The organism is Pseudomonas sp. IPO3774 (assembly GCF_013386835.1).
Classification (GTDB): domain Bacteria; phylum Pseudomonadota; class Gammaproteobacteria; order Pseudomonadales; family Pseudomonadaceae; genus Aquipseudomonas.
In genome coordinates, this window is sequence record NZ_JACAQY010000008.1 from 136645 (window position 1) to 250921 (window position 114277).

The following is a 114277-nucleotide window of genomic DNA, read 5'->3' on the forward strand; positions in this document are numbered from 1 at the left end:
CAAGCCAGGCGCTGTAGTGCATCAGGCGCAGGGCACGCAGGGGTTCGATCAGGGCCAGTTCGCGCGGGTCGAAGTCGTGGAATTCCTGGTAGCCGTCCATCAATTCCGACAGTTGCCCCAGGCATTCCTGACGATCACCGGCGAGCATCATCCACAGGTCCTGAACGGCGGGGCCCATGCGGCAGTCATCGAGGTCGACGATATGGAACATCTCGTCGCGGCACATCATGTTGCCGGGGTGGCAATCGCCGTGCATGCGGATGTTCTTGTGGGGCGTGGCCTTGTAGACCTCCTCCACACGCTTGAGCAGGTCGCGGGCCACGGACTCGTAGGCTGGCAGCAGGCTGCGAGGAATGAAGTTGCCTTCCAGCAGGGTGTTCAGGGAATCGTGACCGAAATTCTTCACGCCCAGGGCTTCGCGGTGTTCGAAGGGGCGGGTGGAACCGACCGCATGCAGGCGGCCGAGCAATTGGCCGAGGCGATACAACTGGTCGAGGTTGCCCGGCTCCGGTGCGCGTCCGCCACGGCGCGGGAACAGGGTGAAGCGGAAACCCGCGTGCTCGAACAGGCTTTCACCGTTGTGAATCATCGGCGCCACCACCGGCACTTCGCACTCGGCCAGTTCGAAGGTGAAGCTGTGTTCTTCGAGGATCGCTTCGTTGGTCCAGCGTTGCGGCCGATAGAACTTGGCGATCAAGGGCTCGGAGTCTTCGATGCCGACCTGGTAGACACGGTTTTCGTAGCTGTTGAGCGCGAGGATGCGGGCGTCGCTGAGGAAACCGATGCTTTCGACTGCGTCGAGCACCAGGTCAGGGGTCAGTGTTTCAAACGGGTGTGCCATGCGAACTCCTGCGCGCAGCAGGGCGCCGCGTCCGGCCGGGTATGGTAACGCACCGGGGTCGAGATAGGTGGTGACTGTTCTGACGCCTTCGCGAGCAAGTCGAATCGTCGCACCGCCGCTCCCACATTAAACCGAGTCCTGGCTTTGGAATGCGGTCAAGTGTGGGAGCGGGCTTGCTCGCGAAGAGGCCTTATCAGGCGCCGACGATCCCGCCATCATCCCGACGAATCGCCATCACCGAGGACCGTGGCTTGCCATTCGGCAGATGCTCCGGCCAGGTGGAGCCACCGGTTTCCCCCGGATGCTGAATCCCCACAAACAGGGTTTTCTGGTCCGGCGAGAAGCTGATCCCGGTCACTTCACAGGCCACCGGCCCCACCATGAACCGCCGAATTTCACCGGTCGACGGGTCGGCACACAGCATCTGGTTATTGCCCATCCCGGCAAAGTCGCCGCCGTTGCTGTAGTCGCCATCGGTGAGGATCCACAACCGCCCGGCCTTGTCGAAGCCCAGGCCGTCCGGGCTGTTGAACATGTTCTGCGGGTTGATGTTGGATGAGCCGCCCTTTGGCGTGCCGGCATGCACCGCCGGGTTGCCGGCCACCACAAACAGGTCCCAGCTGAAGTCCGGCGCGCCATGGTCATTGGCGTTGGCCTTCCAGCGCAGGATCTGCCCGTAGACGTTTTTCTCCCGCGGGTTCGGGCCGCCGACGGGCTGACCGTCTTCGCCGCGCTTGGCGTTGTTGGTCAGGGTGCAATACACCTGGCCGTCGGTGGGGCTGACCACGATCCATTCCGGGCGGTCCATGCGGGTGGCTTTCACCACGCTGGCGGCCAGGCGCGCGTGGATCAGCACTTCGGCCTGGCTGGCAAAACCGCTGTTGGCGTCGATGCCGTTCTTGCCGTAGGTCAGCTCGACCCATTGGCCCTGGCCCTTGGGATGGTCGGCATTGCCGTCGCCCGCGTCGAAGATCGCCACGTACAAGGTGCCGTGGTCCAGCAGGTCCTTGTTGGCCTTGGGATTCTTGTGATTGATCTTGTCGCGGCTGATGAACTTGTAGATGAACTCGCCGCGCTCGTCGTCGCCCATGTACACCACGGCGCGGCCGTCGCGGGTTTCCGCCAGCGCAGCATTTTCATGCTTGAAGCGGCCGAGGGCGGTGCGCTTGACCGGTGTGGATTGCGGGTCGAACGGGTCAATTTCCACCACCCAGCCATGGCGGTTGAGTTCGTTGGGATTCTTGGCCATATCGAAGCGCGGGTCGTGGGGGTGCCAGTTGATGTCTTTGCTGGCGGCCACCACGCCATAGCGTTTCTGCCCGGCGTCGAAGGTCTGTTGCGGGTTGCTGCTGCCGAAGCAGTCGGTGAAGTTCTCTTCGCAGGTGAGATACGTGCCCCACGGGGTCTTGCCGTTGGCGCAGTTCTGGAAGGTGCCAAGGACTTTTTTGCCGGTTTTGTCGGCGCTGGTTTTCAGCCAGGCATGGCCCGCCGCAGGGCCACCGAAGCGGATTGGCGAGTTGCCGTGGATGCGCCGGTTGTAGCGCGAGTCCTGGACGAACTGCCAGGTGTCGCCTTTGCGCCGTACTTCGATCACCGACACGCCTTCGCTGGCCAACGCCTTGCGCACGTCTTCGGCCGATTGCGGCGCGCCGCCGTGGGCGTAGAGGTAGCGGTAGTTGGTGTATTCGTTGTTGATCGCCATCAGCGCGCGGTTGTCGTCACCGGGGAAGGCGAACAGGCTCATGCCGTCGTTGTTGTCGCCGAACTGCTGTTCCTGGGCCTTGGCCGTGCCGTTGCCGCTGGGGTCGAAGGCCGGCGCGTTCTTGTGCAGCGGCTGGCCCCAGCTGATCAGTACCGAAGCGCTGTAGCCGGGCGGCAGGGTGATGGTGTCGCTGGTGGCCGAGGCGATGCTGGTGAAACCCAGCAATGGGCTGTTCGACGCGGCGTTGACCGCCAGGGCGCTGCGGGTCAGCAGGTTGCCGCCGAGGAACATCGCGGCACCGCACAGGGCGCCGGCGCCGATAAAACGCCGGCGGGTGAGGCCGACCATCTGTTCCAGGTCGGTGGCTTGGTTTTCTTCTAATAGGCTCATTTCAGGCTCCCTGCGGGTTTTTGCAGCCACCTTAGGGAGCAGTCGTGACGAAATTGTTGCAGTTTGAAGCGCTACACCGGAGTGCCCAGCAGCACGTTGCTGGGGGAGAACTGCACCTTCACCTGCAGGCCTTCGGCGGCATGGATCTGCGCAAGCGCGTCGGGCCGGGCCAGGGCGCAGAGAACCTGGCCGTTGGGCAAGGTGATCCGCACCTCGCTGGGGCCGTCTTCGGCATCGAGAATGGCCTCGATTTTTCCTTCCAGGCAATTGTGTCCAGGTGTTGCTGCCTGCGTGACGGCCAGTACTTCAAGCCAGCCGGCCTTGATCAGGGCGACGACTTCGGTGCCGATCTCCAGCTCCAGGCGCAAGGTGCTGTCGTGGGTGATCTGCGCATCCAGGCGCAGCCCAGCGGCCAGCTCCAGGCGAATCAGGTCATTGCGGCCGTGGCTGTCGATGGCGATCACCCGGCCGTGCAACTGGTTACGTGCGCTGGTGCGCAGCATCAGGCGGCCCAGCAGGTTGAAGTCGCTGGCGTCTTCGGCGGAATCCAGCACCTGGGCTTGCAACACCTGCAGGCGTTGGTAAAGGCGTAATACCCGCTCACCCTCGGCCGTCAACCTGGCGCCGCCACCGCCCTTGCCGCCGACGCTGCGTTCCACCAGGGGCTTTTGCGCCAGGTTGTTCAGTTCGTCGATGGCGTCCCAGGCCGCCTTGTAGCTCAGCCCCGCACTCTTTGCGGCGCGGGTGATGGAGCCTTGTTCGGCAATATGTTGCAGCAGTGCAATGCGCTGCGGGCGACGGACGATGTGTTGGCTCAAGAGGGTTGGCAGGGACATGGTTACACGCTTCGATGGAATGGGCTGACGTTGCGGGCAGGGCGCCCGCGAGTCAAGTCATGTGCCGGGCTTGGGCGTACGGGCCAGGCAATACACATCCACCTGTCGGGCGCCGGCATCCATCAACAGGCGGGCGAGACTGCTGGCGGTGGCGCCGGTGGTCAGTACGTCGTCGATCAGCGCCAAGTGCCGGCCTTTGACTTGCGCGCCGTCGGCCAGGGCGAAGGCCTGGTGCAGGTTGCGCTTGCGGGTCCTGGCGTCGAGGTCTTGCTGCGCCACGGTTTCACGCGGCCGTGACAGCAGGTGCTCATCCCAGGGGATGTTCAGGTCCTCACTCAGCCAGCGGGCGAGCATCGCCGCCTGGTTGAACCCCCGTTCCCGCAGGCGTTTGCGGGCCAGGGGCACGGGCAGCAGGCAGTCGGGGCGAGCCAGCGCGGCATCTTCATAGCGGTGTTGCAGGAATTGTCCCAACAGGTGCGCAAGCAGATGCCCCAGCGGCCAGCGGGCCTGATGCTTGAAACGGCTGATCAGGCTGTCGATGGGGAAGCTGTAGGTCCACGGCGCGACGACCTGCTTGAACGCCTGAGGTTGCTTCAAGCACTGGCCGCACACCAGGCCCGTCGCCGGCAACGGCAGTGCGCACACCTCGCAATGTTCCATCAGCCAGGGCAGCTCGGTTTCGCAGGCGCCGCAGACAGGATCGGCCGTTCCGCTGCTTTCATCGCAGATTAAACAGGCTTGGTTGCTTTTTAACCAGATGTAAACCTCGTGTTTGTTCTCAAGTTGACAGTGCATGAATCTTCCTTAAATATGCCGAGCATCCGTGTCGTACCTGTGGGTATTACTCCCACAGGGCTTGCCAAAGCATAATCAAGGAATCGCCCATGAGCGCCAGCATCACTGCCAACCTGCGTCACGATTGGTCTTTAGCCGAAGTCAAAGCGCTGTTCGTACAGCCCTTCAACGACCTGTTGTTCCAGGCGCAGACCGTGCACCGCGCGCATTTCGACGCCAACCGCGTCCAGGTTTCCACGCTGCTGTCGATCAAGACCGGCGCCTGCCCGGAAGATTGCAAATATTGTCCGCAGTCGGGCCACTACAACACGGGCCTGGAAAAAGAGAAGCTGATGGAAGTGCAGAAGGTCCTCGAAGAGGCCGCTCGCGCCAAGGCCATCGGTTCGACCCGTTTCTGCATGGGCGCCGCCTGGAAGCATCCGTCGGCCAAAGACATGCCCTACGTGCTGGAGATGGTCAAAGGCGTGAAAGCCATGGGCCTGGAAACCTGCATGACCCTCGGCCGTCTCGACCAGGACCAGACCGAAGCCCTGGCCCAGGCCGGCCTCGATTACTACAACCACAACCTCGACACGTCGCCGGAGTTCTACGGTTCGATCATCACCACCCGCACCTACGGCGAGCGCTTGCAAACCCTGGCGTACGTGCGTGATTCGGGGATGAAGATCTGCTCCGGCGGCATCCTCGGCATGGGCGAGTCCCTGGACGATCGCGCCAACCTGCTGATCCAACTGGCCAACCTGCCGGAGCATCCGGAATCGGTGCCGATCAACATGCTGGTGAAAGTTGCCGGCACGCCGCTGGAAAACGCCGACGACATCGACCCGTTCGACTTCATCCGCATGCTGGCGGTGGCGCGCATCCTGATGCCGCAGTCCCATGTGCGGCTGTCGGCCGGGCGTGAGGCGATGAACGAGCAGATGCAGGCCCTGGCATTCTTTGCTGGCGCCAACTCGATTTTCTACGGCGACAAGCTGCTGACCACTGCCAACCCGCAGGCGGACAAGGACATGCAACTGTTCTCGCGCCTGGGCATCTTGCCGGAAGCTCGTGAAGAGCACGCCGATGAAGTGCACCAGGCGGCGATCGAGCAGGCGCTGGTGGAGCAGAAGAGCAGCGAGCAGTTCTATAACGCGGCCGTTTGATAAGTCCACTTTGGAATGCCACCCAAATGTGGGAGCGGGCTTGCTCGCGAAGGCGGTGTGTCAGCCAATACATAAGCTGACTGATCCACTGCTTTCGCGAGCAAGCCCGCTCCCACATTTTTGACTGCGTTCAACCTGATCTACCGAGGTCTCATGTCTTTCGATCTCGCCGCGCGTCTTGCGGCTCGTCGTGCCGAACACCTGTATCGCCAACGTCCACTGCTGCAGAGCCCGCAAGGCCCTGACGTGGTGGTCGATGGCCAGCCGTTGCTGGCGTTCTGCAACAACGATTACCTGGGCCTGGCCAATCACCCGCAAGTGATTGAAGCCTGGCGCGCGGGCGCGGCTCGCTGGGGCGTGGGTGGCGGCGCTTCGCATCTGGTGATCGGCCACAGCACGCCGCACCATGAACTGGAAGAGGCCCTGGCCGACCTCACCGGGCGCCCGCGGGCGCTGCTGTTCACCACCGGTTACATGGCCAACCTTGGCGCCGTCACCGCGCTGGTGGGGCAGGGCGATACGGTGCTGGAAGACCGCCTTAACCACGCCTCGTTGCTGGACGCTGGTTTGCTCTCGGGTGCGCGCTTCAATCGTTACCTGCACAACGATGCTGAAAGCCTGGCCAAGCGCCTGGAGAAAGCCACCGGCAATACGCTGGTGGTGACCGACGGCGTGTTCAGCATGGACGGTGACCTGGCCGACTTGCCGGCGCTGGCCCGTGAAGCCCGAGCCAAGGGCGCGTGGCTGATGGTGGACGACGCCCATGGCTTCGGGCCTTTGGGAGCCAACGGTGGTGGGATCGTCGAGCATTTTGGCTTGAGCCAGGAAGATGTGCCGGTGCTGGTCGGCACCCTCGGCAAGGCTTTCGGTACCGCCGGCGCGTTTGTCGCGGGCAGAGAAGAGCTGATCGAAAGCCTGATCCAGTTCGCCCGCCCGTATATCTACACCACCAGCCAACCGCCGGCATTGGCCTGCGCCACGCTGAAAAGCCTGGAATTGCTGCGCACCGAGCATTGGCGCCGTGAGCATCTCAATGGGCTGATCCGCCAGTTCCGCCAGGGCGCCGAGCAGATTGGCCTGGAACTGATGGACAGTTTCACGCCGATCCAGCCGATCATGATTGGCGACAGTGCCCGCGCCGTGCGTTTGTCGCAGATGCTGCGCGAGCGCGGGCTGATGGTGACGGCGATCCGGCCACCGACCGTGCCTGCCGGTAGCGCTCGCCTGCGGGTGACCCTGACGGCGGCCCACAGCAACGCCCAGGTGCAGCTATTGTTAAGCGCATTGGAAGAGTGTTTCCGCTTGTTAGGCCAGGAGCCCGACCATGCGTGATCGACTGATATTGCTGCCTGGCTGGGGCCTCGGCGTTTCGCCGCTGGAACCGTTGGCGGCGGCGTTGCAGGGGCTGGATGAACACTTGCAGGTGCAGATCGAACCGTTGCCGGACGTGGAGTCGGACGACCTTCAAGAGTGGCTCGATGAGCTGGATTCGACCTTGCCCCAAGACGTCTGGCTGGGTGGTTGGTCCCTCGGCGGCATGCTTGCTGCCGAGTTGGCCGCCCGGCGCGGTGATCATTGTTGCGGTTTGCTCACCTTTGCCAGCAACGCAAGCTTCGTGGCCTGGTCCCGCTGGGACCATGGCATGCACGAAGAGGATTTTATTGCGTTTCTTAACGGTTGCCGCCTTGATCCGGTTGCGACGTTAAAACGCTTCAGTCTGCTTTGCGCCCGGGGCTCCAGCGATCCCCGATCACTTGCTCGGCTATTGCTGGCGGGTGCCCCTAAAACCTCCGCGCAGACCTTGCTCAGTGGTCTGGAGCTGTTGGGCCGATTGGACACCCGCCAGGCGCTGGTCGACTTTCAAGGGCCGCAGTTGCATCTGTTTGCCGGGCTGGACGGGCTGGTTCCGGCTGAAGTGGCCAGTGAGTTGTTCGCCTTGTTGCCTGACGTTGAAATCGGCCTGATTGAACAGGCCGGTCACGCTTTTCTACTGGAGGACCCCCACGGTGTGGCGGGGGCCATCCAGGCTTTTTTGCATGAGTGCGGTGATGACTGATTTGTCCCATGTGCTGCCCGGCGGCTTGCCAGACAAACGCCAGGTAGCGGCCTCCTTTTCCCGCGCAGCCGCCAGTTACGACAGCGTTGCCGAGTTGCAGCGTGCGGTGGGCAGCGAGCTGTTGCGGCGTTTGCCCGAAGGTCTTTCTCCACAACGCTGGCTGGACCTGGGCAGTGGCACGGGCTATTTCAGTCGTGTGCTGGGCCAGTCATTTGCGGGTAGCCAGGGTTTGGCCCTGGATATCGCCGAGGGCATGCTCAAACACGCCCGGCCGCTGGGCGGTGCACAACATTTCATCGCTGGCGATGCCGAGCGCTTGCCCTTGCAGGACGCCAGTTGCGGGCTGATCTACTCCAGTTTGGCGGTGCAGTGGTGCTCGGATTTCGCCGCAGTGCTCAGCGAAGCGCAGCGCGTATTGCAGCCCGGCGGCGTGCTGGCGTTTGCCAGCCTCTGCGTGGGTACGCTGGATGAGTTGCGCGAAAGCTGGCGCGCAGCGGATGGCATGGTTCATGTGAACCGCTTCCGGCCGTTCAGTGCTTATGAGCAACTGTGCGCAGCCAGTGGTTTGCGGGTGCGCAGCCTGGAGCAGCGCCCCCATGTGCTGCATTACCCCGACGTGCGCAGCCTGACCCACGAACTGAAAGCGTTGGGTGCGCACAATCTGAACCCGGGGCGCCCAGGAGGGTTGACGGGCCGGGCGCGGATTGTTGCACTGGTGCAAGCCTACGAGCAGTTCCGCCAGGCCCAGGGCCTGCCGGCAACTTATCAAGTGGTGTACGCCGTCCTGGAGAAACCTCTATGAATGCCGCTTACTTCATCACGGGGACCGACACCGACGTCGGCAAGACCACCGTCGCTGCCGGCCTGCTGCATGCCGCGCGGCAAGCCGGCAAAAGTACGGCGGCGGGCAAGCCGGTAGCCTCTGGGTGCCAGCTGACGCCCAAGGGCCTGCGCAATTCGGACGCCCTGGCGTTGCTGGCCGAGTGTTCGTTGCCGTTGAGTTATGCCGAGGTCAACCCGGTGGCCTTCGAGCCGGCCATCGCGCCGCATCTGGCGGCCCGTGAAGCCGGCGTGGCGCTGACGGTGCAGTCGTTGTTGAAACCCATGCAGCACGTTCTCGCCAAGCAGGCGGACTTCACCTTGATCGAAGGTGCGGGCGGCTGGCGTGTGCCATTGGCGGACCAGGACAATTTGTCGGACCTGGCCCAGGCGCTGAAGCTGCCGGTGATCCTGGTGGTGGGTGTACGGCTGGGGTGTATCAGCCACGCGTTGTTGACCGCAGAAGCCATCGCCCGGGACGGGTTGCCGCTGGCGGGCTGGGTGGCCAATATCATCGACCCCAAGACCTCTCGTCTGGAAGAAAACCTCGCGACCCTGGCTGAACGACTCCCCGCGCCATGCCTGGGAAGGGTGCCCAAGCTCAAGCATCCCAGCGCCGAAGCGGTCGCCGCGTACTTGCAACTGGACCTGCTTGACTAGTTTTGCCTATCGCGAAGGCATTATGCCATTAGTGTTTTTGACGGGCGTTTTGCCGGTAGGTCTGCTTCAATAACAGTTCACGATTCTCTTATAGGCAGGTTCACGCCATGGAAATCTCTGGTAGCAGTGCGTTTTACTCGGGACTGAGCGCGATTCAGACCGGGCAGAACCGTGTCGACCAGGCCGCCGGCAAGATTGCCAGCGCCGCCACTTCCCAGCCTTCGGACGCGCAAAATGATCGTTTGCGTTCGGTAGACGCCAATCAGGCCAGCAACTCGGCGAGCAACATGGTCGAGATGGCCCAAGGCAAGTTCCAGGTTGAACTGGGCGCCAAAGTCGCCAAGGCTTCCGACGAAATGCTCGGCACGTTGATCGATACTTACGCATAACCCCCCCCTCTTATCGTGCGAGCTGGCTTCTCTGTGGGAGCTGGCTTGCCTGCGATAGCGTCACCTCGATCCTCCTGATACACCGCGGCGCCCGCATCGCAGGCAAGCCAGCTCCCACATTGATCGTCACCGCTCAATAATCTTTTTCCCCCTGAATCGTCATGCGGCATTTCGCTGCAGGCCTTGCCGTGCCTGACGTTGACCTGCGTCATGACAAACGGCGTTTGCACGACGCTTGACAAGGATAGGTCGTAAACGTATGTTTCAAACAACTGTTTGACCGCTACAACAATCCACGCGGTTGTTCATCCCAGATACATCAGCAGAGGTTTATCGCTATGCCTGACTACAAGGCCCCCTTGCGTGATATTCGCTTCGTTCGTGACGAACTGCTTGGCTATGAAGCGCACTATCAGAGCCTGCCGGCTTGCCAGGACGCTACCCCGGACATGGTTGACGCCATTCTCGAAGAAGGCGCCAAGTTCTGTGAGCAGGTACTGGCACCGCTGAACCGCGTGGGTGATATCGAAGGTTGCACCTGGAGCGAGTCAGGCGTTAAGACCCCTACCGGTTTCAAAGAAGCCTACAAACAGTTCGTTGAAGGCGGCTGGCCAAGCCTGGCCCACGACGTGGCGCACGGTGGCCAGGGCCTGCCGGAATCCCTGGGTCTGGCGGTCAGCGAAATGGTCGGCGAAGCCAACTGGTCGTGGGGCATGTACCCGGGCCTGTCCCATGGCGCGATGAACACCATTTCCGAGCACGGCACTCCCGAGCAGCAAGAGGCTTACCTGACGAAACTGGTGTCGGGCGAGTGGACCGGCACCATGTGCCTGACCGAACCGCACTGCGGCACCGACCTGGGCATGCTGCGCACCAAGGCCGAGCCTCAGGCTGATGGTTCCTACAAGGTTTCCGGTACCAAGATCTTCATCTCGGCCGGCGAACACGACATGGCCGACAACATCGTCCACATCGTGCTGGCTCGCCTGCCGGACGCACCGGCTGGCACCAAAGGCATTTCGCTGTTCATCGTTCCCAAGTTCGTACCAAACGCCGACGGTTCGATTGGCGAACGCAACGCGGTGTCCTGTGGTTCCCTGGAACACAAGATGGGTATCCACGGCAACGCCACCTGCGTGATGAACTTCGACGCGGCCACCGGTTTCCTGATCGGCCCGGCGAACAAAGGCCTGAACTGCATGTTCACCTTTATGAACACCGCTCGCCTGGGCACCGCGCTGCAAGGCCTGTCCCACGCTGAAATCGGCTTCCAGGGCGGCCTCAAATACGCTCGCGACCGCCTGCAAATGCGCTCCCTGACTGGCCCGAAAGCGCCGGACAAGGCCGCTGACCCGATCATCGTGCACCCTGACGTGCGCCGCATGCTGCTGACCATGAAAGCCTTCGCCGAAGGCAACCGCGCGATGGTGTACTTCACCGCCAAGCAGGTTGACGTGGTCAAGTACGGCACTGACGACGAAGCCAAGAAACAGGCTGACGCACTGCTGGCGTTCATGACCCCGATTGCCAAGGCGTTCATGACCGAAGTCGGTTTTGAAGCCGCCAACCACGGCGTGCAAATCTACGGCGGCCACGGCTTCATCGCCGAGTGGGGCATGGAGCAGAACGTTCGCGACAGCCGCATTTCGATGCTGTACGAAGGCACCACCGGCATTCAGGCCCTAGACCTGCTGGGCCGTAAAGTGCTGATGACCCAGGGCGAAGCGCTGAAGGGCTTCACCAAGATCGTCCACAAGTTCTGCCAGGCCAACGAAGGCAACGAAGCCGTACAGGAATTCGTTGCACCGCTGGCGGCACTGAACAAAGAGTGGGGCGAGTTGACCATGAAGGTCGGCATGGCGGCCATGAAAGACCGCGAAGAAGTCGGTGCCGCTTCGGTGGATTACCTGATGTACTCCGGTTATGCCTGCCTGGCTTACTTCTGGGCCGACATGGCCCGCCTGGCCGCCGAGAAACTGGCTGCCGGCACCAGCGAAGAAGGCTTCTACACCGCCAAGCTGCAGACTGCGCGCTTCTACTTCCAGCGCATCCTGCCGCGTACCCGCACCCACGTTGCAACCATGCTGTCGGGCGCCAACAACCTGATGGACATGAAAGAAGAGAACTTCGACCTGGGCTACTAAGCCTCGGCCAGTTCGCTTCAAAAGCCGCCACTCCTTCGGGAGCGGCGGTTTTTTTTGCGCGATAAAAAACCACAGTACCGCACTCAGGGATTGCTCCGAGCGGCCGTTACAGTGATGGCAATGTGATACGCATCACATTGAATGTGCTTAACTGTGATCAGTGAAGGCACTGTGCCATCTTTTTTTTGTGGGTCGGAGCTTTACCCTTGTCGCGCGCGTCTGCTGTACGTTTCAGTCATTTTTTACCTTCACTGCTTTTACTGCTGGCGGGGCTCTCGGCTGCGTATGTGAAGGATCTCAATGTGTTCTTCACTTCACTGTTCAATGTGCTGCCGACCCTCGTGCTGCTGCTGGGCGGCTCGTACTGCGCGGTCTACCGGCGCCAGCGAGAGCTGTTCCTGATGATCACGGTGTACGTGGTCTATTTCCTGCTGGATACCCAGACCGATTACTACCGCGATAACGGTCGCGTGCGGGACGACGCGGCCGTGGTCTTCCATCTGTGTTGCCTGTTGTTACCGTTGCTGTTCGGCATCTACGCGGTCTGGCAAGAAAAAACCCACCTGTTTCGCGACTTCATCGCACGCTGCGCGGTGCTGTTTGCGGTAGGCAGCGTGGCACTTGCCCTTGAACAAAGTTTCCCCCATGCCTTGTTGAGCTGGTTGGCCGAAATTCGCTGGCCCGCCTTGCATGGACGCTGGATGAGCCTGATCCAGCTGTCCTATCCGATGTTCCTGATTGGTTTTGTGACCCTGGCCGCGCAGTACTGGTATCAACCAAGACCGCTGCACGCCGCGCAGTTGGTAGGGTTGCTGGGGTTGTTCTGGATGTTGCCGCAGACGTTCATCCTGCCGTTCACCCTGAACATCATGTGCAGCCAGGTGATGCTGATGATTGCTGCCGGGGTGGCCCACGAGGCTTATCAAATGGCCTTCCGTGACGAGCTGACCGGGTTGCCGGGCCGCCGCGCGCTCAATGAGCGCATGCAGCGCCTGGGGCGCAATTATGTGCTGGCCATGGGCGACGTCGATCACTTCAAGCGTTTCAACGATACCCATGGCCACGACGTGGGCGACCAGGTACTGCGCCTGGTCGCCAGCAAGCTGTCCAAGGTCAACGGCGGCGGCCGGGCCTACCGCTATGGCGGTGAGGAATTTGCCGTGGTATTCGCCGGCAAGACCCTGGATGAATGCCTGCCGCACCTGGAAGAGATCCGCGAAATCATCGCCAACTACGACATCAAGCTGCGTAACCCGGACCGTCCCCACGACGACCAGCAGGGGCGCCAGCGTCGTGTAGGCAATGGCGCTTCCAGCGTGTCGGTGACCGTCAGCATCGGCGTGGCCGAACGCCAGGCCGAGCAGCGCAGCCCTGAAGAAGTGCTCAAATCCGCCGACCAGGCGCTGTACAACGCCAAGGGTGCGGGGCGTAACTGCGTGGTCGCTGCGGGGCAGACCCGCCGCGGCGCGGTCCGCATGGACAGCGCTGCCGGTTGAGTGATGGTGGTGTATTCAGCGGCCCTACAGTGATTGTCCGGTGGGCCGTGCGGCAGTAGGTTGAAGGCATCTGCTGCCGGAGACATTGCCATGCCTGACTATAAAGCTCCCCTGCGCGACATGCGCTTTCTGATCGATCACGTCTTTGACTTCCACGGCCATTACGCCGCGCTGGGTGCAAGCGATGCCAGCCCGGACATGGTCGGCGCAATCCTCGAGGAAGGTGCGAAGTTCTGCGAAAACGTCCTGGCGCCGTTGAACCGCTCCGGCGATGAAGAAGGCTGCCATTTCGACAACGGTGTGGTGACCACGCCCAAGGGCTTCAAGGAAGCCTTCGCGCAGTACGTGGAAGGCGGCTGGCACGGTTTGGCGGCTGACCCGGCCTACGGCGGGCAGGGCTTGCCAATGTCCCTGGGCCTGGTGCTCGCGGAGATGATCTCCTCCAGCAATACGTCCTGGGGCATGTACCCCGGCCTGACCCACGGTGCGATGTCGGCGATCCGTGCCCACGGCACTGAAGAGCAGAAAAACACCTACCTGAGAAAACTCACCGCGGGCCAGTGGACCGGCACCATGTGCCTGACCGAAGCCCATTGCGGCACCGACCTGGGCCTGATCAAGACCCGCGCCGTCCCGCAGGCCGACGGCAGTTATGCAGTCACCGGCAGCAAGATTTTCATCTCGGCCGGCGAGCATGACATGAGTGACAACATCATCCACCTGGTGCTGGCCAAGCTGCCGGATGCGCCGGCCGGCACCAAGGGAATCTCGCTGTTTATCGTGCCCAAGTTCCATGCCGACTCGGGCGAGCGCAACACGATGAGTTGCGGCTCCATCGAGCACAAGATGGGCATCAAGGCGTCGGCCACCTGCGTGCTGAACTTCGATGGCGCCCGGGGTTTCCTGATTGGTGAGGCGAACAAGGGCCTCAACTGCATGTTCACCATGATGAACCATGCGCGCCTGGGCACCGGCATGCAGGGCCTTTGCCTGGGGGAAGCGAGCTTCCAGGGTGCGATCAAGTACGCCAACGACCGCTTGCAGATGCGCTCGCTGACCGGCGCCAAGGCACCCGAAAAAGCCGCTGATCCAATCATCGTCCACCCGGATGTGCGGCGCATGTTGCTGACCATGAAAGCCTTCAATGAAGGCAACCGCGCATTGACCTACTTCTCGGCACAGTTGCTCGATACAGCACACCTGAGTGGCGACGAGGGGCAACGCCAGGAAGCCGAAGACCTGTTGGCCTTCCTTACGCCGATCTGCAAGGCGTTCATGACCGAAACCGGGCTGGAGGTGACCAACCACGGCATGCAGGTGTTCGGTGGCCATGGCTTCATTCGTGAATGGGGCATGGAGCAACTGGTTCGCGATTGCCGGATTGCGCCGATCTATGAAGGGACCAACGGCATCCAGGCCCTGGATTTGCTCGGGCGCAAGGTGCTCGGCAGCCAGGGCAAGCTGCTGCGCGGCTTTACCAAAATCGTCCACAAGTTTTGCGCGGCCAACGCCGAACATCCGCAACTCAAGGCCCATGTGGCTCAGCTCAACCAGTTGAATCAGCAGTGGGGTGAGCTGACGGTCAAGGTAGGCATGGCAGCCATGAAAAACCCGGATGAAGTCGGCGCTGCAGCCCTGGATTACCTGATGTACAGCGGCTACATCATCCTTGCCTACTTATGGCTGCGCATGGCGCTGGTGGCGCAGGAGCAGTTGGACAGCGGTAGCGGTGATGCCGATTACGCCCGAGGCAAGCTGGCGACCTGCGAGTTCTACTTCAAGCGCCTGCTACCGCGCACGGCCGCGCACCGGGCGGCGGTGGAGGCGGGCAGTGAGTGCCTGATGAGTCTGCCGGCGGAGCTGTTTGCGCTTTAGTGACCGTAAAATACTTGTTGGTCACAAGCAGACCCTATGTGTCACAAAAGTTGTTCGGTTACACTCGGGGTCTGTAAAACCGACCCCACCCGAATAACGTTAAAGTTCTCACGAGGTTTGCCATGGCTGACTACAAAGCGCCGCTGCGCGATATGCGCTTCGTCCTCAACGAAGTTTTCGAGGTCGCCAAACTCTGGGCCCAACTGCCCGCGCTGGCAGAAACCGTCGACGCCGAGACCGTTGAGGCAATCCTCGAAGAAGCCGGCAAAGTCACCTCCAAGACCGTCGCCCCGCTCAGCCGCGGCGGCGACGAAGAAGGCTGCCGCTGGGAGAATGGCGCGGTCTTCACCCCGGCTGGCTTCAAGGACGCCTACAAAACCTACGCTGAAGGCGGTTGGGTAGGTGTTGGCGGCGACCCGGCGTACGGCGGCATGGGCATGCCCAAGGCAGTATCGGCCCAGGTAGAAGAGATGATCAACTCCTCGGGCCTGGCCTTCGGCCTCTACCCGATGCTGACCTCCGGCGCCTGCGTGTCGATCAACACCCACGCCAGTGAAGAGCTCAAGGCCACTTATCTGCCGAATATGTACTCCGGCGTGTGGGCCGGTTCCATGTGCCTGACCGAACCTCATGCCGGCACTGACCTTGGGATAATTCGGACCAAGGCCGAGCCTCAGGCAGACGGTTCCTACAAGGTCAGCGGCACCAAGATCTTCATCACCGGTGGCGAGCACGACCTCACCGAGAACATCATCCACCTGGTGCTGGCCAAGCTGCCGGACGCACCGGCGGGTCCCAAGGGTATTTCGCTGTTCCTGGTGCCCAAGTTCATGGTCAATGCCGACGGCAGCCTGGGGGCGCGCAATCCGGTGACCTGCGGCTCCATCGAACACAAGATGGGCATCCAGGCGTCTGCGACCTGCGTGATGAACTTCGACGAAGCCGTGGGCTACCTCGTGGGCGAGCCTAACCGTGGCCTGGCCGCGATGTTCACCATGATGAACTACGAGCGCCTGGGTGTGGGCATCCAGGGCTTGGCCTCCGGTGAGCGCTCTTATCAGAACGCTATCGAATATGCGCGCGACCGCCTGCAAAGCCGTTCGCCAACCGGTCCGAAAGCCAAGGACAAGGTCGCTGACCCAATCATCGTCCACCCGGACGTGCGGCGCATGCTGCTGACCATGAAAGCCTCGAACGAAGGTGGCCGTGCGTTCTCCACCTATGTGGCGATGCAGCTCGACACCGCCAAGTTCAGCGAAGACGCCACCGTCCGCAAACGCGCGGACGATCTGGTTGCTCTGCTGACCCCGGTTGCCAAGGCGTTCCTGACCGACCTGGGCCTGGAAACCACCGTGCACGGCCAGCAGATTTTCGGCGGCCACGGCTACATTCGCGAATGGGGCCAGGAGCAACTGGTGCGTGATGTGCGCATCACCCAGATCTACGAAGGCACCAACGGCATTCAGGCCCTGGACCTGGTGGGACGCAAGATCGTCGGCAGCGGTGGGGCGTTCTACAAGCTGTTCGCTGATGAGATCCGCCATTTCACCGCCACTGCCGGCGCCGAACTGGCCGAATTCACCAAGCCGCTGAACGCGGCCGTGGATGACCTGGACGAACTGACCGCCTGGCTGCTGGACCGCGCCAAATCCAACCCGAATGAAATCGGCGCGGCATCCGTGGAATACCTGCACGCGTTCGGCTACATGGCTTATGCCTACATGTGGGCCCTGATGGCCAAGGCGGCTCTGGGTAAAGAGGCTCAGGAAGACTTCTACGCGAGCAAGCTGGGCACCGCGCGTTTCTACTTTGCGCGCTTGCTGCCGCGGATCGCGTCCCTCAGCGCCTCGGTAAAAGCCGGTAGCGAATCGCTGTTCTTGCTGGATGAAGCACTGTTCTAAGGACTTGGAGGGCGTGTAAGCATTCTCTTACATGACGTGCTGCTATTCGTCCTCTATCGCCAAATTGGATCCACGGATAATCTACTTCACATGGACGTCGCGCAGGAAGCGCAAAGCAACAACACGGACACGTAGGATTCTGCCAGGAAGGCGGAGTGAAATGGATGTCAGGGAAACAGTCTGCAAAGCCCCGCTTCGGCGGGGTTTTCTTTTGCCTGCGAAAAAGTCAGGCGGGCGCGTTCATCACGTCTTCCAGCAGCGTGCGCAACAATTCCAGCGTCGCCTGCTGGCGCTGCACATCCCGGCACACCAACCCCACTTTCAACGGCACCCGTGGTTCGCTCAAGGGTTTCCACAGCAACGCCTTGCTGTTGTGTTCATCCTGGGAGCGTCCGGGAAGCACCGTCGCCAGCTTGGTGTGGGGCAGGCTGTCGAGAATCCCCGCCATCGTATTCAACTCGGCCTGCACTTGCGGGCGTCGGCCCAGGTTGGCCAATTGACCTTGCCATATCTGGCGCACCTGAAACTCTTCCCCCAGCAGCAACATGGGTAACTCGGCGGCTTGCTTCAGGGAGACTTTCTTGAATTCCCGCAGCGGGTGATCAGCCGGGATGACCACCTTCAGTTCATCTTCATACAGCAGCACGCCGTGCAGCCCCGGCTGGCGTGGCGGCAGGTAGCTGATGCCGATATCCAGCGAGCCGTTGAGCAGCCGGCGTTCGATTTCCATCCCGGTCAGCTCGTAGATCTGTACGACCAGGTGCGGCTGGGCCTTGCGCACTCGTTCGAGCATCTGCGGCACCAGGCTGGTGTGCACGGTTTGCAGCACGCCGATCGCCAAGGTGCGCAGTGCCTGGCCCTTGAAGTTGCGCAGTGCTTCCACCGCGTGCTGCATACCGTCGAGCAAGGGCAGGGCGTGGTTATACAAAGTGTGGGCGGCGAGGGTCGGCAGCAGGCGCTTGCTGCTGCGTTCGAACAGGCTCACATCAAGGTTTTGCTCGAGCTGGCGAATCTGCTGCGACAAAGCTGGCTGGGAGATCGACAGGCGCTCCGCTGCCCGCCCCACATGGCCTTCTTCGTACACCGCGACGAAATAACGCAGTTGCTTGAAATCCATAAGTAATGCTTATCGAAAATGCTGGAAAATCGAAATGGCCGAGTGCCCCCAAGGCGCCTAGTCTAGCGCCTATTCACAGGGCTTACAGGGCCGGAAAGCAAGATGAGTAGTGTTTATGTTGACGGTGTTTGCATAGGCAAGGCAAAAAACCTCCGCCATGGGTTTATCGGTAATACCGACCAAGGTGCGATTGCCAAAGGGGTTCATCCATGAACCTGTTCAACCTGCGTCGCCCCGCCCCCAGCCTGGATGATCTGATCCTCGAGGCGAAGACCCCGGCTCTGCGAGACGATCTTTCCAGCGATTGCCTGATGCCCAGCGTGGCTCGCCCGCCCCAGGTGTTTGTACGCGGCCAGGGCTCCTGGCTGTGGGACAGCGAAGACCGCGCCTATCTCGACTTCAGCCAGGGTGGCGGCGCCAACAGCCTGGGCCATAGCCCACAGGCAGTGACCAAGGCGCTGGCCGATCAGGCCCAATCGCTGATCAATCCCGGTAACAGCCTGCACAACCGCGTTCAACTGAACCTCGCCGACCGCCTGTGCCATCGCACCGGCAGCGACCAGGCCTACCTGCTCAACAGCGGCGCCGAAGCCTGCGAAGCGGCTATCAAGCTGGCGCGCAAATGGGGCCAACTGCACCGTGGCGGCGCCTATCGCATCATCACCGCGAGCAACGGTTGCCATGGCCGCAGCTTTGCCGCGATGTCGGCCTCGGCAGCCGCCAGTGAAAACCGTTTTGAGCCCCAGTTGCCAGGCTTCAGCCACGTGCCGTTCAACGACCTGCCGGCGCTGCACGCGGCGGTGGATGCGCAAACCGTGGCAATCATGCTGGAACCGATCCAGAACGATGCCGGCGTCATTCCCGCGACCGAGCATTACCTCAAGGGTGTCGAACGTCTGTGCCGTGAGCTGGGAATTCTGTTGATCCTTGATGAAGTGCAAACCGGCACCGGCCGTTGTGGCACGTTGCTCGCCGAACAGCACTATGGCGTTCGCGCCGACATCATCACCCTGGGCAAGGGCTTGGGGGGCGGTGTGCCGCTGGCGGCGTTGCTGGCACGGGGCAAAGCGTGTTGTTTTGAGCTGGGTGAGCTGGAAGGCACCCACCACGGCAACGCGCTGATGGCTTCCGCCGGTGTGGCGGTGCTTGATACGGTGCTGAACCACGGATTTCTTGAACACGTCTGCGAGGTCGGCACTTACCTGGGCGAAGGGCTTGCCCGCCTGGCGCATCGCTATGACCAGGGTGAACTGCGCGGCCAGGGCCTGATGTGGGGACTGACTCTGTCGGAGGATTCGGCAGATGCCGTGGTAAAGGCCGCGCTCAGTGAAGGCCTGATCCTGAGCGCGCCGCAACCCGATTGCCTGCGCTTCACCCCGGCGCTCACATTGAGCAAAAGCAACGTCGACGAAATGCTCCTGCGTCTGGCCCGTGCCTTCTCCCGGGTGCGCACTGCACAGCTGCAATGCCGCAAGGGCATTGCCGTTTAAGCCCCATATTTCCTGAACCGTCTCGCGGTATACGCGGCGCCTCCAGCCTGATTCTTTTGGCTGGGGGCGTTTTTTTGTCCGCGAATTAGACGATGGCTGAGTGCCAGATCCCACTGAACCCTTACCAACGGCCAAGGTCGATTAGCTTGTACGGCTCACACGAGCCGATTTTCTGGAGCTGAACCCATGGATATCATTCGCATCATCATCGCTATTCTGCTGCCGCCACTGGGTGTGTTCCTGCAAGTGGGTTTCGCTGGCGCGTTCTGGCTGAACATCCTGCTGACCTTGTGCGGTTACATTCCCGGCATCGTGCACGCGGTGTACATCATCGCCAAACGCTAAAAGACCTCAGCCTTTCGCGATCAGCCGTGAGTTGCGCTCATTGCGAAAGGCCAGTTGCTCAATGGTCTGGGTGGCGTGCTTCGCTTCTTCGCGGGCCTGGAGGATCATGCCGTGGTGCTCCGATTTGCTGCACACCGGGTCAGCATTGCTGGCATCTCCGGTCAGCATGAACGCCTGGCAGCGGCAGCCGCCGAAGTCCTTTTCCTTCTCATCGCATGAACGGCACGGCTCGGGCATCCAGTCGTAGCCGCGAAAGCGGTTGAAGCCGAACGAGTCGTACCAGATGTGTTGCATGCTGTGGTCGCGCACGTTGGGAAATTGCACCGGCATCTGTCGGGCTCCGTGGCACGGCAGGGCAGTACCGTCCGGCGTTACTGTCAGAAAGATGCTGCCCCAGCCATTCATGCAGGCTTTCGGGCGTTCCTCGTAGTAATCCGGCGTGACGAATATCAGCTTGCACGGGTGGCCTTCGGCTTCGAGCTTGGCGCGGTATTCGTTGGTGATGCGTTCGGCGCGCACCAGCTGTTCCTGGGTCGGCAACAGGCCGACCCGATTGAGCTGGGCCCAGCCGTAGAACTGGCAGGTGGCAAGCTCGACAAAGTCCGCTTCCAGGGCAATGCACAGCTCAATGATGCGGTCGATCTTGTCGATATTGTGCCGATGGGTGACGAAGTTCAGCACCATCGGGTAGCCATGGGCTTTCACTGCCCGGGCCATTTCGAGTTTTTGTGCGAAGGCTTTTTTCGAGCCGGCCAGCAAGTTGTTCACTTGCTCGTCACTGGCCTGGAAACTGATCTGGATATGGTCCAGGCCGGCCTTCTTGAAGTCGCTGATCTTCTGCTCGGTGAGGCCGATGCCGGAGGTGATCAGGTTGGTATAGAAACCCAGCTTGCGCGCCTCGGCGATCAGTTCGGCGAGGTCCTGGCGCACCAGCGGCTCACCGCCGGAAAACCCCAGTTGCGCAGCGCCCATTTCCCGGGCTTCACGAAATACCTTGATCCACTGTTCCGTGCTCAGTTCCTTGCCCTGCTCGGCGAAATCCAGCGGATTGGAGCAGTACGGGCATTGCAGCGGGCAGCGGTAGGTCAGCTCGGCCAGCAACCAGAGCGGCAGGCCGATTTCCGGCTTGGGTGGCAGGTCAGGCAAGTTCGATCCAGTGCTGAGCACGGGCAACCTCCATGAATTGCTCGATGTCTTCACCGAGCTCGGGCACGCCAGGGAACTGCTTGTCCAACTCGGCGATGATTGCGCTGACATCGCGCTCGCCGTCGATCAAGCCACCGATCAAGGCGGCGCTGTCGTTGAGCTTGATCATGCCTTCCGGGTACAGCAGCACATGGCCTTTTTGCGCCGGTTCGTACTGGAAACGATAGCCCTGGCGCCAGGTCGGTTTTTTGCTGCGATCGAAGCTCATAGGGTGATCCCCTTATGCCATACACGCTGATCGGTCACGCTGTGATACGGCGGGCGTTTCAGTTCATAAGCCATGCTCATTGCATCGAGCATGCTCCAAAGAATGTCCAGTTTGAACTGGAGAATTTCCAGCATGCGCTCCTGGCCTTCGCGGGTGGTGTAGTGCTGCAGGGTGATGGCCAGACCGTGCTCCACATCCCGGCGAGCCTGGCCCAGGCGGGTGCGGAAATACTCGTAGCCGGCGGGGTCGATCCATGGGTAATGCTGGGGCCAGCTGTCGAGGCGCGACTGGTGGATCTGCGGGGCGAACAACTCGGTCAGGGAACTGCTGGCGGCTTCCTGCCAGCTGGCCCTGCGGGCGAAGTTGACGTAGGCGTCTACCGCAAATCGTACGCCCGGCAGTACCAACTCCTGGGAGCGCAGTTGATCCGGGTCGAGGCCGACGGCCTGTCCCAGGCGCAACCAGGCTTCAATGCCGCCGTCTTCGCCGGGAGCGCCGTCGTGATCCAGCAGGCGCTGGATCCACTCACGACGAATCTCCCGGTCCGGGCAGTTGGCCAGGATCGCGGCGTCCTTGAGGGGAATGTTCACCTGGTAATAAAAACGGTTGGCGACCCAGCCCTGGATCTGCTCGCGGGTGGCGCGGCCTTCGTACATCGCCACGTGATACGGGTGATGGATATGGTAGAAGGCGCCCTTGGCGCGCAGGGCCTGTTCGAACTCGGCGGTGGTCAGCGGTGTGTCAGTCATTTGGCTCGCTCCTACAATTCAATGCTCATGCCGTCGTACGCCACTTCCACATTGCGTCGCAGCAGCTCGGCTCGCTCGGGCGAGTCTTCATCCAGTATCGGGTTGGTGTTGTTGATGTGGATAAGCACCTTGCGCTGCTTGGGCAACTGCTCCAGCACTTCCAGCATGCCGCCGGGGCCGTTTTGTGCCAGGTGGCCCATCTCGCGACCGGTGCGGGTGCCGACGCCACGGCGCTGCATTTCGTCGTCGTCCCACATCGTGCCGTCCACCAGCAGGCAATCGCTGCCGGCCATGATTTCCAGCAACGGTGCGTCAACCTTGCCCAGGCCCGGCGCATAGAACAGCTTGCCGCCGGTGCGCAGGTCTTCGACGATCAGGCCGATGTTGTCGCCCGGGTGTGGGTCGAATCGGTGAGGCGAGTAGGGCGGTGCCGCGCTGCGCAGCGGCAATGGTGTGAAGCGCAGGTTGGGGCAGGCGGGGATCGTGAAGCTGGCGTCCAGCTCGATGCGGTTCCAGGCCAGGCCGCCGTTCCAGTGGGTCAGCATGGTGAACAGCGGGAAGCCGGTGCTCAGGTCTTCATGGACCATGTCGGTGCACCACACCTGGTGCGGGCAGCCTTCGCGCAGGCTGAGCAGGCCGGTGGTGTGGTCGATCTGGCTGTCCATCAGGATGATCGCGCTGATGCCGGTATCCCGCAGCGCGCGGCCCGGTTGCATCGGGGCGAAGCCTTGAAGCTGGGCGCGGATATCTGGCGAGGCGTTGCACAGCACCCAGTTCACGCCGTCATCGGAAATCGCGATGGACGACTGGGTACGCGCCTCGGCCCGCAGGCTGCCGTCGCGAAAACCTGCACAGTTCACGCAGTTGCAGTTCCATTGCGGGAAACCACCGCCGGCGGCGGAACCTAGAATCTGGACAAACATGGCCGCTCCATTACACACAACTCAAAAATAAAAACGCCCCGGGCGAGCCGAGGCGTTGCATTGCGATACAAAGCCAATCAGCGGCTGGCAAAGTACATGGTGACTTCAAAGCCGATACGCAGATCAGTGTAAGCAGGTTTGGACCAGGTCATGTTCTTACTCCTACGAAGGGAAGGGACGTTTACTACCAAGTAATACATATAGTCCACCTCCAAGCGGAGATGTTCAGATGTGTGCATGTGAATGTTACGTACTTCTTTTGAAGATAGCGCTGTCCTGCGGGAAAAAGCCTTTTACCGAAGCGGCAATGATCAGCCAGATCGTTGCCAGGAGCCGGCGGCACAAGCGCCATTGGCCACACAGCACCATCCGCCTGCAGCAGCATCGAGTTGCTGTGCAGCTACCATTAAATCCTCGCGGGTGCGGGTCTGGATGAAATCTTGCAGCTGCTGGATGTAATCCGACGGGTGGCCTGCCAAGTGCGCGTGCCAGAGCAGTTCAGCGGCTTGGGAAGTGGGTAGGGCGTCGAGGGAAAATTGCCGGGCCAGATCGTTCGACAGTTCGCTGGCGTTGATCAGCGCGGGCAGTTGCTTCAGGAACGCCTGCAGGTGATCAAGTATTTGCGCAAGAGACGCGCTTGGGGATTGCACCCCAAACAGCAGGCCGGTTTGCCCGCTGTACTGTCGGATGTCGCTGAACACCGCGTAGCCCAATTGAAGCTCAACACGCAGTTGCTGGTAGAACGGCGCTTGCACCAGATGTGCGAGTAGACGCCAGCAAGCCTCGTCCGCCAGGGAGCGTGTGGCTGTCGGGCAGAACAGCAGCAACGCGGCGTCGCTGGAATCGGTCCTGACTTCGTGCCAACGATGCTGGCTGCTGATTGACGGCAGTTCGCTGATAGCCGCTTGCGGTTGGCCGGGCAGTTTCCCGGCTGCACTTTTTATCGCCGTCTCGCAGGCGGCGGGCAGCCCCACGGCGAGCCCTTGCCAGCGAGCGGTTGACCATCGGTCTCGCCCAGCAACCTGCTGTGCAGCTGGGATGTCGGCGCAATACCCGGGCAATGCCTTGAGTAACTGCCGGATCGCCATTGCCGGCGCCGGGGAGGATGACGCTCCGGCATTTTCGTCGAGCCGGGTCAGCTCGCGTGCCACTTCCTCCAATATCGCGGGCATGGGTTCGTGCAGCCCTAGCATCTTCAGCTGCCAGTGACCGCCGATTGTCTCGAAAGACAACTGGACGCCAGCCTGGCTGGCGTTCTCACGCAGCCGTGGGAAAAGCTCTGCATCCAGCGGCGAATCCAGATGCCAGCGCAGGTAGAGCGCGCCTTCATCTGTGTCGCCTGGCAAGGCCTGGCTGAAGGTCAGCGCCGAAAAGTCCTTTCGCCCACGGGAGCGATCCTGGGCGAACGTGCGCAGGCCGCGATGGGCGCTGGTTTGCCCGCGAATCAGCCCCGGGCGCTCTTCCCTGGCTGCCGGCTGCAGGAACGGATTGGTGGGCGGCAGTTGCCAGGCGTGCCGGGACGGCGGCAATTGCAGCGAGTCCAGCAGGGTCTTGAGGGAGCTGGCGCTCTGCTCGGACAGGACCAGTTCCTTGTCCTGCCGGGCCAATGCCAGGGCACCACTGACCTGTTGTTTGCGAGCAAGCAGCAAGGCGTGCTCTTCCCGCAGGGGCGCCCAGTCACTGTGTGCGAAAAAGCTCAGCCAGTCGTGCAGCAGTTCTTCGATCAGTGTCGTCTGCTGCGCACCCTGAGTGTCCAGGGTGAACTTGATATCCAACAACGCCTGTCCGGCAAATTGATACAGCGCCGTTGCGTTAATGGCGCTGACTAACTGCCGCGACTGCAACTCGGCGAGCAACCCGCCGGGCGCCGAAGTGTTCAGCCACAGGCAGAGGAAATCCAGCGCCTCAGGGGAAGCCTCGCTTGCCACCACCTGATGCCAGTGGTGTTCATCGGTGTGTTGATAAGTACGTTGATTGCCGGCCAGCAACGCTGGCGCCGGCGTCTGTCGCCGCAGAGGTGCAGTCTTCAGCGCAGCGCCAAACTGATGCGCCAATGCCTCCAGCTCCACCAGCGACTGAGGGCCCGCAAGGCTCAAGGTCATCTGCCCGGAATGATAGAAACCTTCATAAAAATCCCGCAAGGCCTGCTGAAAATCCTCACGCTCTACCGGCAAGCTATCCCGGTTGCCCGCATGAAACGCGCGCAACGGATGACCCGCCGCAACACCTCCCAGCAACGCTTGTTGCTGTTGCGCCGTGGCATCTTGCGACCAGGCAATAAACTCCGCCTGCAATACTTCGCGCTCACGCAACTGGTCTTCCAGGGCCAGGCGCGGATGGGCGAGCATGTCCCCCAGGCGCTCCAGTGCGGCTTCAAATGCCGTAACAGGCACCTCAAAGAAAAAGTCGGTAGTGCGCTCGCGGGTGCTGGCATTCACCTGTCCACCCTGGCGCTGGACGTAGGCCATCAGCCCTTCGCTTGCAGGAAAACGCTCGGTGCCCAGGAACAATAAATGCTCAAGAAAATGCGCCAGTCCCGGCCACGCCAGGGGCACATCGTGGCTGCCCGCTGCAACGCGCAAGGCAGCCGCGGCGCGCTTCAAGCGCGGCGCATGATGCAAGGAAACCCGCAGGCCGCTGGCCAGGGTCAATTGAAGGTGATGAGGGTGGGCCGGCGCAGGCATGAGCACTTCCGAAACGTAGGAAGTGCCTATGCTAGCGCAAACCTGCCGGATCAGTGCTTGTGCAACGCCCCATAAAGCTCGGGACGCCGGTCCAGCAGGTAGCGATTGGCCGCGCGTGAGTCGACCATCAACTGCCGATCGAGTGTGCCCACGATCAGCGCTTCATCCAGACCGGCCTGGGCAATCCGCTGGCCATCCGGCGCGGCGATGCTGCTTTGCCCGCAATACTGGATCTCGCCTTCCTGCCCGCAGTAATTGGCGTAGGCCACATAACACTGGTTTTCAAACGCCCGCGCCCGCACGGTCACATCGGCGACGAAATCGAAGGGCACCATATTGGCCGTCGGTACCAGGATCAACTCCGCCCCGGCCAGCGCCAGGCGCCGGGTGTTCTCCGGGAATTCCAGGTCATAGCAAATCAGGAAACCCAGCCTCCAGCCGTTCAATTCCACCAGCGGAAAATCATCGTCCCCGGCGCTGAACATCGAGTTGTCGAGGTCGCCAAACAGGTGGGTCTTGCGGTAGTTGCACAGGCGTTGGCCGTTGGCGTCTATCAACTGCACGGCGTTGTAGATCTGCCCGTCTGCACCGCGCTCCGGATAGCCATACAGAATCGCCACGCCCGAGTTTTTCGCCAGCGCGGCGATGGACTGGGCAGCGGGGCCGTCCTGGGTTTCAGCCAGGGCGCCGACCGCTTCCACGCCGATGTTATAGCCGGTGAGAAACATCTCCGGCAGTACCAGCAGGTCGGCGTCGGTGGCCTCTTGCGCCAACTGATGCAGACGCTTGAGATTGCCGGCCACGTCCAGCGGCAAAGGCGGGCATTGATACAGGGCGACACGCATGGGCAACTCCTTACTCGGGCAGTGCGATCGGCCCGATCTCGTCGAACACATCCCCCGGCCCCGGGTTCTGCGGGTGAGTGCTGCCACCGAAGTGAGTCATGATGCCCCACACCGCGTTCAGCGAGGTTTGCACGGCGCCTTCAACCCACGCCGGGGTCCAGGACACGTCGTCACCGGCAATGAAAATACCGCGTTGCTCCGCCGGCATGTCCTTCTGTATGAAGTGCGCGTACATCCGCTGGTTATAGCGATAGTGGCCGGGAAGTGCGCCTTTGAAAGCACCGAGGAAATGCGGGTCGGCTTCCCATGACACGGTGATCGGATCGCCGATGATCCGCGCGGCGATGTCGACTTTCGGGTAGATCTTCTTCAGCGCATCCAGAGCCAGCTTCACGCGTTTCTCGATGGGTTGCGGAAGCATTTTCAGCGCATCGCTCATCCAGGAGTAGGACAGGCAAATCACCCCCGGCTTGTCGTCACCGTTGTCGAACAGATAGGTGCCGCGGGTCAGGCGATCCGTCAGCGTCATGCTCATCAGGTCGCGGCCGGTTTCCGGATCCTTGTCCTTCCAGAATGGCCGGTCGACCATCACGAAGGTCTTCGACGACTGCATGTAGCGGGTGCGGTCCAGGGCCATCCACATCTTTTGCGAGAACAGGGTTTCGTCGCACTCGATCTGGGTGGTCAGCAGCCAGCTCTGGCAGGTGGTCAGCACGGCGGCGTATTCGCGGGTGTCACCGTAGTTGTCGGTGACGGCGAAACGGCCGTCCGGGGCGTGGGCAATGCGCTTGACCCCGGCCCGTGGCGCACCGTTGTGCAGGGAACTGAGGCTGGTGCCTTCGGGCCAGTGGGCGCAACGCTCCGGCACATGGCGCCAGATGCCCATGGGCACTTGGGCGACGCCGCCGACCACCAGATGCTGGTGATCGTCGCAGTTGGTCATCACCACGCGGAAGATTTCCAGCATCGAGTTGGGGAAGTCCGAGTCCCAGCCGCCGGTGCCAAAGCCGACCTGGCCGAACACTTCGCGGTGATGAAAGGACAACTTGGCGAACGCTTTGGAGGTCGCCACGAAGTCGTAGAAGGTGCGGTCGTCCCACAACGGAACCAGCGTATTCCACAGCTCTTTCAGGCGCGGTACGTCACGGTCGCGGATGGCTTGCTGGATATCGGCGAACTGCGAGCCGGCTTCCAGGGCGTCGGCCCAGGCGTCAGCCACTTCCTGGAACAGTGCAGGAAGGTCAGCGAGTTTCTGTGCGTAGTGCGTCTGGCCTTCGAGGTCGATGACCGTGCTGCCGGAAGCCGGCGTCAGCGGGTTGGGGAAGGGTTTGGTCTCCAGCCCGAGTTTGTCGACGTAGTGGTAGAACGCGGTGGAGGACACCGGGAAACGCATGCCACCCAGTTCCGCAATGATGCCTTCGGCGCCTTCAAACGCCTGGGAGCGCAGGCGGCCACCCATTTTCGAGGCTTCATACACCACGGGTTTAAGGCCCAGCTTCATCAACTCATAGGCGGCTACCAGCCCGGCAATCCCGGCGCCGACGATCGCCACTTCGGCGCCGTGGTTGGCCGCCGGAATGCTACCCAGGCCCGCCGGGTGTTCGATCCAGTCATCAAAGGCAAACGGGAAGTCCGGGCCAAAGATAGTGATGGGCTTCTTGCCGTTTGCCGGGTGGCGATTGGTCTTGCTGATGGTGCTGGAAGGAATGCTCATGGCTGACCTTGCTGGCGGCTCGGCGGGGCGCGACCCGCTGAGTATAGGAAAAGATGGCAGCCATTCTAGGGAGCGTAGCGTTCGTTAATAAGACGCAATGTGTCGTCGGATTGAATTGTTTTTAGTCAGAGTGACGATCTTGCTGGTCAGATTGGTTGGCCGCGATCCAGTTTGTTACTGAGGATGATCGAGGTGGTGGTCTTCTCCACGCCGTCGACGCTGCCGATCTGGTCCAGCAGTTGATCCAGCTGTTCCGGCGAATCGGTGCGCAGCCAGGCCACGTAATCGAACTCGCCGCTTACCGCACATAACTGCTGAACCTGCGCCATGGTACTGATCCGGCGCAGCACTTCCTTGCCGGAGCGCGGTTGCACGGTGATCCCCACGTAGGCCTGCAAACCACCATCCACCACCCGCTGGCTGAGGCGCACGCCATAGCCGGTAATCACCTGGGTTTTTTCCAGGCGCGCCAGGCGTGAGGTGACGGTGGTGCGCGCGATGCCCAGTTGCCGGGCAAGCATGGCCACACTTTCACGCGCGTTGATCTGCAAGGCGGCGATCAACTGGCGATCGATTTCATCGAGGACGGGAGGGTGAGAGGCGGGCAAGGTGTTCTCCGGCGCGGGCATCAATGGGCGAGCATGTTACAGGCTCGGTCCTGGCGATACTGCCCGCCCGGCCGGGAATTTATTTTCGCCGCTGATCGAACACATTATTTTGTGCCAGATTGTGAAAAGTAACTGTTTGGTACATTATTTTGCGTTAGGTATACAGGAAGGACGTTTGCGCGATGAATAACTTTGGGGCTGCCACCGGCAGCAGATGGTTGCTGGTTGGGCTGGGCCTGCTGATCGCCTTGATCGGCCTGGGTTTGGCAGGCGGTGGCGGTTACCTCGTAGTGCTGGGCGGCAGTTGGTATTTCCTGCTGATGGGCCTGGCGATGCTGGTCTCTGGTGTGCTGATCGCCAAACGCCGGCCTCAGGGCGCATGGCTGTACGCCGTGGCATTGGTGCTGACTGCGATCTGGGCGGTGTGGGATACCGGTCTGGAATACTGGCCGTTGGTTTCGCGAGTCCTGACCTTCGCCGTCATCGGCCTGGTAGTCGCGCTGATTTATCCACAGCTCGCCCGCGCTTCGGGATCGACACCCGGGCGCGGCGCCTATGGCGTTGCCGGGCTGCTGGGCCTGGGCGTGGTCGCCACCCTGGCGTACATGTTTGTACCGACCCACGTGGTCAAGGCCAGCAGTGAGCCTGCGGTGACTGCGGTAACGCCGGGCACCGAGCAAAAAGACTGGGCCCACTGGGGCAACACCACCGCCGGCAATCGGTTTGCCGCGCTGGACCAGATCAACAAAGGCAACATCGACAAGTTGCAGGTGGCCTGGACCTTCCACACCGGCGACATCCCCGAGAGCAATGGCGCCGGTGCCGAAGACCAGAACACCCCGCTGCAGATCGGTGACAGCGTTTACGTGTGCACCGCCTACGGCAAAGTGTTTTCCCTGGACGCCGATACCGGTGCCCAACGCTGGAAATTCGATCCCCAGGGCAGCGGCCCCAACTGGCAGCGTTGCCGTGGCCTGGGGTATTTCGACAGCAGTGCCAGCGAGCAACCCGCCGGCGCCAAAGCCTGTGTGAAACGTCTGTTTCTGCCGACCGGCGATGCCCGGTTGATTGCGATCAATGCTGAAACCGGCGCGCCTTGCGAAGACTTCGGCGACCACGGCACCGTCGACCTGAAGACCGACATGGGCGAAGTGAAGCCCGGTTATTACCAGCAAACCTCGACGCCACTGGTGGCGGGAAATGTTGTGATCGTGGGTGGACGCGTGGCGGACAACTTCTCCACCGGTGAACCGCCAGGCGTGGTGCGCGCCTTTGACGTGCACAGCGGCGAACTGGTGTGGGCCTGGGATCCGGGCAACCCGAACACCACCAAACGCCCACCTGCAGGAGAGACCTACACCCGTGGCACGCCGAACGTATGGTCGGCCATGTCCTACGACGCCAAGCTCGGCCTGGTCTACCTGCCCACCGGTAACGCCACCCCGGACTTCTTCGCCGGTGAACGTACCGCCTATGACGACAAGTGGAGCTCTTCCATCGTCGCCATCGACGTGAAGACCGGCCAGGTGCGCTGGCACTTCCAGACCACTCACCACGACCTGTGGGACTTTGACCTGCCGGCACAGCCGCTGCTCTACGACATTCCGGATGGCAACGGCGGCGTGCAACCGGCACTGGCCCAAGTCACCAAGCAAGGTGAAATCTTCCTGCTCAACCGCGAAACCGGCGTGCCCATCGCCCGGGTAGAAGAGCGCCCGGTGCCCCAGGGCAATGTGCCCGGCGAACGTTATTCGCCGACCCAGCCGTTCTCGGTGGACATGCCTTCGATCGGCAATCAGCAACTGACCGAATCCGACATGTGGGGCGCCACGCCGTTTGACCAGTTGATGTGCCGCATCCAGTTCAAAGGCATGCGCCACCAGGGCGTCTATACGCCGCCAGGCCTGGACCGCGCGCTGCAATTCCCGGGTTCGCTGGGGGGGATGAACTGGGGCAGTGTGTCAGTGGACCCGAATACCCACTATATGTTCGTCAACGACATGCGCCTGGGTTTGGCCAACTACATGATCCCGCGCGACAAGATCGCCGCCGGTGCCAGTGGCATCGAAATGGGCGTGGTGCCGCAAGAAGGTACGCCATTCGGTGCAATGCGCGAGCGCTTCCTCTCGGCGGCTGGCATTCCGTGTCAGAAGCCGCCGTTCGGCACCCTGTCGGCCATCGACCTGAAAACCCACAAGCTGATGTGGCAAGTGCCGGTGGGCACGGTTGAAGACACCGGGCCGCTGGGCATCCGCATGCACATGCCGATTCCAATCGGCATGCCGACCCTCGGCGCGTCCCTGGCCACCCAGTCCGGCTTGCTGTTTTTCGCCGGCACCCAGGACTTCTACCTGCGCGCTTTCGACACCGGCAACGGCAACGAGATCTGGAAATCACGGCTGCCGGTGGGTAGCCAGTCGGGGCCGATGACCTACGTGTCGCCCAAGACCGGCACGCAGTACATCGTGCTCACCGCTGGCGGCGCGCGACAGTCGCCGGACCGTGGGGATTATGTGATTGCCTACGCGTTGCCCAAGAAATAGGGCGTGAAAAAGCCGCACGGATGTGCGGCTTTTTTTTGCGTCTTAGATCGTGTCTGCCAGCAGGCATCGGGCAAAGAGTTGTGGCACCGGAAGGTTGCGCTGGCTGTAGCGGCTCAGCAAGATGATTTCCCGGTTAAAGGTCAGCTCGCCCAGCGGGATGACACGCACCTGCGGGGATCGGTCCAGCCATAGTCCGGCGTGGGGAACCAGTGAAACGCCCAGGCCGCATTCGACCATTTTGACCAGCGCCTCAATCTCGTCCAGTTCCAGCGCCACTTGCACGTCCAGCCGCTGATCCCGCAGAAAGCGACTGACCAGCCGCCCGCCAAACGAAGCCCGGTCGTAGCGCACGTGAGGATGAGCGGCGAGCAGTTGCAGCGGGTCATCACCCTTGACCGTGTGCGGCACGATCAACACAAACGGCTCCTTGCGCAGCACCTGTACGTGCAGTTCCTTGGGCAAATCAAAGGGCGGGCGAATGATGATCGCCGAATCCAGCTCGCCTGCGTCTACCTGGCTGAGCAACTCCAGGGAAACCCCTGGCACTAATTTGCATTCGACCGTCGGCGCAGCCTGGCGCAAGCGCACGAGGGCCTGGGGCAGCAGCCCGGTCTGGGCGGTGGTGATGGCGCCGACTTTCAATTCGCCACGGTATTCGTTGGCATCCACCGGCACGGCCATGCGGTTGAACGTCTCGAGAATCTCCTTGGCCAGTGGCAGCGCGCGGATGCCCGCCGCATTCAATGTGGCCTGGCGCCCGGTGCGGTCGAACAGCTGCACGCCGAGCACCTGCTCCAACTGGCGAATCTGCGCGCTTACCGCCGACTGCGTCAGCCCGATATGCATGCCCGCTGCGGCGAACGTGCCATGGCGGGTAACGGCGATAAAGGTTTTCAGTTCCCGCAGCATGGGCGTCTCGATTGATCAAAATAATTTGAGCTCGCTGCGAAAACTATCGTCTTTCCATCGGTTACGGCAAGGCTAGACTCGCAAGGAATTAATACCCATAGAGGTTAAACCTGATGGCACTGGCTCCTTTTCACCTGGCAATTCCGGTATTCGACCTGGCGGCAGCGCGGCAGTTTTATGGTGAGGTGTTTGGGTTGGAGGAGGGACGAGCCAGTGATCACTGGGTCGACTTCGACTTCTTCGGGCATCAATTGGTGATTCATGAGCACCCGAAAACCGCTTCTCAAGAGGCGGCGCACACCAATGCGGTAGACGGTCACGACGTGCCGGTGCCGCATTTTGGCGTGGTGTTGAGTTGGGATGATTGGCATGCGTTGGCGGAGCGTTTGCAGGCGCGCAATACCCAGTTTGTGTTGGAACCGCATATTCGTTTCAAAGGCCAGGTGGGCGAGCAGGCGACGTTGTTTCTGTTTGACCCGTGCGGCAACGCGTTGGAGTTCAAGGCGTTCAAGGACATTGGGCAGTTGTTTGCCAAGTGAGGGCGCTTTGATGAATGGCCTGGATGCAACGGGCATCGCCGAGGCGGTGGGTTCGGGGGCGATTACGCCGGCTTTGGTTGCTGAACACTTTCTTGCGCGCATAGGTGTCGACGAACCAGATATCCAGGCGTTTGTATCCTTCGACGCTGAGGCGGTGCGCGAGCAGGCGTTGCAGCTTGAAGGCTGTTCCGGTCCGCTGGCGGGCTTGCCCGTGGGGGTCAAGGACATCTTTGATACCGCCGACCACCCAACGGAATTCTATTCGCCGATTTACCAGGGTAATCGTCCATCGCGGGATGCCCATGTGGTGACGCTGCTACGCCAGGCGGGCGCGATCATCATGGGCAAGACCCACACCACCGAATTTGCCTACATGAACACGGGGCCGACGCGTAATCCGCTGGATTTGTCCTGCACTCCGGGTAGCTCCAGCGCGGGTTCTGCTGCGGGGATGGCGGCCGGTTTTTTCCCGTTGGCGTTGGGTACCCAAACGGCGGGGTCGTTGCTCAAGCCTGCGGCTTATTGCGGGTTGTTTGCCTTCAAACCGTCGTTTGGACTGGTCTCGCTGGAAGGCGTGAAACCCCTGGCGCCGAGCTTCGATACGGTGGGCTGGTATGGGCGTTCGGTGCGTGATCTTGAGCGGGTGGCACGGGTATTGATCCCGGGGTTTCCGGCTGTTGAGGCGGGGCGTCGGCCCTTGCGGCTTGGTTTCTGCCGTACCTCTCGCTGGTCGGATGTGCAGCCGATGGTGGCCGAGGCTATTGAACGAGTGGTTGCCCGGTTGGGGCCTCTTGTCAGTGAGGTCGTGTTGCCTGAAGCGTTCGACGGAGTATTCGACGATCACCAGTTGATCAACAATTGCGAAGGTGCCCGTTCATTGGCCAAGGAGTTTCAGTCTCAGCCTGAGTTACTCAGTGATTCGACGTTGGCCATGATTGAGCGTGCGAAGGCTACAAGCTGGGAACAGGAGTCGGCTGCGAAGGCACGCCTCGCACAACTCGCCCCGCAGCTCGCGCAAATCTGCCAGCCGTTTGATGCGATGTTGAGTGTTTCCTGCGGGATGCTGGCGCCGGTGGGGTTGGCGACCACGGGCCCGTCGGACTTCATCAAGTTCTGGGGCGCGTTTGGCTTGCCGCAGGTGAATGTACCGGTGATGCGTGGGGAAGGGGAGTTGCCGGTGGGGTTGCAGGTAATTGGGGCGTTCAGAGGGGATGCGCCGTTGCTGGGTACGGCGCAAGGCATTGTTGATGCGTTGGTAAGCTGAAAGGCACTATGGGGGAACACGTTGCTGATCTGTTGAGTGAGCCCCAGGCGGTTCATTCAGAGGATGAAAAATGAAATTCCCTGTGGTGATGCATAAAGGCGCTGATTCAGATTACAGCGTGACCGTCCCGGACGTGCCAGGTTGCTTTTCTGCGGGCACAACCTTTTCCGAAGCTCTGGATAATGTTCGCGAAGCTTTAGCGCTGCACCTCGAGGGATTGGTTGCTGATGAGGAGCGGCTTCCTCAGGCTAGAGAGGTCGACGTCCATTTGGAGAATCCGGACTTTGCGGGTGGCGTGTGGGCGGTGATCGACTTTGATCTCACTCCTTACCTGGGCAAGTCAGTCAGGTTCAACGCCTCACTGCCTGAGCAACTTTTGAATCGTATCGATGAGCGAGTGCAAAAAGACCATCGCTATGCCTCGCGCTCTGGGTTCCTGGCGACGGCGGCTTTGCGCGAACTTTCCGTTTGATAACGGGCCGGTAGAGCACGCAGTACAAAAAAGGCTTACGCCGCAAAGCGTAAGTCTTTCTTTTATTCGAGGAGGTGTGATCAGCGAGACTACGACCCCTTGCACACCTTCGCAGCGGCAGCATCGTTCGGGATAAATGAATCCGGCGCGCCCGGCTTCAGCACCACGTACCCTCGCCGCCACGGTTGATCGTCCACCAGATTCCAGCGGTGCCCGGTGCCGGTGTTGTCTTCGGCGATCAGTACTTCACCCGGATGCAACGTGAACTTCTCACCGCCGCGTGTCACGAACGCCAGGGTGCCGGACAGCGTCATGACGTACTGTGGCTCCGGGTCGTTATGCCAGCTATACGAGGAATGCGCCGCCGTTTGCTTGAAGTGAATGGCGGTCACGTCATTGCGCATGCTCTGGTCGATGGTGCCTTCCAGTACGTGCGAATTGTTGTCGGCGCCGGTGCAGAGCTTGAATGCCTTGATGGAGTCAGTGGCGGCGGGGGCGGCTTGTGCGCCGCTCAAGGTGGCGAGGGTGATTGCGACGGTGGCTGCGGCACGCATGCCCAGGCTGTGGATTCCGTTGCGCGGCGAGCGTTTTTGCTGATGCATGGAACAAGTTTCCCTCGTGCTGAATTGGCGTTGACTGGGAATCATGGTCAGTGCCGTAGCCGTTCGGGACAACTAACTAATGTTTCATTGCTGCACGACTCACGCGCGCCAGAAACGAAAAAGCCGCGCAATGCGCGGCTTTCAAGATGGTGGGCCCAGTAGGACTCGAACCGTTATGTGGTACGTAGATTTCCGGCTTGGATACTGTCCGTCCGGTTTTTTGGTCTGTAATCCCTAGGCAAATCGGCGTTTTTAGCAAGATGAAAAACTCTGTAAAACCGTATTTCAAATACCACCTGGGTGTGGAATTTGAAAGCTATCACCGCATCCCGGATTTCAGATATCTATTGCACCTACAACGCGACGTATTCGATCTTGTCCAGCAGGCGCCCTTCGGAGCGGACTGGGAATATCCTAGTATTGTCATGGGAAGCACCGCCTGAAATTCATCAGGCGCGGTCGAATGGAACCTAGCGCTTCATCGCCGATGTCGCCAACCATGCACTGGAACCCAAGTGGTCATACAAAAATCCCTACCTTAATCAATGACTGGTTGCCAGCGGATAAGTCATGGACATGGCAGTCTGCCCCCTGCTCAATTGATCTCTGTACGGGTCTCTAAGCGCTGCACGCAACCTTTAAAAAATGATCGCGTTGGTCACAGCTATCCTGCTGGCATCCAGCAAAGGTTTATCGGATAAGCTTAGAAGGTAGTTTTGCTCTTTGGCTACCTCTCGGAGGAGACTATCCATTGCTACGGATAGATGCAGCAAGCCATTGAACTTGTCCTCGGTATTAAAGATAAAACGGGAGCCATCAGGTACTACTAATCTCCTCGCTTCTTCCTTGTTGTTCCACAAATAATCCAGATATCTTTGGGTCTCGGCCAATATCGCTAATTCGTAGTAGGCACCAGCGGAGAGGCTATGCATGTTGGCATGGTACATTATTGAGGCAATATCAAAGCTTGAGATCGTTACAGGTTTTCCCTCTGCCTCGAGCTCTGCCTTTATGTTTTTACATAACCTTATTGATTTGCGGAGTCCACCACCCGTAGTTTCACATCGTTCTCGTACCTTTTTGATGTGCAGGAAAGGCCAGTTTTCAATCGTGGTACTTTTATGCGAATCTAGGATAGTGACAGCGCGGTCATGTTTCTGGCCAGAGGCTTGGTAAGTGATAGTGTCATGCCAGTGGGAAGGCACGACGTCTACTGGACGTGCTAATGACCCTCCTTGCAATTTGATGGCCTTAGAGCCAGAAGTGTCAATCGTCGCAGCGGGAAACGCATCACGAAGAGCTCTACCAATTTCGCCCCTGCGAGCGGTTAATACCCCAACTGAGGTGCGTGAGGTCGGTGAGCGGTACTGACCCGATGTACTCATGTACCCACGCGCATCATAGGTATGAAAGTCAGCTTCTATTGCTAAAAGATCAACATCACTGACCCCTCGAATATGGACATTCAGTGGTACTGATCCCTGTAGCTCGAATTCAAGATTGCCGCTTGTCCTCTTAGACAACTGGTTGCTAACCCGTTCTGCGGTTTCGATGCTGATGCGGGTGTAGGTAGGATCTACCTCCTGCATAGCGCCTAAAGCAAATGTTGTATTCGGCTTGTCTTTAACCCTATGTTCCCACGCCTCTTTTGTAAGGCTTCGGTTCACGATGAAGTCCTTCGCATCCATCGCGATTACAGAGGATCTATCAAGGCCCGAGCGTCTGGAGCGCAGACGATTGATTCGTTCGTTAATTGGTGTGTTCATTTTTTCTCCTCAGCTCCATTCGCCCATAGGTGGGCCGACCGTAACCGTTAAAATAGTCACCCTGTGCGCAATCTAGTGATTTAGTAAACAAAAGGTTTGCGCTGCCAACATGTCCCCGAAGCTCAGGTTCGCCGGGATTAGGATCATTCCGGTAGTTATAAAGAAGGCGATACCCGTCAGCTTCATCGTGAACCAACGCCGCAGTGATACTGTTGGAGCCTGATTGATGTGTCTTCAATCGCACTCTAATCTTGTCCCAAGTTTGACAAATATATACATCGGCTTGCCAAGAGCGAATCGGATTTCCTTCGGTGTCCAGTGTTGTTCCAGTGCACTGCCACTCTCCCGACAGATCAGGAACTTTTAGATATTTAACTGCCCAGCGCCATTTCCAAACTGTCTTATTGAATAGAGCGTACAGCAGGGCAAAAACTATACCTGCGCCAATTAGTGACAGGGCTGTCGGTGGAAGATTTACAGGCAGGTCATACTTTTTAGCCAAATCTTCAGCTGACAGCAGCAAAAAAACCGCAATGCCGGAAATCGCGCTTGCCAGTAGTGTCAAGTACCGGCCAATCAGAGCTCGATTTACTCCGCCCAATAGGCTGTATTCATGATCGTGAATCATTAGGCGCAACCTTCATCAGACGCAACTTTGAATAGACTTAATGTCCCGGAAGCCCATTAACCTGCAGAAGATGGGCGGCAGCAAAGCCGCCCAGAGCTTCCGATGAAACTTCAAAATTACTGGGTATGGCATACCGAGGAACACGTCCGGCAACCGTTCGACTGCTGGTAGGTGTTGCGAGCCTGGCGAACAGCGGTCATACAGGTGGTGTGATAGCCAAGATCAAGACGGTTATGGAGTGCCGGCAAATAGATGCACGTACTGGTATGCACCTCGTGGTCACCATTGGTCTGTGCATTACGGTTCACGAAATACTGAGCCATTTTTACTCACCCCGCACTTTGTTCGATTGGGCGAGTACCGAGGCCGCTAGGGTCTTGGTGGTGGCGTTGTACTTGTTGCTGTCGAGGACATGACTGGCTTTAGTCTCCATATCGGCACCGGTTTGCTTGCCGGTCGAAGCTTGAGCCATGGCCGACCCTGCCAATTCCTTCTGGATGGCCGAGGAGCTATCACTACGCAGGATTTTGGAGGCCAAGCTGGCCACGTGAGACGAAGTTTGTTTAGGATTTTTCGGCACGATTAGGTGCTCCTGTATCTAGAAAAAATCGAGTAGGCAGGAGCAACCCTTGAGCGGAAAGCCGAGCTGAATGGTTGACATCCAAAGTCGGTTTTTCTCTAATGCGCGTCCCACCAATGTCCGCATTGGCTCAGGGATTGGCGGGTATGTGTGCTCGGCGTCCAAACTTTGCACGCATACCCGCTGTGTTCACTGAAACCTCAGCCTCTCGCCAAAAACACAACATGTAGTGCTGTTGTAAAGATGACCTACAAGATAATGGGGTCAAAATGACATTGCAAGGCAACAACCCTGTGGATAACTTGTGTGCAAATCAGTGGTTGGATCCATTTTGCCCCTGTATGTATGGCCAGCCCTTCTAAATCGCGGGGTACGACGTTTCGCCCTTGAAATATTTTGAAATACACTCCTTTCGCATGTCCCTGTTCCCTATGGAACAGCCACCCTCAGCGTTTAAAAGTGACAATCCAGTGGCGTCATTTCTTCGTTAGATCTGGTTTGGTTTTATCCGTCAGGTGCTTTTCCCAAACTCTTTCCACGTCCAGTGGATGACGCTAAAAAACTCCACTGAAAACATTCAGCGGGGTATTGCGGGGCTATTTCCTCTGACCTATCATCACGCCAGGCGGTGATGGTCGCCTGGCGCCTGTTTCGCGAAGCAATAGCCCATCTGTGACACCCTTCAGTTTTACATCGGCATGTCCCTAACCAGACGCTGCCCGGTGAACAGGCAATCGGACATCTAAGCGTCGTAGATTTAGGAACCATTGCCATGTCTGATTTTTCCCCGCTAAACATCTTTAAATCCCAAGCTAAACAGCTTGCTCGTGATCAGGGCCTGAAGCTTTCTGTCGCTCAAGAAACCCTTGTGCAAAAAGCGGGCTTCGCTGATTACCATGAGTTTTCTGTCGTCGCCCAACGGAACCTCAAGGATCCGCGTCTGATGTTGGCCGTTTTTGGGATCAAAGACTTTTCCCAAGCGATCCATGAGGATGATGTCTACGCCAACCTGGATCTAGAATTGGAGGATCAGCTCTCCGGCGCGATTGCGGATACCAATGCGAGTGGATTCACTATTGATGCTCTTGAAGTTGAAACTGCTGACTACAGCGACGCAACCGGGAAGCTTTCTTTAGAGGTTTCCCTGACCTACCAGGGGCAGCAAGATCAGGAGAGGATGTATCACGGTGCAGCGTTCTATCTCAAAGCCACGGTCGAATTGCTACGCCGTGATGGTATATGGCTGCTTGCTGAGAAAGGCGTGGTCATCTCCAGCGGTGAATCTGATGCTGACCGCGACCGTAGATCTGAGCAGGAGTATTGGGCAACCGTGGAAGAAGCCCGGAGTAGTAACCGGATGTCCATGGCTCAAGCGCTTGCTATTGAGCTGGGGATATCTGTCGATGACGCCGAGCTTTTGTCCGGAGCAGAGATCACGACTAACGAATCGGATGACGGGCTCGTATATAGCTACTGGATCAATCTCGAACCGGAAGCTGAAGGCGAGCTGAGAGCAGACCTGCTTGCGCGATTCGGCTCTCTGGAGTACGAGCTAGACCCAAACTTCTTCGATGATGTTGAGCACGAGTTCTGAAATCAATGAGGAAGTGGCCAGCTGAAAGCTGGCCATTCAAAACAACCCCACTCACATCTCTGCTCACAAGAAATGGCCCCTCTTTACCGGATTTACCTATCTTCTGGCCGACAGCCAGCAGATAGTGATCGACCTTTCGTGAGCGTTCCACGTAGCAGATTCTACCTATGCGCTGAAGGGCTGTGTGAGCGCTTCGATCCTGTCCACGGGAGACACCATCGACGCTTCCCGTCGTAACAAGAAACCGGCCCGGTAGGCCGGCTTTCTGAGTCATCTAAACTTTACGAACTGGGGATGAGCTTGCTGAAGGTAGTCTTTGACAAGACCCGTGATGAACTGATGGCCTTCATCAATCGTCATTGATACCTGCGCGGGCTGTTGCATCATTTCTTGAAAGCCGTGCCTAGCATCGAACCCGTTCAAACTGAAATTGTTGGCTGAACAGGTGAATTTCTTCTCTTTTCGCTTGCTTCTAAAAGCCTTTAGACCCTTCCGCCTTTCCCATGTCTCAAGAGTGTCCAGTATCTTGTAGTAGGTGATCCAACTGCTGTCTTGGTCGAGAAATTTGAGGAAGAGGTAAATATCCTCATGCTCAGCGGCCAGCATCATAAGGCTGATTTTCTGTGATGTGCCAAGAGCCTTCCTGAGATCATCGGCCCAAGCTTGGCTGGAGACAGCAGGCTTGGTAAGCATCCCCGGAATGTTCCTTTTTTCTTGCCTAGTGAGCTCGCCCCCCTCAAGCAGGATCTTGTAGATACTCAGCTTGTATGGTTCGCGCTCCAACAGCGTCGATGCACCATTGAAAAGACTCAAAAGCTCATAGGTGATCTGCCAGACTCCTTCCTGAGTTTGACCCTCGAACAGATTTGAATTAAATCGGAAGTCGTCGTTAGGGCAATCGTTCCAGTCATCTACTCCCCCCCAGAGCCTGAAGTAATTGATGCTGCGCCCCCATGTGCAAAGCTGCCTGATCTCCTGCGGGTCGCCGTTGAGCAACACTTCCCAATCACCTTGCATTTGCATCAGATCCCTCCAAACTTGAGAACCAGATGCTAGCAAAAAAAAGCAGTCAGTAACCGGCCCTCCTGGGCTCCCAAAGTTATCCGTAGCTGGCAACCGGAGATGATTGATCAAGAGCATCCCGTTTCCCGAAGCACATTGGATTGGATGCGAGCTATCTAACCGCGCACCTTGAAATCAGGCTTCGGTCTGGTGTTGTTTGGTTAGGTGAGATGCCACCTGAGCAGTCATGGTGCAGGTCGCAGCTGGTGAGGGATGTGAAGCCTTCCTCTCATCGTAGGCTGCATTCCGTCGCTCAGCTTAATGTGCCCACATAGGGTCATTAAGCCCAAAAATTATGGTTAATGTGCCGTATTAGGGACATTAGCCTGGCTCGTCACACGGGGCATATCCACAGCGCTCGGCGTCCAGACGGCGGTTAATACTCTTAGTCGCTAGGCTCATGACGAGCCCAGCGCAATGCAGCTATCGACATGAATTGCCTAATCGCCAGCGCTCCCCGTTCATTTCTGGCTTTCGAGCCAGGCAGGGTCAGTGCTGCCTCTACCTTGGCACGACTCGCTTCGTACATTGCAAATGCGTTGAACTCAGAATCAAGCAGCACCAAGAGCACAGTATCGAAGGGTTGTCGTAGATCAATTGCACCCATACGGCCCGTAATCTTTTGCGGGTTCAGGATACAGCGCCCCTTGATCTGGATTCTCGCGACGCCAACTTCCAGCGTCTCTGTAGCGTCGTAACCTGCCTGCCTTGCAGGATGTAGTAACAGGCCGAGTCTAGTAGCAGCTTCATACTCTGCGATCTCGCCTGTCACGCCCAGTGGCTTGCCGGTCAGGCGATAGAATCTACGCGCGAGCACCTTGGCCTCTTTCAAGATCTCTAGGATTTCATCCTGGATCAATGCAGCCTGCTGAGGTTCGTTGCCATGACTGAGTTCAGTCATCTGCAAACGCCTCGAGCGCAGTGAGCAGCTTGGCAAGCTCAGTCAGGTTGGCTGCAGTCACGATGTCATATTCTCCTCGACTACTCAGCCGATACACCTCTCGAGCCTTTTTGACACGTTCCAGCAGAGGGACGACTATGCCTGACGCCCTTTCCAGAAACTCGTTGATGTCAGCCCGTGTCTGAGGAATTTTGTAGCCTTTGGCCGCGCTTGTGATGATCACGTCCGAATCGCGAAGCTTGGCGATGCCGCTGGAGCGGATCCTCTGGTCGTTGATATCTCCGAAGCCGCTATCTTTTAGGTGGCCGACTATTTCTGCGGTTGGCACGTAGTCTTTGGTGACGAATTCGCTTTGGAATCTCAAGAACCGCAAGATGCTCAGCTGCAGGCGCTCATCCTCATTAGGATGCTCACCAACTCGCTCGCTAAAACGGTCGGCCTGGCGGAGAGCTTCCTGGTGTACCTGGTAGTCTGCATACCCAGATTCATCCGTCGGCGGTGGCAGAAGAGACTGGTACTTGGATGGCCACTCAAGCATTCCAAGAGTCAGGCTGCGTAGGATCTTTTTGTAGGCAAGAACTGCTTCTTCCGATGCTTTCTCTTCGTAGATCTGAGCGACTGAGCCTGCAAAAAAATCTGCAACCTGAACCAAAACGTTGTCCTTACTGGCCATCGTCTGGAAGGCATCCTTATCGCCAAATAGGTCGTCCACGAATCTTTCTGCAACGTAGCTTTTTAGGCTCTCCTGAAATTCCTGGCCACCATGCTCGTCTACGATCATCTGGAGGTCAGGGTATGCGCGGAACAAACGTTCATAGAGCAACCCGTTCACATATTTTATGAACGAGGTCTTGATACGGAGGCCGCCGTCTTTGTGAATTCGGGACTTATCAACGACGGTGAAATAGAGCTTGAATGGCAGCTCAGCTAGCTCGTTGAGGATTCGGGCACGGCGATCTGAATCCTTCGGCTTCAGATTGCTGGATTTGATCTCGCCTGTTTGAAAATGACGCATGCGGAGTGCTTCAGCTTGGGCATAAGCAGCTTCCAGGTCTTTCTCTGCCACCAAAATGGAGCACACGATGAAGAAGCCCGAGCTTCCTCCCTTTGAGGTATCAAGGTCGGAATTCCCGGACTCATCCACGAAGGCATATGTTCTGTCCATGAGCTTGCTCCATCAACAACGTACTGAGCGCGGTGGGTCTCCCAATGGCAAGGTGGCGAACTCAGTTCGTCGCAGTGGTACTGCCTGGAGCGGGGCCTTCGCTGAACGTGTAGTTGATGACCACATCATTTCGGATCAAGACGTCGAGAGTTTTCTGAGTGCCCGTAGTCGTCACCTTCATGGTGACCACGTAGCTTTGGGCATGGGCTGAGCCATTGGTGTAGGTGTAGATCCACTTTTCGTCAGTCTCGCTGACAGCACTCTTGGCGTAGGGCTCACCAAACAGGGACTTCAACTCGGTAGTCGTCGTTTTGCCTTTGGTGATGCTCGCTACACTGGCCGACGGAAAGTCTCGTCCTGCGGTGAAGTGGGAGGTAGCGCAACCGCTGAGTGCGACACATATTCCCATAATCGCTATGAGCTTTTTCATATCTATCCTTGATCGTAGAAAGATCCGAATCTAGCTGGCATCGAGGCCAAAAGCCATCAGCAATATTGTTCAGCGGGCTGAGCATTGGCTTGTATCCGTGTCAGGGCTTCTTGGCTATGACCAGCAGCCCTGCCACGATCAAGCCCGCACCGGCGATCATGCGCAACGTGATGACCTCCCGAAGCACCAGACCGGCAAGCAACATAGCAACGACCACGCTACCTTTATCGATCAGCGCCACCGTGGCGACATCCCCTACCTTCAGTGCCTTGTAGTAGAAGATCCACGACAAGGCAGTGGTAACGCCAGACAGTCCCAGCCAATACAGATTTCGGCTTGTGATGTTGGCCACTTCCTGTGTCGGAACAGCCCAGGCCGCGAATACGAGTACAAAGGCACACACGAACAGGGTGCGAACGGTTAGACCAAGCTCAGCTGAAATGCCTGCGAGTCCCATCTTGGCGATCACAGAAGTAAACCCGGCAAAAAACATTGAGATGAAGGCATAAGCCACCCATTTTTCCATGCGTGTATTTCCCTGAACATTTGATGTGCAAGCGACTGAGAGGCCAATCGCAAATCACTTGCCCCTCAGTACCTACTCCTGGCTGACGCAGTCAATTTGGCGGATGACTTATTTCGGAATGTACGCCGCGACCGACTTGCGAATCTCTTCCCGCGCTTCATCTGCGCTTCCCCAGCGGCCCATCTTCACCCACTTACCCGGCTCCAACGCCTTGTAGTTTTCGAAGAAGTGCTGGATCTGCGCGAGGAGTAACGCAGGGAGGTCTGAGCACTCCTTTACATCGCTGTACATCGAGCTGAGTTTTTCATGAGGCACTGCGATCACCTTGGCATCCGCTCCAGCTTCGTCCGTCATGTACATCACACCAACCGGGCGACTACGAATGACAACGCCAGGTGATACTGGGTAAGGACAAATCACTAGGACGTCGAGAGGATCGCCGTCATCGCTGAGCGTATTTGGAATGAATCCGTAGTTGGCCGGGTAGAACATCGGCGTGCTGAGGAAGCGGTCAACGAAGATCTGTCCGCTTGGCTTGTCCACCTCGTACTTGATCGGCGAGTGGTTTGCAGGAATCTCGATAACGGTGAAGAAGTCATCGGGAATCGCGTTACCAGCTGGAATGTCCGTGTAGCTCATGCTCATATCTCCAAGCGTCTATGAAAGGCAAAGGCCGCTGACTTTTTTGCCAACGGATACACGTGATTCGATTTTTTACGCTGACCAACCAACAGATTTACTGGCTATACGACAAATAACCTTCTGATCGCATCCAAGTCAGCCCAAGGTTGCGAAAATTGCGAGCTGACTTCAGCACAGCCAAAGCCATGGGCGAATGGTTGATTACTCAATGTCTCGGGCTGCTGCGCCGCGCACTTTCGACAAATGACAATGCCGCTCTGGATTCTCCATCGCTTGTTCCAGTCGACTAGCTTCTCGGACGGGGTCATTACGTCTCTCTCGCTTCAGCCTGCTTGGCCTCAAATCGGTGGATATCACCGCACAAATGCATCATGTCCTGCATAAATGGCACGGCTTCCCAGGTGCTCTTCTATCCGCAGAAACTGATTGTATTTTTCGACCCGCTCCCCCCGGCATGGAGCTCCTGTCTTGAGATGGCCAGTCCCCATCGCGACAGTCAGATCAGCGATGAAGCTGTCCACCGTCTCCCCGCTACGATGAGAAACCATCGCCCCCCAATTTGCCCCATAGGCCATTTCGATGGCGGCTTTGGTCTCAGTCAGGGTTCCGATTTGATTGGGTTTGATCAGTACGGCATTGGCGACGTTTTCTGTGATGCCTCGCTGAATCCGTTCGACATTGGTGACAAATAGGTCATCTCCAACCAACTCGATCCTGTCACCCAGCGCAGTATTCAATAGCTTCCAGCCCGACCAATCGTCTTCCGCGAGGCCATCTTCCAGTACCGCAATCGGATACTTGTCGACCCAGGAGGAATAGAGGCTAATCAGCTCTTGGGCATCGACCTTACGACCTTCCGAACGCAGATGGTAAAGACCGTTTTCATAGAAACCGCTGGATGCTGGATCGATAGCGATCTCGATCTGAGATCCAGGGGCGTAACCTGCCCTTTCAATTGCCTTGATGATCAGCTCAATGGCATCTGAGTTTTTCTTGAGCGTCGGAGCAAAGCCGCCTTCATCTCCGACCGCAGTTGAGTAGCCGGCGTCCTTAAGCACCACTTTCAGCTCGTGGTACACCTCAGCGCCCCAACGAAAGGCTTCCTTGAAACTGCCAGCCCCTGTAGGTGCAATCATGAATTCCTGAAAGTCAGGGCCTTGCCAGTTGGCGTGAACACCGCCATTGAGAATATTGAACATTGGGACGGGCATTCTTGCTGCTTGCTCGCCGCCCAGATATTGGAACAAGGGCAAGTTCAGCGCAGAAGCCGCCGCTCTGGCAACGGCGAGGCTCACGCCCAAGATCGCGTTTCCTCCAAGCCTGGATTTATCAGAGGTTCCATCCAGCTTAATCATCAGATGATCAATCTGTTCCTGGTCAGCCGCATCCAGGCCTCTCAAAGACTCAAGTATTTCGGTATTTACATTGCTAACGGCCTTCAAAACTCCTTTGCCGGAATACCGCTGTATATCTTGGTCACGCAACTCAACTGCTTCGTGAGCGCCTGTAGAGGCACCGGACGGTACTGAAGCCCGGCCCATGGCGCCGCACTCCAAGGTGACGTCAACTTCAACGGTAGGGTTGCCGCGTGAATCGAGAATTTCACGTGCATGAATGGCCTGGATTTGCGTTTTCATAGATATTCTCCAAGTAACGATTCGGGAACGTCATTAACCATGTGAAACCGTTGAGAGGCCTCTATGTCGGACGTCAGCTCTCCATGAGTATCCTGAACAGCTGCACTGCCGACACCGCAATTGCGGGAACCAAGAAGCCTCCAATAATTAGTTCAGGAATCTCTCCCACCAAGGGCATGAACTGCCCTCTTTTTGCCATCTGGAAAATCTCCATCATTTGGTTTGAAGCAACCATTACAGAGCAGCAATACGCCGTCTGGGCTTGTAGCCTGGCGCGCCTTTGATTTAGCAGATGAAAGGTCAGCAAGGACACTCCAACGCTTACGATGAAAAGCGCGGCGAACTCATAGACGGATCCTGTGAAAAACCTGCCCATCACAAGCCCGAATACGATGCTCAGCGTCACTGCGCTCATGTGGTCTCCCAATTCTCTAAAATGATTTTGATGAGCCGACGTCGGTGAGCTCCATTTCGCGATCTCATCTTTGGATTGCCAACCGCCATCGCGATCAATGTTGCTGTGCTCTCAGCTCGTAGCCCGGTACGCAGGTCTGGGCTACGTCGGCCTTGCAGGACTTCTCACTGGGCATACGCATCGTGACCAATGCGCCTTCGAGCGAGGTGACGATGTACCACCCCTCGCTCGAGACCTTTTGACTGCCTGCGATGCCGGCCAGAAAAAGTGACCAGAAAACCAGTCCTACGAGAAGCGGCTTGTTGTCACGAGCCCAGTTAGCAGGGGCTGGCTGTGGACGTAGGTTATAAACTCGGTACATGGCGTTTATCCTTTTTATTGGCTGTCCAACAAGGTGCGTTTTTTAGTTTTTCGCCTGACCCACTCGACCGTATTCGATGGGCAATTTGATATAGCTCAGTGAAAACGACTCCTTGGCCAATGCCTCCAGCAACCTGTCGCACCCAATTTCATCAGTGGATATAGTCACCGTGACGGGATGATCTGCACCGTTGAGGAAATGTGCGGTATGCAAATGTCCCAAATGATCTAGCCCCTCCGTACCGCTCACGAGCGTTGCTCCCAGAGCACCTTGTCGCTTGGCGAAGTCGACCAGCCACTCCCCCAGTGGAAGGTGCTGGTACTTGGTACTCTGTTCGGTGAAAAACGTCAGTTGAAAGCCGTTCATAGCTACATCCTCTAATGTGGCGAGTGACCGACGCTTCGGTCGGCCTTACCTCTTCATTTCCGAGCTGTTTTCAAACTGAATTACGACGCGTCAGTGAGCGGTAACTCACATAAGAGAAGAACTGCTCGCACCTTGCGTAACTCGTCAGCGTGGTCGCGCAGGAATGCGCGCAGCTTGTCCTCTGTATCTAGCAATTCCAGGCATTGGGGATGACGCATATCACCCAGCTCCGGGTGATGATGCGAGATACGATGCCCCGGCAAATAACCTGCAGAGATCGTCTTGAGCATGACCTGCTCGATTTTTGCTTTTTGAGCAACTTTAAGGAGGTGCTGGGCTAGCGCAGGTGCGCTTAGGTGGTGCCAGAAGCTGGTAACCCGAGCCCGACTAGCGCCGGGGAAATAGAGTTGCAAAGCTGTCAGGCGATCTTGACGATCCTCGGTCATTTCTCTTCCCCCTCAAGAGCCACTTTCCGCTCGTTTTCAGATTTGGTTTGTTCGTGGAATTGCTTGATATCAGAGAGCCGGATTTCCTCCGGCAGAGGACGGTGATGCTTGCTGTGACCAACGCGCTGGGCGTGATAGATACCGGTGTGTCCGGAGACGAGGTAACTAGCGATACACGCGATGGCCGCGAGGGGGGCGATTTCAGGCCCGAACAGTTCCATGGCCATGACAATGGTTGCCAGTGGCGTATTAGCTGCACCAGCGAAGACGGCGACAAAACCGATACCAGCCAGCATGCCGAAGGGGAGATGTAACAGGGGCGCTAGCGCGTTCCCCAAGGTGGCACCAATGTAAAACAGCGGTGTGACTTCGCCGCCTTTGAAACCAGTGCCCAGTGACACAACGGTGAACACCATCTTTCCAAACCAATCCCAAGGCGCCATTGGCATTTGAAAGGATTGGACGATGCTCGGAATACCCAGTCCGATGTACTTATCGACGTCGATGTAATGGTTACTACCGAGCGCCCACACGGCGACTGCGATCAGCAGGCCGCCGGCGAAGGGTCTTAATGGTGAATAGGTGATAAGCCGCTTAACCAAAGCACCGAGCTTGTGGGTCGCTGTCGCGAATAGCAGACCGGTAAGGCCAAAGACAATCCCAGCGGCTACGACAGCCATGACGCTCCAGAGCTGTACTGGAACTACTTCGCCAATGACGTAATGCGTGTGAACCACCCCCCAGGCTTGTCCCACCTGGTCAGCAACGATTGCCGCAACTACGCATGGAAAAAGCGCGTCGTAACGCATACGTCCAATGGCCAACACTTCAAGTCCGAACAAAGCTCCAGCGAGGGGTGTGCCGAAGACGGACGCAAAGCCAGCGCTAATGCCGGCCATGAGAATCACCCGACGGTCTTCGCGGCGCAGACGGAAGACATGCGTCAGTTGATCGGCAAGGGCACCGCCCATTTGCACCGCCGTCCCCTCACGTCCCACAGATGCACCAAAAAGGTGGGAAACCACGGTTCCGATCAGCACCATCGGCACCATGCGCAAAGGCACGATCTTCTTAGGATCATGGATCTCATCGATGATCAGGTTGTTTCCGGCATCAACGGGTTTGCCTATCAAGTGATATGCAAGTCCCACAGCAAAGCCGGCCACTGGCAGGAGCCAGATTACCCAGGGATGGGTTTCTCGCCACTGGGTGGCATGATCCAAAGAAAGGAGGAATAACGCAGAAGCAGAGCCTGCCAAAAGAGCTACAAGACCAGCAAGCGCAAGCCATTTCGCTATATAGGGCAGTAAGTCGAGTTGTTCAGGTCGTCGAAATTTAGACATTTGGCCAGCCACAAAAAAGTAAGTGGGCCTGACCAAAAAGGGAATCTGAGCGCGAACGCCTACAGACCTGATTGATCAGGTTTCTGTAGGCATCATCAGCTGCTACGGGCGCAGCGGTTGGTTAATGGAGGAATGCCATCTCCAATCCGTCGATCTTAGCTAGCTCCGCTCAAAATGTAAAATCATGTTACGGAGGCAGTAAGCACAGGAAGATCTCCTGAAGCCTTGCTTGGTAAAAGGATGCCGGACTAGGTGGTTTTTTTGCCGACGAAGCCCATTTCAATTGGAGTTTTTATGTAAAACACCGAGATTTCCTCAAGCTCCAATCGTACGAACAACCGTTCAGATTCGTCCTCGGTGATAGCCATGCGAATCTCGGTAGGCTGATCCGCCAGTTCAAAAAAATGGGAGGAGTGTAGCCGACCGGTATGCCCAAAACCCTCGATACCCGTAGATAGGGTCGCACCACGTAGTCCCATTTCTTTCGCCAAATCTACGATCCAGTCGCCGAGCATCTTTCCCTGATAACGACGGTTCTGTTGGGTAAAGAAAATCACCAGAAAACCTTTCATTTTCATCTCCTCAACGCGTACCGATCATTTGATAGGACAGAAGCCCGGCAGCCGTCATCGCCAGCGAGCCCACGACGTGCAATGAAACCGAACCGAGCGCCCACAGCAGCCTGCCTTCCTGGATCAGGGCAACTATTTCTGCCGAAAACGTGGAAAAGGTTGTAAGCCCGCCACAGAAACCCGTGATGATCAGCAGACGCCACTCAGGACTCAGGGTGGGAGATGCGGCCAAAAACGCGATGGCTAGGCCAATGATGTAGCCCCCAACCATGTTTGCAACCACTGTGCCTGGGGGAATCGTCGGAAACAGAGCGTTTAGCTTCATGCCCAAGAGCCAGCGCAACCAGGCACCAAGTGACGCGCCAACGGCGATAACTACAAGTGATTTCAGCATGGCGGGCTCACCTCGTCAGACCTAGGCCAAGTAGATACCAGGTAAGCACAACGCGGGAGTGACGACTGGGGTAGTAGGATCATAATCCTGTCCTAGATTGGGGACAGGAAGCGGATACACCTACGCACCCTGTCCAGGGTTCACGTAGGCATCATCAGCACGAAGGCGGTTAAAGGAGGAATGCCATCTCCTGATCTGATCCTATAGCATCTGCGTCAATAGCATCAAGAGCCATACATGCGGGCGATCTTAAGGCGCCTTTGGCGAGGCAAGATGCTTGATCAATTATCAAGGTACGGGCCGACCCTTTGCGCAACTAGGTCAGTTGGCGCGTCTACATCGATTTAACCAATACGACCTCAACATACTTGTATTTCTTCCTAGCCGCCTTCACAGCCTCTTGCTCAGCAAGCAACGAGCTCAACGTATCAGCCTCGTGAATCAACTCGACCATTTTCCCTTCAAACTCGTTACCAACCCGAAGCGTGACCCGCAGCCTAGGCGTAAATGCTTTTGCCACTTTCTTCTTCGCTGCTGGAGCGACCACCGGTTTGGTGAGCACAACTTCTTCCACAGGCTCCGGCACTAGCGGGGTAGAAACTTGCTCCTCTGGCTGAGGTGTGCCGAAAAGGGCACGACGCATTTCTTCTTCAGTTAAATCAGAGTTCATAGAACATCTCAAAGGGACGCATTTCGCTGGGAAAGCTCTAATAGGATTGTTGCTGACCTGTGTTCGTGGAGCCTGCGGGGACGTCAAATCCCCAATTCGATTTCAATACAAGAGCCTCGCAATGCTCGCGAAAGCTGTGCCTTTGGCAGCAGTGTAATGAGCCCATCAACTAAGTTGCTAGCGTGACGAGCGTATAGCGTGACTGTGCCTGCATCAGGCGTTCGACCGGGCACGATTGCACCTACCCGCTGATGGGCAATTTTCAGTATGCTCAAGACGTCCTGACTCACCTGATTGATGGACAGGTGCTCAACCAATGGTCTGGGTGGAGGCGCGGCGCGGCTCCACATTTCTATGACCGCTTGGAGGAGTCCGTCTGAGCCAAGATGCTCGAGGGCCATTTCCCATAGCTGACCTTCCTGCGCCATATCCAGGCGAGCCCTAGCCATTGCGGAGTTCACAATATGAGGCTCTTTCTTGATTGCGAGTTCACCGAGCTCTCAGCAGCAGCGAAGCTGATATCACTCGCATTAGTGGCTGAGGATGGGCGCGAATTCTACGTGGAATTGCTCGACTCATGGCGAGAAGAAGGCTGTAGCGATTTCGTCGTAGAAGTCGTTCTTCCGCAGCTGTGGGGAGGGAGCTACTCGCTACCCACAGCTGAAGCCAGGTTGTCTCTGCTCAAGTTTCTGACGTTGTTCAAAAATGAGGTCGAGATCGTCACGGATGCCCCTCAGTACGATTGGGAGCTTTTTTGCGACCTGGTATATGAGGACGGACGATGGCCCAGAATCGTTCGTAATTTCCCTACTGACGCAACGACACTTACTCCGACTAGCGAGGGTGAAGAGCTGCCCCACCACGCGTTGCTCGACGCCAGGATTATTGCTGGCATGTTCAGTTAAAACATAAACGACTTGGAGCCATCACAGTGTTATACCGTTCTCTCCGGCAAAGCTTCCGTCAATCCCTTCTCCAAAACACTAGCGGCTCGCTAGACTCGCACTCGCCCCGTCAGTGCGCGGGCAAGTAGAAACCATATCTCGATCAAGGACGAAAGCACATGCCATCTATGCGCCCCTCACAGTACGCCATGCAACAGCGCGTGGATGGCGGCCCATTCCTTCGTTTCGACCATGGCGAAGCGAGAGGATTGAGCGAGGGAGAACTCGAAGAGCTGGAGTCGGGCGAATACAACGAAAATGACTTCTATGGCCCGACACTCGTTTTCTACAGCGATGTACCTCTGCTAGACAATGGGTCAGGCTGGCATCTCTTATTGATGGTCACCTCCGAGTATTTGACCATTTATCCTATCAACGCCCGCTCGGAACACTCTGAGTACGGTAAACCCAAGTACGACACCATCCAGTCGATAGTGGTTACTCGCCCTGTCTTCCAAGAATATCCACATCCTAACAATCAGGATGAGCTTGAGGATTTACTAGGACTTCTCCCAGTAGGGCTCACCAAAGACTGGCGCTACGGTCTCGGCTTCCACTACGAGTACCGATATATCATCCAGGCTTTAAATGATCTGGAGGGGATCGACACACTGTTCCTGCATGGTGGGCCAGGGAATTTTGATGCGAAAATCGAGGGCAATCATTTCTGTTTAGGCGTTGCTCAGCTTGAGAAAATGGAGCGAAGCCTTGATCGGCTAACTCAGCGGCATCAGCGAGAAACCGCTGCCGACAAAAAACTTGTTTGCTACACGGGGCTCCTGCACAAAGCGGCCCCCGAGCTTTATCCTCCACGTGAACGCAAGCTCCCGCCAGATCTGCTTGCAAATCTTGTAGCGCTGGGGTCAGTGGCGCCTCGTCTATCACCCAAAGATCAAAAGCAGGCAGTCATGCTTGCCCAGCAAAGCGTCTCCGCGCTGGCTAAATCTTCACCGAAAACCCTGTATCAGCTGAAGTCTGAGATCGAGCTCATAACGCTCGGCGAACTCATTGAGGTGTACCGGAAAATGCTGGAAAGCAACGCCGCCGAGAACAAGTGGCAACGCTTCCTGAGTGAGCACTCTTTCGTACTCGACATGGCGTTCGGTTATCCCGTCAAGATGATTGCAGAACAGCCCTATGTAGGTGGTAAAGACATCAGAGGTCAAGGGGGCCAGTATTCCGACTTCTTGATGGCTGCGAAGGCCACCGGAAACCTTGCTCTGATCGAGATCAAACACCCTCAGCACGACCTACTCGGAAAAGCCTACCGCAAGACATACGTACCCTCTGACGAGCTCAGCGGATCCGTGGCCCAGGTCATTAGCCAGCGAAGCGTTCTACAGAAGAACATTCTCGGTTTGAGCGAGGATCTCGACGACCGTGTCCACGCACATGCCGTGGCGGCCATTGTCATCATTGGCCGTACCCCATCAAAGATTGGTGAGCAGCGGGCCTTCGAGCAGTATCGGAACAGCCTCAAGGATGTCCTCGTAATTACTTTCGACGAGATGCTAGGTCGGCTTGAGGGCATTCATAAAGCTTTGACGCCAAAACCGCCAGTAGCGCACTTGCCCCTCAGTGATGAAAACTTACCATTTTAAAATGTGCGTCACTGGATATAAGGGGCCGCTGAGGCTTTACAGCCGTTTTGGGTCGCCCAAAGAGGTCGGGCTGCTGATCTATAGTGTCCAGACTGGTTAGGGGTTGAAAGCCACCCCGTGAATCTGACGATCAAGATAGCAAGCGGAGCGCGCAGGCGCTAAATGAGCCAGAGGCCTGAGGGTGGAAGCTCGCCAAGGCAGAAACCCGGCTTTTCCGGGGTTGGTTCACGACACCCGTCCCTGAAGAGGGCCAAGCCCAAAACAACGATCTACGACTACTGGAGGCGATCAGGCGTTGGCAGATACCTGTCTCCCGCTATGCGCATGAACTCACGCAGACTACGCCGTCCGACATCACGCCTAAACGTCGCAATGACATACTTGGAGTTGACCGTGTTGATCACCCAAAACCTACCTTCCTTCGTAACGGACTGAATGTCCGATGTCCGAATCAGCCTACCATCTGCAAATCGTTGGTACGGCCCAGGGCAAATGTGACTGAACACAACGCCAACTGCACTGCATGCATGAATATGGACATTCACCAGATAGGCTGTGACCAGCCCGCCGTAGTCTTGACTCACTGCTTTGGCGATGCGGAGGAGGTCGAAGTCCGAGTAGCGCTTTTCGTGTAAATCGACTGCGACGGTATTGATGTCGTCCATAGCTACACAGCCTCCGACGCTGAGACCACGCCGGTGGATGCAGCACTACGCCGATATAGCTCCCTGACCCCAACCAAGGCATCAACATCCAGGTCGCGCTGATGGGTATTCACGTACACATCACCACTCTCGACCTGCAGAACACAGATTGGCACTTCTGCCCGGTTGAACCCCATGGAAAGTGATTTCAGCTTTTCCATCTTCCAGCCTGACCCTTTGTTCATCCATGCCGGGGTAACGACCTGGACATCTTGAATGACCATGCTCTCGTCTTGGGAGACCAGCAGCTCCACCAAGCGAGGTTCATCGTTCAGCATCTCTTCATAAGCTACGAACCGCCCCTCATGCCGGCGTTTGAGGCTTACGTGATACCAATGAGTAACCAAGGATCGCGACATGGCGTGAAAGTGAGCGAGACCGTCCCCGAACATACCCACCGGGCCGGCCTGGTCTTGCATGCTAATCCTGAACATTGCGTATCTCGTGTGGAGCAGGCCTGATTAGCGCCTGCGATTAACATAAGCCGAATATTGTCTTGAGCGATGCGGTCATCTCACGCCCCTTGCCCACTAGGGCATACACCGTATTACGGGTCTCGAACAAGCAAACGCCGTCGAACGACTTGCAGAGGGTCGAGCGTACCCAGCCCCCTGGAGGGAACCGACCCTGGCTGTCGTAGGTGACGCAATGGGAATAAAGGAACATTGTCTGCAGGCCTATGGCGCGCACCCTGGCGAGCGATTCAGGAGGCTCGTCCACATGAAAGATCAGCCAATCCTCGACCAAACAGTACGGTTTCCGACCGAAACGATCCGACACCAATGCCTCTATTTCGGCTTGAGGTAGCTCTGTTCCAAAGGACGATATCTCACCCTCGCGGAGCAACTCATGCTCCGAAGAATTACCCATAAATTGATGATCCTCATGGTGCGAACCCAAAAACCAGGCTCTGCGAACACGCAAAATACCGGGCAACAAGCCAGAAATCCCATCGATATGATTATATGCATTTGTGTGGGATCTATCAAACGCGTCATACCGTCTCTTTTTAGGAGAGGTAGGTTGGATGTCCCTGCGGAAGGCTTATGCGGCGACGCTACAGTGGCTGAGGATTCGAAATGGCTTATCGCAAGCAGACCTCCAGCATCAAGCTGACCAGGCTCACATAAGCCGCTTGGAGGCTGCGACGACGACACCGACTATTGATCTGAGTGCGGATCTGGCGCATGCGCTGGGCCTAACGCCTTTGTCGCTGCTCACTCTGGTGGCCGCAGCCGATGAGGGGAAGACAGCACGCTCTGTCTTGAATGAATCGATGATAGAACTCATGCGGTTAGGAGTTCTTGATGAAGCGCTGCCTGCCGAGCCGCAGAAGATCACCACACCACAGAGAATCGCAGCCGCAGAAAGGCTCGAGGCAGTACGCAAACTAAAGGCAGAAGGTCTTTCTCAGGCAGAGGTCTGCCGGCATCTGGAATTACCCAGAAGCACTGTTGGGCGCCTGTGGCACGTTGACGATTAAAAGCCCCCCTTGGCTCAAAATGACAGAGGCACGGGTGTCACTGATCAATAAGCCAAACTTCTGGCCATTCTTACGATGCTTTCCTGTATCCATTGCTCCACGATGGGCCGTGTGGCAGGGATGAAAAGTCGTGACTCACTAACGAGCTTTTCACGGCGCATAGGCATCGAATAGCTGCTGGGGGCAGTCGCTGGCGGCTCCTCTATCTTCGCCATGTCTAAATTCTTCAAGGTAATGCGATACCACCCGCTGTTGAATCCGGACACCTCGAAGCAGGACATAATTAGCTTTGATAGATTGGTCGGAGACACGAAATAGAGACCAGCCGTACGCCCCTCGACTGGCACACTTGCGTCAATTTCCAAAAGGACGAGCCCGTCGTCAAAAACGCGCCAAGACGTATCTCCGGACTTCAGTCCTGTGAACAACTTGTCATCCCAGTCTTCGTAACCTTGCTTGAACTTCGCCAAGCCCAGGTTATGGAAGCTATGGAAAATCTCATCACGGCGTTGGGCCGCTCCGTGCACAGCGTGCTGCTCAATGGGTTGTGGCAGAAACGCGAACTCAAGCTGTGGCGCATAGGAGTGACCGCCGTAGGAGCGAGAGCTTGATGCCTCTGTAATGCGCTCGTGAAAGGCGTTCTCAGAAATTGCGCTTTTGGATTTCTCCATTCTACTCAGGCCCTGGACAATAGCTTTCAAGAGCTCTTGGGGGTCTGAGAATGAGGCTCTGAAAAAACCTTGTTTGTAGTCAGACACCTCGTTGACGAACACTGTCTGCTTCGCGTCAAAGTCAGTCTGCTGGATGAAGACCAAAATCGGTTTACGCTTGCTCACTGCCTGGTGGAATTCTTGCTGCGTAACCGAGAGACCTGGCTGAGGTTCATAGCCGTAGTTAGCGCCAAGAATCAGGATATAAACGTCGCACTGGTCGACCTCTGTCAGGCAGGCGTGCTCCGAGGAATAGGTTCGCGCTCCGAAGTGCTCGCTCATGACCGGCTTCATGTCCAGTGTCTCCACCGCGTCTTTAGCGGCGGCTCTGAACTGCTCGAATCCTCTTACTACGGAGCTTATGAACACCTTCATCAGTGCATCCTCTGAACGCTGGCATATGTGTCCGTTTGGACTGTAACTAGGTGTGATCGTTGCAGATTGTCTCAATGGTGAACAGCAGTTCAGACACCGTAACGTTTGTTACCGCCAGAGGTAATGCAATATCGACCACCGCGAGGCCCGATACACACGTTCCCAGAGGAACAAGTGCAGGATGAACCATAAGCTGGGGTCTGTTGGCGAGCAGGCTGTTTCGGCTGAATCCCTGGTCTTGGCCTTAAGACAACGTAGCAGTCTGAGCCGCTGCACAGGCTTTTGGACGAAAGCCACTTTGAAGGTTGACTATCAATGCTGATGCGCGCCCAATCCTTTCGGGTCTCAAAAACTTGAACCTTCTCCCCGCGCTTCAGTTTTGAGATGACCTTTCCGCCTGGTTGATCCCGGACATTGAGGTTATCAGCGCTCACGAATTGCTCAGTTGCTGAGGTTGGCGTGGGTGGGGATGGAGACGTCGGCGTGGTTGATACTAGCGTGCTCAGAGTGCTCGGCTCTACCGGGGTTTGAGGCGTGTCTTTTTTCCCCATTGCCCACAGGATGGCAAAAAGAATCAGGAGAGGGATAAACCACGACTGGGACTTTTTGCGCATATCCATTGCTCCCGCTTAAGACGCAATACGCCCGCTGCCATGCAGACCTATCATTGGACTACTGCGAGCTTAGCCAAGCTTCCAATTTTTTCAGCCTATCAAAATCTAAAAGTTTGAGCCTTCCCGAATTCAGGATTTCAAAAAGCCGCTGCTTCGTTTCGGAAGAGGAAAACCAATCAGCGACCTCGACGTTGCAGTGCTTAGAATCACTTAGCACCCATTTCATCACCATGTCAGCTGCAGCTCTGTAGTGATCCGCCATGAACAGCCTTTTGCCGTCTTCTGACCAGCCTCGCATCGCAAGCTTGTCGGTTACGTCGATGACTCCAGCGTCTCCAAAGAAATCGGTCGTATCTGGATAATGAATACCTGCCAAGGACACTTTCGCTACGCCCGAATCGCGGTCGAAGTAGGACAGGAAATGCCATCCGCCAGTGATGCTTCCAGGGTGCGGAAAGTTGATCGCAGCCTTGCCAGTGATGTAATGCGTGCGGGAAACGCGTTTGAGATCAAAATCGAAAAGCGGCTGGGTCATGGGAGTTTTTTGAGCCGGGCCAGCCCCTGTTTGATATGGCCAGCGTTCTCACCAATTGTGTAAAGCGTGCCACGAACGTTGTCGCCAACTTCCGCATGTCCTTGGGCTTCCACCTGGAGGGTTAGCTCCATGAGAGCAGCCTCAAGGGCGAGCTGATTTTGGTACATCCTTTCCAGCACATCTGATAGCGAGTATTCACTTGCCATTTTCCTTCTCCCTGAAATCATCTGAGCATATGTGTTCTGGGACGACCTAGGGTATCAAGCGCATCTTCCGTAGTTTGCACCAACACAAAAAAAATGGTTGATCGCTCGCTTGGTAGGCGGTTGAGCCCATTGCACGGCTTTTTGACATATCCGTCACGACTTCGATTGGTCGAGTAAGGTCTGCATCGGTATTCGTTGAGGATATCAAGCAATCCACAGGCGAATTGCTGCCTAGCCGGATTGGCCAGAGCGCACTGCTAAATTTTCTCAGATAAGCCCTCGCAAGAGGGATCATCATCCTTTACGAAGAAAGTCATAGCCGTCCTGGACTGTAAGCAGTTCTCGGCTTGTTCACTTATGAGTGATCGAGCGTAAGGATCAGCCCACATCTGCATCACACCTTCTCGTCGAAATACTTCAAGCGGCAACGGCGTTGTAGCAAAAGGGTTGTGATAGATACGCAGCCCATCGGTGATCCCTTCTGAGGCTTCGTTGCCTCTGGACACAGTGCGCTTCATCTCGCCATTCGGTAGCGACCAGACAGACGATATGACCGCATCCGGATTTCCGCACATGGCATCTACTTTTCCCCAAGTGGCCAGATTACTGAATATCACGGCGCTAATGTGGCTGAAGCGCAAGCAATCGAAAAACCCCAGTTCGATTTCAGCACCGTTATCTTTCTGTACGCTTCCCAAAGATTTCCCCTCTAATCCGTTAGGAAAGCGCTCCGGATTAGCCAGGTATTCCGCTTCATCTACGTAGTAATCGAATAGCAGGGCTTCGATAGCCCGGTAGGCCTGGAGGTTGAAACCCGGCTGTTCGAACGGTGCTACTGCTAAGACAAATGGGCGTCCTTGGACATGCGGATGATGCTGATACTTATCTTGGAATTTTTGTGATTTGCTCATGAACGCGTTGGCCAACCTGATTATCGCGACCCGATTGAGCTCATTGAAATCAACGTCTTCAAAGAACTCCGCTGTCATGGGCCTACCCCACTCCGGGGTAGCGTCAATGGAATGGTTGGCAGTGGTTGCTTCCACCGTAAACGTAATGTCTGCTGACGAAACTAGGAAATCAGGGGCTGGATAAGTCCAGTCGAAAGCAAAGCCATACTCGCGGAACACTGCGTGAAGATAGATTTCCCAAAAGCTTGAGTTAAACGTGGTCTGAAACTCACGTACGAATTTGTTATCCCTGTCTGGAAATCCATCAAGCCAGCGTTGCAGCTCCTCTCGCTGGTAAAGCCTGCCGGGTCGTCCGTCAGATATGGTGCGAAAGTGTGGATGAAGCCTGTCCTGTTCGTACAAGGGCTTTAGCAAGTCCATTTCGGCCTCCCGGTGTGCAGAATCAGGAATGTTTACATTCTAGTTAAAGCGTATTTTCAGGCTACTTCGACCGAAGAACACTTCTCACGTACCTCGCAAATCTTTCTGAGTTGAAGCTTGTTCGGGAACGCCAACAACTTGCGCTGAACGAGCCTCCTTGGCCTCTTTGAGCCTCTGCTCAGCGTACATAGCCGGATCATCATTTGGCAGCGGATATCCTGCGGCTGAGAGAGCTTCGGCGCGCTCTTCAATGAGCAGGCGCTCAGGATCGCGAACCGTTTGGTAGGCTCTGCCTGGTACGCGTTGAGTTGTGTCCAATCCCGGCTCCCCAGAAGGCTGATGAATAAGAGCGACTAACTTACTTTTAGAACGATAACAGAACGCTTCGAATAGCGATGCCGAGCTCCGAATCATGAGAGTAGGATGCGTTGCGATCTATGCTTCACAGAGGCTCAGACACCAAGCAAGCGGAGCGCGCAGGCGTGAGGGATGCCAGCCCGCAGGGGCGAGACACGCCTTGGCGGGGCTCGATTCACGGCAGCCTGACGCAGCAGGCGGCATGCCATCAACGCCAACAAGAGATAACTCAAATGCCCGACGATGAACTCCGCGAACTGGAGGCCAAGAGACGAAAAGCTTTGTGGATGCTTGCGAACATATCTCCAGGCGATTCGAAGGCGTTCGATCCCTTATCCATTCTTGATGACCTTGAACTTCAAGAGCGAAAAGACTCCCCTCATGCTGACAAGGCACTTGAGCTCAACCAGCTTCGGGATTGTGTCACCGTGCAGTATCACCACTCCGGAATCGACATCATTTTGGAGCAGACTATCCCCCAGCCCTGGAGGGAGCGCTTCAATCAGGCGAGTATCGGGTCGACCAGATTGTTAGATGGGCCTTACGCTGCGGACTGGTATAAATTCCTGGCTTGTTGGGAATCAGAGATGCAGCACCTCGAGGCACACAGAGCTGCCAGAAGTAAGCCCAAGCTGGATTGATGCAGACGGAGAAAAGACGTGGAACGAGACAGCGATGACACCGTGTATTGCGATATCCAAATGCATGTAGCCCAAGGCCGGGAGCTACTGGAAGTAGTGACTGCCCTGCGAGAGTCGAAAGCTCATCCAAGTCTCGACAGAGTTTTTGAACACATTCAGGACGAGCTCAGCACCTCAATCGACATCGTTGAGAACCCGCCGACCTGGGGGCCTTGGTTTCAGTAAACCTCACCACAGCCCGTACTGTTTCTTCCTGTATATCGCGGATAGCCCACCAGTGTGAAAGCTGCCGGTGCCGGCGACTACAACTCCTGCAAGCACCTCTCCTTCCGTCTCTCTAGGTACAATACGAGCGTGACGCCTGCACCGCTCGGGAGCTCATTTTCAGAAGATGCCTAATGAGTGCGCCTATCAAAATCAATCAGTAAAGGAATACAATCTTGCATATTAAAAGTTTTGGCCTGTTGGGGCTTCGAACACTCTGCCTCAATAACATCATGCAGACCAACTCCCTCAATCCGCGTGATGTTCCACAAGTCAAAGCTTCTCAGGTTAATATTTTTGTCGGCCCAAACGGCGGCGGCAAGTCAACTGTGCTAGATATGGTGCGCGCACTCAAGGATGTTGAGATTATAAAAACGATTGCTCGTGAAAACATGCGATCCACTACCGTGGCGGCTTCCATCATCTACTTTGACAATGGAACTCGGGTAGCTTCAGTATTCAACAAGCTAGATATTGATGAGTTTGGCACATACATAGCCGTTACTACACGAGACGACAGATACTTATTCAAGGGAAGCATTTACAGTAAATCGTCGAAACCTCCAAAAGAACTTTTAAAGGTTTTAGATAAACTAGAAGCAATAATTAGTTTTCGCTCATCACACGACGAGCGCGGAGTTTGTATTAATAAAATCATCAACGCGCTCAATAATGATGGCAAGCATCTAGTGGGACTCGCGCCGCACCCATTGCAGCCCGACCAAGTAGACTATAAAAGGCCTCCGAATGCAGATGACGCCTACAAGCATGCCAACCCAGTTAGCTTTCTTGACAAGAACACATTAGGTATCTACCTCAACGATGATTTAGGTCAGTACAACCATATCCCAATAAAGATGCTGCCGTCTGGATGGCGGGCGTTTGCTGGACTAATAGGATGGCTGAACTCTGTTAATGATAACCAGATATGTGTCATCGAGGAGCCTGAAGTCCACCTGCATCCAACACTTCAGAGACTCATGATGGCTAGGGTTTCTGAAATCGTCACCCGCAAGAACCTTCAGCTTTTCATCTCTACGCACTCGTCTGTGCTTCTAGACATATCAAGCTGGTCTGTACCAGACACAAAGCTATTTGAAGTCAATGGTTACGCATTATCAGAATTAACATCACCTGCAAGGGCTCTGTCAGGGCTCGGCATAAAGCCAAGCGATGTTTTCCAAGCCAACGGCGTGATATGGGTCGAAGGGGCGTCTGATCGAATCTACATTTTGCACTGGCTTTCGCTCTGGTGCTCGACACACGGCAAACCCATGCCCATGGAAAACCTTGATTTCTCCTTCGTTCTTTACGGCGGGTCTATGCTCGGCCATTTCACATCAAATGCTACGCCAGGATTAATTGACATATTCAGTATAAATAGGAACTCCATAGTAGTTATGGATAGAGATCTGGACTTTCAGCGCGCAGCTGACGGCACTGATGAATGTATTAACCAAAGCTGCGTGAAATATCAGGTTTGGGCAGAAATTGCTGAACATGAGTCGAAGACAGGATATTGCTGGGTGACTGAGGGCTATACGATTGAAAGTTATTTGCCTGCAGCTTTTCGAGACAAGCATTATCGGATTTTCGGCGCTAGATTAAAGCAGATTACTACCTATTCAAAGGTTACAATTGCGGACAAGTTCGTAGCCGGGGGTAGCACTTTCAACCATAGCCATGACCCACGAACCGACCTGCCAACTCAGATTGAAAGGCTTTTCAACACTATTGAGGCATGGCAGTTGTAGGCCCAAGCGTCGGCAAGCCTCGCCTCAAGGCAATCAAAGGTCTGCATCCCAAGCATTCATCGCCTCGCTCACAGTAGCCAACCAACGGAGATGATTGTTCTGTATAGCATTTGCGACGTGCTTGGCGGTGTTGGCTTCGATCCAAGTTGGGAGACTTTGCGTGCCGTCCGAGAAAAGGCTTGCGGTCGCGACAGCGAATCGCCCCGTACTCGTAGACTGGAGGCACACATAGCGCACAGCAGCGCCAGTCAGCAACCGACGCCAAGCCACTACCTCGATACAGTCCATGGCACTCACAGAAGCCTCTATGGTGGCACTCGCTTCCTGTTCCACCCGGATGTCTGCCGTAGCTTCGAATGAGCTGCTTGCCGCTCCAGATTTGTGGACAAGCTGCTTCAGCTGCTCACGTGAGGCGATTATCTGATCTCGGAGCTCTTCGGGATCGATGGACATTCCGCCCTCTGGTGTCACCTTGAGGGTCTTCAAGGAGTTCGCCGCCCGGATGAACTCGCGTTCACGCGCTTTCTCACGCTCGGGGCGGTGGTCGGGGCTGATGACGCTCCAAAGCGTTGTGAGCAACTTCAATGACATTCTCCTACCTTGAGGCATTGGGCGCGGATCCTGCGATCATACAAGGAGGGTAAGGCGCCTGAAGTGAAAGCCCTGCCCGCAATATTGTAGGGCTAACGACCTGTTTGGTATTCAAACCGAGAAGCCAACACAGAGGGTGTCGCTTCGGTTTGGGCGAGCTACCCCCTGCTGCATGATGTTCTGCGTGCTTAGGATCAAAGCCAGCCGCTTAGATCGGGAGACGGCTGTGTACAGCATGCTTCTTTCCACAAATTCGCTTTGACTCAGAGTGCAAAGGATCGACGTCTCGTACTCGCTGCCTTGCGCCTTATGAATGGATATGGCGTAGGCAAGCTTCATTCCCAGCCCGAACAAGTCCATCCTGGACAGGGTCACTTCGAACCCATTGAAGAAAAACACACCTGAAGTCTGGCCATCGATTGACGTAACGCCAGTCATGATCCCGGTGTTGCCGTTGAACAGATTATGCTCGTAGCTATTGTGGGTGACGATGACGGGGTCGTTAACTCGCAGCCAGTATTTGCCCATCCAAATGCCTAGCGTCTCGTCTGTATGCTGGAGGGCGCTTTGCAGATAGTTGTTTATCTTGTGTCCAGAATCCGGCATGCGATCAGACATGTGTGGCGTCAGGATCTGAGCGTCAGGGATGATCTGCTTGATCTTCGCGAGGTGTGTCAGCATGTCCTGCGTGTTTGTGCAGGGGATTAGATAAACCCCATCGCGCTCGCCATTCCAGAATGGCAGGGTATCCAGATGACCCGATCTAATCTTCATGGCGATGTTCTGAAGGTGGCTGTTGCCGATTGACCTGTGAACCTTGATCAGGTGGGTCGACGGTATCGCCTTAGATTTGGCCAGTGCATGGAAGAAGATTCCATAACCAACCGGTGATAGCTGACCGGTATCGCCTACTAGCAAAAGAGACAGTTCTTTCTTCGCGAAGGCATTCAGCAGTTTCAGCATCAAGGCGATGTCTACCATGCTGGATTCATCGATGATTATTAGAGGGTCGCCTCCAGTGCTGAGCCCTGAGCTTGCATTGCTGATTTTGATCAAGAAACTGTGGATCGTGTAGGTGTCTCGGCCAACAGACTCCTTGGCGCGCTCCTTGGCTTTTCCGCTCAGTGCTAAGACATGCACAGGGCGGTGCTGAGAGGCTATATCAACGATGGCTTTCAGCACGGTTGTCTTGCCCGTACCGCCAAATCCAGTCAGCGTGCTGATGCGATTAGTAAGCGCCATCAGCACTGCGCTTTTCTGGTCTCGGGTGAGTGAGTGTCCAGGCACGCTCTCACCGTGTGCGCAGTAATCTTCAATCGCTTGCTCCAGTTCCTGCGGAGAACCGTGAAGCAATGAGGCCTGAGAGGACAGTAGACTCGCGACTCGCTGCTCGAGTTTACTTTCGACAAGGGCCGCTCCCAGTGGCTGGATAAGCGTCGTCCCTTGATCCTTCTTAACGCATACAGCACGCCTTTGTAGGGCACAGTCGATAGCCTGGTCTACCAATCTGGCGGATGGAAGCTTCTGCATCAGGGCGGCTTTTAGCTCTTCGATTTCGTATGCGGTATGACCCTGATCCAAGCGCACATAGAGCAAGTTCTCCACAAGGCCGGCCAGCCTGCGTGGGTCATCCTGAGGTATGCCTAGCTTGGCTGCTGCGGCGTCTACGATTTTCCACATGTTCGGGTGGATGCCTTGAAACGCTACGAGGCTGTACGGATTAAGCTTTAGGCGCTCTACTGTATCCGTCTGGCAAACCTTGAGAATGCTTTTGGCGAGCCCAGGATCGAAGTCGTGCTCCAAGAGAAATTCAATCGTTGAAATCTCATCCTGCAGTGTCCTCCAGGCATCCACGACCTTCTGGGCGAGATCGGGATTAATAAATTCCGCCAGGTAGCTGACCCTGCCTGCAGTCAATGCCTGAGCAAGATTTTCTGCGCCAAATGCCCTGACCAGTTTCGAGACTTTCGCTTTGCCGAATGACAGCCCGCGAAACGCAGGATGCTTCACCAGCAATCGTTCCACATATGCCGCTATGGGCAGGTTTACGATGTGGCAGCTCTCGATCAGAACGAAATCCCTGTACTGATCATGCCCTGTGATCGAACCTTTGAACTGCCAGCATTCACCGGGTTGAGGTATGCGAGTGATGACTTTATAGCTGGCTCTGCATGTGTAGATTTTGTTTTGGCCAATGATGCGTCCGGAGAAAACTGCTCCGCCAAAACTGCCTGGCTTTACCGAGCTCACCTGGATGATGTTCGACAGATTGCTCATAGGATGAATGACCGCCCGGAGTCGATCATCAAATCCTGCTGGCTACTGATTTCTTGCGCAGATGTCCGAAGCAACCGTAGCTCGGCAGAGAGTCGCTCAACTTGCTCGCGGAGCAGTTCGTTTTCCTTCGACTTTTGCTCAAGCATTACTCGCAACCGATTCGCTTCGCGACTTTTCGAATCCGCCATATCAATCGCCAGAGACTCAGGATCTTTGGCCGCAACAAACTCACTGCCTATGCGGCGAATGTCCTTCGCGATGACCTGCTCAAGGGTTTTGCCCTGTGAGCAAAAGATCTTCTTGGCGCTTTCAGAAAACCACTGCCTACGATTACCACATTCATCAGCGATTTTGCTGAAGTTGACGGCGCCAAACTGATTCACAGGAAACTTTTTTCCAGCCTGTTCAAGCTGCAGCACATAGTCCCTGTAGCGGTCGTACGGAGAGCGCTTTTGATCACCGGTCGCCATTAGTGCTTTCCTTGGCTTTCATCCAAAGGACGAAGGGTTCGGCAATATCTTTTGGAACAAGCCCTTCAGCAGGTTCTAGATCATCAAATGTGCAGGTGATTTTTCCGGCCTTCATGTCAACAACGAACATGCCGTCGCTCGCTTTGAGCACCAGCATAAGGGCACGGCAGGTCTTATCAAACTTCGTCATGAAGGCCTGATCGCTGTGCTTTGAATCCGAAATGGGAGCCAGGGTGGCCCCGTGAGTACGAAGCGCTGATTTGAGAGCCTCTATTTCTTTCTTCAGCCTTTCTGTCTCTGCTTGGAGCCCATCTGCCCGATGCGCTGATAGCTTCTCGACTAGCTTGTTCTTCGTGGATTCCATGTTGCCGGCGGAGTCCCAATATCTATGGAACAGTGGGCCGATCAATGCCCAATAATCGGTGCTTTGAACCAGTGTGCGATAGCCTATCTTCTTCTCGTTTACGGGCAGATCGGTGTTGTAAAGCTCTGCACAAAACCGGGAAAAAGGGGTAATGCCGTCAAAAGATGTCTTCCCCACAAACGTCTTCAGTCTCGGGACAACTTCATCCTTTATCCGGCTGATCCTGAACTCGCGATTTCTCTTCTGGGAGCCTGCAAAGCGATTTTGGCCAGGTTTTGCACCCTTGCTCATGCTGGGACACTCCCAGGGCTCGAAATTAGCTTCAGAATCGAATCAGGGCGATTCAAAGCCATAGGCTTGGTCATTGCATCGCTCAGTTCGTGTAGCGAAATGCCGAGGACTTCACAGGCAGATCGAATCAGTCCTCTGAATTCATCGATTAACGTGAAACCAGTCGGGGCTTCTTCCAGCATGCGGTTGAAGTCTCCTGTGAACGCCAGCAGCTTGTTCCTGGCTACCTTGAGCTGCTGGTTCAGTTGTGGAGTGAAATACTCTGCATGTGACTTGGCTTCAGCAGTGCGGGCGATGAGATTGGAGAGCGAGTGCTCTTTCAGCTCCAGACGTTCCAGATGTTCTGACACGATTTCAGGCTTCTCTACCAAGAAACTTTCACGCGTTTTAATCTCGCTATACATTTGTTCGAGACAGTGTGCTGTGACGCTCCAGGAGATGATCTCCGTAGCCAGGAATTTGCGACGGTTGGCTTTCTGTATAAGGCTTTCTAGCGATGCACCATTCCTTTTGGCCTCTGCGATGTACGCCTCTAGCTCGCTGCATTCATCAGTTAAAGCTCGGATATGGCCGTGAATCCTAGGCAGATGGTCGACAGTTTTGACTGAGTAGTAGCAACCACCGCATGGCGTACTCAGTCCAGGGATGGCACCCAGGTCTTTCACCACGTCCGCTGGACAGTGATTGCCGTACGGGCAGATGTGTGTGGGCATGAAAGCCAGCGAATCAATTGGGCGCTGTTTTGCGGCCCTGACGCCTGACACGACATCGTCCTTCATCTCGCGGTCAAAGGAGATGGCGCCGAAATCAATCAGAGACTTTTCCTTGTCTCGACGGAAAGCCTGCTGGAGCTTGGAGGAGACATCTTCGGCTTTAATATTGGACATTGCTGGACGATCAATGAGCCAGCCCTGCTCGACACTCATCTTCTGAAACTGGGCTACCGACTTCAGGTATGCAGGGTCGACTTTCGCGTAATACATGACGTGTTCTTCAGTGGCTTGCCCCGTGATGAACGCGCCTATGATATGTGGCGGCAATACCCTGATGTATTCGGATACTACTGAAACTCGACAAGAGTGCGGAGTATGCTCGATGAGCTTACAGGCTTGTGCTTCGAGTTTCAGTGCCGCCAAGTAATCCAGAGGCGCATCAATTGACTCTAGGTCACCCACAGCTTCTGGCATCGCGTTCGTAGTATTAATTCCCAGCTGGAATCGGCAGAACAAATCAAAAGAATAGACAAGCCTCTTGAAGTATTTGCCATAGGCTTCTCCTGTCAGTACACCAGGAGTTTCGCCCTTAGGGAACAGGGAGGTGATTTTTCCAAATGGGCTTTCTTCATGGTAGTCGTACCAAACCGGGACATCCATTGACGGATCGTTGAACCATTTAATCATGGCCTTTTGGCGGTCTAAAACATAAATTACGTTTCTGGAAACAGTGGAATCCCAAGCGCCATTTGCCTTGTCTGTGTTGATTCGCAACTTACAAAGAGGCGGTAGCGGTCTAGATCGATCAATGTGCATATCATAGGTTAGCTTTTCCAGCCACCGAATGTGAATGCTTCGAACGCCGGTTTCCAGCGCTACGATGTTGTGTCGAATGTAGTTCAGTTGGGGATAGAAAACCCATTGCCCATTCCTTTCGACACTGTGTTCGATAATGGGCACTACGAACCTAGGGAGAAGGTGTAGAGCTTCATATTTCATCGGGCGGTTGATATCTGACTTTGGCTGACTGGCGTCAAAGTCTGGGTTGCGATAGAAAACAACCGGTACGTACCCGAGTTTTTCAGTTTGAATAACTTTCTGGGCTTCGTTCCAGTTCTTTGTGGGTATATCTGCCCTGAATTTTTTGTCATACAGATTGATCTGCTCTTCATGAACCCTGTCGGCAAGGTGCGTTGAGAAAGATTCAATTGCGTAACAGTATTGCAGCAGAATGGGAAAGTGCTCGGATTCGAAAGCTGGCTTGTTGGTGCCAGAGCTTCTGCTTACAATTGGATAATCGATGTGGGAAATCGGATTAACGAAGCCAGATAATTCCTCATCGGCGCTAGAGTTGACTATCAGGTAGTCAAACAAAGCTTCCAAGTGATACAGGGACTTTTGAACGGCTGTGCCCGACCGACCCTTGCGAAGATAACTGAGAAAACCAACCTGGCCGTCTCCTTCGATGTGTGTACGATTGAGATCTCGAGGCCCTGGTGGAAGTAGACCAGTTCTTCCAGGATATTCACTAAATAGGAACGTGTTGAACACCGTAAAGCTGCTTTCATAGTGCCTAAACGTCTTCATTCCTTTGGTTTTTAGCAGTTGAATAAACTTGCCTTGATATTTCAACCAGAGATCGACGCTTTTTTGGTGTTCAGCAGGGATGTTGAATTCACCAGAGATTAATGCCTTTTTACTGGCTGTCTTATCATTTTTTGGAGGGGTTGTGGCTTGCTGGCACCTTTCAGGGTATAGCTTCTGGACGTAGCTCAGAAAAGCCGCAGGGGCAATTGGATACATGAACCAGTCGATTTCGCCACGGCGTGTTTTAATTAGATGTTCAATAAGATCAGAGATGTCAACCGGCCTGATGTCTTCAATTTGGCGCCAGTCGGTGGCGCGAATCATCCGCCACGCATACCACTCGAAATTCTTGATGGCACTCGGCTTCATAACAGTAGTTATATCAAGAATGTTCTCGTATGTGACATGAGGAACGAAAGGCTTGCTGACCAAGGCGAGAACTTCAGTGTAGTCAGCTGCAGCAAACTCGAAATGCTTCTTCTTAGTTTCGTTGCTGCCAGTGGGCTTCTTGGTATCTAAAGGAAGAAGTACGGCTTTTTCCTGCCAGAGAAAATGCAAAATCAATATTGAATCTTTAGCAAGCCTTTCCAGTGAAGACTTGTTAATCCAGTCGTGTGCGGTCTTCGGAACCACCTGCTTGGCAATTTTCGCGTCCGGAGTTTTCTTCGTGCAGGTATGGAGATTGTGTACCCAATCTTCATCGTATACCGGGGCGTTAACCGGATCCAAGTGGTCGTTAAAGAAACGTAGGACGGAGGCCTGGTAATACTCATTAACGGAGCCGCTTGAGATTTTGCTAGGAGCGATGTGCTTGGACTCAAAAAGTACCTTTGAAACACATGCCTTAGCTTTGGCAATAGCCTCCTTGATCGATCTCTCCAAGTCCTCTCCTGACTTGATAATGAGAATATCTTTGGTGAGATTAATCATTTTTTTCTCCTTCAATACGCTTGGCTTCTTCCTCGAGTAACTCTAACTGCCGGTAGTGGAAGTCTGCTCGAATCGTCTTGAAAGATGCTTCGCCACGTTGGGATACGTACTGATTGGCGTGTTGGATATAGGCTTCAATTATGTCAGTGTCGTGCTTGGCGTACTTCATGGTAGAAGAGGCACTAGCGTGACCCATTAGGATTTTTACATACGCTAGAGGCAGTCCTGGAATGCTCTGTCCGGGAACTGGCAAGTAATTAAGAGTGTAGGTTCCGTACATATGTCGCAGCGAGTGAGCGCTAATGCCTGTGACGTCCTCTACCCCTGCTTTTTGGGCGTAGCTCTTGAAGGTTTTGTCTCGACTGCTTCGGTCGCTAGCGAAGAATGGCCTGCCATCGAGGTTTTGAAAGAGGAAGTCATGGTCGACGCTCGAGTTGTACTCACGGGTCAAATACTTCTCAAGGTTTTCCCAGAACATCCCGGCAAAGGGTTCGATCATGAACGTCATTTCGGTCACCCGTCCCTTCCAGGCAAGGAACTGGTATTCATCCTCTGTAATTCCAGGCGTTTTGCGTGCAAAAGGGTCGCGGAGGAAAACTGCGAACTCATCATCGTCGATATCGGGCATCCTCACCTGCAGGGCCTCGCTCGAACGAGCGCCTGTTGCCGCGAGTAGGGAATAGAGGGTCATATCTCTATAGAAAGTTTTGGACTTCGCTGGCTTTGACTGCCTGATGAGATCCACGGATCGTTCGATGGGAAATGCTACCGTCTTGAACGGTTTTTGGTCGTTCTTCCTGTCCCTGCGTGCTGCCTGGGGAAATAGTTTGTCTCCCTTGCGCTTAGGCATCACCGACTTAATCGAGTCACGAATGACTGCGGCCAACCAAGAATTGGCCTTGTGCGCCGAAATCTCATACTGGCTGCGGTACTCAGCTCGCTTTGTGTAGAACGCGCTGAATAACTGGTCTGGCGCTATTCTGTTCTTAGTTTCCGATACATCAAGAAACCATTTAATCGACGATTCGATGGTCTGCGCTAGGGAGTTTTGGCCTGTGAGCTTCTCCTTCCCTAGGCTGTCAGCCAATTTCAATGCTATCGGGTTCGCAGCGCCCTTACCGAACAGCAGATACGCCTGGTAGCTGTTGATGACGGTCTCAATTGTGACGTCGACATCCGCCGCGAACTGAGTTTTTGATGCTTCATACACGTAATCCACAAACCGTCCCACGTGCTCGGCATAAAGCTTCGCTGTGTTGGGGGCATAACCCCTACGTGCCAGCCAGATGGTGTAGTGGGTAAAAGGCTTGAATTCCCGCAGCTCGTCGGGCATATCCGGGTCAAGGTGAAGCAATAGGTGTTTAGCTTCGCTTGTGAGCGGTGCCTCGACCAAGATGAAATTTTTCACGAGCGCACTTCCAAATACAACACCCATCTAGCTTTCGGTGTTGCACTTGCCATGTCAAGCAAAAGTCTTGAAATGAGGATTTTTTAGCACGCGAAAAACTCCGACAGCGTTGTCAGAGAAGTTGTGCAGAATTCATGAAGTGCTTGATATACAAGGAGATGGGGCCACCGGCGGGAATCGAACCCGCGACCCACCGATTATGAGTCGGTTGCTCTAACCAATTGAGCTACAGTGGCGCTGAGGTGATGCAAAACTACCAGAAATGAGGTTCAAATGCCACACCGACATTCATACCACATAAGAACCTACGACCAAGGGATTATGAGTCCCCTGCTCTAACCAACTGAGCTATAGGCCCTCAGTAGGCCGCGGATTATAGCGATGGTTTCTTCGCTGTGCCATCCGAAAAGTCCGAAACACTCATACGAAGGAACGTAGCGGCGAAAAGGTCCGGCGGCAGCGGCAGGCTGACGATATAGCCTTGCATCTGCTCACAACCTTCAGCCGCCAGAAACGCTTGCTGGGCCGGCGTTTCCACACCTTCGGCAATGATGGTGAATTGCATGCTGTGCCCCAGGGCAATAATGGCGCGCACGATCGCCGCATCGTGTGGGTCGTCGGGCAGGCCACGGACGAAGGATTGGTCGATCTTCAGGAAGTCCAGCGGCAGGCGTTTCAGGTAGCTTAGGGACGAATAGCCGGTGCCGAAGTCATCAATGGCCAGTTGCACGCCCAGATGCTTGAGCTGGTGCAGCACCTCCAGCGCCTCTTCGGCCTGGCTCATGATGAAGTTTTCGGTGATCTCCAGTTGCAGGCAGCCAGGCTCCAGGCGGTTGTCCCGCAGCAGTTGCTCGATGCGCGCCAGCAGGTTGGGGTGGCGCAGTTGCGCGCCCGCCAGGTTGACGGACAGCGGGCCGAAGTCATCAAAAATTTCTCGCCAGTCGTGCATCTGTCGGCAGGCCTGCTCCAGTACCCAGTCGCCAATCTGCAGGATCATGCCGTTCTCTTCGGCCAGGGCAATGAAGTGCTCGGGCGGCACTTCGCCGAAGGTGGGGTGGCGCCAGCGAATCAGGGCTTCGGCGCCGATCAGTTGTTGGGTGTCGAGGCTGAGTTTCGGCTGGTAATAGAGAGACAATTCGTCGCGCTCGATCGCTCGGCGCAGTTCGTGTTCCAGGGCCACGCGCTCGTTGGCCTGGGCGGTGAGGTCCTGGGTGTAGCTTTCGACGCGGTTGCGGCCCTTGGCCTTGGAGCGGTACATGGCGGCGTCGGCGTTTTTGACCAGGGTGGCGACGTCGTTGCCGTCCCGTGGGTACAGGCTGGTGCCGATGCTGGCGCTGATGAAGAACTCATGCTCGCCCGCCTGGAATGGTGGAGTGAAGCAGGCCAGCAGCTTATTGGCCAGGTGTTCGGCGTCGCTGGCTTGTTGCAGGCCGGGCAGCAGGATGATGAATTCGTCACCGCCCAGGCGGGCGACGGTGTCGACGTCTCGCAGTTGGTCCTTGAGGCGAACGGCGATGTCCTTGAGCAGCAGGTCGCCAATCGGGTGGCCGAGGCTGTCGTTGATGTGTTTGAAGCGGTCGAGGTCGAGGAACAGCACGGCGCCCTGGCTGCCGGTTTCCTGTTGGTTGTTGAGGGCGGCTTGCAGGCGGCTTTCAAACAGGGTGCGGTTGGGCAGGCCGGTCAGCGGGTCGTGGTGGGCCTGGTAATCGAGGCGCGCCTGGGCGTGCTTGAGGCTGGAGATGTCGGCAAACACGGCGACGAAGTGGGTGATCGACTCCTCGCGGTTGCGCACGGCGCTGATGGTCAGCCAGCTGGGGTACAGCTCGCCGCTCTTGCGCCGGTTGGAGATCTCGCCTTGCCAGTGGCCGTTGGCCGTCAGTTGGTGCCACATGGCCGCGTAGAAGGCGCTGTCGTGCAGGCCCGAGGCAAGCAGGCGCGGGGTTTGGCCGAGGGCCTCGGCTTCGCTGTAGCCGGTGATCTCGCTGAAGGCGCGGTTCACGGCGCTGATATTTTGCCGGGTGTCGGTGATCAGTACGCCTTCGGCCGTGCTCTCGAACACGGTGGCGGCCTGTTGCAGTTTTTCCTGCATCAGTTGGCGTTCGGTGATGTCCCGGGCGATGGTCAGCATGCAGTCGTCGTCGCCGATGGGCAGCGGGCGGCTGGAGACTTCACACAGGCGAATTTCGCCGTCGCTGCGGCGGATGTGGCAGACAAAGTCGCGGACAAATCCATCCCGTTGCAGCCGCTCCAACATATCTTTGCGTTCGTTCAGGTCGACCCAGATCCCGAGGTCCAGGGTTGACTGGTCCAGTGACATCACGCTGTTGAAGCCGGTAATTCGACTGAATCCTTCGTTGACCTCAATCAGCAAACCGTCGCTTTGGCGGGACAACAGCAGGCCGTCGGGAGAGGCATGAAAGGCCTTGGCGAATTTCTCTTCGGAGGTCTGCAGTCGCTGCTGGGTTTCTTTCAGCTGGGTGATGTCACGCACCACCACGACCAGAGCTTCGGTGGTATCCAGTTGAAAGGGTTCGGCGGAGATCAGTCCGGTGAAGGCCTGGCCGTTGCTGCGCAGGAAGGGCATTTCCAGGTTGCGGATGCTGGTGGTCTGTACCCGTTGCAGCAGGCCGGGGCCTACGCCCTGGATGCCCCAGATATTCAGTTCAGTGGCGGTTTTTCCTACGACTGCTTCGGCGCTCAGGCCGATCTGGTCTTCGAATGCCTTATTGACCTCCATCAGGCAGCCGTCCGACAGCCGGGCGATGACCAGGATGTCCGGGCATTGCTGGAACACAGAGGCGAATTTCTGTTCCGAAAGCTGCAACGCTTCCTCGGTGCGCTTGGCCTCGCTGATGTCGATCATCAGGCCGCGCAGCACGGGCTCGTGGCCGTGTTCGATCAGGCTGACGATGTCCCGCACCCACAGGCAGCGTCCATCGGCGGTGATCACCCGGTAGTCGACACTGTGGTCGCGGTTGGCCCGGGTTTCGGCGTAGCAATAGGATTCGGTGCGGGTCAGGTCCGCGGGGTGGATGATGTTGCGCCAGAAGCCCGGGATCAGCCAGTGGGCACGGGGGTAACCCAGCAGTTCCTCGGCGTGGGGCGACACGTAGCTGTAGGTGAAATCGCTGATGCTGGCTTCCCAGGCGATCGCGGAAAGGCTCTCCACCAGGCCGCGATAGTGGTATTCGCTGCTGCGCAGTTCCTGTTCGAGGGCGACCCGGCGGGAAATTTCCGAGCTGAGCCGACGATTGATCCGAATAACCACGGCCAGCACGATGCTCAGCAACAGCACGGCAGGCAACCCGTAGAGCAGCACATCCGTCCAGAGCGTGCGGTGGTCGATGACGTTGCCGACCCAGCGCTGCTGGATGGCCTCGGTCTCAGACGGGCTGATGTCGGCCAGGACTTTATCGAGGATGCCCACCAGCATCTTGTCGTCCTTGGGTACGCCCATGGCCAACTGATAGCGGTAAGGCGTTTCGCCGCTGATGTACAGGCCTTCCAGCTTGAGTTGGCGCAGGCTCCACACGCTGGACGCCAGATCGCCCACTACGGCGTCGACCTTGTCGGTGGCCAGGGCCTGCAGCGTAGCGCTGACATTGGGCATGGCCACCAGGTTGAGGTCCGGGTGGTGAGTGCGCAGCAGTTCATGGGGCGCGTAGTTTTCCACCACGGCCACCTTCAACCCGTACAGGTCTTTGAGGCTGCGTGGTTGCGGGCCGCCTTCGTGGGCGAGGATGACGATGGGGAAGTCGAGATAAGGCCGGGTAAACGACAGGAAACCCTGGCGTTCCGGTGTGGACATGATGCCCGGCAGCAGGTCGAGCTGGTTGTTGCGGGCCTGTTCCAGCACGGCGCTCCAGTTCACCGGCTCGATCAGTTTGATCCTGACGCCAAGGCGATCCTGCATCAGCCGCACATAATCAGCGGCCAGGCCCTGGTAGCGACCGTCTTCATCGCGGTATTCAAAGGGTGGCCAAGAGGCGTCGACGCCCAGGCGCAACTCTTGGTGGTCCGCCAGCCAGCCACGCTCTTCATCGGTGAGAGTCAACGCGCCAGCCGTTGCGGTCCAGGTCAGCAGCGACAGCAGTAACACGGTCGGCAATCTGGGCATAACGGTCTCGTTATGGCACGGGGAATGTTTCGAGTGTAGACGGGCATTGCGGGGGAGGGGAGGCAGCGAGGATTTAATCTGTAGAAGCAAAAACCCCGGCCTGGGCCGGGGTTTTTGTGATCACTCGTCGAGGAAGGAGCGCAAATGCTCGCTTCTCGTCGGGTGGCGCAGCTTGCGCAGCGCCTTGGCTTCGATCTGACGAATCCGCTCACGGGTAACGTCGAACTGCTTACCAACCTCCTCAAGGGTGTGGTCGGTATTCATGTCGATGCCGAAGCGCATGCGCAGTACCTTGGCTTCACGGGCAGTGAGGCCGGACAGTACGTCGCGAGTCGCTTCTTTCAGGCTCTCAACGGTAGCAACATCGATTGGCGACTGCATGGTCGAGTCTTCGATGAAGTCACCCAGATGGGAGTCTTCGTCATCACCGATCGGGGTTTCCATGGAGATCGGCTCTTTAGCGATCTTCAATACCTTGCGGATTTTATCCTCAGGCATTTCCATGCGTTCGCCCAACTCTTCCGGGGTCGGTTCGCGACCCATTTCCTGCAACATCTGCCGGGAAATACGGTTGAGCTTGTTGATCGTCTCGATCATGTGCACCGGAATACGGATGGTGCGGGCCTGGTCGGCGATCGAGCGAGTGATCGCCTGACGGATCCACCAGGTGGCATAAGTCGAGAACTTGTAGCCGCGACGGTATTCGAACTTGTCCACCGCTTTCATCAAGCCGATGTTGCCTTCCTGGATCAGATCGAGGAATTGCAGGCCACGGTTGGTGTACTTCTTGGCGATGGAGATCACCAGACGCAAGTTCGCTTCAACCATCTCTTTCTTCGCGCGGCGGGCCTTGGCCTCACCGATCGACATGCGACGGTTGATGTCCTTGATCTCGGCAATCGTCAGACCGGTTTCAGTCTGCAATGCAGTCAGCTTCTGCTGGCAACGAACGATGTCGGCCTGGAAGCGACCAATGGCTTCAGCGTATTTGCTTTTGCCTTTGGCCAGTGCGTCGGTCCAGCTTTCGTCGACTTCGTTGCCAGGGAACTGGCGCAGGAAGTCGGCACGCGGCATGCGCGCATCACGGACACAGAGCTGCATGATCGCACGCTCTTGTGCACGCAGACGCTCAAGGGCGCTACGAACCCGCTCAACCAGGCCTTCGAATTGCTTCGGTACCAGTTTGATCGGCATGAAGAGTTCAGCCAGGGCCAGCAATTCAGCAGTTGCCTGCTTGCTGCCGCGACCGTGCTTCTTCAGGGCCTTGCGAGCCAGTTCCATCTGATCGGAGACCGCGCCAAAGCGCTGGGCTGCGATGATCGGATCCGGACCGCTTTCGACTTCTTCTTCGTCATCGGTGCTGGCTTCAGCTTCGTCGTCGTCGGTGTCGTCGTCTGCTTTCGCAGCCTTGGCATCGATCGGTGGCGGAATTTCAGCCGCAGGTGGCGCAATGCCGTCGTCCGGGTCGATATAACCGCTCAGGACGTCGGACAGGCGGCCACCTTCGGTGGTGACGCGAGTGTACTCGGAGAGAATGTGGTCAACCGTGCCTGGGAAGTGCGCGATTGCGCCCATCACTTCACGGATGCCCTCTTCGATACGCTTGGCGATTTCGATTTCGCCTTCACGTGTCAGCAGCTCTACCGTACCCATTTCGCGCATATACATGCGCACAGGGTCAGTCGTGCGACCGATGTCGGTCTCGACCGCTGCCAACGCGGCGGCTGCTTCTTCAGCGGCTGCCTCGTCGGTATCGGCGTCGGCCAACATAAGGGCGTCCGCATCCGGAGCACTCTCGTGTACGGGGATCCCCATGTCATTAATCATGCGGATGATGTCTTCCACCTGCTCTGGATCTGAAATATCCTCAGGCAGGTGGTCGTTGACCTCTGCGTAAGTCAGATACTTCTGCTCACGACCAAGGGTGATCAACTCTTTGATACGAGACTGCTGTTGCGCTTTTCCGGACATAACACCCTATCCACTGAAGGTCTTGGCGGGCAAAAAACAAGCCGAGGATTATACCCGAGCTATGACCTCACACGCCAGCTGAGGTCGGGTTTGATGCGGAAACATTGCGACTTAAAAGGTCGCGCAGTTGATTTTTCTCTTCGGCGGTCAATTCACTCTGACGCGCTTTTCGAAGAAGTTGTTCCAGGTTTCGCTCGCGTTGACGAGCTACCAAGCTAGTAATGGTGTCGAAAAACTGTTGTTCAAGGTTATCGCCATCAATCAGCCATTCCTTTTCTGCCAATGCCTTCAGCAAACGGCCCTGTTCGGTGCCGTGCCAGCGTGCAATCAGCTGGAATGAGTTTAGCTTAGGATTCTTCTGTACGGCTTCGAGCAGGGCCACCAACAGTTGCGTATTGGTGTGGTCTTCGGCCGCAAAGTGCCCCGCATCCTCGACTTTTTGTGCCAGTTGCGGGTGGTGCAAAAGTGTACGCAGGGCTGCCATGGTGGGCGGCTCTACTGCTGCTGGGACGCGTGGGCCGCGCGGTTCGTCACGGTCACCGCCACGTTTGCCGTTTTTGTCCCAGGGTTTCTTGTCCCATTTCTTGCCGCCGGCGCCGGGTTTCTTCGGTGTCCACTCCTGCTGGGGCGTGTAGGCCTCCTGCGGTTGGTGGAAGTCGGAATAGTCCGGCATGGCGTCGTAATCCATGCCCGGGTCGTAGGCCGGCGGCGCCTCTTGCGGCGCGCTGCGGGCCAGCTGGCTGACGGCCTCGCCACTCAAGCCGGTGATTTCCAGTAGGCGCTGGCGCATCAGGGTCCGCAGGTTGGCGCCCGGAACCTTGTCGATCAGCGGGGCCGCGAGGGTGACCATGTGGGCCTTGCCTTCGAGGGAGCGCGGGTCGGACTCTTCGGTCAGTTGTTGGAAAAAGTAATCGGCCAGCGGTTGTGCGTGTTGGTTGATGCGCGCGCGGAACGCGTCGGTGCCTTCGGAGCGGACCAGGGTGTCCGGGTCTTCACCTTCGGGCAGGAACAGGAAGCGTGCGCGCCGCCCGTCCTGCAGGCTCGACAGGGTCGACTCAAGGGCACGCCACGCTGCGTTGCGGCCGGCCTGGTCGCCGTCGAAGCAGAACAGTACGTTGGGCACCACGCGAAACAGGCGCTTCAAGTGCTCTTCGCTGGTCGCGGTGCCCAGGGTCGCCACGGCGTTGCGCAAACCTTGCTGGGCCAGGGCAATCACGTCCATATAGCCTTCAACCACGATGATTTCGTCGAGGTTGCGGTTGTTCTTGCGCGCCTCAAACAGGCCGTAGAGTTCCTGGCCTTTATGAAACACCGGGGTTTCCGGTGAGTTCAGGTATTTGGGCTTGTCGTCCCCCAGCACCCGGCCGCCGAACGCGATGATGCGGCCGCGGCTGTCGCGGATCGGGAACATCACGCGGTCGCGGAAGCGGTCATAACGCTTGCCGGTCTCGGCGTTTTCCACCAACAGGCCGGCGTCGATCATGGCTTTTTGCTGCAGGGTGTCGCTGCTCAGGTGCTTGTACAGGTTGTCCCAGCCCGGCGGGGCGAAGCCGAGGCCGAAGTCGCGGGCGATTTCACCGGTCAGGCCGCGGCCCTTGAGGTAATCGACGGCGGCTTTGCGCTGCGGGTGGCTTTTCAGTGCCTGGCGGTAAAAGTCGGCAGCAGCGGTAAGCAGCGGGTACAGCGGCGAATCGGTGGGTTGCCGCGGTTTGTGCGGGCGGCCACTTTCTTCGCGGGGGATTTCCATGCCGGCGGCTTTCGCCAGTTCCTCGACGGCCTGGGGGAAGTCCAGGTTGTCGTGGTCCATGATGAAGCCGAGGGCGTTGCCGCCAGCGCCGCAGCCGAAGCAGTAGTAGAACTGCTTGTCGGGGCTGACGCTGAACGACGGAGTCTTTTCCTTGTGGAACGGGCAGCAGGCGGTGTAGTTCTTGCCGGCCTTTTTCATCTGCAGGCGCGAGCTGACAACATCGACGATGTCGGTGCGGTTCAGAAGGTCGTCAATAAAGCTCTGGGGAATTAGCCCGGCCATGGCGTTCTCGTCATCACTGCGTGTAAAAGAGGGCCCGCAAAGTGCTCAAGGCGCGCGTGTTGTGCGGCTCGATCTACTGTCGTCTGCTTGGTCTGTCAGGAAGTGTATCTGCCGAACATTCACTGACGTTAGTTCCGATCAGTGCCCGGCGTAGAAATGTTGCCCGGGAGTCCGGTCTTGGCCATGTGGGGGCCTCGGAAGCTCATCGGTGGGCGCAGCCGACCTGTTGATCGCCTGTTAAAAAATAAGTGTGCTCGTCAGTAGCCTTGTTAGGCTCGTCAGAAGAGACGTGCACCGCTGGCAAAAGAGCCAGTCCTGACGTGTGAAGCAGTTCGTTTCAGTCGCGTGTGCGGCGTCAACGGTGAAGCATCAAGCGATATCCGCAAATGCCAACAGCCCGGCTGAGGGCCGGGCTTGGCAGAAGCTTGCTACGAACGTCTGTGTATTAGTACAGACGAACGGCGCGGCGCTGCTCGCGCTGAACTTTCTTGGCGTGACGCTTAACAGCGGCTGCTGCTTTACGCTTACGCTCAGAAGTTGGCTTCTCGTAAAATTCGCGGCTACGAACTTCAGCCAGAACACCGGCTTTTTCGCAGGAGCGCTTGAAACGACGCAGAGCTACGTCGAAGGGTTCGTTCTCTTTTACTTTGACGGCTGGCATCCAGAGCTACCTTCTTTCATTACCGGGAATCAACGTTCTCGTCGCAAAAAATTCGCGGCTGAGGTCGTCGGTTTTTAAGGGTTGCGGATGTTAACCCCTCATTGCCCGGAATGCAAAGCCTCTGATCGAAAACCGCTAGTCGGGAGGGGGAGTGGCGACTATTATGCGCGCCTTCGAATTCAGCCTCTACAAGGCGCAAACCCATGCTAGTTCTGGGATTAGAAACCTCGTGCGACGAAACCGGTGTCGCACTTTACGACAGTGAGCGCGGGCTTTTGGCCGACGCACTGTTCAGTCAGATCGACCTGCATCGCGCCTATGGCGGCGTGGTGCCGGAGCTGGCCAGCCGTGATCATGTGAAACGCATGCTGCCATTGATTCGCCAGGTGTTGGACGAGGCCGGCTGCGTGCCGACCGAGATCGACGCCATTGCCTATACCGCAGGCCCCGGATTGGTCGGAGCCCTGCTGGTTGGGGCCTCTTGCGCCCAGGCGCTGGCATTTGCCTGGGGCATTCCGGCCCTTGGTGTGCACCACATGGAAGGCCATTTACTGGCACCGATGCTGGAAGAAAACCCGCCAGCGTTCCCGTTCGTCGCTTTGTTGGTTTCAGGCGGCCATACGCAGCTGGTTCAGGTCGACGGAATCGGTCAATACACGCTGCTGGGCGAAAGCCTGGACGACGCTGCCGGTGAAGCTTTCGACAAGACTGCGAAGATGATGGGCCTTAATTATCCGGGCGGCCCGGAAATCGCCCGCTTGGCAGAAAAAGGCGTTCCGGGGCGCTATACCTTCCCGCGCCCGATGTGCGATCGCCCTGGCCTGATGTTCAGCTTCAGCGGCCTGAAAACCTCTGCCCTGAACACCTGGCAGCAGAGCGTCAGCGCCGGAGACGACAGTGAGCAAGCCCGTTGCGACATCTCGCTGGCGTTCCAGCAGGCCGTGGTGGAGACTTTGACCATCAAGTGCAAGCGGGCCCTGAAGCAGGCGGGCATGAAGCGCCTGGTGATCGCGGGCGGCGTCAGCGCGAACAAGGCGCTGCGCAGCTCCCTGGAGAAAATGCTCGGCGACATGAAGGGCGACGTGTTTTATGCGCGTCCCGAATTCTGCACCGATAACGGTGCGATGATCGCCTATGCCGGTTGCCAGCGTTTGCAGGCCGGGCAGCATGAAAGCCTGGCAATCAGCGTGCAGGCGCGCTGGCCGATGGAGCAGTTGCCGCCGCTGTAACGGGCGAACGTGAGCCGAGTTCACCGGGCGTATTTAAAAATGCCGTTCGCGCCCGGCAAACAGGTCGCGTAAATTGCCCCGGTGGCGCCAGACGATCAGCAGCGTGAGCACGCTCATCGGCACCAGCGCCTCCGGTTCCTGCCACGCCAGCAACGGCAGGGTCAGGGGCGTGGCGATGAGGGCGGCCAGCGAGCTGGTGCGTGTCAGGTAGAACGTCAGCAGCCAGGCCAGGATGGCCAGCAGCGCCGCCGGTGGGTAGATCCCCAGCAGCATGCCGGCCGCCGTCGCAACGCCTTTGCCGCCGCGAAAGCGAAAGTACAGCGGGAACAGGTGGCCGAGCACCGCGCAGACGCCGATCCAGGCTTGCTGTTGCAGCGAGAGCCCGGCGAGATCGGCGATCAGCACCGGCAGCAGGCCCTTGCAGACGTCGCCGAACAGCGTGAGTACGGCGAGTTTCTTGCCGGCCAGGCGCAACATATTGGTGGCGCCGGCATTGCCTGAGCCACTCATTCGCGGGTCGGGATTTCCCGTCAGGCGGCTGAGCAAAATGGCGAAGGACAGCGAGCCGAGCAGGTAGGCGAGAGTCGCCAGTAACCAAAACATGCTAACTATTCCGGGCGAGGACGCCCTGATTCTAACGGGGCATCGCGCCCTTGTCGTGCAGCGGAGAAGAGTGCTTGGACAGAGTGTTTATCGAAGGCCTGGAAGTCGACACCGTGATCGGGGCCTACGACTGGGAGCGCGGTATCCGGCAATGCCTGCGTCTGGACCTGAGCTTCGCCTGGGATAACCGCCCGGCCGCTGCCGGTGATGACCTGACCCTGGCGCTGGATTACGCGAGCGTGTCCGCGCGGATCCAGGCCTTTGCCGAGCAGGCGCAATTCCAGCTGGTGGAAACCTTCGCCGAGCGCCTGGCTGAAGTGTTGATGAGTGAGTTCCAGATTCCCTGGCTGCACCTCAAACTGACCAAGCCCGGCGCCGTACCGGCCGCCAAGGGTGTGGGCGTGGAGATCGAGCGCGGATGTCGCTAACTCAGGTTTACCTTGGTCTTGGCAGTAACATCGAGCGTGAGGCCCATTTGCACGCTGGCCTTGATGCGCTGGCGGGTTTCCTGACGCAGATGCGCTGTTCGCCGGTGTTTGAAAGCCAGCCTGTGGGCATCAAGAGCGGGCCATTCTTCAATCTGGTGGTGTCGGCGTATACCGACCTGCCGTTGATGGAACTGGACCGCCGGCTGAAATTCATCGAGGCCGACAATGGCCGCTACGCCCCGGATCGCAAGGGCTTGCCGCTGGACATCGACGTGCTGCTGTATGGCGAGCTGGTGGGTAACTTCGATGGCCTGATCCTGCCCCGGGCCGAAATCCTGAAGAACGCGTTTGTGCTGTGGCCGCTGTCGTTGATGGCGCCGCAGCGTGTGCATCCTGAGGTGGGCAAGTCATTTGCCGCGCTGTGGCAGGATGCACACATTGACCAGGTACTGGCGCCGGTCGCGTTCGAATGGCGGGATCAGCCGTTGACGCCGGACTCGCTCTTGTAGGCTTTTAGCGCCTTGAGCCGTTCGCGTTTCAGCGCTTCGCCCAGTTCGGGGCCTTTGAAGCCTTGTTCCAGTAGCGGTGCGACGGCCACACCTCTGGCCGCCAGCGCCGCACCGCGCAAATAATCTGCTTGTGGATAACTTCTCTGCTCAAGGCCCTTGCGCCCGCGGGCGTCCATCTCGCATGCCACCACAAACTCTTCAAAGCGTTGCGGGCGACGGTAAACGTCGAAGCTTTGCAGCAACTCCAGCAATGTCGAGGGCCTCAGCTCCAGTGCGCGGTGGCCATGGGTGTGATATTCGCCCACCAGCAACGCCAACTCCTGGCAATCCCTTGGCACCTTGAAGCGTTCGTTCATCGCCTTGATCAGCTTCACACCGCGTTGCTCATGAGCGATGTGCTGCGGCAACTTATCCACAGGCGTGAGCCCCTTGCCCAGATCGTGCAGCAGGCACGCCCAGCGGACGGTCAACGGCTGGGCATGGATGGCCGCCTGTTCCAGCACGCTCAATGTGTGCACGCCGGTATCGATTTCGGGGTGATGGGCCTCGGGTTGCGGCACGCCAAACAGTGCGTCGATTTCCGGCATCAGGGTTTTCAGGGCGCCGCAATCGCGCAGCACCTGGATAAACACCTGTGGCTGGTTTTCCATCAATGCGCGGGAAATCTCCTTCCAGCTGCGTTCGGGCGTCAAGGCTTCCAGTTCGCCCGACTCGCTGAGTTCGCGCATCAGTTCCAGGGTTTCGGGCGCTACCGTAAAGCCGAGGCCGGCATAGCGTGCGGCAAAGCGGGCAACGCGCAGGACTCGGAGTGGATCTTCGGCAAACGCCGGGGAAACGTGACGCAGAATGCGTGCGTCAAGATCCTGCTGGCCGTGATAAGGGTCGGTCAGGTTGCCCGCGTCATCCTCGGCCATGGCGTTGATGGTCAGGTCGCGGCGGATCAGGTCTTCTTCCAGGGTAACTTCGGGGCTGGCGTGAAACACAAAGCCGCCATAACCCCGGCCGCTCTTGCGCTCCGTGCGGGCGAGGGCGTACTCGTCACCATTTTTCGGGTCAAGAAATACCGGGAAGTCCGACCCCACAGGCTTGTAGCCCAGGGCGAGCATTTCTTCAGTGGTAGCGCCGACTACGACACGGTCGATATCGGTAACGGGGATGCCCAGCAGGCGATCACGTACCGCACCACCGACTTTGTAGATTTGCATGAAAAAGCCTCCATTAGCGGCACAGGATAACGCCTGCGGCCCGCCAATGGAGGCTTTGCCGTTTCACAGATGCACGACTGCCAGGTCCAGGCGGCCGTAATCGTTGTCGCTGTGCTCGTTACGCGGCGGAACGTGGTGGGTTTTCATCACCTGGTCGCCTTGCAGCGTCTCCAGGTGGATATCGAACCCCCACAGCCGGTGCAGGTGCTTGAGAACCTCCTCAGTGGACTCTCCCAGCGGTTTGCGGTCGTGCTGCTGGTGGCGCAGGGTCAGCGAGCGGTCGCCGCGTACGTCGATGCTGTAGATCTGCACATTGGGTTCGCGGTTGCCCAGGTTGTACTGCGCCGCGAGGGTTTCGCGGATGGTGCGGTAACCCGGCTCATCGTGGATCGCCGGCACCAGCAGGTCGTCCTTGAGGTCGTCGTCCATGATGCTGAACAGCTTGAGGTCTCGAATCACCTGGGGGGACAGGTACTGCAGGATGAAGCTCTCATCCTTGAAGCTGCTCATGGCGAACTTGATGGTCGACAGCCAATCGCTGCCGGCAATCTCCGGGAACCAGCGGCGGTCTTCTTCGGTAGGGTGCTCGCACATGCGCCGGATATCGCGGTACATCGCAAAGCCCAATGCATACGGGTTGATACCGCTGTAGTAGGGGCTGTCGAAGCCCGGCTGGAAGACCACGCTGGTGTGGGACGTCAGGAACTCCATCATGAAACCGTCGGTGACCAGGCCTTCGTCATACAGGTCGTTCATCAGGGTGTAGTGCCAGAACGTGGCCCAGCCTTCGTTCATCACCTGGGTCTGGCGTTGTGGGTAGAAATACTGGGCAATCTTGCGCACGATCCGCACGATTTCCCGCTGCCAGGGCTCCAGCAATGGTGCGTGCTTTTCGATGAAATACAGGATGTTTTCCTGAGGTTCGGCGGGGAAGCGCGCATTGTCCTTGTCGTTATTCTTGCCGGCGCGTTTGGGAATGGTGCGCCACAGGTCGTTGATCTGTTTTTGCAGATGCTCTTCACGGTCCTTCTGGCGCAGCCGTTCTTCTTCGGCGGAAATCGGATACGGGCGTTTGTAGCGATCGACGCCGTAGTTCATCAGGGCATGGCAGGAGTCCAGCAGGTCTTCCACTGCGTCGATGCCGTGGCGCTCCTCGCACTGCATGATGTACTGCTTGGCGAATACCAGGTAATCGATGATCGAGCTGGCATCGGTCCAGGTGCGGAACAGGTAGTTACCCTTGAAGAAGCTGTTATGCCCGTAGCACGCGTGGGCCACCACCAGCGCCTGCATGCAGATGGTGTTTTCTTCCATCAGGTAGGCGATGCACGGGTCGGAGTTGATGACGATTTCGTAGGCCAGGCCCATCTGGCCGCGGGTGTAGGACTTTTCAGTGCTGAGGAAGTGTTTGCCGTAGGACCAGTGGTGATAGCCCAGGGGCATGCCCACGGACGCATAGGCATCCATCATCTGTTCGGCGGTGATCACTTCGATCTGGTTGGGGTAGGTATCCAGGGCATAACCCGCCGCGATGCGGCTGATTTCCCGGTCATAGGCCTGGATCAGTTCGAAGGTCCATTCGGACCCCGTGGATATGGGTTGGCGCTTATGCTCTTTGGCGGTCATGTCACTAACCTGCGCTGGAAGAGTTCACGGAAGACCGGATAGATATCGCCGGCCGAGACCAATTGTTGCTGGGCGAAGGTGTCAGCGAAGGCTTCGCTGATGCGCTCGTATTCGAACCACAGGGCCTGATGCTCGCGCGGGGTGATTTCGACGTAGGTGTAGTACTGCACGAACGGCATGATCTGGTTGATCAGGATGTCGCGGCAGATCGGCGAGTCGTCGTTCCAGTTGTCGCCGTCGGAAGCCTGGGCGGCGTAGATGTTCCACTCGTTGGCCGGATAGCGTTCGGCCATGATTTCCTGCATCAGCTTCAAGGCGCTGGAGACGATGGTGCCGCCGGTTTCCCGCGAGTAGAAGAATTCCTCCTCGTCGACTTCCCTGGCGCTGGTGTGATGGCGGATGAACACCACATCGATCTTGTCGTAGTTACGCTTGAGAAACAGGTACAGCAGGATGAAGAAGCGCTTGGCGATGTCCTTGGTCGCCTGGGTCATGGAGCCGGACACGTCCATCAGGCAGAACATCACCGCCTTGGAACTGGGATTGGGTTGCTTGACCAGCAGGTTGTACTTCAGGTCGAAGGTGTCGAGAAACGGCACGCGATGGATTCGCGCACTGAGTTTGGCGATTTCGGCTTCGATTTCCTGGATATCGCCGAAGTTGTCCGGCTCTTCGCGTTTCAGGCGCTCCAGTTCCGCCTTGGCATCCCGCAGCTTCGCGCGGCTGCTGCCAGACAAGGCGATACGTCGCGCATGGGCTGAACGCAGGGTGCGGATGATGTTGATCCGAGACGGATTGCCTTCGTTGCTGATCCCGGCGCGCACGGTCTTGAAAGTGTCGGTACCGGTCAGGTTGCGTTTGACCAGGTTGGGCAGTTCCAGGTCTTCGAACATGAATTCCAGGAATTCTTCCTGGGTGATCTGGAACACGAACTCATCCATGCCTTCGCCGGAGTTGCCGGCCTTGCCCGGCCCTTTGCCGCCCGCACCGCCTTGAGGCCGCTGGATATGTTCGCCGCTGGTGAATTCCTTGTTGCCGGGATGCACGACAGTCTGTTTGCCGCCCCGGCCGTGGTGCAGCACCGGTTCATCGATGTCGCGTCCGGGGATGCTGATCTGTTCGCCATGCTCCATATCGGTGATGGAACGGCGGCTGACGGCCTCTTCGACGGCCTTTTTGATGTGGTCACGGTAACGCCGCAGGAACCGCTGGCGGTTTACCGTGCTCTTGTTCTTGCCATTGAGACGTCGGTCGATCACATAGCTCATGTAGGAGCCCTCCGGGCAGCTTCAAGTTACAAGCTTCAAGCGGCAAGCTGAAAGCTTAAAGACAAGCGGTCGATTGCCAGGCTGTCCGGCGTACCGGGAGCCTGGCATTACACGCTTGTCGCTGCCTTACTGCGATTTGCGGACCCGCAAGTACCACTCGGAGAGCAGTCGTACCTGTTTGTCGGTGTAGCCACGCTCGACCATGCGAGTGACGAAGTCGTTGTGTTTTTGCTGATCCTCCTTGCTGGCCTTGGCGTTGAAGCTGATGACCGGCAGCAGATCCTCGGTGTTGGAGAACATTTTCTTCTCGATGACCACCCGCAGCTTCTCATAGCTGAGCCAGGTAGGGTTCTTGCCGTTGTTGTTGGCCCGGGCGCGCAGCACGAAGTTGACGATTTCGTTGCGGAAATCCTTCGGATTGCTGATGCCGGCGGGTTTTTCGATCTTTTCCAGTTCCTCGTTGAGGGCTACGCGGTTGAGAATCTCGCCGGTTTCCGGGTCGCGGTATTCCTGGTCCTGGATCCAGAAGTCTGCGTACAGCACATAGCGGTCGAAGATGTTCTGGCCGTATTCGCTGTAGGACTCAAGGTACGCGGTCTGGATTTCCTTGCCGATGAACTCGATGTAGCGCGGTGCCAGGTATTCCTTGAGGAAGCGCAGATAGCGCTCGCGGGTTTCAGCCTGGAATTGTTCCTGTTCGATCTGCTGTTCCAGCACGTAGAGCAGGTGCACCGGGTTGGCGGCGATTTCGTGCGGGTCGAAGTTGAAGACCTTGGACAGGATCTTGAACGCAAAACGTGTCGACAGGCCGTTCATGCCCTCATCCACGCCGGCGGTGTCGCGGTATTCCTGGATCGACTTGGCCTTCGGATCGGTGTCCTTGAGGTTTTCGCCGTCATACACGCGCATCTTCGAGTAGATGTTGGAGTTTTCCGGCTCTTTGAGGCGCGACAACACGGTGAACTGGGCCAGCATCTTCAGGGTGTCAGGCGCGCAATGAGCCTTGGCCAGGGAACTGTTGAACAGCAGCTTGTCGTAAATCTTGATTTCATCGCTGACCCGCAGGCAGTACGGCACCTTGACGATATAGATCCGGTCGATGAAGGCTTCGTTGTTCTTGTTGTTGCGGAAGGTGTGCCATTCCGATTCGTTGGAGTGGGCCAGCAGGATCCCGGTGAATGGAATCGCCCCCAGGCCTTCGGTGCTGTTGTAGTTACCTTCCTGTGTCGCGGTGAGCAGTGGGTGCAGCACCTTGATCGGTGCCTTGAACATCTCCACGAACTCCATCAGGCCCTGGTTGGCCCGGCACAGTGCGCCCGAGTAGCTGTAGGCATCGGCGTCGTTCTGCGGGAATTCTTCGAGTTTGCGGATATCGACCTTGCCCACCAGTGCCGAGATGTCCTGGTTGTTCTCGTCACCCGGTTCGGTCTTGGCCACGGCGATCTGGTTGAGGATCGAGGGGTAGAGCTTCACCACCCGGAACTGGCTGATGTCGCCGCCGAACTCGGCCAGGCGCTTGGTCGCCCAGGGCGACATGATGGTATTGAGATAGCGCCGTGGAATGCCGAAGTCTTCTTCGAGAATCGCGCCATCTTCCGTGGCATTGAACAGCCCCAGGGGCGACTCGAACACCGGTGAGCCCTTGATGGCGTAGAACGGCACCTTCTCGATCAGTTGTTTGAGCTTCTCGGCCAGGGACGACTTGCCGCCGCCGACGGGGCCGAGCAGGTAGAGGATCTGTTTCTTCTCTTCCAGGCCTTGGGCAGCATGGCGGAAATACGAGACGATCTGGTCAATGCATTCTTCCATACCGTGGAAGTCTTCAAAGGCCGGGTAGCGACGGATCACCTTGTTCGAGAAAATCCGCGACAAGCGCGAATTGGCTGCGGTGTCCACCAGCTCCGGCTCGCCGATCGCCAACAGCAGGCGTTCAGCGGCAGACGCGTAGGCGCTGCGGTCCTTTTTGCACAGTTCGAGATACTCCTGAAGCGAGAGCTCTTCCTGGCGGGTGGACTCGAAGCGTTGTTGGAAGTGGCTAAAAATACTCATGACGTCGTCACCTCGCTCGATACGTGGAGCCGACGCCGGATCAATCAGTCGATGCTGGCAGCCATTGGTGGACACCAATGGCCGTTTTCCCCCCAGAACACCCTGAAACGCTACCGATGACCCGCACGCCGGTGTACCGGCTCTCCCCTGTTTTGGATGGCCTGCGCTTAAGGATAGTTCGGAATCGGGGAGGTCAAGGCGCGATACGAAATTAGTTTGGCCGCGCCGTTCGTCAGAAACGGCGCGAGGCCAAGCGTCACGCGGGATAGCGGGGTTTGAAAAAAATTATTGCGCGTCGCCTGCGGCAATTTCTGCAGGATAGGTCGCACGCCATAGCTCAAAGCCACCGTCGAGGCTATAGACGTCGGAGAAGCCCTGGCTCACCAGGTAGGCGGCGGCGCTTTGGCTGGAGTTGCCGTGGTAGCACGCGACGATGACCGGCGCGTCGAGGTCGGCGGCGCGGATGAAGTCGGCGATGTTGTGGTTGTCCAGGTGCTGGGCGCCACTGATATGGCCGGCGATGTAGGTCGGCTGGTCGCGGATGTCTACAACCACCGCGCCTTGCTCGCGCAGGGCCTGGGCTTGCTCGGGAGGGATACGTTTGAATTCAGTCATGGCGGGCTCCTTTGGCCTGTATGAAAGCGCGGCTCAGCGCTTTGCCGCGGCCTGCAGTTGTTCGGGAACGGGGGAGTCGCACTGGCAGCTCGAGCGCTCGCCGGTGTCGATGTTCATCAGGGTCATGGCGCCGCCCCATACGCAGCCGGTGTCGAGGGCGAACACGCCAGGTTCATCACACTTGCCTTCCAGGGCTGCCCAGTGGCCGAAGATGATCTTCGTATCACGGGTCTTGCGCTCCTTGTGGGCGAACCAGGGCTTGTAGCCGGGGAGGGCGGTGTCGGCGCCTTCCTTGCTCTTGAGGTCCAGCTTGCCTTCGGCGGTGCAGAAACGCATGCGGGTGAAGTAGTTGGTGATCACCCGCAGGCGCGCGACGCCGGTCAGTTCGTTGTCCCACTTAACGGGTTCGTTGCCGTACATGCCATCCAGGTAAGCGGTGTACAGGTTGTCATCGGCCAGGGCTGCTTCGACTTCACTCGCGCACTTGAGGGCTTTCTTCAGCGTCCACTGGGGTGGAATGCCGGCATGCACCAAGGCGGTGTCGCGGCTCTCGTCGTAGTGCATGAGTTTTTGCCGGCGCAGCCAGTCAAGCAGCTCGGTGCGATCCGGCGCTTCGAGGATTTCCCGCAGGGTATCGCCCTTTTTCAGGCGCTCGATGTTATTGCCGGCGGCCAGCAAGTGCAGGTCATGGTTGCCCAGTACGCACACCAGGGAGTCGCGCATGCCATAAAGGAAGCGCAGGGTTTCCAGGGATTGCGGGCCACGGTTGACCAGGTCGCCCACCAGCCACAGGCGATCCTTGGCCGGGTCGAAGGCCACACGCTCGAGCAGGCACTCGAGCGGTTCCAGGCAGCCTTGCAGGTCGCCGACGGCATACGTCGCCATCAGTGCAGGGCTCCAGGCACCGCGAGGCGGAACGGGGCGATGATGGCGTCGAAGTGTTTGCCGTCGTCGGCGAGCATCTGGTAGCTGCCTTGCATGTTGCCGACGCGGGAGGTCATGACAGTGCCGCTGCTGTAGGTGTGGCTCTTGCCTGGGGCGATCAGCGGTTGTTGGCCGACCACGCCGGCGCCGCGTACTTCCTCGACCTGGCCGTCACCGTCGGTGATGACCCAGTGGCGCGACAGCAGCTTGGCAGGCAGCTCGCCGTTGTTTTGCACGGTGATGGTGTAGGCGAACGCAAAGCGGTTCTGCTCGGGTTGCGATTGTTCCGCCAGAAAGCGGGTGACGACGCTGACGTCGATCTGATAACGAGGATCGGACATGCAAGAGGCCTTAAAAGCAAAAGCGGGGGAACAGCGGATGCCGGTCAGTCTAGGCCCGTAGGCGCTGGCTTGCCAGCGATGGCGATCGTGAGTGCGCCATCGCCGGCAAGCCGGCTCCTACTATTTATTCAGCCACTGGCGCAGGCTGAATGGCGAGCTGGTCAGCCAGGCGCACGAAGGCGGCCAGGTCCAGCTGCTCGGGGCGCAGGCTGCCGTCGACGCCGGCGGCCTCGATTTCAGCGTTGCTGAGCAAGGCCTTCAGCGTATTGCGCAAGGTCTTGCGGCGCTGGTTGAAGGCTTCGCGCACCACGCGCTCCAGCAACTTGTGATCTTTGGCCGGGTGTGGCAACACCGCGTGAGGCACCAGGCGCACGATGGCGGAGTCGACTTTCGGCGGGGGGTTGAACGCGCCAGGTCCGACGTTGAACAGGTGCTCTACGCGGCAATGGTACTGAACCATGATCGACAGGCGACCCCAGTCACCGCCTCCAGGACCCGCTGCCAGACGCTCGACCACTTCCTTTTGCAGCATGAAGTGCATGTCGCGGATGATGCCGGCGTTGTTCAGCAGGTGAAAAATCAGCGGGGTGGAGATGTTGTACGGCAGGTTGCCGACCACTCGCAGGCTGTTGGGCGCTGCATTGAGGCTGGTGAAGTCGAACTTCAGCGCATCACCCTGGTGCAGGTTGAAATTGGGCATGCCGGCGAACTGCTGGTTGAGGATCGGGATCAGGTCCTTGTCCAACTCAACCACGTCCAGCTGGCCGCCGCTTTTCAGCAGGCCTTGGGTCAGGGCGCCCTGGCCCGGGCCGATTTCCAGCAGGCGGTCTTCGGGCTTGGCATGGATGGAACGCAGGATGCGATCAATCACGCCAGCGTCGTGCAGGAAGTTTTGCCCGAAACGCTTGCGCGCCCGGTGTTGGTAATGCTCGGTCATATACGGGTCTCGGCCATCTGATAGGCGGTTTCCAGGGCCACGTGCAGGCTGCCGGTATCGATCTTGCCGCTGCCTGCGAGGTCCAGGGCGGTGCCATGGTCGACGGAGGTGCGGATGATCGGCAGGCCCAGTGTCACGTTGACCGCGGCGCCGAAGCCTTTGTACTTCAGCACGGGCAGGCCCTGGTCATGGTACATCGCCAGCACTGCGTCGCAGTGCTCCAGATATTTGGGGGTAAACAGAGTGTCGGCAGGCAATGGGCCGCGCAGGTCCATGCCTTCAAGGCGCAGACGCTCCAGGGTTGGTTCGATGATGTCGATTTCTTCATGGCCCAAGTGACCACCTTCACCGGCGTGGGGGTTGAGCCCACAGACCAGAATGCGTGGTTGGGCGATGCCGAATTTCTGTTGCAGGTCGGCGTGCAGGATGCGTGTCACACGCTCCAGTCGCTCGGGGGTAATGGCGTCGGCAATCTCGCGCAGGGGCAGGTGAGTGGTCACCAGCGCCACCCGCAGCTCGCCCGTTGCCAGCATCATCACCACTTGTTCGGTATGGGTCAGCTCAGCGAGGAATTCGGTATGACCGGAAAAGGCGATGCCTGATTCGTTGATCACACCCTTGTGTACCGGGGCGGTGATCATCCCGGCAAAATCCCCGTCGATGCAGCCCTGGCCGGCACGGGTCAGGGTTTCCAGGACGAAGGCAGCGTTGGCCTTGTCCAGTTGCCCGGCCACGACCTTGGTCGCCAGCGGGGTATCCCATACGTACAGGCTGTTGGCCGGTGCCGGCAGATCAGGCCAGTTGCCCGGGCCCACCGGCAGCAGATCGACAACCACACCCAACTGCGCGGCCCGCTCAATGAGCAGGTCGCGGCTGGTAATGGCAATCAGGGGGTGTGGCTGGGGGTGCGAGGCGAGCAGCAGGCACAGGTCAGGACCAATGCCGGCCGGCTCGCCGGGTGTCAGTGCGAAACGCTTGGGTGTCACTGGGCTGCCTGGTCGGTGCCTGTTTGGTCGGCACCAGGAAGCTTGTTCTCTACGTAGGCTTCGTCACGGATCTGACGCAACCAGGTTTGCAGCTCTTCGTCGTATTTGCGGTTACGCAGTACGGTCAGGGCTTGCTGCTCGCGGGCCTGGGTGGTGTTGTCAGTGGCGCGACGGCCAAGGACTTCCAGCACATGCCAGCCGTATTGGGTCTTGAACGGCTTGGACAGCACGCCTTGGGGGGTCTTGGCCATGACGTCCTGGAACTCTGGAACCAGTGCCTTCGGATCGATCCAGTTCAGATCGCCGCCGTTAAGCGCCGAACCCGGGTCTTCGGAATAGCTCTTCGCCAATTCGCCGAAGTCTTCGCCCGCTTCGATGCGGTCATAGAGCTTCTGGGCCAGTTCCTTGGTTTGGGCTTCGGTACGGATCTCGCTTGGCTTGACCAGGATGTGACGAACGTGAACTTCGTCCTTCATCTGGGCTTCTTCGCCACCGCGCTTGCCGAGCAACTTGAGGATGATGAAACCGCCTGGCGTACGGGCAGGCTGGGTGATGCCACCAACTTCCATGGCACTCAGCTCGCGGTCGAACGGTGGTGGCAGTTGCGCGGCTTTACGCCAGCCCATGTCACCGCCTTCGAGGGCGTTGTCGCTGCCGGACTGGGCAATGGCCATCTGGGCAAAGTCGGCACCTTGCTTGAGACGGTCATAGATAGCCTGGGTTTTCGCTGCAGCAGCATTGAGCTGTTCAGCGTTGGCGCTGTCGGGCGTAGGCACCAGGATGTTCGCCAGGTGCAGTTCTTCGGAAAGCTGCATCTTGCCAAGGTCGGAGGCGAGGAAGTTCTTCACTTCCTGCTCGGACACCTGAATCCGTTCGGCCACGCGACGCTGACGTACACGGCTGATGATCATTTCCCGGCGAATCTGGTCACGGGCGTCCTCATAGGACAGGCCGTCGTGAGCCAGGGCTGCGCGGAACTGATCAACACTCATGTTGTTGCGCTGGGCGATGGTGCCGACAGCCTGGTTCAATTCTTCGTCGCTGATACGGATACCGGAGCGATCGCCGATCTGCAGTTGCAGGTTTTCAACGATCAGGCGTTCAAGCACCTGCTGATCCAGCACGCTGGTCGGTGGTACGCCGCCGCCACGCTTGGCGATGGTTTGCTGAACTTCCTTGACCCGTTGGTCCAGTTGGCTCTGCATGATCACGTCGTTATCGACGATGGCCACTACCTTGTCCAGCGGTTGAACCGCAGCGTGAGCTGCGGCGGTACCCAGGAACAGCGCGCCCAGCATCAGCGGGCGCAGACAATCAGAAAGCTTGGTCTTCACGTTCACGATAACCTTCAATGCCTTTGTCGAGGAAGCTCTCTACCTTGGCGCCGGTCAGGCCGCCGAGTCCTTTGAGGACAACTTGGAAGAAGAGCCCGTGGTCACCCTTTTCGTTCAGCGGGGCGATCTGGCTGTATTCGTCGTTGGAAACCCAGTAACGGTTGATGACGCGCAGTTTCCAGCAGCAGTTGTCGTACTCGAAACCACCAAAGGCCTCCAGGGTACGGTTGCGGGCATAGTCATACTGCCAGCGGGTGATCAGGTTCCACTGCGGAACGATCGGCCACATCATCGAGAAGTCGTGTTGCTGGATTTTGTAGTAATCCTTCACGAAGTTCGGGTCGCCTGGCTGCCCGTAGTCGCCACCAAACTGCCATTTGCCGGTCAGCTGGTTGTACACCACCTGGTCGTTGCGATAGCGGTAGCCGACGTTGATAACCTTGTTCGGGTTGTCTTCCGGCTGATAGTGGAACATCGCGCTGCCGGAACGTGGGCTGTGGCTTTCCGGGTCCCAGTTGTAATCGGCAGTGGCGCGCCAGTCACGGTTGAAGCGGAACTCGTAGTCCAGGGCGATTGGCGAAACATCAGACTGTGCGTCCGCACGGTCCGCGGCCAGGATGCCCGGCAGTTGAACTTCGCGGTTCTTGAAGTACACGGCCTCGCCGATGCTGACGCGTTGGCGTTCGAAGCCGTTTTCTTCGATCCAGCGGCTGGTCACGCCCAGGGACAGTTTGTTCTCGTCGCCGATGCGGTCAGTACCGCTGAAGCGGTTGTCACGGAACAGCGACGCGTAGCTGAACGAGTACTCACCGCTGTCGAATACCGGGATATCGCCCTGGTCCTTGTTCGGTACATACAGGTAGTACGCACGAGGCTCCAGAGTTTGACGGTAGTCTTTGCCGAACAAGTTGGTGTTGCGGTCGAAGTACAGGCCGCTGTCGATGCTGGCAATCGGAATTGCACGGTCTTGCGAGCTTTTGAAGGTGCCACCGGCATAAGGGTTGGCTGCAGTTGACGCGGCTTGCGCTGCGATAATCTGGTTCTTGCCGATGCTGTCCAAATCAAGATCGTACTTGGTATAGACGTACTTCAACTTTGGCGTAATAAAACCGTAGGTCCAGTTCATCGGGTAGTCGACTGCCGGCGCAACGTTCAGGCGAGTACCGTTTGCACGGGTCAGGCCGGTTACGTAGGTGTCGAGCCGCGGCGATACGAGCCCGTTTTCATCCGTGAAGCTTCCGTTCTCCAAGTCCCGATCAAAGCGTACGGCTTCGGTCTCGTAGGTGAAGTTCACCCCGCCTGGATGGTACGGCAGCGTGCCGTTGAAGGTGATCTGTGGCAAGCGGTCATACGGCGTGATCTGGGAGATCGTTGCCAGCTGGTACGCCTGCAGGTTCAGCTTCGCCTGGAAGGTATCACCGCGGTAGGTCACCGAACCTTGCTGGTTCACGTAGTCCTGGCTCTTGATCCCTTCCTGATAGGACTTCAGATCCTGGAAGTAATAAGGGTCGCTGATGTTGGTGTAGTCGACCTGGGTCAGTACACGCGAGTCCAGCCCGCCCTTGTGCTGCCAGTTGATCATGTAGCGATCTTTTTCGTAGTCGGTCTGGCCTTTACGCTCGCTGCTGTCGTCGTTCAGGTACGCGCCGCCGAACTGGCCTTCGCTGGACTTGGTGAGGTAGCGGAATTCGCCTTCCATCAACAGGCCGCGCTTGGTCATGTATTGCGGGTACAACGTGGCGTCGTAGTTTGGCGCCAGGTTGAAGTAGTACGGCGTAACCAACGTGAAGCCAGTCTCGCCACCGGTGCTGAAGCTCGGCGGCAGGAAGCCGGATTGACGACGGTTGTCGATCGGGAAGTAGATGTACGGGGTGTAAAGGATCGGAATGTCCTTGACCCGCAACGTCACGTTGGTCGCGGTACCGAAACCGGTGGCCGGGTTGAGCGTGATGTTGTTGCCCTTGAGCTGCCAGGCGTTGCTGTTCGGCTCGCAGGTGGTGTACGTACCGTCCTTGAGACGGATGATCGCGTTCTCGGCACGCTTGGCGTACAGGGCGTTACCGCGGATGCGCGATTTGTGCATCACGTATTCGGCGTTGTCGACCTTGGCGGCGCCGGTGTCCAGCTGGACTTCAGCGTGGTCGCCCACCAGCAGGGCACCGTTGTCGCGCAGACGGACGTTGCCGTTCAGCTCGCCACGGTTCTCGGCCTGGTACAGGTTGGCCTCGTCGGCCTCGACCTGCATGCTGCCCTGGCGCATGACGACGTCACCGGCCAGGGAAGCAACTTGTTGTTCCTGCTCGTAACGAGAGACCTTGGCGCCGATGAAGGTCGGCGCGTCGCTCTTGTTCGTCTTGTCGTTCATGCCAGGACGGATCGGCTCGATGTACGCGCCGGAGCAGTACGGGCCGGTTTCGGCCAGTTGTGCGGCGGTGAGCTTCTCGCGAGGGACCCAGTCCAGGTGGCTGTAGTCGGCGCTGCGCGAACGCAGGCCGCGGCCCTTGGCTTCGGTGACCAGAGCGGTCTGCGGCACGGCCTCGGCGGCGCCGCCGGACTCGCCTTGCGGCGTGCCACTGGCAGAGCTGACGGCACTGCCGTCATGCACCGGGCGCGGTGGCAGCGGGGCTGCGGCCGTTTTCGGCGCGCAATCCCAGGCACCCGAAGCAGAGACTGAGCAGTCATACTGTTCCGCGGCGACCACGAATGAGGTGGCGAAAGGTTGCATGGCCAGCAGACTGCCGGTTACCAGCAACGGAAATTTTCTACGAAACGCGGGGGATTTCAATGCCATCTTATTAGTCCGGGCTTCCTGCGTGCCATCTGCCCGCGGTGTGGGCCGCACGCCTCTCGATGGTCTGAAAAAGATGCGTGATAATAAAGCATGACCCGCTTGACGGCTAGCGCCGTCGGAGACCCTTGTAATGCCCGACCAAGATCTACGTTTGCAACAGCTGAAAGTCTGGCTTGATGAGCAATTGCCAGGCCTCTTTACCACCCAGGGCTGGGGTGTCGTACCCCCGGCCACGTTGACTGCGGCCAGCAGTGACGCGAGTTTCAGGCGTTACTTCCGGTGGGAGGGAGGAGGTCGCAGTTTTGTCGTGATGGACGCTCCACCCCCCCAGGAAAACTGCAAACCTTTCGTCGATATCGCTCATTTACTCGGTCAATCGGGAATAAATGTTCCGAAAATTTATGCGCAAGATCTGCTTCGCGGCTTTCTTTTGCTTAACGACCTGGGGAAAAAAACCTATCTGGACGTGATTACGGCTAAAAATGCCGATCAATTGTTCGCCGATGCCATCGACGCATTGCTGGCTTTCCAGCAATTGCCGATGGAAGCCCCGTTGCCCAGTTATGACGTCGCGCTGTTGCGTCGGGAGCTGGAATTGTTTCCTGAATGGTACGTTCGCCGGGAGCTGGGCATCGAGTTCGACGCCCGGCAGCTTGGCCTGTGGCAACGCGTCAGCGAACACCTGATCGACAGCGCCCTGGCCCAGCCCAAGGTCCTGGTGCATCGCGACTATATGCCACGCAACCTGATGATCAGCGAGCCGAATCCCGGCGTGCTGGACTTCCAGGACGCGGTCTACGGCCCGGTGACCTACGACATCACGTGCCTGTTCAAGGACGCCTTCCTCAGTTGGCCGCTGGCCCGCGTGCGGGAATGGCAGCGCGGTTACTGGCAACGCGCCGGCGCGCTGGGTATCCCGGTGCAGGCGGACTTCGAGGAGTTCCTGCGGGCCAGCGACCTGATGGGCGTGCAGCGTCACCTCAAGGTGATCGGCATCTTTGCGCGCATCTGCCACCGCGATGGCAAGCCGCGCTACCTCGCGGACGTGCCGCGCTTCTTTGCTTATATAGAGGCGGTGCTCGCGGACCGGCCAGAATTGAGTGAACTGGGTGAACTGTTGGCGAGCCTGCGCGTCGAGGTGGTGGTATGAAGGCCATGATCCTGGCCGCCGGCAAAGGTGAGCGGATGCGCCCGCTGACCTTGCACACGCCCAAGCCGCTGATCCAGGCCGGCGGCAAGCGCCTGATCGAGTACCACCTCGAGGCGCTGGCGAAAGCGGGCTTTACCGAGATCGTCATCAACCATGCGTGGCTTGGCCAGCAGATCGAAGGCTATCTGGGCGATGGCTCGCAGTACGGCGTACGCATCCAGTACTCGGCCGAAGGCGAGCCGCTGGAGACCGGCGGCGGGATCTTCAAGGCCTTGCCGCTGCTGGGGGACGAACCGTTCCTGGTGGTCAATGGCGACATCTGGACCGACTACGACTTCGCCAGCCTCCACCAGCCACTGGATGGGCTGGCCCACCTGGTGATGGTCGACAACCCGCCGCACCATCCGTCCGGTGGTGATTTCTACCTGAAGGACGGCGCGCTTCATGATGCCGCCGCCGGTGCCGATAACCTGACCTTCAGTGGCATTTCCGTACTCCACCCCCAGCTGTTCGCGGGTTGCAGTGCGGGTGCCTTCAAGCTGGCGCCGCTGTTGCGTGACGCCATGGCGAAAGGGTTGGTGACGGGGGAACACATGAACGGACGCTGGATCGATGTCGGGACGCTGGAGCGTCTGGCGCAAGTCGAAACCCTGCTGACAGCGGGGCACTAGGATGTTGTGGCCAGGGACTCTGATCGGAGCCGGGGCGGGCTTTGCCATTGCCAGCATTCCGGGGGCCATGTTGGGCGCACTGCTGGGCCAGGCGCTGGACCGGCGCCTGGAACTGCAAAGCTGGGCCCAGTTACGCGAGCGCCTTGGCGGCCGGCCGGCGTTGCGCAATGACGAACTGCTGTTCGTGTTGCTCGGTCGCCTGGCCAAGAGCAACGGCCGGGTGGTGGACGGGCATATCCAGCAGGCGCGCCAGGAAATGCGCTCGCTGGACATGGCCGAGCCGGCCCAGCGCCGTGCGATTGCCGCGTTCAATCGTGGCAAGTCCGGCTCGGACCGGGTACGCAGTTATCTGGGCGTGCTCAAGGCCCAGCCCCATGCGGCGGAAGGTGTGCTGCGTGCCTGTTGGCGCATGGCCTGGGCGGACGGCAAGGCCAGTACGGCCGAGCGCGAGTTGATTGAACAATGGGGCAAATGGCTGGGTTGGACGGTCCAGCAGATCCAGGCGCTGGCGGCTGACTATGAGCCGGAGCGCAAGCCGTTGGCCAATCGTGGCGGGGCTTATCAGGAGGCGTTGCGGATTCTGGGGGTGACGTCGACGACGGAGCCCGCGGTGATCAAGCGTGCCTACCGGCGCCTGCTCAGCCGGCACCACCCGGACAAGATTGCCGGCAGTGGCGCCAGCCCCGCACAAGTGCGCGAGGCGACCGAGCGCACCCGCGAGCTGCACAACGCCTACGCGCTGATTCGCGAAAGGCGAGACTTTCGCTAACAGAATTATCAGGCGCTGCTTTTTTATGGCGTAAACCGGATCAACTGTGGGAGTGGCGGTGCGACGATTCGACTTGCTCGCGAATGCGGTGGATCAGTAACAGATGCAGTGACTGACTCACCGCATTCGCGAGCAAGCCCGCTCCCACATTTTGTTCTCCAGTGTTTTTGAGATTTACGATCAGTCTCCGGGATTTTGCGGGCTCAACCACCCGCGAATCCGCCGGTACAGCTGCTCTTGTCCGGCCTGGCTGTTATCGGGGAAGGCCTTCAACGACACCTGCTTGTAGCTGTCATTCTTCAAACGCTTGCTGGCCTGGGAACGTTCCTGGGCCGCTTTGCGTGCCTGGACGTTGTCCTGATAGAAAAAATCTGCCGTGGCCAGCTTCAGTTTCGGTGCCAGTTGTTGCAGGTCCGGGGCACGGCCCGCCGGGGTCTGCGCGGCCACCATGACAAATTTCTGCACCTGCGCCGGTTGTTTTTCACTCAGGTAACGCGCGGCCCACCAGGCGCCCGTGCCGTGGCCGAGCAATACGACGCTGCGGGCATTCTGGGTCTGGGCGAAGGCGAGGGCGGCGTCAATGCGCGCGAAGATTCGCGTGGCGTCGGTCTTGTCTTGTTCATCGGTGCCGGGAACCACGGCCGGGTCAGTGCCTTCCGCTTCGGCGCTGGCGGCTTGCTCCACGGGTTTGGCGACGGTGCTGGCGTCTTTGCTGCTGGTCTCCACGGTCGCCTTGGGCGATTCAATGACGCGGGGTGGCAAGGTGTCCAGGGTCAGGTCCGGCAGCGACAAGCTCAGGGTGCCCCAGGAGGCGTCCGGCAATTTCTTGCGCAACGGCGCGATTGCTTGAGGCCAGTCAGCACTTTCGCCGTTGCCCGGGACGATAATCACCACGCCTTCAGGCTCACCGCTGTTGGCCGGCTTCCACAAAGCCAGGAAAGAATCGCTGCCCGCCTGCAACTGTTGTTGTTCCTGCTGCGGGATTTGTCGTTCCAGGGCGTTGGCTTCTTCCTGGCTGCGCTCCGGCAAGGGTTGGCGCACCACTGGCTTTTCCGGGGCGGGAGCGGGAGTGTCGGCGGCCTCGACACAAAAGGCGCTGGTAAACAGCAGCGACAGGCACAATGCTGGCAGTGCCGAGCGGTGGGAAAGTGGCATCGTTGATTTCCGGCCAGAAGTGATTCCGGCAGCCTAATGGGTTGGTCAGTATTTGTCAGTGATATGAGACGTGGATCATGGGTTTTCGCTACCTGCTGGTTATCGGCTGTATATGCTTTCCCTTGATCGCGGGCGCCGTGCCTGCGCCTGCCACTCACCAGGCGCAGCTCGATGCCGGCCAGCGCGAATGGCTCGAACAGCATCCCGACCTGCGGGTCGGGCTGGTGTTACAGGCGCCTTATGCCCAATACGATCGGCGCTTGCAGCGGCTGTCCGGGGCCAATGTCGAATTGATGCAGTGGTTGGCCAAGGCGCTGAATATCGAACTGACCTGGCGCAACTTTCCCAATCAGGAGCAACTGGAGGCGGCGGTGCGTGACGGCGAGGTCGACCTTGCCCCCGGCCTGCTGCAAACCCCGGCCGGCCTGCGCCTGTGGTTGTTCTCCGATCCGTATATGCGGGTGCCCCAGCACATTGTCGGGGTTCGTGATGGCAGCACCGCAGTCGACCTGGAGAAACTCGACGACCAATCCCGCGTCGCCGTGCGCATGCCCAGCGCAGTGGCGGATTACCTGCGCAGCACCTACCCGAGCCTCAACCTGCAAGGCGTGCCCATGGAGCGCCAGGCCCTGCAATTACTGGTGAGCCAGCAGGCTCGGTATGCGGTGGTGGATGAGGCGCAATTGAGCCGGTTGTCGGGCGAAACCGAGTTCGCCGGCCTTGCCGTGGTCGGCGATATCGGCCTGCCGCAATTGCTGCGGGTGGCCACGCGGCGCGACTGGCCCGAGCTGGCCGATATCATGCAAAGCGCCTTGCGCGCGATTCCCGCTCGTGATCTGGACCAGTTGCACAGCCGCTGGCTGCAGCCCAAATACCCACGGGTGACCGAGTCCCCCGGCTTCTGGCAAAACCTCACGTTGCTGCTGGGCCTGCTATTGCTCGCCAGCCTGGCCGTGGTGTTCTGGCAGCGCCGTCAGCAACGCGGCCTGGAGCATAATCTGCTGGCCGCCCGCGAAGAAAGCGCCGCCCGCGCCGCGGGTGCCGAAGCCTTGCGCCTGACCCAGTTCTCCATCGACCAAAGCACCGTCGGTATCCTCTGGGTCAATTGGGACAGCCATGTGCGCTACGCCAATCAGGCGGCGGAAACCATGCTCGGCTACGCCCCCGGCGCCCTGATCGAACGCCCGCTGATCGAGTTCGACCCGACGCTGACCATGGACCGCTGGCTCAACCTGTGGAAGCGTGCCCGGGCCAGCGAAGACGGGCCACAGAGCTTTGCCACCAATTGCCTGCGCGCCGATGGCAGCGTATTGCCAGCCGATGTGTCCCTAAGTTTCCTGCGCTTTGCCGACGGCGAATACCTGGTGGTCTACCTCAACGATGTCACCGAGCGTCGCCGGGCCCTCGCGGCGTTGCAGGAAAGTGAGGCGCGGCTGCAAGGGATCGCCGCCAATGTGCCGGGGCTGGTGTTTCGCCTGGAGCGCTTGCCGCGCAGCGAGGCGATCGAGTTCGCCTACATCAGCCAGGGCAGCGAGGGCCTGGTGGGGTACGCGCCGGAAGTGCTCAGCCATCCGGCCATGGGCATTCGCAGCCTGGTGCATCCCGACGACCGCGCCAGTTATCACCGCACCCAGGACCAGGCCATCGAGACCGAGAGCAACTGGGCCTGGCAGGGCCGCATCCTGACTCGCCTGGGCGAGCAGCGCTGGGCCGATATCAAGGCCGTGACCCGGCGCCTGGAAGACGGCGCCGTGGTTTGGGACGGAATTGTCTGGGACATCAGCGAGAGCAAACGCATCGAGCTGGAGCTGGACGCGTCCCGCGCGCAATTGCGGGAATTGTCGGCCCACCTGGAAACCGTGCGCGAGGAAGAGAAGGCCCGCATCGCCCGGGAAGTGCACGACGAGTTGGGGCAGATGCTCACCGTGCTCAAGCTGGAGACCTCGATGTGCGAGCTGACCTACGCCCAACTGGATCCCGGCCTGCACGAGCGGCTGAACAGCATGAAGCGCCTGATCGCCCAACTGTTCCAACTGGTACGCGATGTGGCCACCGCCTTGCGTCCGCCGATTCTCGATGCCGGGATTGCCTCGGCGATCGAATGGCAAGCCCGGCGTTTCGAGGCCCGCACGCAGATTCCGTGCCTGGTGCAGGTGCCGGATAATCTGCCGGCGCTGAGCGACGCCAAGGCCATCGGCCTGTTCCGTATCCTGCAGGAGGCACTGACCAATGTGATGCGCCATGCCCAGGCGCATACTGTCGAGCTGACGCTGGTGGTGGAGGGCGCGCACTTGCGCCTGACCATCAGCGACGACGGTGCAGGTTTCGTCCAGGCTCCCGGGCGCCCGGTATCGTTTGGCCTGGTGGGCATGCGCGAGCGGGTGCTGATCATGGGCGGGCAGTTGAGCCTGGACAGCGCATTGGGCGAAGGGACCACCCTGAGTGTGACGGTGCCGCTGGATTGATAACCAAAAGAAGAGGACATCCACAGTGATCCGTGTACTGGTAGCTGAAGACCACACCATCGTTCGCGAAGGCATCAAGCAACTGATCGGCCTGGCCAAGGACCTGCTGGTGGTGGGCGAGGCGAGCAATGGCGAGCAGTTGCTGGAAACCCTGCGCCACGTGCCTTGCGAGGTGGTGTTGCTGGACATCTCGATGCCTGGCGTCAACGGCCTGGAAGCCATCCCGCGGATCCGTGCGCTGAACAATCCCCCGGCGATCCTGGTGCTGTCGATGCACGACGAAGCGCAAATGGCCGCCCGTGCGCTGAAGGTCGGTGCCGCCGGCTATGCCACCAAGGACAGCGACCCGGCGCTACTGCTGACCGCGATCCGCAAGGTCGCGGCGGGCGGGCGGTACATCGACCCGGACCTGGCCGACCGCATGGTCTTCGAAGTCGGCCTCACCGATTCCCGCCCATTGCACTCGTTGTTGTCGGAGCGCGAGTTCTCGGTATTCGAGCGCCTGGCCCAGGGCGCCAACGTCAACGACATCGCCCAGCAGTTGGCGTTGAGCAGCAAAACCATCAGTACCCACAAGGCGCGCCTGATGCAAAAGCTCAATATCACCTCCCTGGCGGAACTGGTGAAGTACGCCATGGAGCACAAACTCCTATAGCGGCATACCTGTTTGCGACTACCTGCCGAGCGCCGCGCTGCCCGGTCTTGCTGCTTGTAGCGTGGGGTTTGTAACTGCTCTGTTCTATCCCCGCCATCCGTGTAGGGCAATCCCTACCCCAAACCTTCCATCCTGCTGATGCCAATCTCTCCGGGCCCCCGATTTGCGCGGCCTTGCCCTGGGACTACGCTTGTTCCACGGCAGTCCAAAACAAAAAGGTGCGGGTATGAGCGAGGTGGATTCAAATGATGTGCTGGTCAGCTTTCGTGGCGTGCAGAAGAGCTACGACGGCGAGAACCTGATCGTCAAAGACCTCAACCTGGAGATTCGCAAGGGCGAGTTCCTGACCCTGCTCGGGCCGTCCGGGTCGGGCAAGACCACCAGCCTGATGATGCTCGCCGGTTTTGAAACCCCCACCGCCGGCGAGATCCAGCTGGCCGGCCGCTCCATCAACAACGTGCCGCCCCACAAGCGCGACATCGGCATGGTGTTCCAGAACTACGCGCTGTTCCCGCACATGACCGTCTCCGAGAACCTGGCGTTTCCGCTCTCTGTACGCGGCCTGAGCAAGACCGACATCAGCGAGCGGGTCAAGCGTGTACTGAGCATGGTCCAGCTCGATGCCTTCGCCCAGCGCTACCCGGCGCAACTCTCCGGTGGCCAGCAGCAGCGGGTGGCCCTGGCCCGGGCGCTGGTGTTCGAGCCACAGCTGGTGCTGATGGACGAACCCCTCGGCGCCCTCGACAAGCAACTGCGCGAACACATGCAGATGGAGATCAAGCACCTGCACCAGCGCCTCGGCGTGACGGTGGTGTACGTGACCCACGACCAGGGCGAAGCACTGACCATGTCCGACCGGGTGGCGGTGTTCCATCAGGGCGAGATCCAGCAGATCGCTGCCCCGCGCACCTTGTACGAAGAACCGAAAAACACCTTCGTCGCCAACTTCATCGGCGAGAACAACCGCCTCAATGGCCGCCTGCACAGCCACACCGGCGACCGCTGCGTGGTCGAACTGGCGCGCGGCGAAAAGGTCGAGGCGCTGGCGGTGAACGTCGGCCAGGTCGGCGGCCCGGTGACCCTGTCGGTGCGCCCCGAGCGCGTCAGCCTGAATGGCTCCAGCGAAAGCTGCGTCAACCGTTTCTCCGGGCGCGTGGCCGAGTTCATCTACCTGGGCGACCACGTGCGGGTGCGCCTGGAAGTCTGCGGCAAGACCGATTTTTTTGTGAAACAACCGATCGCCGAGCTGGACACAGCCCTGGCGGTCGGCGACGTGGTACCGATTGGCTGGCAAGTCGAGCACGTTCGCGCACTCGACCCACTTCTAGAGGCGAATTGATCGCCCCCTTGCTTCACCAACCTCGCACGTGGAGAGAACAACAATGTTGAGATCCCTGAAATATTCCGCCCTGGCTCTGAGCTTGATGGGCGCGACACAGGCCATGGCAGGCCCTGATTTGACGGTGGTGTCCTTTGGTGGCGCGAACAAGGCGGCGCAGGTCAAGGCCTTCTATGCACCGTGGGAAAGCGCGGGCAACGGCAAGATCGTCGCCGGTGAATACAACGGTGAAATGGCCAAGGTCAAGGCCATGGTCGACACCAAGAGCGTGTCCTGGGACCTGGTGGAAGTGGAGTCGCCGGAACTGTCCCGTGGCTGTGACGAAGACATGTTCGAGCCCCTGGACCCGAAACTGTTCGGCAACCCGGGCGACTACGTGAAGGGCGCGATCCAGCCGTGCGGCGTGGGTTTCTTCGTGTGGTCCACGGTGCTGGCCTACAACGCCGACAAACTGAAAGCACCGCCAGGCGGCTGGGCCGATTTCTGGGACACCAAGAAATTCCCGGGCAAACGCGGCCTGCGCAAGGGCGCCAAGTACACCCTGGAATTCGCCTTGATGGCTGACGGTGTGGCGCCGAAGGATGTGTACAAGGTGCTGGCCGGCAAAGATGGCCAGGACCGTGCGTTCAAGAAGCTCGATGAGCTCAAGCCGTATATCCAGTGGTGGGAAGCGGGCGCCCAACCGCCGCAGTACCTCGCTTCTGGCGACGTGGTGATGAGTTCTGCCTACAACGGCCGGATCGCTGCCGTGCAGAAAGAAAGCAATTTGAAAGTGGTGTGGAACGGCGGGATCTACGATTTCGACGCCTGGGCCATTCCAAAAGGCCTGGCCAAGGACCGTGCTGACGCGGCGAAGAAGTTCATCGCCTTCTCGGTGCAGCCGCAGCAGCAGAAGACCTATTCGGAAAACATCGCCTACGGCCCGGCCAATACCCAGGCGGTACCGTTGCTGGCGAAGGACATCCTGAAGGATATGCCGACTACCCCGGAAAACATCGCCAACCAGGTGCAGATCGACGTGAGCTTCTGGGCGGATAACGGTGAGCAACTGGAGCAGCGCTTCAATTCCTGGGCTGCCAAGTAACCACCGCACCCAGGGTGGATGGGCTTTTTGTGGCGAGGGGGCTTGTCCCCCGTTGGGCTGCGAAGCGGCCCCAAAACCAGCCACCGCGGTCAGTCTAATAAACCACAGTGGCTTTACTGGGGCTGCTGCGCAGCCCAACGGGGGACAAGCCCCCTCGCCACAGGTGTGGGCCTTCACAGGTCTGCATTCTTTTTTACGATCCGGAGTTCGCCATGGCCCTCGCCATTCCCAGCCCCACCCTGAAACAGCGCCTGGCGCGTGCCGAGCGGCTCAACCGCTGGAAGGCCCAGGCCCTGATCGCGCCATTGGTGGTGTTTTTGCTGCTGGTGTTCCTGGTACCGATTGTGGCGCTGCTCTACAAAAGCGTCGGCAACCCGGAAGTGGTGGGCGGCCTGCCGCGCACGGTGGTGGCGGTGACGGCCTGGGACGGTCGTGGCCTGCCCGGCGAGCCGGTGTACCAGGCCATCAGCGAGGACCTGGGCGAAGCCCGGAAAAACTCGACCCTGGGCGACCTCTCCAAACGCTTGAACATGGAACTGGCGGGCTATCGCAGCCTGCTGACGAAAACCGCGCGGGCGCTGCCGTTCACCGAAGCGCCTGCCTCCTATAAAGAAGCGTTGGAAAACCTCGACGAACGCTGGGGCGACCCGGCGTACTGGCAGGCGATCCGGCGCAACACCAGCAGCCTCACGCCATACTACTTGCTGGCCGCCGTCGATCACCGCATCGACGACCTCGGCGAAATCGCCCCGGCCACCCCGGACCAGGCGATCTACCTCGATATCTTCGCCCGTACGTTCTGGATGGGCCTGGTCATCACCGTGTGCTGCCTGCTGCTGGCCTATCCGTTGGCTTACCTGCTGGCCAACTTGCCGGCGCGGCAAAGCAATTTGCTGATGATCCTGGTGCTGCTGCCGTTCTGGACCTCGGTGCTGGTGCGCGTGGCGGCCTGGATCGTGTTGCTGCAGTCCGGCGGCTTGATCAACAGCGCGCTGATGGGCATGGGGCTGATCGATAAACCCGTCGAGTTGGTGTTCAACCGGCTGGGGGTCTACATCTCCATGGTGCACATTCTGCTGCCCTTCATGATTTTGCCGATCTACAGCGTGATGAAAGGCATCTCGCCCACCTACATGCGGGCGGCAATCTCCCTGGGCTGCCACCCATTCGCCAGCTTCTGGCGCGTGTACTTCCCGCAGACCTACGCAGGCGTTGGTGCCGGCTGCTTGTTGGTGTTCATTTTGGCGATTGGCTACTACATCACCCCGGCCTTGCTGGGCAGCCCGAACGACCAGATGGTCAGCTACTTCGTGGCCTTCTACACCAACACCAGCATCAACTGGGGCATGGCCACGGCCTTGGGCGGCTTGCTGCTGCTGGCCACCGTGGTTCTGTATTTGATCTACAACTGGCTGGTGGGCGCCAGCCGCCTGCGCCTGAGCTAAGGAGACCGTTGCGATGCTGAGCCCTTATATGTCGCCCGTGGAACGGGTCTGGTTCTACAGCTTGCGGATCCTCTGCGGCCTGATCCTGTTGTTCCTGATCTTGCCGGTGCTGGTGATCATCCCGCTGTCGTTCAACAGTGGAAGTTTCCTGGTCTACCCGCTGCAAGGTTTCTCGCTGCACTGGTACCAGGATTTCTTCGGTTCGGCGGAATGGATGCGCGCCCTGAAGAACAGCATCATCGTGGCTCCGGCGGCTACAGTGCTGGCGATGGTGTTCGGCACGCTGGCGGCGATTGGCCTGACCCGGGGGCACTTTCCCGGCAAGGCGCTGGTGATGGCCCTGGTGATTTCGCCGATGGTAGTGCCCGTGGTGATTATCGGTGTGGCCAGTTACCTGTTCTTCGCGCCGCTGGGCCTGGGCAACAGCTTCTTCTCGCTGATCGTGGTGCACGCGGTGCTGGGCGTGCCGTTTGTGATCATCACCGTGTCGGCGACCTTGCAGGGGTTCAACCATAACCTGGTGCGGGCGGCGGCCAGCCTGGGCGCGTCACCGCTGACGGCGTTTCGTCGGGTGACCTTGCCATTGATTGCCCCGGGGGTGATCTCCGGGGCGCTGTTCGCCTTTGCCACCTCGTTCGATGAAGTGGTGGTGACGCTGTTCCTCGCCGGGCCCGAGCAGGCAACCTTGCCACGGCAGATGTTCAGCGGCATCCGTGAAAACCTCAGCCCTACCATTGCCGCCGCGGCCACCTTGTTGATTGCGTTCTCGGTGGTGTTGTTGCTGACCCTGGAATGGCTGCGCGGGCGCAGCGAGAAACTGCGTACGGCCCAGGTCTAAAGCCAAACAGAGATCAAAATGTGGGAGCGGGCTTGCTCGCGAAGGCGGTGTGTCAGTCAACAGAGATATCGACTGGCCTACCGCCTTCGCGAGCAAGCCCGCTCCCACATTGGGTTTGTGTCTATTCAGTAGCTGAATGCAAGACAACCAGCCCAAGTCAGCTAGTCTTGTGCCAGCCCATAACTGATAAGAGGCCGCGCACATGAGTACTTCCTCATTCAAGATCGCCCACAAACTGCTCACCGGCCCAGGCGCCATCGAGCAACTGGCCGCCGAGCTGACGCGGCTGGATGTCGACAACCCGCTGATTGTCACCGATGCGGCACTGGTCAAGTCCGGCACCGTGGCGCTGGCGCTGGAACACCTGGGCGAACGGACCTACGAGATTTTCGACCGCGTGCTGCCCGACCCGGAAATCGCCATCGTCGAGGACTGCATGCGCGTCTACCGCGAAGGCGGGCATGACGGCCTGATCGGCGTCGGCGGCGGCAGTGCCATCGACATCGCCAAGAGCGTGGCGGCCTACGCCGGTTACCATGGCGCCCTGGCCGACCTGTTCGGCGTGGACCAGGTGCCGCGCAAAGGCCCGCCGCTGATCGCGATTCCCACCACCGCCGGCACCGGTTCGGAGGTGACCAACGTGGCGATTCTGTCGGACAAGGTCGCGCAACTGAAAAAAGGCATCGTCAGTGATTACCTGCTGCCGGACGTGGCCCTGATCAGCCCGCAGATGACCCTGACTTGCCCCCGCAGCGTCACCGCCGCCAGTGGGGTGGACGCATTGGTGCACGCCATCGAATCCTACCTGTCGCTGAATGCCTCGCCGATCACCGATGCACTGGCCATCGGGGCGATCAAACTGATTGCCAAGGCGTTGCCCAAGGCCTACGCCAACCCCGCCAACCTTGAGGCCCGGGACGACATGGCCACCGCCAGCCTGATGGCCGGGATGGCGTTCGGGAATGCCGGCGTGGGCGCGGTGCATGCGTTGGCCTACCCGTTGGGCGGGCGTTTCAACATCGCCCACGGCGTAAGCAATGCCTTGCTGCTGCCCTACGTGATGCACTGGAACAAGCTGGCGTGTGTGGAGCGCATGCAGGAGATTGCCGAGGCCATGGGCGTGAATATCACGGGTTTGAGTGCGGTGGATGCCGCCGACCAGGCCGTCGATGCGATGACGCGACTGTGTGCCGCAGTCGAGATTCCGTCCGGCCTGCGCAGCTTCGGTGTGCCCGAAGACGCGATCCCGGCCATGGCCATAGAGGCTGCGGGGATCGAGCGGCTGATGCGCAACAATCCGCGCAAGCTCAGCGCCGCTGATATCGAGAAAATCTACCGGGCTGCGTTCTAACCATTGAGCGAGGTCACGGTGCGCGCGGCAAAGCATGAGGTATACAATGCGCGCCATCGTGATTTAGCTCAAAAAGGTGCGTCATGCAGCCCTTCGTCATTGCTCCATCGATTCTCTCCGCCGACTTCGCCCGCCTGGGCGAGGAAGTGGACAAGGTGTTGGCCGCCGGTGCCGACTTCGTTCACTTCGATGTCATGGACAACCACTATGTGCCGAACCTGACCATTGGTCCGATGGTCTGCGCCGCCCTGCGTAAATACGGCGTGACCGCGCCTATCGATGCGCACTTGATGGTCAGCCCGGTGGACCGCATCGTCGGTGACTTCATCGAAGCCGGCGCGACCTACATCACCTTCCACCCGGAAGCCACGTTGCACGTGGACCGCACCCTGCAACTGATCCGCGAGGGCGGTTGCAAGGCGGGCCTGGTGTTCAACCCGGCCACTCCGCTGAGCGTGCTTGAGTACGTGATGGACAAAGTCGACATGGTGCTGCTGATGAGCGTCAACCCGGGCTTCGGCGGGCAGAAGTTCATCCCCGGCACCCTCAACAAACTGCGTGAAGCGCGGGCGCTGATCGATGCGTCGGGCCGTGATATCCGCCTGGAGATCGACGGTGGCGTCAACGTCAACAACATCCGCGAAATCGCCGCGGCCGGTGCCGACACCTTTGTGGCCGGTTCGGCAATCTTCAATGCCCCGGACTATCAGGAAGTGATCGCCAAGATGCGTGCAGAACTGGCGCTGGCGCGTCCATGAGTGGCTTTGAGCAACTGTTCCCCGGCAAACTGCCACGGCTGGTGATGTTCGATCTGGACGGTACGTTGATCGATTCAGTGCCGGACCTGGCCGCGGCGGTGGACCAGATGCTGCTCAAGCTGGGGCGCAAGCCGGCGGGTATCGAGTCGGTGCGCGAGTGGGTCGGCAATGGCGCGCAGATGCTGGTGCGTCGGGCCTTGGCCAACAACATCGAGGCCGAGGGTGTCGATGATGTGGAAGCCGAGCATGCGCTTGAGCTGTTCAACGTGGCCTACGAAAACGGCCACGAACTGACCGTGGTTTATCCCGGCGTGCGCGACACCCTGAAATGGCTGCACAAGCAGGGCGTGGAAATGGCCCTGATCACCAACAAGCCGGAGCGTTTCGTCGCACCGCTGTTGGACCAGATGAAGATCGGCCGGTATTTCCGCTGGATCATCGGTGGCGATACCTTGCCGCAGAAGAAGCCCGACCCGGCCGCGCTGTTCTTCGTGATGAAAATGGCCAATATCCCGGCGTCCCAATCGCTGTTTGTCGGCGATTCGCGCAGTGATGTGCTGGCGGCGAAAGCGGCGGGGGTCAAGTGCGTGGCCTTGAGTTACGGCTACAACCATGGCCGGCCGATTGCCGAAGAATCCCCGGCGCTGGTGATTGATGACCTGCGCCTGTTAATCCCCGGTTGCTTGGGAACGGGCGCTGAGATAACGTTGCCCGACGCTGTTCCATCCCCTTCTGGAAATCCCATCGTGGTGGTCACTCGCAAACTCTGGATGAAAGTCATCAAGGCCCTGGCCCGCTGGCGTTGGCGCGCCTGACTGATCCTCGCCGCGCTGCGGCACGTTTGCACACCTGACCGTTAGACCCTCAAGCCACGAGGCACCTCATGATCCGCGAAGAATTCCTGCGTTTGGCCGCTGCCGGCTACAACCGTATCCCCATGGCCTGCGAAACCCTGGCCGACTTCGACACGCCATTGTCGATCTACCTGAAACTGGCCGACGAGCCCAACTCCTATCTGCTGGAGTCGGTGCAGGGCGGCGAGAAGTGGGGCCGTTATTCGATCATCGGCCTGCCGTGCCGCACGGTGCTGCGGGTACATGATCACCATGTGAGCATCACCCTGGACGGCGTCGAGATCGAAAGCCACGATGTGGAAGACCCGCTGGCCTTCGTCGAGGAATTCAAGGCGCGCTACAACGTGCCGACCATCGCCGGCCTGCCGCGCTTCAACGGCGGCCTGGTGGGTTACTTCGGCTACGACTGCGTGCGCTACGTGGAAAAACGCCTGGGCAAATCCCCGAACCCCGATCCGTTGGGTGTGCCGGACATTCTGCTGATGGTTTCCGACGCGGTGGTGGTGTTCGACAACCTCGCGGGCAAGATGCACGCTATCGTGTTGGCGGATCCTTCCCAGGCCGATGCGTTCGAGCAAGGCCAGGCGAGCCTGGAAGCGCTGCTGGAAAAACTGCGCCAGCCGATCACCCCGCGTCGCGGCCTGGACCTCAGCCGTCCACCGGCGGCTGACCCGGTATTCCGCTCCAGCTTTACCCAGGATGACTACGAGCGTGCGGTCGATACCATCAAGGAATATATCCTTGCCGGTGACTGCATGCAGGTGGTGCCGTCGCAACGCATGTCCATCGACTTCAAGGCCGCGCCGATTGATTTGTACCGGGCGCTGCGCTGTTTCAACCCGACGCCGTACATGTACTTCTTCAACTTTGGCGACTTCCACGTCGTGGGCAGTTCGCCGGAAGTGCTGGTGCGGGTCGAAGACAACCTGATCACCGTACGCCCGATTGCCGGCACGCGCCCTCGCGGTGCGACCGAAGAGGCGGACCTGGCGCTGGAACAGGACCTGTTGAGCGACGACAAGGAAATCGCCGAGCACTTGATGCTGATCGACCTGGGCCGCAACGACACCGGGCGTGTCTCGGAAATCGGTTCGGTGAAACTCACCGAGAAGATGGTGATCGAGCGTTACTCCAACGTGATGCACATCGTGTCCAACGTCACCGGCGAGTTGAAGGCCGGGTTGACGGCGATGGATGCACTGCGGGCGATCCTGCCGGCGGGCACCTTGTCGGGCGCACCGAAGATTCGCGCGATGGAAATCATCGACGAACTGGAGCCAGTCAAGCGTGGTGTGTATGGCGGCGCGGTGGGGTATTTCGCCTGGAACGGCAATATGGACACTGCGATCGCGATCCGTACGGCGGTGATCAAGGACGGCGAACTGCACGTGCAGGCGGGCGGCGGGATCGTGGCCGACTCGGTACCGGCCCTGGAATGGGAAGAGACGCTGAACAAGCGCCGGGCGATGTTCCGCGCGGTGGCGTTGGCCGAGCAGACCCCGCGGGACTGAAGTCAGACGTAGATCAAAAATGTGGGAGCGGGCTTGCTCGCGAAGGCGGTGTATCAGTCGATATATAAGGTGACTGTCGCACCGCTTTCGCGAGCAAGCCCGCTCCCACATTTGGTATTTGTCAGTTTCAAGTCCGAGTCAGAAATCCAGACTCACCCCGACACTCAGCCCTTGCTGGGTAAAGTTGTCATCCTTTCTCACGTTATAGGCCGCGTTCAACGCCAGGTCCTTGGTCACCTTGTGGGTAATCCCCAGGTTCAAGCGATCCGAATTGCTGCGTGGCGTGTAGCCGTCCAGTTTGAAATCAATCCCCGGCACGCTGTTGAGGGACATGCCCACTCGCTGCGTATCGTTTTCAAACTCGTGCTCGTGGGCCACTTCGCCAAACACCAGGGTTTGCGGGGTGAAGCGGTAGTTGGCTTGTAATCCGATTCCCAGGCGCTTGGAGTCGCGCTGTTGGTCATCAAAGGTCAGCGCGGTGGAACGGGCATCTTTCTCCGAATAACCATTCACCTCGACCCGCGAATAGTCAGCGCTGATAAAGGGTGAGAAGTGCCATTCGCTGTTCGGCTCGGCGATGTCATACCCAACCCGTGCGCTCAATGCCCATAGCCAGCCGTCGGTGTCGCCTTTCTCGGTGCCTTCGCTGATGCCCAGGGCGAACTTGCGCTTGAGGTTGTCAAAGTCCAGTTTGCCGCCGGTCAATGCGGCGTCGGCCCACCAGTGGTCCTCTTGATACTGGGCGAACGCGGTGCCCAGGTAGCTGTTGAGCTTGTAGTCCGAATCGCTGGCGCCGGCCTCAAGACTCTGGCGATAGAAGCCTGCTGCCACACCCACGCGCCACTCGTCATTGAGCCTGTAGCTGCCACCGATGTTCAGGTTATAGCCGCTGCCGTCACCGCTGGCCGAGCTGTTCTGATCATCGAAGTCCAGGTGCTGGCCGCCAGCGTCGACGATCGCCCGCCATTGGCCCACGGCCTGCCAGCTACGGGAGTCGGCTTGCCATTGGTTGCGCAATGAATCCTGATGGGCGCGCAAGGTGCCTTGGGCCATTTCCGGAAGCAGGGTGATTTCCCAGGGGGCTGCCAGCAGCGAATACGCGTAGTCGGCGATCAGTGCCTGGCCGGCCTCGGTCGGGTGCACGGTGTCGTTGTAAATCAGCTTGGTCGGGTCCGGATTGGTGCCGCCGACGCCATACACCGGATTCCTGCAGGTGGTGCCACTGAAGCACGTCTGGTTGAGGTTCTGGTCGGTGGCAAAACCAAAACGCCCGGGATCGGCAAACGTTTCCTTGAGCAGCAACGGAATGTTCAGCGGGATGATCTGCGCATCGATTTGCGACAGGCGCTGTACCAGGGTCTGGTTGAACGCGCCGGCCAGGGTGCTGACGGCCCCTTGGAGAGGGGTGCCATTGACGGCAGGTGTCAGGCCCAGGTCCGGCAGCATCCATACCATTACATAACGGGCGCCAGCCTGTTGCAGCGCCTGGGCGCTGTCGGCCAGGCGCCCGGCTGCGGCCGAGGCCTGGTCGGGGCTGAGGACCAGGCCGTCGAGGAAGTCATTGCCGCCGCCGGAGAGAAAGTACAACGCGTTGGGGTCGGCTCGGCCCCCCGTTGATGCCAGGTATCCGGGACGTGTACGCAATACCTGCCCGGTGTCGCTGTCGGTGACGGTGGAGTTACCGGTGATGGCAT

At 58.3% G+C, this 114277-nt stretch carries 105 protein-coding genes, 1 tRNA gene, 1 pseudogene and 2 riboswitches (2 of these 109 running past the window's edge); of the genes and pseudogenes, 39 read left to right on the forward strand and 68 right to left on the reverse strand.

The features are described from left to right. From HYE77_RS04230 to HYE77_RS04245, 4 genes are all read right to left on the reverse strand, one after another. A protein-coding gene (locus HYE77_RS04230) for a serine/threonine protein kinase (RefSeq protein WP_003211077.1) crosses the window boundary here: on the reverse strand, window positions 1-841 show its 5' portion. It extends 134 nt beyond the left edge of the window; the window shows 841 of its 975 coding nt (coding positions 1-841); it begins with the start codon at window positions 839-841; its stop codon lies beyond the left edge, outside the window. A 193-nt stretch (window positions 842-1034) separates the two neighbouring features. Then, complete coding sequence (locus HYE77_RS04235) at window positions 1035-2933, reverse strand: PhoX family phosphatase (RefSeq protein ID WP_102604392.1); 1899 nt, start codon at window positions 2931-2933, stop codon at window positions 1035-1037. Window positions 2934-3004: 71 nt separating this feature from the next. Then, entirely contained in the window at window positions 3005-3769 is a 765-nt protein-coding gene (locus tag HYE77_RS04240; protein WP_003211075.1) for a TOBE domain-containing protein, read from the reverse strand. A gap of 57 nt (window positions 3770-3826) precedes the next feature. Continuing rightward, window positions 3827-4564, reverse strand: a complete 738-nt coding sequence (locus HYE77_RS04245) for a ComF family protein (protein WP_177068446.1) — start codon at window positions 4562-4564, stop codon at window positions 3827-3829. A gap of 89 nt (window positions 4565-4653) precedes the next feature. Between HYE77_RS04245 and bioB the strand changes: the two genes are divergently transcribed. The 10 genes from bioB to HYE77_RS04295 all read left to right on the forward strand — a co-directional run bounded on the left by bioB (window position 4654) and on the right by HYE77_RS04295 (window position 17049). Further along, the gene (gene bioB, locus HYE77_RS04250) at window positions 4654-5709 is read left to right on the forward strand and encodes a biotin synthase BioB (protein ID WP_003211072.1); all 1056 of its coding nucleotides are present in this window, start codon (window positions 4654-4656) and stop codon (window positions 5707-5709) included. A gap of 153 nt (window positions 5710-5862) precedes the next feature. Next, the gene (gene bioF, locus HYE77_RS04255; protein WP_177068447.1) at window positions 5863-7041 is read left to right on the forward strand and encodes an 8-amino-7-oxononanoate synthase; all 1179 of its coding nucleotides are present in this window, start codon (window positions 5863-5865) and stop codon (window positions 7039-7041) included. Then, a complete protein-coding gene (locus HYE77_RS04260) occupies window positions 7034-7765 on the forward strand; it encodes an alpha/beta fold hydrolase (protein WP_003211068.1) in 732 nt (243 codons plus the stop codon). The genes bioF and HYE77_RS04260 overlap by 8 nt, the downstream gene beginning before the upstream one ends. After that, on the forward strand, window positions 7758-8567 hold the full coding sequence (bioC, locus tag HYE77_RS04265; RefSeq protein WP_177068448.1) for a malonyl-ACP O-methyltransferase BioC: 810 nt from the start codon (window positions 7758-7760) through the stop codon (window positions 8565-8567). The genes HYE77_RS04260 and bioC overlap by 8 nt, the downstream gene beginning before the upstream one ends. Then, window positions 8564-9244, forward strand: coding sequence for a dethiobiotin synthase (gene bioD, locus HYE77_RS04270; protein WP_008434374.1), 681 nt, complete (start codon window positions 8564-8566; stop codon window positions 9242-9244). The genes bioC and bioD overlap by 4 nt, the downstream gene beginning before the upstream one ends. A gap of 107 nt (window positions 9245-9351) precedes the next feature. After that, window positions 9352-9633 (forward strand): hypothetical protein, encoded by a 282-nt coding sequence (locus HYE77_RS04275; RefSeq protein WP_008434375.1) that lies wholly within the window; start codon window positions 9352-9354, stop codon window positions 9631-9633. A gap of 338 nt (window positions 9634-9971) precedes the next feature. Continuing rightward, window positions 9972-11777 carry a phenylacyl-CoA dehydrogenase gene (locus HYE77_RS04280; protein WP_087694738.1) on the forward strand — a complete coding sequence of 602 codons (1806 nt, stop codon included), beginning with the start codon at window positions 9972-9974 and terminating at the stop codon, window positions 11775-11777. Window positions 11778-11983: 206 nt separating this feature from the next. Then, window positions 11984-13273 (forward strand): diguanylate cyclase, encoded by a 1290-nt coding sequence (locus HYE77_RS04285; RefSeq protein WP_177027977.1) that lies wholly within the window; start codon window positions 11984-11986, stop codon window positions 13271-13273. A gap of 90 nt (window positions 13274-13363) precedes the next feature. Then, window positions 13364-15148: an acyl-CoA dehydrogenase C-terminal domain-containing protein gene (locus HYE77_RS04290; protein WP_177068449.1), complete on the forward strand. Its 1785-nt coding sequence runs from the start codon at window positions 13364-13366 to the stop codon at window positions 15146-15148. Window positions 15149-15270: 122 nt separating this feature from the next. Beyond that, window positions 15271-17049: an acyl-CoA dehydrogenase C-terminal domain-containing protein gene (locus HYE77_RS04295; protein WP_102604398.1), complete on the forward strand. Its 1779-nt coding sequence runs from the start codon at window positions 15271-15273 to the stop codon at window positions 17047-17049. Window positions 17050-17275: 226 nt separating this feature from the next. On the opposite strand, the gene HYE77_RS04300 is transcribed toward HYE77_RS04295, so the two are convergent. Continuing rightward, a complete protein-coding gene (locus HYE77_RS04300) occupies window positions 17276-18166 on the reverse strand; it encodes a LysR family transcriptional regulator (protein WP_003211052.1) in 891 nt (296 codons plus the stop codon). Window positions 18167-18375: 209 nt separating this feature from the next. Here HYE77_RS04300 and HYE77_RS04305 point away from each other — a divergent pair, with 209 nt between their 5' ends. Together HYE77_RS04305 and HYE77_RS04310 are read left to right on the forward strand one after the other, a co-directional pair. Then, complete coding sequence (locus tag HYE77_RS04305; RefSeq protein WP_177027976.1) at window positions 18376-19656, forward strand: aspartate aminotransferase family protein; 1281 nt, start codon at window positions 18376-18378, stop codon at window positions 19654-19656. Between the two features lie 186 nt (window positions 19657-19842). After that, window positions 19843-20001, forward strand: coding sequence for a YqaE/Pmp3 family membrane protein (locus HYE77_RS04310; protein WP_003211049.1), 159 nt, complete (start codon window positions 19843-19845; stop codon window positions 19999-20001). Between the two features lie 6 nt (window positions 20002-20007). Here HYE77_RS04310 and pqqE read toward each other — a convergent pair whose 3' ends face one another. The 9 genes from pqqE to HYE77_RS04355 all read right to left on the reverse strand — a co-directional run bounded on the left by pqqE (window position 20008) and on the right by HYE77_RS04355 (window position 28959). Then, window positions 20008-21147 (reverse strand): pyrroloquinoline quinone biosynthesis protein PqqE, encoded by a 1140-nt coding sequence (pqqE, locus tag HYE77_RS04315; RefSeq protein WP_177068450.1) that lies wholly within the window; start codon window positions 21145-21147, stop codon window positions 20008-20010. Beyond that, complete coding sequence (gene pqqD, locus HYE77_RS04320) at window positions 21140-21415, reverse strand: pyrroloquinoline quinone biosynthesis peptide chaperone PqqD (protein WP_003211043.1); 276 nt, start codon at window positions 21413-21415, stop codon at window positions 21140-21142. The genes pqqE and pqqD overlap by 8 nt, the downstream gene beginning before the upstream one ends. Continuing rightward, window positions 21412-22164: a pyrroloquinoline-quinone synthase PqqC gene (pqqC, locus tag HYE77_RS04325; protein ID WP_003211042.1), complete on the reverse strand. Its 753-nt coding sequence runs from the start codon at window positions 22162-22164 to the stop codon at window positions 21412-21414. The genes pqqD and pqqC overlap by 4 nt, the downstream gene beginning before the upstream one ends. A gap of 11 nt (window positions 22165-22175) precedes the next feature. Further along, complete coding sequence (gene pqqB, locus HYE77_RS04330) at window positions 22176-23087, reverse strand: pyrroloquinoline quinone biosynthesis protein PqqB (RefSeq protein WP_003211040.1); 912 nt, start codon at window positions 23085-23087, stop codon at window positions 22176-22178. A gap of 77 nt (window positions 23088-23164) precedes the next feature. Continuing rightward, a complete protein-coding gene (gene pqqA / locus HYE77_RS04335) occupies window positions 23165-23239 on the reverse strand; it encodes a pyrroloquinoline quinone precursor peptide PqqA (RefSeq protein ID WP_003194766.1) in 75 nt (24 codons plus the stop codon). Between the two features lie 159 nt (window positions 23240-23398). Further along, on the reverse strand, window positions 23399-25771 hold the full coding sequence (gene pqqF / locus HYE77_RS04340; RefSeq protein WP_177068451.1) for a pyrroloquinoline quinone biosynthesis protein PqqF: 2373 nt from the start codon (window positions 25769-25771) through the stop codon (window positions 23399-23401). 50 nt (window positions 25772-25821) lie between these two features. Next, window positions 25822-26616 carry a carbon-nitrogen hydrolase family protein gene (locus tag HYE77_RS04345; RefSeq protein ID WP_177068452.1) on the reverse strand — a complete coding sequence of 265 codons (795 nt, stop codon included), beginning with the start codon at window positions 26614-26616 and terminating at the stop codon, window positions 25822-25824. A gap of 10 nt (window positions 26617-26626) precedes the next feature. Further along, complete coding sequence (locus HYE77_RS04350) at window positions 26627-28309, reverse strand: NAD(P)/FAD-dependent oxidoreductase (protein WP_177035403.1); 1683 nt, start codon at window positions 28307-28309, stop codon at window positions 26627-26629. 167 nt (window positions 28310-28476) lie between these two features. Further along, entirely contained in the window at window positions 28477-28959 is a 483-nt protein-coding gene (locus HYE77_RS04355) for an Lrp/AsnC family transcriptional regulator (RefSeq protein ID WP_134327417.1), read from the reverse strand. Between the two features lie 161 nt (window positions 28960-29120). Between HYE77_RS04355 and HYE77_RS04360 the strand changes: the two genes are divergently transcribed. Then, entirely contained in the window at window positions 29121-31481 is a 2361-nt protein-coding gene (locus HYE77_RS04360) for a glucose/quinate/shikimate family membrane-bound PQQ-dependent dehydrogenase (RefSeq protein WP_177068453.1), read from the forward strand. Window positions 31482-31523: 42 nt separating this feature from the next. Here the strand turns inward: HYE77_RS04360 and HYE77_RS04365 are convergent, their stop codons facing one another. Next, window positions 31524-32390, reverse strand: a complete 867-nt coding sequence (locus HYE77_RS04365) for a LysR family transcriptional regulator (protein ID WP_177068454.1) — start codon at window positions 32388-32390, stop codon at window positions 31524-31526. Between the two features lie 113 nt (window positions 32391-32503). Here HYE77_RS04365 and HYE77_RS04370 point away from each other — a divergent pair, with 113 nt between their 5' ends. The 3 genes from HYE77_RS04370 to HYE77_RS04380 all read left to right on the forward strand — a co-directional run bounded on the left by HYE77_RS04370 (window position 32504) and on the right by HYE77_RS04380 (window position 34665). Beyond that, a complete protein-coding gene (locus tag HYE77_RS04370) occupies window positions 32504-32929 on the forward strand; it encodes a VOC family protein (RefSeq protein WP_003211024.1) in 426 nt (141 codons plus the stop codon). A 10-nt stretch (window positions 32930-32939) separates the two neighbouring features. Continuing rightward, on the forward strand, window positions 32940-34193 hold the full coding sequence (locus HYE77_RS04375) for an amidase (RefSeq protein ID WP_177068455.1): 1254 nt from the start codon (window positions 32940-32942) through the stop codon (window positions 34191-34193). 70 nt (window positions 34194-34263) lie between these two features. After that, window positions 34264-34665, forward strand: a complete 402-nt coding sequence (locus HYE77_RS04380) for a type II toxin-antitoxin system HicB family antitoxin (protein WP_177022286.1) — start codon at window positions 34264-34266, stop codon at window positions 34663-34665. 89 nt (window positions 34666-34754) lie between these two features. On the opposite strand, the gene HYE77_RS04385 is transcribed toward HYE77_RS04380, so the two are convergent. The 4 genes from HYE77_RS04385 to HYE77_RS32900 all read right to left on the reverse strand — a co-directional run bounded on the left by HYE77_RS04385 (window position 34755) and on the right by HYE77_RS32900 (window position 38241). Continuing rightward, window positions 34755-35267 carry a hypothetical protein gene (locus HYE77_RS04385; RefSeq protein WP_177068456.1) on the reverse strand — a complete coding sequence of 171 codons (513 nt, stop codon included), beginning with the start codon at window positions 35265-35267 and terminating at the stop codon, window positions 34755-34757. A gap of 638 nt (window positions 35268-35905) precedes the next feature. Then, entirely contained in the window at window positions 35906-37033 is a 1128-nt protein-coding gene (locus HYE77_RS04390; protein ID WP_058428026.1) for a hypothetical protein, read from the reverse strand. Next, window positions 37017-37661 carry a hypothetical protein gene (locus HYE77_RS04395; RefSeq protein ID WP_080394783.1) on the reverse strand — a complete coding sequence of 215 codons (645 nt, stop codon included), beginning with the start codon at window positions 37659-37661 and terminating at the stop codon, window positions 37017-37019. The genes HYE77_RS04390 and HYE77_RS04395 overlap by 17 nt, the downstream gene beginning before the upstream one ends. Window positions 37662-37986: 325 nt before the next feature. After that, window positions 37987-38241: a hypothetical protein gene (locus tag HYE77_RS32900; protein ID WP_003395062.1), complete on the reverse strand. Its 255-nt coding sequence runs from the start codon at window positions 38239-38241 to the stop codon at window positions 37987-37989. Between the two features lie 772 nt (window positions 38242-39013). Between HYE77_RS32900 and HYE77_RS04405 the strand changes: the two genes are divergently transcribed. Next, window positions 39014-39835: a hypothetical protein gene (locus HYE77_RS04405; protein ID WP_070414817.1), complete on the forward strand. Its 822-nt coding sequence runs from the start codon at window positions 39014-39016 to the stop codon at window positions 39833-39835. A 270-nt stretch (window positions 39836-40105) separates the two neighbouring features. Here the strand turns inward: HYE77_RS04405 and HYE77_RS04410 are convergent, their stop codons facing one another. From HYE77_RS04410 to HYE77_RS04480, 15 genes are all read right to left on the reverse strand, one after another. Further along, entirely contained in the window at window positions 40106-40858 is a 753-nt protein-coding gene (locus HYE77_RS04410) for a hypothetical protein (protein WP_177068457.1), read from the reverse strand. 424 nt (window positions 40859-41282) lie between these two features. Then, a complete protein-coding gene (locus HYE77_RS04415; protein ID WP_177068458.1) occupies window positions 41283-41798 on the reverse strand; it encodes a hypothetical protein in 516 nt (171 codons plus the stop codon). After that, window positions 41791-42963, reverse strand: coding sequence for a DUF3800 domain-containing protein (locus HYE77_RS04420; RefSeq protein ID WP_177068459.1), 1173 nt, complete (start codon window positions 42961-42963; stop codon window positions 41791-41793). Before HYE77_RS04420 ends, HYE77_RS04415 begins: the two co-directional genes overlap by 8 nt. Window positions 42964-43024: 61 nt before the next feature. Next, complete coding sequence (locus HYE77_RS04425) at window positions 43025-43393, reverse strand: hypothetical protein (RefSeq protein WP_177068460.1); 369 nt, start codon at window positions 43391-43393, stop codon at window positions 43025-43027. Between the two features lie 100 nt (window positions 43394-43493). After that, window positions 43494-43919 (reverse strand): EamA family transporter, encoded by a 426-nt coding sequence (locus tag HYE77_RS04430; protein WP_095142851.1) that lies wholly within the window; start codon window positions 43917-43919, stop codon window positions 43494-43496. 108 nt (window positions 43920-44027) lie between these two features. Beyond that, complete coding sequence (ppa, locus tag HYE77_RS04435) at window positions 44028-44558, reverse strand: inorganic diphosphatase (protein WP_065983817.1); 531 nt, start codon at window positions 44556-44558, stop codon at window positions 44028-44030. Window positions 44559-44914: 356 nt separating this feature from the next. Next, entirely contained in the window at window positions 44915-46198 is a 1284-nt protein-coding gene (gene eno / locus HYE77_RS04440) for a phosphopyruvate hydratase (RefSeq protein ID WP_086793478.1), read from the reverse strand. A 73-nt stretch (window positions 46199-46271) separates the two neighbouring features. Next, window positions 46272-46613: a hypothetical protein gene (locus tag HYE77_RS04445; protein ID WP_177068461.1), complete on the reverse strand. Its 342-nt coding sequence runs from the start codon at window positions 46611-46613 to the stop codon at window positions 46272-46274. A gap of 94 nt (window positions 46614-46707) precedes the next feature. After that, window positions 46708-46974, reverse strand: a complete 267-nt coding sequence (locus HYE77_RS04450; protein WP_177068462.1) for a hypothetical protein — start codon at window positions 46972-46974, stop codon at window positions 46708-46710. Between the two features lie 42 nt (window positions 46975-47016). Continuing rightward, window positions 47017-47340 carry a DUF190 domain-containing protein gene (locus HYE77_RS04455; RefSeq protein WP_177068463.1) on the reverse strand — a complete coding sequence of 108 codons (324 nt, stop codon included), beginning with the start codon at window positions 47338-47340 and terminating at the stop codon, window positions 47017-47019. Window positions 47341-47420: 80 nt separating this feature from the next. Continuing rightward, window positions 47421-47786, reverse strand: a complete 366-nt coding sequence (locus tag HYE77_RS04460) for a hypothetical protein (RefSeq protein WP_177068464.1) — start codon at window positions 47784-47786, stop codon at window positions 47421-47423. Continuing rightward, a complete protein-coding gene (locus HYE77_RS04465; protein ID WP_177068465.1) occupies window positions 47783-49129 on the reverse strand; it encodes a voltage-gated chloride channel family protein in 1347 nt (448 codons plus the stop codon). The genes HYE77_RS04460 and HYE77_RS04465 overlap by 4 nt, the downstream gene beginning before the upstream one ends. A 79-nt stretch (window positions 49130-49208) precedes the next feature. Next, window positions 49209-49281: riboswitch (Fluoride riboswitch) on the reverse strand. A 96-nt stretch (window positions 49282-49377) separates the two neighbouring features. Beyond that, complete coding sequence (locus tag HYE77_RS04470; protein WP_047338306.1) at window positions 49378-49701, reverse strand: DUF190 domain-containing protein; 324 nt, start codon at window positions 49699-49701, stop codon at window positions 49378-49380. Between the two features lie 10 nt (window positions 49702-49711). Further along, a complete protein-coding gene (gene crcB / locus HYE77_RS04475; protein WP_177068466.1) occupies window positions 49712-50095 on the reverse strand; it encodes a fluoride efflux transporter CrcB in 384 nt (127 codons plus the stop codon). Window positions 50096-50233: 138 nt separating this feature from the next. Then, window positions 50234-50295, reverse strand: a riboswitch (Fluoride riboswitch). A 134-nt stretch (window positions 50296-50429) separates the two neighbouring features. Further along, a complete protein-coding gene (locus HYE77_RS04480) occupies window positions 50430-50765 on the reverse strand; it encodes a hypothetical protein (protein ID WP_177068467.1) in 336 nt (111 codons plus the stop codon). Between the two features lie 464 nt (window positions 50766-51229). Here HYE77_RS04480 and HYE77_RS04485 point away from each other — a divergent pair, with 464 nt between their 5' ends. Continuing rightward, complete coding sequence (locus HYE77_RS04485; protein ID WP_177068468.1) at window positions 51230-51670, forward strand: 3'-5' exoribonuclease; 441 nt, start codon at window positions 51230-51232, stop codon at window positions 51668-51670. Window positions 51671-51828: 158 nt separating this feature from the next. Further along, window positions 51829-53310, forward strand: coding sequence for a Shedu immune nuclease family protein (locus HYE77_RS04490; protein ID WP_177068469.1), 1482 nt, complete (start codon window positions 51829-51831; stop codon window positions 53308-53310). A gap of 275 nt (window positions 53311-53585) precedes the next feature. Here the strand turns inward: HYE77_RS04490 and HYE77_RS32530 are convergent, their stop codons facing one another. The 3 genes from HYE77_RS32530 to HYE77_RS32905 are packed head-to-tail and all read right to left on the reverse strand — an operon-like array spanning window position 53586 to window position 54884. Further along, complete coding sequence (locus tag HYE77_RS32530; protein WP_139048529.1) at window positions 53586-53975, reverse strand: hypothetical protein; 390 nt, start codon at window positions 53973-53975, stop codon at window positions 53586-53588. A 2-nt stretch (window positions 53976-53977) separates the two neighbouring features. Next, window positions 53978-54448: a hypothetical protein gene (locus HYE77_RS04495; protein WP_177068470.1), complete on the reverse strand. Its 471-nt coding sequence runs from the start codon at window positions 54446-54448 to the stop codon at window positions 53978-53980. 40 nt (window positions 54449-54488) lie between these two features. Next, window positions 54489-54884 carry a hypothetical protein gene (locus HYE77_RS32905; protein ID WP_007246714.1) on the reverse strand — a complete coding sequence of 132 codons (396 nt, stop codon included), beginning with the start codon at window positions 54882-54884 and terminating at the stop codon, window positions 54489-54491. A gap of 157 nt (window positions 54885-55041) precedes the next feature. Between HYE77_RS32905 and HYE77_RS04500 the strand changes: the two genes are divergently transcribed. Further along, window positions 55042-55497 carry a helix-turn-helix domain-containing protein gene (locus HYE77_RS04500; RefSeq protein ID WP_007246715.1) on the forward strand — a complete coding sequence of 152 codons (456 nt, stop codon included), beginning with the start codon at window positions 55042-55044 and terminating at the stop codon, window positions 55495-55497. Window positions 55498-55541: 44 nt separating this feature from the next. Here the strand turns inward: HYE77_RS04500 and HYE77_RS04505 are convergent, their stop codons facing one another. From HYE77_RS04505 to HYE77_RS04525, 6 genes and pseudogenes are all read right to left on the reverse strand, one after another. Next, window positions 55542-56582, reverse strand: a complete 1041-nt coding sequence (locus HYE77_RS04505) for a DUF4062 domain-containing protein (protein WP_177068471.1) — start codon at window positions 56580-56582, stop codon at window positions 55542-55544. An 89-nt stretch (window positions 56583-56671) separates the two neighbouring features. Then, window positions 56672-57202, reverse strand: coding sequence for an SH3 domain-containing protein (locus HYE77_RS04510; protein ID WP_371321554.1), 531 nt, complete (start codon window positions 57200-57202; stop codon window positions 56672-56674). Between the two features lie 52 nt (window positions 57203-57254). Then, window positions 57255-57731: a hypothetical protein gene (locus tag HYE77_RS04515; protein WP_177068472.1), complete on the reverse strand. Its 477-nt coding sequence runs from the start codon at window positions 57729-57731 to the stop codon at window positions 57255-57257. Beyond that, complete coding sequence (locus HYE77_RS04520; protein ID WP_177068473.1) at window positions 57728-57937, reverse strand: hypothetical protein; 210 nt, start codon at window positions 57935-57937, stop codon at window positions 57728-57730. The genes HYE77_RS04515 and HYE77_RS04520 overlap by 4 nt, the downstream gene beginning before the upstream one ends. 46 nt (window positions 57938-57983) lie before the next feature. Beyond that, window positions 57984-58160, reverse strand: a pseudogene (locus HYE77_RS32535) (NAD-dependent dehydratase); the annotation flags it as partial. 34 nt (window positions 58161-58194) lie between these two features. Further along, complete coding sequence (locus HYE77_RS04525) at window positions 58195-59268, reverse strand: hypothetical protein (protein ID WP_032861748.1); 1074 nt, start codon at window positions 59266-59268, stop codon at window positions 58195-58197. 590 nt (window positions 59269-59858) lie between these two features. On the opposite strand from HYE77_RS04525, the gene HYE77_RS04530 reads away from it, so the two are divergent. The 3 genes from HYE77_RS04530 to HYE77_RS04535 all read left to right on the forward strand — a co-directional run bounded on the left by HYE77_RS04530 (window position 59859) and on the right by HYE77_RS04535 (window position 62284). After that, on the forward strand, window positions 59859-60266 hold the full coding sequence (locus HYE77_RS04530) for a hypothetical protein (RefSeq protein WP_177068474.1): 408 nt from the start codon (window positions 59859-59861) through the stop codon (window positions 60264-60266). 18 nt (window positions 60267-60284) lie between these two features. Beyond that, window positions 60285-60491: a hypothetical protein gene (locus tag HYE77_RS32910; protein WP_017337041.1), complete on the forward strand. Its 207-nt coding sequence runs from the start codon at window positions 60285-60287 to the stop codon at window positions 60489-60491. Window positions 60492-60706: 215 nt separating this feature from the next. Next, window positions 60707-62284 carry an ATP-dependent endonuclease gene (locus HYE77_RS04535; RefSeq protein ID WP_177068475.1) on the forward strand — a complete coding sequence of 526 codons (1578 nt, stop codon included), beginning with the start codon at window positions 60707-60709 and terminating at the stop codon, window positions 62282-62284. A gap of 33 nt (window positions 62285-62317) precedes the next feature. Here HYE77_RS04535 and HYE77_RS04540 read toward each other — a convergent pair whose 3' ends face one another. The 11 genes from HYE77_RS04540 to rpsU form a co-directional block, all read right to left on the reverse strand. After that, window positions 62318-62875: a hypothetical protein gene (locus tag HYE77_RS04540; protein WP_177068476.1), complete on the reverse strand. Its 558-nt coding sequence runs from the start codon at window positions 62873-62875 to the stop codon at window positions 62318-62320. Window positions 62876-62986: 111 nt separating this feature from the next. After that, complete coding sequence (locus HYE77_RS04545) at window positions 62987-65152, reverse strand: AAA family ATPase (RefSeq protein WP_177068477.1); 2166 nt, start codon at window positions 65150-65152, stop codon at window positions 62987-62989. Beyond that, the gene (locus HYE77_RS04550) at window positions 65149-65622 is read right to left on the reverse strand and encodes a hypothetical protein (protein WP_126366965.1); all 474 of its coding nucleotides are present in this window, start codon (window positions 65620-65622) and stop codon (window positions 65149-65151) included. Before HYE77_RS04550 ends, HYE77_RS04545 begins: the two co-directional genes overlap by 4 nt. Beyond that, the gene (locus tag HYE77_RS04555; protein ID WP_177068478.1) at window positions 65609-66277 is read right to left on the reverse strand and encodes a hypothetical protein; all 669 of its coding nucleotides are present in this window, start codon (window positions 66275-66277) and stop codon (window positions 65609-65611) included. The genes HYE77_RS04550 and HYE77_RS04555 overlap by 14 nt, the downstream gene beginning before the upstream one ends. Next, window positions 66274-69507 carry a hypothetical protein gene (locus tag HYE77_RS04560; RefSeq protein ID WP_177068479.1) on the reverse strand — a complete coding sequence of 1078 codons (3234 nt, stop codon included), beginning with the start codon at window positions 69505-69507 and terminating at the stop codon, window positions 66274-66276. Before HYE77_RS04560 ends, HYE77_RS04555 begins: the two co-directional genes overlap by 4 nt. Further along, complete coding sequence (locus HYE77_RS04565; RefSeq protein WP_232013046.1) at window positions 69500-70915, reverse strand: site-specific integrase; 1416 nt, start codon at window positions 70913-70915, stop codon at window positions 69500-69502. The genes HYE77_RS04560 and HYE77_RS04565 overlap by 8 nt, the downstream gene beginning before the upstream one ends. A gap of 159 nt (window positions 70916-71074) precedes the next feature. Further along, a tRNA-Ile gene (locus HYE77_RS04570) sits at window positions 71075-71151 on the reverse strand. Window positions 71152-71288: 137 nt separating this feature from the next. Further along, entirely contained in the window at window positions 71289-75032 is a 3744-nt protein-coding gene (locus HYE77_RS04575) for a bifunctional diguanylate cyclase/phosphodiesterase (protein ID WP_102370019.1), read from the reverse strand. A gap of 120 nt (window positions 75033-75152) precedes the next feature. Further along, entirely contained in the window at window positions 75153-77003 is a 1851-nt protein-coding gene (rpoD, locus tag HYE77_RS04580) for an RNA polymerase sigma factor RpoD (RefSeq protein WP_003211014.1), read from the reverse strand. A 67-nt stretch (window positions 77004-77070) separates the two neighbouring features. Continuing rightward, the gene (gene dnaG, locus HYE77_RS04585) at window positions 77071-79032 is read right to left on the reverse strand and encodes a DNA primase (RefSeq protein WP_003211012.1); all 1962 of its coding nucleotides are present in this window, start codon (window positions 79030-79032) and stop codon (window positions 77071-77073) included. Between the two features lie 445 nt (window positions 79033-79477). Further along, entirely contained in the window at window positions 79478-79693 is a 216-nt protein-coding gene (gene rpsU / locus HYE77_RS04590) for a 30S ribosomal protein S21 (protein WP_002551877.1), read from the reverse strand. Between the two features lie 203 nt (window positions 79694-79896). Between rpsU and tsaD the strand changes: the two genes are divergently transcribed. Next, complete coding sequence (gene tsaD, locus HYE77_RS04595; RefSeq protein ID WP_087694726.1) at window positions 79897-80922, forward strand: tRNA (adenosine(37)-N6)-threonylcarbamoyltransferase complex transferase subunit TsaD; 1026 nt, start codon at window positions 79897-79899, stop codon at window positions 80920-80922. Between the two features lie 33 nt (window positions 80923-80955). On the opposite strand, the gene plsY is transcribed toward tsaD, so the two are convergent. Further along, on the reverse strand, window positions 80956-81525 hold the full coding sequence (gene plsY, locus HYE77_RS04600) for a glycerol-3-phosphate 1-O-acyltransferase PlsY (RefSeq protein ID WP_003211009.1): 570 nt from the start codon (window positions 81523-81525) through the stop codon (window positions 80956-80958). 74 nt (window positions 81526-81599) lie between these two features. Here plsY and folB point away from each other — a divergent pair, with 74 nt between their 5' ends. After that, window positions 81600-81953: a dihydroneopterin aldolase gene (folB, locus tag HYE77_RS04605; RefSeq protein WP_003211007.1), complete on the forward strand. Its 354-nt coding sequence runs from the start codon at window positions 81600-81602 to the stop codon at window positions 81951-81953. Next, window positions 81944-82462: a 2-amino-4-hydroxy-6-hydroxymethyldihydropteridine diphosphokinase gene (folK, locus tag HYE77_RS04610; protein ID WP_003211005.1), complete on the forward strand. Its 519-nt coding sequence runs from the start codon at window positions 81944-81946 to the stop codon at window positions 82460-82462. The genes folB and folK overlap by 10 nt, the downstream gene beginning before the upstream one ends. Here folK and HYE77_RS04615 read toward each other — a convergent pair. The 11 genes from HYE77_RS04615 to HYE77_RS04665 all read right to left on the reverse strand — a co-directional run bounded on the left by HYE77_RS04615 (window position 82432) and on the right by HYE77_RS04665 (window position 96538). After that, window positions 82432-83667: a multifunctional CCA addition/repair protein gene (locus tag HYE77_RS04615; RefSeq protein ID WP_177041292.1), complete on the reverse strand. Its 1236-nt coding sequence runs from the start codon at window positions 83665-83667 to the stop codon at window positions 82432-82434. The genes folK and HYE77_RS04615 overlap by 31 nt on opposite strands. A 63-nt stretch (window positions 83668-83730) precedes the next feature. Continuing rightward, a complete protein-coding gene (locus tag HYE77_RS04620; protein ID WP_102370017.1) occupies window positions 83731-85293 on the reverse strand; it encodes a SpoVR family protein in 1563 nt (520 codons plus the stop codon). Further along, the gene (locus HYE77_RS04625; RefSeq protein WP_003211000.1) at window positions 85290-86561 is read right to left on the reverse strand and encodes a YeaH/YhbH family protein; all 1272 of its coding nucleotides are present in this window, start codon (window positions 86559-86561) and stop codon (window positions 85290-85292) included. Before HYE77_RS04625 ends, HYE77_RS04620 begins: the two co-directional genes overlap by 4 nt. Window positions 86562-86687: 126 nt before the next feature. After that, window positions 86688-88610 (reverse strand): PrkA family serine protein kinase, encoded by a 1923-nt coding sequence (locus HYE77_RS04630; protein ID WP_003210999.1) that lies wholly within the window; start codon window positions 88608-88610, stop codon window positions 86688-86690. Window positions 88611-88895: 285 nt separating this feature from the next. Beyond that, the gene (glpE, locus tag HYE77_RS04635; protein WP_003210998.1) at window positions 88896-89225 is read right to left on the reverse strand and encodes a thiosulfate sulfurtransferase GlpE; all 330 of its coding nucleotides are present in this window, start codon (window positions 89223-89225) and stop codon (window positions 88896-88898) included. Window positions 89226-89258: 33 nt separating this feature from the next. Beyond that, the gene (locus HYE77_RS04640; protein WP_087694724.1) at window positions 89259-90110 is read right to left on the reverse strand and encodes a symmetrical bis(5'-nucleosyl)-tetraphosphatase; all 852 of its coding nucleotides are present in this window, start codon (window positions 90108-90110) and stop codon (window positions 89259-89261) included. After that, window positions 90110-90490: a Co2+/Mg2+ efflux protein ApaG gene (gene apaG / locus HYE77_RS04645; protein ID WP_003210996.1), complete on the reverse strand. Its 381-nt coding sequence runs from the start codon at window positions 90488-90490 to the stop codon at window positions 90110-90112. The genes HYE77_RS04640 and apaG overlap by 1 nt, the downstream gene beginning before the upstream one ends. 124 nt (window positions 90491-90614) lie before the next feature. Continuing rightward, window positions 90615-91427: a 16S rRNA (adenine(1518)-N(6)/adenine(1519)-N(6))-dimethyltransferase RsmA gene (gene rsmA, locus HYE77_RS04650; RefSeq protein WP_003210994.1), complete on the reverse strand. Its 813-nt coding sequence runs from the start codon at window positions 91425-91427 to the stop codon at window positions 90615-90617. Continuing rightward, a complete protein-coding gene (gene pdxA / locus HYE77_RS04655; RefSeq protein WP_177068481.1) occupies window positions 91424-92413 on the reverse strand; it encodes a 4-hydroxythreonine-4-phosphate dehydrogenase PdxA in 990 nt (329 codons plus the stop codon). Before pdxA ends, rsmA begins: the two co-directional genes overlap by 4 nt. Further along, on the reverse strand, window positions 92410-93747 hold the full coding sequence (locus HYE77_RS04660; protein WP_003210991.1) for a peptidylprolyl isomerase: 1338 nt from the start codon (window positions 93745-93747) through the stop codon (window positions 92410-92412). The genes pdxA and HYE77_RS04660 overlap by 4 nt, the downstream gene beginning before the upstream one ends. Then, window positions 93728-96538 carry an LPS-assembly protein LptD gene (locus tag HYE77_RS04665; protein WP_087694723.1) on the reverse strand — a complete coding sequence of 937 codons (2811 nt, stop codon included), beginning with the start codon at window positions 96536-96538 and terminating at the stop codon, window positions 93728-93730. The genes HYE77_RS04660 and HYE77_RS04665 overlap by 20 nt, the downstream gene beginning before the upstream one ends. A 130-nt stretch (window positions 96539-96668) precedes the next feature. Between HYE77_RS04665 and HYE77_RS04670 the strand changes: the two genes are divergently transcribed. From HYE77_RS04670 to HYE77_RS04680, 3 genes are read left to right on the forward strand one after another with little or no spacing between them, the layout of a single operon-like run. After that, a complete protein-coding gene (locus tag HYE77_RS04670) occupies window positions 96669-97688 on the forward strand; it encodes an aminoglycoside phosphotransferase family protein (protein WP_177027968.1) in 1020 nt (339 codons plus the stop codon). Then, complete coding sequence (murU, locus tag HYE77_RS04675; protein ID WP_177020667.1) at window positions 97685-98359, forward strand: N-acetylmuramate alpha-1-phosphate uridylyltransferase MurU; 675 nt, start codon at window positions 97685-97687, stop codon at window positions 98357-98359. The genes HYE77_RS04670 and murU overlap by 4 nt, the downstream gene beginning before the upstream one ends. A gap of 1 nt (window position 98360) precedes the next feature. Next, window positions 98361-99128 (forward strand): TerB family tellurite resistance protein, encoded by a 768-nt coding sequence (locus HYE77_RS04680; RefSeq protein ID WP_003210983.1) that lies wholly within the window; start codon window positions 98361-98363, stop codon window positions 99126-99128. A 180-nt stretch (window positions 99129-99308) separates the two neighbouring features. On the opposite strand, the gene HYE77_RS04685 is transcribed toward HYE77_RS04680, so the two are convergent. Next, window positions 99309-100283 (reverse strand): alpha/beta hydrolase family protein, encoded by a 975-nt coding sequence (locus HYE77_RS04685; RefSeq protein WP_102604413.1) that lies wholly within the window; start codon window positions 100281-100283, stop codon window positions 99309-99311. Between the two features lie 77 nt (window positions 100284-100360). Between HYE77_RS04685 and HYE77_RS04690 the strand changes: the two genes are divergently transcribed. The 10 genes from HYE77_RS04690 to trpE all read left to right on the forward strand — a co-directional run bounded on the left by HYE77_RS04690 (window position 100361) and on the right by trpE (window position 112583). After that, entirely contained in the window at window positions 100361-102748 is a 2388-nt protein-coding gene (locus tag HYE77_RS04690) for a PAS domain S-box protein (protein WP_003210979.1), read from the forward strand. A 25-nt stretch (window positions 102749-102773) separates the two neighbouring features. Further along, window positions 102774-103403 carry a response regulator transcription factor gene (locus HYE77_RS04695; protein ID WP_003210977.1) on the forward strand — a complete coding sequence of 210 codons (630 nt, stop codon included), beginning with the start codon at window positions 102774-102776 and terminating at the stop codon, window positions 103401-103403. 226 nt (window positions 103404-103629) lie between these two features. Then, window positions 103630-104742 carry an ABC transporter ATP-binding protein gene (locus tag HYE77_RS04700; protein ID WP_003210974.1) on the forward strand — a complete coding sequence of 371 codons (1113 nt, stop codon included), beginning with the start codon at window positions 103630-103632 and terminating at the stop codon, window positions 104740-104742. 43 nt (window positions 104743-104785) lie between these two features. Further along, entirely contained in the window at window positions 104786-105826 is a 1041-nt protein-coding gene (locus tag HYE77_RS04705) for an ABC transporter substrate-binding protein (RefSeq protein ID WP_003210973.1), read from the forward strand. A gap of 212 nt (window positions 105827-106038) precedes the next feature. Then, window positions 106039-107271: an ABC transporter permease gene (locus tag HYE77_RS04710; RefSeq protein ID WP_003210972.1), complete on the forward strand. Its 1233-nt coding sequence runs from the start codon at window positions 106039-106041 to the stop codon at window positions 107269-107271. A gap of 13 nt (window positions 107272-107284) precedes the next feature. Continuing rightward, window positions 107285-108109, forward strand: a complete 825-nt coding sequence (locus HYE77_RS04715; protein WP_003210970.1) for an ABC transporter permease — start codon at window positions 107285-107287, stop codon at window positions 108107-108109. Window positions 108110-108311: 202 nt separating this feature from the next. Beyond that, window positions 108312-109460, forward strand: a complete 1149-nt coding sequence (locus HYE77_RS04720) for an iron-containing alcohol dehydrogenase (protein WP_177068482.1) — start codon at window positions 108312-108314, stop codon at window positions 109458-109460. Window positions 109461-109543: 83 nt separating this feature from the next. Then, a complete protein-coding gene (gene rpe / locus HYE77_RS04725) occupies window positions 109544-110218 on the forward strand; it encodes a ribulose-phosphate 3-epimerase (protein WP_003210966.1) in 675 nt (224 codons plus the stop codon). Then, complete coding sequence (locus tag HYE77_RS04730) at window positions 110215-111033, forward strand: phosphoglycolate phosphatase (protein ID WP_003210964.1); 819 nt, start codon at window positions 110215-110217, stop codon at window positions 111031-111033. Before rpe ends, HYE77_RS04730 begins: the two co-directional genes overlap by 4 nt. A 68-nt stretch (window positions 111034-111101) precedes the next feature. Beyond that, a complete protein-coding gene (trpE, locus tag HYE77_RS04735) occupies window positions 111102-112583 on the forward strand; it encodes an anthranilate synthase component I (protein ID WP_177068483.1) in 1482 nt (493 codons plus the stop codon). A gap of 138 nt (window positions 112584-112721) precedes the next feature. Here the strand turns inward: trpE and estP are convergent, their stop codons facing one another. After that, window positions 112722-114277, reverse strand: the 3' portion of a protein-coding gene (gene estP, locus HYE77_RS04740) for an esterase EstP (RefSeq protein WP_003210959.1). Its footprint extends 367 nt past the window's final position; the window shows 1556 of its 1923 coding nt (coding positions 368-1923); its start codon lies beyond the right edge, outside the window — the gene reads right to left on this strand; its stop codon occupies window positions 112722-112724.

Coding starts and splice junctions, on each gene's coding strand:
- HYE77_RS04715 (WP_003210970.1), top strand. CDS start 107,285: ATGCTGAGCCCTTATATGTCGCCCGTGGAACGGGTCTGGTTCTACAGC.
- HYE77_RS04625 (WP_003211000.1), bottom strand. CDS start 86,561: ATGAGCTATGTGATCGACCGACGTCTCAATGGCAAGAACAAGAGCACG.
- HYE77_RS04295 (WP_102604398.1), top strand. CDS start 15,271: ATGGCTGACTACAAAGCGCCGCTGCGCGATATGCGCTTCGTCCTCAAC.
- HYE77_RS04500 (WP_007246715.1), top strand. CDS start 55,042: ATGTCCCTGCGGAAGGCTTATGCGGCGACGCTACAGTGGCTGAGGATT.
- HYE77_RS04520 (WP_177068473.1), bottom strand. CDS start 57,937: ATGGCAAGTGAATACTCGCTATCAGATGTGCTGGAAAGGATGTACCAA.
- HYE77_RS04235 (WP_102604392.1), bottom strand. CDS start 2,933: ATGAGCCTATTAGAAGAAAACCAAGCCACCGACCTGGAACAGATGGTC.
- HYE77_RS04640 (WP_087694724.1), bottom strand. CDS start 90,110: ATGGCGACGTATGCCGTCGGCGACCTGCAAGGCTGCCTGGAACCGCTC.
- HYE77_RS04485 (WP_177068468.1), top strand. CDS start 51,230: ATGAGGCTCTTTCTTGATTGCGAGTTCACCGAGCTCTCAGCAGCAGCG.
- HYE77_RS04455 (WP_177068463.1), bottom strand. CDS start 47,340: ATGAACGGCTTTCAACTGACGTTTTTCACCGAACAGAGTACCAAGTAC.
- pqqC (WP_003211042.1), bottom strand. CDS start 22,164: ATGACTGACACACCGCTGACCACCGCCGAGTTCGAACAGGCCCTGCGC.
- HYE77_RS04700 (WP_003210974.1), top strand. CDS start 103,630: ATGAGCGAGGTGGATTCAAATGATGTGCTGGTCAGCTTTCGTGGCGTG.
- HYE77_RS04425 (WP_177068460.1), bottom strand. CDS start 43,393: ATGAAAAAGCTCATAGCGATTATGGGAATATGTGTCGCACTCAGCGGT.
- HYE77_RS04670 (WP_177027968.1), top strand. CDS start 96,669: ATGCCCGACCAAGATCTACGTTTGCAACAGCTGAAAGTCTGGCTTGAT.
- HYE77_RS04375 (WP_177068455.1), top strand. CDS start 32,940: ATGAATGGCCTGGATGCAACGGGCATCGCCGAGGCGGTGGGTTCGGGG.
- pqqD (WP_003211043.1), bottom strand. CDS start 21,415: ATGAGCTTCGATCGCAGCAAAAAACCGACCTGGCGCCAGGGCTATCGT.
- murU (WP_177020667.1), top strand. CDS start 97,685: ATGAAGGCCATGATCCTGGCCGCCGGCAAAGGTGAGCGGATGCGCCCG.
- tsaD (WP_087694726.1), top strand. CDS start 79,897: ATGCTAGTTCTGGGATTAGAAACCTCGTGCGACGAAACCGGTGTCGCA.
- HYE77_RS04505 (WP_177068471.1), bottom strand. CDS start 56,582: ATGAAGGTGTTCATAAGCTCCGTAGTAAGAGGATTCGAGCAGTTCAGA.
- HYE77_RS04370 (WP_003211024.1), top strand. CDS start 32,504: ATGGCACTGGCTCCTTTTCACCTGGCAATTCCGGTATTCGACCTGGCG.
- HYE77_RS04405 (WP_070414817.1), top strand. CDS start 39,014: ATGTCTGATTTTTCCCCGCTAAACATCTTTAAATCCCAAGCTAAACAG.
- eno (WP_086793478.1), bottom strand. CDS start 46,198: ATGAAAACGCAAATCCAGGCCATTCATGCACGTGAAATTCTCGATTCA.
- HYE77_RS04665 (WP_087694723.1), bottom strand. CDS start 96,538: ATGGCATTGAAATCCCCCGCGTTTCGTAGAAAATTTCCGTTGCTGGTA.
- HYE77_RS04305 (WP_177027976.1), top strand. CDS start 18,376: ATGAACCTGTTCAACCTGCGTCGCCCCGCCCCCAGCCTGGATGATCTG.
- HYE77_RS04560 (WP_177068479.1), bottom strand. CDS start 69,507: ATGATTAATCTCACCAAAGATATTCTCATTATCAAGTCAGGAGAGGAC.
- bioD (WP_008434374.1), top strand. CDS start 8,564: ATGAATGCCGCTTACTTCATCACGGGGACCGACACCGACGTCGGCAAG.
- pqqF (WP_177068451.1), bottom strand. CDS start 25,771: ATGCCTGCGCCGGCCCACCCTCATCACCTTCAATTGACCCTGGCCAGC.
- plsY (WP_003211009.1), bottom strand. CDS start 81,525: ATGTTTTGGTTACTGGCGACTCTCGCCTACCTGCTCGGCTCGCTGTCC.
- rpoD (WP_003211014.1), bottom strand. CDS start 77,003: ATGTCCGGAAAAGCGCAACAGCAGTCTCGTATCAAAGAGTTGATCACC.
- HYE77_RS04490 (WP_177068469.1), top strand. CDS start 51,829: ATGCCATCTATGCGCCCCTCACAGTACGCCATGCAACAGCGCGTGGAT.
- HYE77_RS04260 (WP_003211068.1), top strand. CDS start 7,034: ATGCGTGATCGACTGATATTGCTGCCTGGCTGGGGCCTCGGCGTTTCG.
- HYE77_RS04615 (WP_177041292.1), bottom strand. CDS start 83,667: ATGCAAATCTACAAAGTCGGTGGTGCGGTACGTGATCGCCTGCTGGGC.
- HYE77_RS04530 (WP_177068474.1), top strand. CDS start 59,859: ATGCCCGACGATGAACTCCGCGAACTGGAGGCCAAGAGACGAAAAGCT.
- HYE77_RS04300 (WP_003211052.1), bottom strand. CDS start 18,166: ATGGATTTCAAGCAACTGCGTTATTTCGTCGCGGTGTACGAAGAAGGC.
- HYE77_RS04575 (WP_102370019.1), bottom strand. CDS start 75,032: ATGCCCAGATTGCCGACCGTGTTACTGCTGTCGCTGCTGACCTGGACC.
- HYE77_RS04510 (WP_371321554.1), bottom strand. CDS start 57,202: ATGGATATGCGCAAAAAGTCCCAGTCGTGGTTTATCCCTCTCCTGATT.
- HYE77_RS04355 (WP_134327417.1), bottom strand. CDS start 28,959: ATGCCCGCGCCGGAGAACACCTTGCCCGCCTCTCACCCTCCCGTCCTC.
- HYE77_RS04710 (WP_003210972.1), top strand. CDS start 106,039: ATGGCCCTCGCCATTCCCAGCCCCACCCTGAAACAGCGCCTGGCGCGT.
- HYE77_RS04420 (WP_177068459.1), bottom strand. CDS start 42,963: ATGGACAGAACATATGCCTTCGTGGATGAGTCCGGGAATTCCGACCTT.
- HYE77_RS04395 (WP_080394783.1), bottom strand. CDS start 37,661: ATGATTCACGATCATGAATACAGCCTATTGGGCGGAGTAAATCGAGCT.
- HYE77_RS04275 (WP_008434375.1), top strand. CDS start 9,352: ATGGAAATCTCTGGTAGCAGTGCGTTTTACTCGGGACTGAGCGCGATT.
- HYE77_RS04450 (WP_177068462.1), bottom strand. CDS start 46,974: ATGTACCGAGTTTATAACCTACGTCCACAGCCAGCCCCTGCTAACTGG.
- HYE77_RS04410 (WP_177068457.1), bottom strand. CDS start 40,858: ATGCAAATGCAAGGTGATTGGGAAGTGTTGCTCAACGGCGACCCGCAG.
- HYE77_RS04245 (WP_177068446.1), bottom strand. CDS start 4,564: ATGCACTGTCAACTTGAGAACAAACACGAGGTTTACATCTGGTTAAAA.
- HYE77_RS04310 (WP_003211049.1), top strand. CDS start 19,843: ATGGATATCATTCGCATCATCATCGCTATTCTGCTGCCGCCACTGGGT.
- HYE77_RS04540 (WP_177068476.1), bottom strand. CDS start 62,875: ATGTCATTGAAGTTGCTCACAACGCTTTGGAGCGTCATCAGCCCCGAC.
- rpsU (WP_002551877.1), bottom strand. CDS start 79,693: ATGCCAGCCGTCAAAGTAAAAGAGAACGAACCCTTCGACGTAGCTCTG.
- HYE77_RS04685 (WP_102604413.1), bottom strand. CDS start 100,283: ATGCCACTTTCCCACCGCTCGGCACTGCCAGCATTGTGCCTGTCGCTG.
- HYE77_RS04390 (WP_058428026.1), bottom strand. CDS start 37,033: ATGAACACACCAATTAACGAACGAATCAATCGTCTGCGCTCCAGACGC.
- rpe (WP_003210966.1), top strand. CDS start 109,544: ATGCAGCCCTTCGTCATTGCTCCATCGATTCTCTCCGCCGACTTCGCC.
- HYE77_RS04525 (WP_032861748.1), bottom strand. CDS start 59,268: ATGGACTTGCTAAAGCCCTTGTACGAACAGGACAGGCTTCATCCACAC.
- HYE77_RS32905 (WP_007246714.1), bottom strand. CDS start 54,884: ATGGGTAATTCTTCGGAGCATGAGTTGCTCCGCGAGGGTGAGATATCG.
- HYE77_RS04680 (WP_003210983.1), top strand. CDS start 98,361: ATGTTGTGGCCAGGGACTCTGATCGGAGCCGGGGCGGGCTTTGCCATT.
- HYE77_RS04430 (WP_095142851.1), bottom strand. CDS start 43,919: ATGGAAAAATGGGTGGCTTATGCCTTCATCTCAATGTTTTTTGCCGGG.
- HYE77_RS04620 (WP_102370017.1), bottom strand. CDS start 85,293: ATGACCGCCAAAGAGCATAAGCGCCAACCCATATCCACGGGGTCCGAA.
- bioB (WP_003211072.1), top strand. CDS start 4,654: ATGAGCGCCAGCATCACTGCCAACCTGCGTCACGATTGGTCTTTAGCC.
- HYE77_RS04690 (WP_003210979.1), top strand. CDS start 100,361: ATGGGTTTTCGCTACCTGCTGGTTATCGGCTGTATATGCTTTCCCTTG.
- glpE (WP_003210998.1), bottom strand. CDS start 89,225: ATGACTGAATTCAAACGTATCCCTCCCGAGCAAGCCCAGGCCCTGCGC.
- HYE77_RS04445 (WP_177068461.1), bottom strand. CDS start 46,613: ATGAGCGCAGTGACGCTGAGCATCGTATTCGGGCTTGTGATGGGCAGG.
- HYE77_RS04290 (WP_177068449.1), top strand. CDS start 13,364: ATGCCTGACTATAAAGCTCCCCTGCGCGACATGCGCTTTCTGATCGAT.
- apaG (WP_003210996.1), bottom strand. CDS start 90,490: ATGTCCGATCCTCGTTATCAGATCGACGTCAGCGTCGTCACCCGCTTT.
- HYE77_RS32530 (WP_139048529.1), bottom strand. CDS start 53,975: ATGGACGACATCAATACCGTCGCAGTCGATTTACACGAAAAGCGCTAC.
- HYE77_RS04240 (WP_003211075.1), bottom strand. CDS start 3,769: ATGTCCCTGCCAACCCTCTTGAGCCAACACATCGTCCGTCGCCCGCAG.
- HYE77_RS04730 (WP_003210964.1), top strand. CDS start 110,215: ATGAGTGGCTTTGAGCAACTGTTCCCCGGCAAACTGCCACGGCTGGTG.
- HYE77_RS04465 (WP_177068465.1), bottom strand. CDS start 49,129: ATGTCTAAATTTCGACGACCTGAACAACTCGACTTACTGCCCTATATA.
- HYE77_RS04555 (WP_177068478.1), bottom strand. CDS start 66,277: ATGAGCAAGGGTGCAAAACCTGGCCAAAATCGCTTTGCAGGCTCCCAG.
- bioC (WP_177068448.1), top strand. CDS start 7,758: ATGACTGATTTGTCCCATGTGCTGCCCGGCGGCTTGCCAGACAAACGC.
- ppa (WP_065983817.1), bottom strand. CDS start 44,558: ATGAGCTACACGGACATTCCAGCTGGTAACGCGATTCCCGATGACTTC.
- HYE77_RS04545 (WP_177068477.1), bottom strand. CDS start 65,152: ATGAGCAATCTGTCGAACATCATCCAGGTGAGCTCGGTAAAGCCAGGC.
- HYE77_RS04705 (WP_003210973.1), top strand. CDS start 104,786: ATGTTGAGATCCCTGAAATATTCCGCCCTGGCTCTGAGCTTGATGGGC.
- HYE77_RS04630 (WP_003210999.1), bottom strand. CDS start 88,610: ATGAGTATTTTTAGCCACTTCCAACAACGCTTCGAGTCCACCCGCCAG.
- HYE77_RS04495 (WP_177068470.1), bottom strand. CDS start 54,448: ATGTTCAGGATTAGCATGCAAGACCAGGCCGGCCCGGTGGGTATGTTC.
- HYE77_RS04380 (WP_177022286.1), top strand. CDS start 34,264: ATGAAATTCCCTGTGGTGATGCATAAAGGCGCTGATTCAGATTACAGC.
- HYE77_RS04360 (WP_177068453.1), top strand. CDS start 29,121: ATGAATAACTTTGGGGCTGCCACCGGCAGCAGATGGTTGCTGGTTGGG.
- HYE77_RS04280 (WP_087694738.1), top strand. CDS start 9,972: ATGCCTGACTACAAGGCCCCCTTGCGTGATATTCGCTTCGTTCGTGAC.
- HYE77_RS04460 (WP_177068464.1), bottom strand. CDS start 47,786: ATGACCGAGGATCGTCAAGATCGCCTGACAGCTTTGCAACTCTATTTC.
- HYE77_RS04470 (WP_047338306.1), bottom strand. CDS start 49,701: ATGAAAGGTTTTCTGGTGATTTTCTTTACCCAACAGAACCGTCGTTAT.
- bioF (WP_177068447.1), top strand. CDS start 5,863: ATGTCTTTCGATCTCGCCGCGCGTCTTGCGGCTCGTCGTGCCGAACAC.
- HYE77_RS04345 (WP_177068452.1), bottom strand. CDS start 26,616: ATGCGTGTCGCCCTGTATCAATGCCCGCCTTTGCCGCTGGACGTGGCC.
- HYE77_RS04365 (WP_177068454.1), bottom strand. CDS start 32,390: ATGCTGCGGGAACTGAAAACCTTTATCGCCGTTACCCGCCATGGCACG.
- dnaG (WP_003211012.1), bottom strand. CDS start 79,032: ATGGCCGGGCTAATTCCCCAGAGCTTTATTGACGACCTTCTGAACCGC.
- trpE (WP_177068483.1), top strand. CDS start 111,102: ATGATCCGCGAAGAATTCCTGCGTTTGGCCGCTGCCGGCTACAACCGT.
- HYE77_RS04720 (WP_177068482.1), top strand. CDS start 108,312: ATGAGTACTTCCTCATTCAAGATCGCCCACAAACTGCTCACCGGCCCA.
- crcB (WP_177068466.1), bottom strand. CDS start 50,095: ATGCTGAAATCACTTGTAGTTATCGCCGTTGGCGCGTCACTTGGTGCC.
- pqqB (WP_003211040.1), bottom strand. CDS start 23,087: ATGTTTGTCCAGATTCTAGGTTCCGCCGCCGGCGGTGGTTTCCCGCAA.
- HYE77_RS04550 (WP_126366965.1), bottom strand. CDS start 65,622: ATGGCGACCGGTGATCAAAAGCGCTCTCCGTACGACCGCTACAGGGAC.
- HYE77_RS04415 (WP_177068458.1), bottom strand. CDS start 41,798: ATGACTGAACTCAGTCATGGCAACGAACCTCAGCAGGCTGCATTGATC.
- rsmA (WP_003210994.1), bottom strand. CDS start 91,427: ATGACCGAGCATTACCAACACCGGGCGCGCAAGCGTTTCGGGCAAAAC.
- HYE77_RS04480 (WP_177068467.1), bottom strand. CDS start 50,765: ATGAACTCTGATTTAACTGAAGAAGAAATGCGTCGTGCCCTTTTCGGC.
- HYE77_RS04385 (WP_177068456.1), bottom strand. CDS start 35,267: ATGCATCAGCAAAAACGCTCGCCGCGCAACGGAATCCACAGCCTGGGC.
- folK (WP_003211005.1), top strand. CDS start 81,944: ATGTCGCTAACTCAGGTTTACCTTGGTCTTGGCAGTAACATCGAGCGT.
- HYE77_RS04515 (WP_177068472.1), bottom strand. CDS start 57,731: ATGACCCAGCCGCTTTTCGATTTTGATCTCAAACGCGTTTCCCGCACG.